At 67.7% G+C, this 113,686-nt stretch carries 100 protein-coding genes and 1 riboswitch (1 of these 101 cut by a window edge); of the genes, 49 read left to right on the top strand and 51 right to left on the bottom strand.

The features are described 5' to 3' along the window. On the top strand, window positions 1-191 hold a 191-nt coding region (locus tag AC5P8Z_RS14455), incomplete at its 5' end, for an IS3 family transposase (RefSeq protein WP_495229368.1). Window positions 192-443: 252 nt separating this feature from the next. After that, complete coding sequence (ddlA, locus tag AC5P8Z_RS14460) at window positions 444-1,529, top strand: D-alanine--D-alanine ligase (RefSeq protein WP_495229369.1); 1,086 nt, start codon at window positions 444-446, stop codon at window positions 1,527-1,529. A gap of 128 nt (window positions 1,530-1,657) precedes the next feature. Here ddlA and AC5P8Z_RS14465 read toward each other — a convergent pair whose 3' ends face one another. From AC5P8Z_RS14465 to oleC, 3 genes are all read right to left on the bottom strand, one after another. After that, the gene (locus AC5P8Z_RS14465) at window positions 1,658-1,813 is read right to left on the bottom strand and encodes a DUF1328 domain-containing protein (RefSeq protein ID WP_005407633.1); all 156 of its coding nucleotides are present in this window, start codon (window positions 1,811-1,813) and stop codon (window positions 1,658-1,660) included. An 81-nt stretch (window positions 1,814-1,894) separates the two neighbouring features. After that, the gene (gene oleD, locus AC5P8Z_RS14470) at window positions 1,895-2,887 is read right to left on the bottom strand and encodes a 2-alkyl-3-oxoalkanoate reductase (protein ID WP_495229370.1); all 993 of its coding nucleotides are present in this window, start codon (window positions 2,885-2,887) and stop codon (window positions 1,895-1,897) included. After that, window positions 2,884-4,542 (bottom strand): olefin beta-lactone synthetase, encoded by a 1,659-nt coding sequence (gene oleC, locus AC5P8Z_RS14475; RefSeq protein WP_495229371.1) that lies wholly within the window; start codon window positions 4,540-4,542, stop codon window positions 2,884-2,886. The genes oleD and oleC overlap by 4 nt, the downstream gene beginning before the upstream one ends. Before the next feature lie 104 nt (window positions 4,543-4,646). Between oleC and AC5P8Z_RS14480 the strand changes: the two genes are divergently transcribed. Beyond that, entirely contained in the window at window positions 4,647-5,078 is a 432-nt protein-coding gene (locus tag AC5P8Z_RS14480; protein ID WP_019338515.1) for a YkgJ family cysteine cluster protein, read from the top strand. Window positions 5,079-5,110: 32 nt separating this feature from the next. Here the strand turns inward: AC5P8Z_RS14480 and AC5P8Z_RS14485 are convergent, their stop codons facing one another. The 4 genes from AC5P8Z_RS14485 to AC5P8Z_RS14500 form a co-directional block, all read right to left on the bottom strand. Beyond that, window positions 5,111-6,001: an alpha/beta fold hydrolase gene (locus AC5P8Z_RS14485; RefSeq protein ID WP_286070591.1), complete on the bottom strand. Its 891-nt coding sequence runs from the start codon at window positions 5,999-6,001 to the stop codon at window positions 5,111-5,113. Window positions 6,002-6,142: 141 nt separating this feature from the next. Then, the gene (locus AC5P8Z_RS14490) at window positions 6,143-7,159 is read right to left on the bottom strand and encodes a 3-oxoacyl-ACP synthase III (RefSeq protein WP_004135358.1); all 1,017 of its coding nucleotides are present in this window, start codon (window positions 7,157-7,159) and stop codon (window positions 6,143-6,145) included. 103 nt (window positions 7,160-7,262) lie between these two features. Continuing rightward, window positions 7,263-7,580, bottom strand: coding sequence for a DUF4156 domain-containing protein (locus tag AC5P8Z_RS14495; protein WP_286070590.1), 318 nt, complete (start codon window positions 7,578-7,580; stop codon window positions 7,263-7,265). Window positions 7,581-7,759: 179 nt separating this feature from the next. After that, a complete protein-coding gene (locus AC5P8Z_RS14500; RefSeq protein ID WP_495229372.1) occupies window positions 7,760-10,609 on the bottom strand; it encodes a M16 family metallopeptidase in 2,850 nt (949 codons plus the stop codon). Window positions 10,610-11,023: 414 nt separating this feature from the next. On the opposite strand from AC5P8Z_RS14500, the gene AC5P8Z_RS14505 reads away from it, so the two are divergent. Both AC5P8Z_RS14505 and AC5P8Z_RS14510 read left to right on the top strand, forming a co-directional pair. Continuing rightward, window positions 11,024-11,500 (top strand): XAC0231 family protein, encoded by a 477-nt coding sequence (locus AC5P8Z_RS14505; protein ID WP_005407626.1) that lies wholly within the window; start codon window positions 11,024-11,026, stop codon window positions 11,498-11,500. Window positions 11,501-11,569: 69 nt separating this feature from the next. After that, window positions 11,570-12,049: a tRNA (cytidine(34)-2'-O)-methyltransferase gene (locus AC5P8Z_RS14510; protein ID WP_286070588.1), complete on the top strand. Its 480-nt coding sequence runs from the start codon at window positions 11,570-11,572 to the stop codon at window positions 12,047-12,049. A 99-nt stretch (window positions 12,050-12,148) separates the two neighbouring features. On the opposite strand, the gene AC5P8Z_RS14515 is transcribed toward AC5P8Z_RS14510, so the two are convergent. Continuing rightward, window positions 12,149-13,312, bottom strand: coding sequence for an acyl-CoA dehydrogenase family protein (locus tag AC5P8Z_RS14515; protein WP_024956299.1), 1,164 nt, complete (start codon window positions 13,310-13,312; stop codon window positions 12,149-12,151). A 256-nt stretch (window positions 13,313-13,568) separates the two neighbouring features. On the opposite strand from AC5P8Z_RS14515, the gene AC5P8Z_RS14520 reads away from it, so the two are divergent. Next, on the top strand, window positions 13,569-15,245 hold the full coding sequence (locus AC5P8Z_RS14520; RefSeq protein WP_495229373.1) for an electron transfer flavoprotein-ubiquinone oxidoreductase: 1,677 nt from the start codon (window positions 13,569-13,571) through the stop codon (window positions 15,243-15,245). A gap of 65 nt (window positions 15,246-15,310) precedes the next feature. After that, on the top strand, window positions 15,311-15,712 hold the full coding sequence (locus AC5P8Z_RS14525; RefSeq protein ID WP_286070586.1) for a c-type cytochrome: 402 nt from the start codon (window positions 15,311-15,313) through the stop codon (window positions 15,710-15,712). Here AC5P8Z_RS14525 and AC5P8Z_RS14530 read toward each other — a convergent pair. Further along, window positions 15,706-19,305, bottom strand: a complete 3,600-nt coding sequence (locus AC5P8Z_RS14530; RefSeq protein WP_495229374.1) for an ATP-binding protein — start codon at window positions 19,303-19,305, stop codon at window positions 15,706-15,708. The genes AC5P8Z_RS14525 and AC5P8Z_RS14530 overlap by 7 nt on opposite strands. A 76-nt stretch (window positions 19,306-19,381) precedes the next feature. Between AC5P8Z_RS14530 and AC5P8Z_RS14535 the strand changes: the two genes are divergently transcribed. The 7 genes from AC5P8Z_RS14535 to pnuC all read left to right on the top strand — a co-directional run bounded on the left by AC5P8Z_RS14535 (window position 19,382) and on the right by pnuC (window position 28,227). Beyond that, the gene (locus AC5P8Z_RS14535; protein ID WP_286070584.1) at window positions 19,382-20,020 is read left to right on the top strand and encodes a response regulator; all 639 of its coding nucleotides are present in this window, start codon (window positions 19,382-19,384) and stop codon (window positions 20,018-20,020) included. Between the two features lie 375 nt (window positions 20,021-20,395). Further along, a complete protein-coding gene (locus tag AC5P8Z_RS14540; RefSeq protein ID WP_295566054.1) occupies window positions 20,396-21,166 on the top strand; it encodes a hypothetical protein in 771 nt (256 codons plus the stop codon). A gap of 111 nt (window positions 21,167-21,277) precedes the next feature. After that, a complete protein-coding gene (locus tag AC5P8Z_RS14545; protein WP_495229375.1) occupies window positions 21,278-23,260 on the top strand; it encodes an XVIPCD domain-containing protein in 1,983 nt (660 codons plus the stop codon). A gap of 246 nt (window positions 23,261-23,506) precedes the next feature. Further along, window positions 23,507-23,914, top strand: a complete 408-nt coding sequence (locus AC5P8Z_RS14550) for a glycine zipper 2TM domain-containing protein (RefSeq protein ID WP_057502501.1) — start codon at window positions 23,507-23,509, stop codon at window positions 23,912-23,914. 128 nt (window positions 23,915-24,042) lie between these two features. Then, on the top strand, window positions 24,043-25,167 hold the full coding sequence (locus AC5P8Z_RS14555; RefSeq protein WP_295566049.1) for a phosphotransferase enzyme family protein: 1,125 nt from the start codon (window positions 24,043-24,045) through the stop codon (window positions 25,165-25,167). Between the two features lie 123 nt (window positions 25,168-25,290). After that, window positions 25,291-25,386, top strand: a riboswitch (TPP riboswitch). A 70-nt stretch (window positions 25,387-25,456) separates the two neighbouring features. Further along, a complete protein-coding gene (locus AC5P8Z_RS14560) occupies window positions 25,457-27,646 on the top strand; it encodes a TonB-dependent receptor (RefSeq protein WP_495229376.1) in 2,190 nt (729 codons plus the stop codon). Window positions 27,647-27,654: 8 nt separating this feature from the next. Further along, window positions 27,655-28,227: a nicotinamide riboside transporter PnuC gene (gene pnuC / locus AC5P8Z_RS14565; protein WP_495229377.1), complete on the top strand. Its 573-nt coding sequence runs from the start codon at window positions 27,655-27,657 to the stop codon at window positions 28,225-28,227. A gap of 102 nt (window positions 28,228-28,329) precedes the next feature. Here the strand turns inward: pnuC and AC5P8Z_RS14570 are convergent, their stop codons facing one another. The 5 genes from AC5P8Z_RS14570 to AC5P8Z_RS14590 form a co-directional block, all read right to left on the bottom strand. Further along, window positions 28,330-28,746, bottom strand: coding sequence for a hypothetical protein (locus AC5P8Z_RS14570; protein ID WP_495229378.1), 417 nt, complete (start codon window positions 28,744-28,746; stop codon window positions 28,330-28,332). Between the two features lie 86 nt (window positions 28,747-28,832). Further along, the gene (locus AC5P8Z_RS14575) at window positions 28,833-29,807 is read right to left on the bottom strand and encodes a Dyp-type peroxidase (RefSeq protein ID WP_495229379.1); all 975 of its coding nucleotides are present in this window, start codon (window positions 29,805-29,807) and stop codon (window positions 28,833-28,835) included. Window positions 29,808-29,931: 124 nt separating this feature from the next. Continuing rightward, the gene (locus AC5P8Z_RS14580) at window positions 29,932-30,300 is read right to left on the bottom strand and encodes a VOC family protein (RefSeq protein WP_495229380.1); all 369 of its coding nucleotides are present in this window, start codon (window positions 30,298-30,300) and stop codon (window positions 29,932-29,934) included. Window positions 30,301-30,371: 71 nt separating this feature from the next. Beyond that, the gene (locus AC5P8Z_RS14585; RefSeq protein ID WP_495229381.1) at window positions 30,372-31,136 is read right to left on the bottom strand and encodes a helix-turn-helix transcriptional regulator; all 765 of its coding nucleotides are present in this window, start codon (window positions 31,134-31,136) and stop codon (window positions 30,372-30,374) included. Window positions 31,137-31,259: 123 nt separating this feature from the next. Beyond that, window positions 31,260-31,835, bottom strand: a complete 576-nt coding sequence (locus AC5P8Z_RS14590; protein ID WP_495229382.1) for an OmpO family porin — start codon at window positions 31,833-31,835, stop codon at window positions 31,260-31,262. Between the two features lie 598 nt (window positions 31,836-32,433). Between AC5P8Z_RS14590 and AC5P8Z_RS14595 the strand changes: the two genes are divergently transcribed. The 3 genes from AC5P8Z_RS14595 (at window position 32,434) to AC5P8Z_RS14605 (ending at window position 34,979) form a co-directional block, all read left to right on the top strand. After that, window positions 32,434-33,390, top strand: a complete 957-nt coding sequence (locus AC5P8Z_RS14595; RefSeq protein WP_495229383.1) for an HNH endonuclease — start codon at window positions 32,434-32,436, stop codon at window positions 33,388-33,390. Window positions 33,391-33,862: 472 nt separating this feature from the next. Next, a complete protein-coding gene (locus AC5P8Z_RS14600; protein WP_010487149.1) occupies window positions 33,863-34,135 on the top strand; it encodes a hypothetical protein in 273 nt (90 codons plus the stop codon). Between the two features lie 157 nt (window positions 34,136-34,292). Continuing rightward, window positions 34,293-34,979 (top strand): L,D-transpeptidase family protein, encoded by a 687-nt coding sequence (locus AC5P8Z_RS14605; protein WP_495229384.1) that lies wholly within the window; start codon window positions 34,293-34,295, stop codon window positions 34,977-34,979. A gap of 24 nt (window positions 34,980-35,003) precedes the next feature. Here AC5P8Z_RS14605 and arsH read toward each other — a convergent pair whose 3' ends face one another. Beyond that, window positions 35,004-35,732, bottom strand: a complete 729-nt coding sequence (gene arsH / locus AC5P8Z_RS14610; protein WP_286070563.1) for an arsenical resistance protein ArsH — start codon at window positions 35,730-35,732, stop codon at window positions 35,004-35,006. 17 nt (window positions 35,733-35,749) lie between these two features. Here arsH and AC5P8Z_RS14615 point away from each other — a divergent pair, with 17 nt between their 5' ends. From AC5P8Z_RS14615 to arsB, 3 genes are read left to right on the top strand one after another with little or no spacing between them, the layout of a single operon-like run. Then, window positions 35,750-36,079, top strand: a complete 330-nt coding sequence (locus AC5P8Z_RS14615) for an ArsR/SmtB family transcription factor (RefSeq protein WP_286070562.1) — start codon at window positions 35,750-35,752, stop codon at window positions 36,077-36,079. Between the two features lie 37 nt (window positions 36,080-36,116). After that, complete coding sequence (locus AC5P8Z_RS14620; protein ID WP_286070561.1) at window positions 36,117-36,620, top strand: arsenate reductase ArsC; 504 nt, start codon at window positions 36,117-36,119, stop codon at window positions 36,618-36,620. 13 nt (window positions 36,621-36,633) lie between these two features. After that, entirely contained in the window at window positions 36,634-37,665 is a 1,032-nt protein-coding gene (gene arsB / locus AC5P8Z_RS14625) for an ACR3 family arsenite efflux transporter (RefSeq protein WP_495229385.1), read from the top strand. 172 nt (window positions 37,666-37,837) lie between these two features. Here arsB and AC5P8Z_RS14630 read toward each other — a convergent pair whose 3' ends face one another. Beyond that, window positions 37,838-38,494 (bottom strand): Ivy family c-type lysozyme inhibitor, encoded by a 657-nt coding sequence (locus AC5P8Z_RS14630; protein WP_495229386.1) that lies wholly within the window; start codon window positions 38,492-38,494, stop codon window positions 37,838-37,840. 124 nt (window positions 38,495-38,618) lie between these two features. Then, window positions 38,619-44,438: a putative Ig domain-containing protein gene (locus AC5P8Z_RS14635; RefSeq protein WP_495229387.1), complete on the bottom strand. Its 5,820-nt coding sequence runs from the start codon at window positions 44,436-44,438 to the stop codon at window positions 38,619-38,621. Window positions 44,439-44,761: 323 nt separating this feature from the next. Between AC5P8Z_RS14635 and AC5P8Z_RS14640 the strand changes: the two genes are divergently transcribed. Genes AC5P8Z_RS14640 through AC5P8Z_RS14655 form a run of 4 tightly spaced genes read left to right on the top strand, consistent with a single transcriptional unit; the run spans window position 44,762 to window position 46,929 of the window. Beyond that, a complete protein-coding gene (locus AC5P8Z_RS14640; protein ID WP_495229388.1) occupies window positions 44,762-45,265 on the top strand; it encodes a phage tail protein in 504 nt (167 codons plus the stop codon). Between the two features lie 14 nt (window positions 45,266-45,279). Beyond that, a complete protein-coding gene (locus AC5P8Z_RS14645) occupies window positions 45,280-45,810 on the top strand; it encodes a phage tail protein (RefSeq protein WP_180866402.1) in 531 nt (176 codons plus the stop codon). A gap of 31 nt (window positions 45,811-45,841) precedes the next feature. Then, window positions 45,842-46,375, top strand: coding sequence for a phage tail protein (locus tag AC5P8Z_RS14650; RefSeq protein WP_286070556.1), 534 nt, complete (start codon window positions 45,842-45,844; stop codon window positions 46,373-46,375). Beyond that, on the top strand, window positions 46,372-46,929 hold the full coding sequence (locus AC5P8Z_RS14655) for a GNAT family N-acetyltransferase (protein ID WP_286070555.1): 558 nt from the start codon (window positions 46,372-46,374) through the stop codon (window positions 46,927-46,929). Before AC5P8Z_RS14650 ends, AC5P8Z_RS14655 begins: the two co-directional genes overlap by 4 nt. Here AC5P8Z_RS14655 and AC5P8Z_RS14660 read toward each other — a convergent pair. Then, on the bottom strand, window positions 46,922-47,215 hold the full coding sequence (locus AC5P8Z_RS14660; RefSeq protein ID WP_057498556.1) for a DUF6916 family protein: 294 nt from the start codon (window positions 47,213-47,215) through the stop codon (window positions 46,922-46,924). The two genes, AC5P8Z_RS14655 and AC5P8Z_RS14660, sit on opposite strands and share 8 nt — an antisense overlap. Before the next feature lie 153 nt (window positions 47,216-47,368). Between AC5P8Z_RS14660 and AC5P8Z_RS14665 the strand changes: the two genes are divergently transcribed. Then, the gene (locus AC5P8Z_RS14665; protein WP_495229453.1) at window positions 47,369-47,812 is read left to right on the top strand and encodes a YybH family protein; all 444 of its coding nucleotides are present in this window, start codon (window positions 47,369-47,371) and stop codon (window positions 47,810-47,812) included. Window positions 47,813-47,963: 151 nt separating this feature from the next. On the opposite strand, the gene AC5P8Z_RS14670 is transcribed toward AC5P8Z_RS14665, so the two are convergent. From AC5P8Z_RS14670 to AC5P8Z_RS14690, 5 genes are all read right to left on the bottom strand, one after another. Beyond that, a complete protein-coding gene (locus tag AC5P8Z_RS14670; RefSeq protein WP_286070553.1) occupies window positions 47,964-48,989 on the bottom strand; it encodes an NAD(P)H-dependent glycerol-3-phosphate dehydrogenase in 1,026 nt (341 codons plus the stop codon). 20 nt (window positions 48,990-49,009) lie between these two features. Beyond that, window positions 49,010-49,528 carry a protein-export chaperone SecB gene (secB, locus tag AC5P8Z_RS14675; protein WP_004153553.1) on the bottom strand — a complete coding sequence of 173 codons (519 nt, stop codon included), beginning with the start codon at window positions 49,526-49,528 and terminating at the stop codon, window positions 49,010-49,012. Window positions 49,529-49,627: 99 nt separating this feature from the next. Further along, window positions 49,628-50,065: a rhodanese-like domain-containing protein gene (locus AC5P8Z_RS14680; protein ID WP_004153552.1), complete on the bottom strand. Its 438-nt coding sequence runs from the start codon at window positions 50,063-50,065 to the stop codon at window positions 49,628-49,630. Between the two features lie 57 nt (window positions 50,066-50,122). Further along, a complete protein-coding gene (locus AC5P8Z_RS14685; protein WP_295565993.1) occupies window positions 50,123-50,548 on the bottom strand; it encodes a hypothetical protein in 426 nt (141 codons plus the stop codon). 32 nt (window positions 50,549-50,580) lie between these two features. Then, entirely contained in the window at window positions 50,581-51,048 is a 468-nt protein-coding gene (locus AC5P8Z_RS14690; RefSeq protein ID WP_295565991.1) for a YiiD C-terminal domain-containing protein, read from the bottom strand. Between the two features lie 35 nt (window positions 51,049-51,083). Here AC5P8Z_RS14690 and AC5P8Z_RS14695 point away from each other — a divergent pair, with 35 nt between their 5' ends. The 3 genes from AC5P8Z_RS14695 (at window position 51,084) to AC5P8Z_RS14705 (ending at window position 54,276) form a co-directional block, all read left to right on the top strand. After that, window positions 51,084-51,893 (top strand): uroporphyrinogen-III synthase, encoded by an 810-nt coding sequence (locus AC5P8Z_RS14695; RefSeq protein WP_495229389.1) that lies wholly within the window; start codon window positions 51,084-51,086, stop codon window positions 51,891-51,893. 103 nt (window positions 51,894-51,996) lie between these two features. Further along, window positions 51,997-52,974 carry a uroporphyrinogen-III C-methyltransferase gene (locus AC5P8Z_RS14700; RefSeq protein WP_295565989.1) on the top strand — a complete coding sequence of 326 codons (978 nt, stop codon included), beginning with the start codon at window positions 51,997-51,999 and terminating at the stop codon, window positions 52,972-52,974. A gap of 6 nt (window positions 52,975-52,980) precedes the next feature. Beyond that, entirely contained in the window at window positions 52,981-54,276 is a 1,296-nt protein-coding gene (locus AC5P8Z_RS14705; RefSeq protein WP_495229390.1) for a heme biosynthesis HemY N-terminal domain-containing protein, read from the top strand. 142 nt (window positions 54,277-54,418) lie between these two features. Here the strand turns inward: AC5P8Z_RS14705 and AC5P8Z_RS14710 are convergent, their stop codons facing one another. Next, window positions 54,419-55,714, bottom strand: a complete 1,296-nt coding sequence (locus tag AC5P8Z_RS14710; protein ID WP_099551602.1) for an acetyl-CoA C-acetyltransferase — start codon at window positions 55,712-55,714, stop codon at window positions 54,419-54,421. A gap of 93 nt (window positions 55,715-55,807) precedes the next feature. On the opposite strand from AC5P8Z_RS14710, the gene AC5P8Z_RS14715 reads away from it, so the two are divergent. Next, window positions 55,808-56,695, top strand: coding sequence for a hypothetical protein (locus AC5P8Z_RS14715; RefSeq protein ID WP_286070548.1), 888 nt, complete (start codon window positions 55,808-55,810; stop codon window positions 56,693-56,695). A 133-nt stretch (window positions 56,696-56,828) separates the two neighbouring features. On the opposite strand, the gene AC5P8Z_RS14720 is transcribed toward AC5P8Z_RS14715, so the two are convergent. From AC5P8Z_RS14720 to glnA, 11 genes are all read right to left on the bottom strand, one after another. Beyond that, entirely contained in the window at window positions 56,829-57,437 is a 609-nt protein-coding gene (locus tag AC5P8Z_RS14720; protein WP_286070547.1) for a superoxide dismutase family protein, read from the bottom strand. 31 nt (window positions 57,438-57,468) lie between these two features. Continuing rightward, window positions 57,469-58,038, bottom strand: coding sequence for a superoxide dismutase family protein (locus tag AC5P8Z_RS14725; protein WP_286070546.1), 570 nt, complete (start codon window positions 58,036-58,038; stop codon window positions 57,469-57,471). 93 nt (window positions 58,039-58,131) lie between these two features. Beyond that, window positions 58,132-59,580, bottom strand: a complete 1,449-nt coding sequence (gene ntrC, locus AC5P8Z_RS14730) for a nitrogen regulation protein NR(I) (RefSeq protein WP_286070545.1) — start codon at window positions 59,578-59,580, stop codon at window positions 58,132-58,134. Further along, window positions 59,573-60,634, bottom strand: coding sequence for a two-component system sensor histidine kinase NtrB (locus AC5P8Z_RS14735; RefSeq protein WP_286070544.1), 1,062 nt, complete (start codon window positions 60,632-60,634; stop codon window positions 59,573-59,575). The genes ntrC and AC5P8Z_RS14735 overlap by 8 nt, the downstream gene beginning before the upstream one ends. 168 nt (window positions 60,635-60,802) lie before the next feature. Further along, window positions 60,803-62,848, bottom strand: a complete 2,046-nt coding sequence (locus tag AC5P8Z_RS14740; RefSeq protein ID WP_495229391.1) for a TonB-dependent receptor — start codon at window positions 62,846-62,848, stop codon at window positions 60,803-60,805. A 176-nt stretch (window positions 62,849-63,024) separates the two neighbouring features. Then, complete coding sequence (locus tag AC5P8Z_RS14745; RefSeq protein WP_032130155.1) at window positions 63,025-63,339, bottom strand: hypothetical protein; 315 nt, start codon at window positions 63,337-63,339, stop codon at window positions 63,025-63,027. Between the two features lie 109 nt (window positions 63,340-63,448). Further along, on the bottom strand, window positions 63,449-64,612 hold the full coding sequence (gene mltA, locus AC5P8Z_RS14750) for a murein transglycosylase A (RefSeq protein ID WP_286070542.1): 1,164 nt from the start codon (window positions 64,610-64,612) through the stop codon (window positions 63,449-63,451). A gap of 67 nt (window positions 64,613-64,679) precedes the next feature. Next, window positions 64,680-65,426, bottom strand: coding sequence for an N-acetylmuramoyl-L-alanine amidase (locus AC5P8Z_RS14755; protein WP_495229392.1), 747 nt, complete (start codon window positions 65,424-65,426; stop codon window positions 64,680-64,682). Window positions 65,427-65,559: 133 nt separating this feature from the next. After that, entirely contained in the window at window positions 65,560-66,987 is a 1,428-nt protein-coding gene (locus AC5P8Z_RS14760) for an ammonium transporter (RefSeq protein ID WP_295565976.1), read from the bottom strand. Window positions 66,988-67,009: 22 nt separating this feature from the next. Next, window positions 67,010-67,348, bottom strand: coding sequence for a P-II family nitrogen regulator (locus AC5P8Z_RS14765; RefSeq protein WP_004134334.1), 339 nt, complete (start codon window positions 67,346-67,348; stop codon window positions 67,010-67,012). A gap of 349 nt (window positions 67,349-67,697) precedes the next feature. After that, window positions 67,698-69,107, bottom strand: coding sequence for a type I glutamate--ammonia ligase (gene glnA / locus AC5P8Z_RS14770; RefSeq protein WP_005420964.1), 1,410 nt, complete (start codon window positions 69,105-69,107; stop codon window positions 67,698-67,700). A 223-nt stretch (window positions 69,108-69,330) separates the two neighbouring features. Here glnA and AC5P8Z_RS14775 point away from each other — a divergent pair, with 223 nt between their 5' ends. Then, complete coding sequence (locus AC5P8Z_RS14775) at window positions 69,331-70,125, top strand: undecaprenyl-diphosphate phosphatase (protein ID WP_286070539.1); 795 nt, start codon at window positions 69,331-69,333, stop codon at window positions 70,123-70,125. 73 nt (window positions 70,126-70,198) lie between these two features. Further along, the gene (locus AC5P8Z_RS14780) at window positions 70,199-71,026 is read left to right on the top strand and encodes an META domain-containing protein (RefSeq protein WP_495229393.1); all 828 of its coding nucleotides are present in this window, start codon (window positions 70,199-70,201) and stop codon (window positions 71,024-71,026) included. A 130-nt stretch (window positions 71,027-71,156) separates the two neighbouring features. Here AC5P8Z_RS14780 and AC5P8Z_RS14785 read toward each other — a convergent pair whose 3' ends face one another. From AC5P8Z_RS14785 to AC5P8Z_RS14825, 9 genes are all read right to left on the bottom strand, one after another. After that, window positions 71,157-71,768: a YbhB/YbcL family Raf kinase inhibitor-like protein gene (locus AC5P8Z_RS14785; protein WP_286070537.1), complete on the bottom strand. Its 612-nt coding sequence runs from the start codon at window positions 71,766-71,768 to the stop codon at window positions 71,157-71,159. 10 nt (window positions 71,769-71,778) lie between these two features. Next, window positions 71,779-73,848: a tetratricopeptide repeat protein gene (locus AC5P8Z_RS14790; protein WP_286070536.1), complete on the bottom strand. Its 2,070-nt coding sequence runs from the start codon at window positions 73,846-73,848 to the stop codon at window positions 71,779-71,781. Window positions 73,849-73,904: 56 nt separating this feature from the next. After that, entirely contained in the window at window positions 73,905-74,894 is a 990-nt protein-coding gene (locus tag AC5P8Z_RS14795) for a YheT family hydrolase (protein WP_286072077.1), read from the bottom strand. Between the two features lie 52 nt (window positions 74,895-74,946). After that, the gene (locus AC5P8Z_RS14800) at window positions 74,947-75,738 is read right to left on the bottom strand and encodes a lysophospholipid acyltransferase family protein (RefSeq protein WP_286070535.1); all 792 of its coding nucleotides are present in this window, start codon (window positions 75,736-75,738) and stop codon (window positions 74,947-74,949) included. 118 nt (window positions 75,739-75,856) lie between these two features. Next, window positions 75,857-76,291 carry a hotdog fold thioesterase gene (locus AC5P8Z_RS14805; protein WP_295565968.1) on the bottom strand — a complete coding sequence of 145 codons (435 nt, stop codon included), beginning with the start codon at window positions 76,289-76,291 and terminating at the stop codon, window positions 75,857-75,859. 10 nt (window positions 76,292-76,301) lie between these two features. After that, window positions 76,302-78,353, bottom strand: a complete 2,052-nt coding sequence (locus AC5P8Z_RS14810) for a phospholipase D family protein (protein WP_286070534.1) — start codon at window positions 78,351-78,353, stop codon at window positions 76,302-76,304. Next, entirely contained in the window at window positions 78,350-78,967 is a 618-nt protein-coding gene (locus tag AC5P8Z_RS14815) for a YceI family protein (protein ID WP_286070533.1), read from the bottom strand. The genes AC5P8Z_RS14810 and AC5P8Z_RS14815 overlap by 4 nt, the downstream gene beginning before the upstream one ends. 4 nt (window positions 78,968-78,971) lie before the next feature. Further along, window positions 78,972-79,448 carry a SixA phosphatase family protein gene (locus tag AC5P8Z_RS14820; protein ID WP_005407539.1) on the bottom strand — a complete coding sequence of 159 codons (477 nt, stop codon included), beginning with the start codon at window positions 79,446-79,448 and terminating at the stop codon, window positions 78,972-78,974. Window positions 79,449-79,497: 49 nt separating this feature from the next. Beyond that, a complete protein-coding gene (locus tag AC5P8Z_RS14825; protein WP_286070532.1) occupies window positions 79,498-80,127 on the bottom strand; it encodes a nucleotide-binding protein in 630 nt (209 codons plus the stop codon). 122 nt (window positions 80,128-80,249) lie between these two features. Here AC5P8Z_RS14825 and AC5P8Z_RS14830 point away from each other — a divergent pair, with 122 nt between their 5' ends. Continuing rightward, on the top strand, window positions 80,250-81,734 hold the full coding sequence (locus tag AC5P8Z_RS14830; RefSeq protein WP_495229394.1) for an AAA family ATPase: 1,485 nt from the start codon (window positions 80,250-80,252) through the stop codon (window positions 81,732-81,734). A gap of 567 nt (window positions 81,735-82,301) precedes the next feature. On the opposite strand, the gene AC5P8Z_RS14835 is transcribed toward AC5P8Z_RS14830, so the two are convergent. Beyond that, window positions 82,302-82,937 (bottom strand): tetratricopeptide repeat protein, encoded by a 636-nt coding sequence (locus tag AC5P8Z_RS14835; protein ID WP_088023145.1) that lies wholly within the window; start codon window positions 82,935-82,937, stop codon window positions 82,302-82,304. Between the two features lie 174 nt (window positions 82,938-83,111). Between AC5P8Z_RS14835 and AC5P8Z_RS14840 the strand changes: the two genes are divergently transcribed. The 3 genes from AC5P8Z_RS14840 (at window position 83,112) to AC5P8Z_RS14850 (ending at window position 88,660) form a co-directional block, all read left to right on the top strand. Further along, a complete protein-coding gene (locus AC5P8Z_RS14840) occupies window positions 83,112-86,798 on the top strand; it encodes an indolepyruvate ferredoxin oxidoreductase family protein (protein ID WP_495229396.1) in 3,687 nt (1,228 codons plus the stop codon). A 215-nt stretch (window positions 86,799-87,013) separates the two neighbouring features. After that, window positions 87,014-87,340: a helix-turn-helix domain-containing protein gene (locus AC5P8Z_RS14845; RefSeq protein ID WP_422353682.1), complete on the top strand. Its 327-nt coding sequence runs from the start codon at window positions 87,014-87,016 to the stop codon at window positions 87,338-87,340. A 33-nt stretch (window positions 87,341-87,373) separates the two neighbouring features. Then, a complete protein-coding gene (locus tag AC5P8Z_RS14850; protein ID WP_295566567.1) occupies window positions 87,374-88,660 on the top strand; it encodes a type II toxin-antitoxin system HipA family toxin in 1,287 nt (428 codons plus the stop codon). On the opposite strand, the gene AC5P8Z_RS14855 is transcribed toward AC5P8Z_RS14850, so the two are convergent. Then, window positions 88,661-89,275, bottom strand: coding sequence for a DUF938 domain-containing protein (locus tag AC5P8Z_RS14855; protein WP_495229397.1), 615 nt, complete (start codon window positions 89,273-89,275; stop codon window positions 88,661-88,663). It lies immediately after the preceding gene. 631 nt (window positions 89,276-89,906) lie between these two features. Between AC5P8Z_RS14855 and AC5P8Z_RS14860 the strand changes: the two genes are divergently transcribed. The 9 genes from AC5P8Z_RS14860 to AC5P8Z_RS14900 are packed head-to-tail and all read left to right on the top strand — an operon-like array spanning window position 89,907 to window position 102,255. Continuing rightward, window positions 89,907-91,538 carry a TldD/PmbA family protein gene (locus AC5P8Z_RS14860; protein WP_495229398.1) on the top strand — a complete coding sequence of 544 codons (1,632 nt, stop codon included), beginning with the start codon at window positions 89,907-89,909 and terminating at the stop codon, window positions 91,536-91,538. 30 nt (window positions 91,539-91,568) lie between these two features. Then, the gene (locus tag AC5P8Z_RS14865) at window positions 91,569-93,203 is read left to right on the top strand and encodes a TldD/PmbA family protein (RefSeq protein ID WP_495229399.1); all 1,635 of its coding nucleotides are present in this window, start codon (window positions 91,569-91,571) and stop codon (window positions 93,201-93,203) included. Window positions 93,204-93,224: 21 nt separating this feature from the next. Next, a complete protein-coding gene (locus AC5P8Z_RS14870) occupies window positions 93,225-94,559 on the top strand; it encodes a TldD/PmbA family protein (protein WP_495229400.1) in 1,335 nt (444 codons plus the stop codon). Beyond that, window positions 94,559-95,266 carry a DUF4159 domain-containing protein gene (locus AC5P8Z_RS14875; protein ID WP_049430856.1) on the top strand — a complete coding sequence of 236 codons (708 nt, stop codon included), beginning with the start codon at window positions 94,559-94,561 and terminating at the stop codon, window positions 95,264-95,266. Before AC5P8Z_RS14870 ends, AC5P8Z_RS14875 begins: the two co-directional genes overlap by 1 nt. Before the next feature lie 16 nt (window positions 95,267-95,282). Further along, window positions 95,283-96,266 carry an AAA family ATPase gene (locus AC5P8Z_RS14880; RefSeq protein ID WP_286070522.1) on the top strand — a complete coding sequence of 328 codons (984 nt, stop codon included), beginning with the start codon at window positions 95,283-95,285 and terminating at the stop codon, window positions 96,264-96,266. Window positions 96,267-96,273: 7 nt separating this feature from the next. Beyond that, window positions 96,274-97,170: a DUF58 domain-containing protein gene (locus tag AC5P8Z_RS14885; protein ID WP_495229401.1), complete on the top strand. Its 897-nt coding sequence runs from the start codon at window positions 96,274-96,276 to the stop codon at window positions 97,168-97,170. Continuing rightward, window positions 97,167-98,288, top strand: coding sequence for a BatA domain-containing protein (locus AC5P8Z_RS14890; protein ID WP_495229402.1), 1,122 nt, complete (start codon window positions 97,167-97,169; stop codon window positions 98,286-98,288). Before AC5P8Z_RS14885 ends, AC5P8Z_RS14890 begins: the two co-directional genes overlap by 4 nt. After that, complete coding sequence (locus tag AC5P8Z_RS14895; RefSeq protein WP_495229403.1) at window positions 98,285-100,450, top strand: hypothetical protein; 2,166 nt, start codon at window positions 98,285-98,287, stop codon at window positions 100,448-100,450. Before AC5P8Z_RS14890 ends, AC5P8Z_RS14895 begins: the two co-directional genes overlap by 4 nt. Beyond that, window positions 100,447-102,255, top strand: a complete 1,809-nt coding sequence (locus AC5P8Z_RS14900; RefSeq protein WP_495229404.1) for a hypothetical protein — start codon at window positions 100,447-100,449, stop codon at window positions 102,253-102,255. Before AC5P8Z_RS14895 ends, AC5P8Z_RS14900 begins: the two co-directional genes overlap by 4 nt. Before the next feature lie 105 nt (window positions 102,256-102,360). On the opposite strand, the gene AC5P8Z_RS14905 is transcribed toward AC5P8Z_RS14900, so the two are convergent. Both AC5P8Z_RS14905 and AC5P8Z_RS14910 read right to left on the bottom strand, forming a co-directional pair. After that, entirely contained in the window at window positions 102,361-103,035 is a 675-nt protein-coding gene (locus tag AC5P8Z_RS14905) for a hypothetical protein (RefSeq protein ID WP_286070517.1), read from the bottom strand. 38 nt (window positions 103,036-103,073) lie between these two features. Continuing rightward, a complete protein-coding gene (locus AC5P8Z_RS14910) occupies window positions 103,074-103,592 on the bottom strand; it encodes a hypothetical protein (protein WP_295566544.1) in 519 nt (172 codons plus the stop codon). A gap of 80 nt (window positions 103,593-103,672) precedes the next feature. Here AC5P8Z_RS14910 and AC5P8Z_RS14915 point away from each other — a divergent pair, with 80 nt between their 5' ends. From AC5P8Z_RS14915 to AC5P8Z_RS14930, 4 genes are all read left to right on the top strand, one after another. Then, window positions 103,673-104,935, top strand: a complete 1,263-nt coding sequence (locus AC5P8Z_RS14915; protein WP_495229405.1) for a hypothetical protein — start codon at window positions 103,673-103,675, stop codon at window positions 104,933-104,935. Between the two features lie 93 nt (window positions 104,936-105,028). Continuing rightward, window positions 105,029-107,518 (top strand): DEAD/DEAH box helicase, encoded by a 2,490-nt coding sequence (locus AC5P8Z_RS14920; RefSeq protein WP_495229406.1) that lies wholly within the window; start codon window positions 105,029-105,031, stop codon window positions 107,516-107,518. Then, window positions 107,515-108,537 (top strand): ribonuclease H-like domain-containing protein, encoded by a 1,023-nt coding sequence (locus AC5P8Z_RS14925; RefSeq protein ID WP_333579513.1) that lies wholly within the window; start codon window positions 107,515-107,517, stop codon window positions 108,535-108,537. Before AC5P8Z_RS14920 ends, AC5P8Z_RS14925 begins: the two co-directional genes overlap by 4 nt. A 66-nt stretch (window positions 108,538-108,603) precedes the next feature. After that, the gene (locus AC5P8Z_RS14930) at window positions 108,604-108,918 is read left to right on the top strand and encodes an I78 family peptidase inhibitor (RefSeq protein ID WP_286070512.1); all 315 of its coding nucleotides are present in this window, start codon (window positions 108,604-108,606) and stop codon (window positions 108,916-108,918) included. Window positions 108,919-109,012: 94 nt separating this feature from the next. Here the strand turns inward: AC5P8Z_RS14930 and AC5P8Z_RS14935 are convergent, their stop codons facing one another. Both AC5P8Z_RS14935 and AC5P8Z_RS14940 read right to left on the bottom strand, forming a co-directional pair. Further along, the gene (locus tag AC5P8Z_RS14935) at window positions 109,013-111,004 is read right to left on the bottom strand and encodes a M56 family metallopeptidase (protein ID WP_495229407.1); all 1,992 of its coding nucleotides are present in this window, start codon (window positions 111,002-111,004) and stop codon (window positions 109,013-109,015) included. A 3-nt stretch (window positions 111,005-111,007) separates the two neighbouring features. Next, window positions 111,008-111,394 (bottom strand): BlaI/MecI/CopY family transcriptional regulator, encoded by a 387-nt coding sequence (locus AC5P8Z_RS14940; protein ID WP_019338681.1) that lies wholly within the window; start codon window positions 111,392-111,394, stop codon window positions 111,008-111,010. Between the two features lie 192 nt (window positions 111,395-111,586). Between AC5P8Z_RS14940 and AC5P8Z_RS14945 the strand changes: the two genes are divergently transcribed. Further along, complete coding sequence (locus tag AC5P8Z_RS14945; protein WP_495229408.1) at window positions 111,587-112,699, top strand: serine hydrolase domain-containing protein; 1,113 nt, start codon at window positions 111,587-111,589, stop codon at window positions 112,697-112,699. On the opposite strand, the gene AC5P8Z_RS14950 is transcribed toward AC5P8Z_RS14945, so the two are convergent. Further along, a protein-coding gene (locus AC5P8Z_RS14950; protein WP_286070509.1) for an SDR family oxidoreductase crosses the window boundary here: on the bottom strand, window positions 112,656-113,686 show its 3' portion. Its footprint extends 76 nt past the window's final position; the window shows 1,031 of its 1,107 coding nt (coding positions 77-1,107); its start codon lies beyond the right edge, outside the window; it ends in the stop codon at window positions 112,656-112,658. The two genes, AC5P8Z_RS14945 and AC5P8Z_RS14950, sit on opposite strands and share 44 nt — an antisense overlap.

Genomic DNA, 113,686 nt, shown 5'->3' on the forward strand with positions numbered 1-113,686 from the left:
ACGCGGTGGCCGAGAGCTTCTTTGCGACGCTCAAGACAGAAGAGGCTGCCGAGCCTTACGCCAGTAGGGAACAAGCCAGCCAATCCATCGCTGCTTACATCCACGGCTTCTATAATCCAGCCCGGCTACACTCGGCGCTGGGCTATCGCTCGCCTAACAACTACGCCCGGCAGCTCCCGGCTGTCGCATGAAACGGCTTCATGGCGTCCGTTTTCAGGGGGCCAGATCAGACACCCCCGCCACCGGACCCACCCCGCCTTCGACAGGTTCCCACGATCTGTCGGGACGGCGTTCTGCGCTGCTGTTGGTGGGTGTCGACCTTGGTCGACACGGTAGTTCCGTGCCGTGCGTGGACGGATTTCTGGTTCATCTGTGCCTCATGCGGAGGGCCGATGAAGGTTCATGCTATGAGGCCACGCAACGCACAGGACATCGCATTCCCCATGGCACGGACTCGGGTCGGCATCATCTTCGGGGGCACGTCTTCCGAGCACGAAGTTTCACTGCAGTCGGCGAAGAACATCCTCGATGCGCTTGATCGCGAGCGCTTCGAGCCGGTGCTGGTCGGCATCGACAAGCAGGGCCAGTGGCACCTGAGCCAGCCCGCTACCTTCCTCATCAATGCCGATGATCCGTCGCGCATCGCGCTGCATCGGTCCGGGACGTCGCTGGCAGTGCATCCCGGTGCCGAGCAGGCGCAGCTGCGCCCTTCCGACGCGGCGGCTGCGCTCGGCCAGATCGATGTCGTGCTGCCGATCGTGCACGGACCACTCGGCGAAGACGGTGCGCTGCAGGGCCTGCTGCGCATGGCCAACCTGCCCTTCGTCGGTTCGTCGGTGCTGGGTTCGGCGGTGGCGATGGACAAGGACGTGACCAAGCGACTGCTGCGCGACGCCGGTCTGCAGGTGGCACCGTGGTTGTGCATCCGGCGCCACCAGGCGGCGGACGTGGATGTCGACGCGGTCATCGCGCAGCTGGGCCTGCCGTTGTTCGTGAAACCGGCCAACCAAGGCTCGTCGGTGGGCGTGAGCAAGGTCAAGGACGCGGCCGGCTTCGCTGCTGCACTGGAACTCGCACTACGGTATGACCACAAGGTGCTGGTGGAATCGGCCATCATCGGCCGCGAGATCGAATGCGCGGTGCTGGGCAACGCGCACCCGCAGGCCAGCGTCTGCGGCGAGGTTGTGGTGCAAGACGAGTTCTACGCCTACGACACCAAGTACATCAATGCCAATGGCGCTGACGTGGTGGTACCGGCCGACATCGACGCCGCTACCCAGGCGAGCATCCAGCAGGTCGCGCTGCAGGCCTACCAGGCGTTGGAGTGTGCGGGCATGGCACGCGTGGACGTATTCCTGACCGCAGACGGCGAGATCGTCATCAACGAGGTCAACACGCTTCCGGGCTTCACCCGCATCAGCATGTACCCGAAGTTGTGGGGCGCCAGCGGTGTCGACTACACCACGCTGATCACGCGCCTGATCGAACTGGCGTTGGAAAGCCATGCGGCGGATCGGGCACTTCTGTAGAGACGAGCCATGCTCGACCCTGCAGATGCAGTCGAGCATGGCTCGGCTCTACAGGAGGCGTGCCGACGAACGGTCGGCACCTACCGGGAAGCGACGTGCCGGCCGGTGACCGGCACGTCCTGCAGGTTCTATCCGCGCTTGCGGAACATCGAGATCACCGCAAGGATCAGGAACACCACGAACAGGATCCAGGCGATGTTCGTTGCGGCGCCGGCGATACCGGAGAAACCCAGAACGGCGGCGATGATGGCGATGACAAAGAAGATGATGGCGTAATGCAGCATGGCGCTCCTCGCGGGTGGTCGAGCCTTGGATGGCGTGGTTCCATCCTCCCGATCCTGCGGTGTGCAACCAGTGACGGCGATCTATGCAGCAGATGAAGCCTTCAGCCTGCGCAGTCCCTCTTCGATGCTGACCTGCGGCACGTAGCCGAAGTCACGGCGCGCCGGTTCCATGCTGTACCAGTGCGGCGTGCACAGCTGCTCGGCCAGGAAGCGGGTCAATGGCGGCTCGCCGCGCAGGCGCAGCAGCGGCCACAGCCGTTCGCAGACCGCACCGATTCGATAAGCGGTCTTGAAGCTGATTGCCTTGTCCACCGTCGGCGCACCCACGGCGGCCAGCAGCCTGTTGACCAGTTCGCGCATCGGCAGCGGTTCGCCGTTGGAGATGAAGTAGGCCCTGCCCGCACACGCGGCACCCGGTGCCAGTGCCTCGAAGGCGAGGAAGTGCGCGAGCGCGGCATTGTCGATGTAAGTGGTATCCACCCTGTTGTTGCCATCGCCCACCAGGCGCAGGCGGCCTTGGCGCGCGCGTTCGGCCAGGCGCGGCACCAGCTGCTGGTCACCCGGGCCCCAGATCAGGCGCGGGCGCAGCGCCACCGTGGCCAGCGAGGCGTCATTGGCGGCCAGCACCCGCTGTTCGGCAATCGCCTTGGTCGCCGCATACGGGGCCTGGAAGTCCTCACCGTAGGGCACTTCATCCGCGCCCAGGCCTTCCACTGGATGGGTGGCACGGTGGGTCACGCTGGGCGTGGAGGTGTAGACCAGCCGGCTGATGCCGTGCGCGCGGCAGGCCGCGATGACGTTGTCGGTGCCGACTACGTTGGCCTGGTGGTAGCTGTCATAGCTGCCCCACGCACCGGCCTTGGCACCGTTGTGGAACACCGCGTCGACGTCGGCCACCGCGTGCAGCACTGCCTGCGCATCGGCCAGGTCGCCACGGATCTGGCCCACGCCCATCGCCTGCAGTTCCGGGTAATGGCTGCGGTTGAACGCCAGCACCTGGTGGCCACGCTCGACCAGCCCGCGGCACAGCGCCTGGCCGAGGAAACCACCACCACCGGTGACCAGGATCTTCATGCGCGCTTCTCCAGTTCGGCGCTGGCCCAGACGGCGAGCTTTTCGCGGCCGATCTTGGCGTTGTGACGGATATCGACGGGGAATGATGGATGCACCAGGAAGTGCTGCAGGCCGGCCCCGGGCACCCGTGCAGCGGCCTGTGCGCGCAGCGCCTCCTGAAGCGCCGGGCTGTCGGACTGGCCACGCTGCAGCTCCACGCACAGCACCGGCACCTGCGCACCGGCGACGCCGACGCCCACCAGCGCCGTGCGCGCCACGCCCGCCACGGTGTTGAACACCGGCTCGACCTGTTCGGTGTACAGCGGTCCGCGCGCGGTTTCCACGCGCTGGGTCTTGCGTCCACAGAACCACAGGCGACCCTGGGCGTCGAAATAGCCGACGTCGCCCATGCGATGGACCACGCGCGTGCTGCCATCGGCCAGCGTCTCGCGGATCTTCGCTGCCGCCGTCGCCTGCGGGCGGTTGAAGTAGGTGTCGGTGGCGGTCGGCCCCGCCACGGTGATCTCGCCGACCTCGCCGGTGGCCAGCACGCGCGCCTGCGACCAGTCCGGCAACGGTGCGTCATCGATGGCGATGATGCGCACTTCGTTCGGCGCCACCACGCTGCCCACGCAGGTCCCTGCGCCAGCCTCGGTGGCGGCGCGCGTACGCTCCAGCTCGCGGCCCTCGACCACGGCCACCGGCAGGCACTCGGTGGCGCCATACGGCGTCCAGAACTGCGCGTCGGCCGGCAGCAGGCTGCGGATGGTGGCGACCACGTCCGGCGGCACCGGCGCACCCGCCGAGGTCACCCGGGTGACCGTCGGCAGCGGCCGGCCATGCTTCGCCAGCACCCGCATCAGTGCCGGCGAGCCGAACAGCTGGGTGACGCCGAAACGCTTGATGGCGTCGTGCAGGCGCGCCGGGTCGGCCTGTGCCGGCCGGGTCGGGTCCATGTCCGGGATGACCGAGGTCAGGCCCAGCGCAGGATCGAACAGCGCGAACGGCGGGAAGGTGGGCAGGTCCACCCCGCCCGCTTCCATGCCGAAGGCACTGCCCAGCAGCTGGATCTGGCCGACGAAGTGGCGATGGCGGTAGACCACGCCCTTGGGCACGCCGGTGGAGCCACTCGTGAACAGGATCGCGGCCATGTCCTCGCCGTCAGTGGCGGCCAGCATCGGCCCACCGTTGGCACCGGCGCGCTCCAGCGCGGCCAGCGTGGTCCCGCCCCAGCCGAGGCGGCGGCCGACGGTCACCAGGCGGGTCGCCGACGGTGCCCAGCGCAGCGCCAGCCGCGCCACATGCGCCAGCGGAATGCCGATGAAGGCCTCTGGCTGCGCCTCGTCCAGGCACTGCTTCAGCGCGCGCTTGTCGATGCCCGGATCGACCAGCACCGGCACCGCGCCCAGCTTGAACAGGGCGAACATCAGCAGGAAAAACTCCGGGGACGGCCGCACCATCACCACCGTCCGCACCCCACGGCCGATCCCGTAGCCGGCCAGGCCGGCGGCCATGGCGTCGCTGCGGGCGTCCAGCTGGCGGTAATCCAGGGTGACGTCGTAGGCGGCCATGCCGTTGCCGGCGCCACGGCGGCCGGGGCAACGGATGGCGATCTGGTCGGGGCGTTCACGCGCCAGTTCAGGCAGGCGCGCGGCAATGTTGCAGGGTCGGTTCATCCGTTCATTGTCGCCGCTTACGGAATTTCTTGCGCGGCGGCCCACTTCGTGGAAAATCCGCACCCTCGTTCCTGATTCCGACTGCCGCCCGGGGCGGCTTGCCCATGCAACATCCCTGCATGACCTGCGGCGCCTGCTGCACCCAATACCGCGTGGCCTTCCACTGGATGGAATCGGACGAGGTCACTCCCGGCGGCGTACCGCACCAGCTCACCGAGGTGCTCGACCCGCATCGCCTGTGCATGCGCGGCACCCACTCCAAGCCGGTGCGCTGCGTGGCGCTGGATGCGCAGATCGGCGTGTATTCACGCTGCACCATCCACCCCAACCGGCCCAGCGTGTGCCGCGAGGTGGATGCATCGTGGGAGTACGGCAAGGCCAGCCCGCAATGCGACAAGGCGCGCATTGCCTACGGCCTGGATCCGTTGACGCTGGCCGACTGGCGCTGGCGCGATGACGCCGACAATGACGACGACCATCCGGACGACAACGGCAACAGCCCGTCCTCACCGCCGCAGGCGCCGATCGCCGCGTAGTCCGGTGTGCCGGCCAACGGTCGGCACACCTTTCAGAGAGGGTTGGCGTCCAGGAACGCGCGGATCTCCGGCACCAGCACCTCGTGCTTGTCTTCCAGCACGTAATGGCCGGCATCCTCGAAGGCATGCACCTGGGCCCGCGGCAGCGCGGCCTGGAAGCCCTTCAGGAAGTGATGGTCGAACACGAAGTCGCGCAGGCCCCAGCCGAGGAAGGCCGGGCGGTCGGCGAACGACGGCAGCGCCTTGCCGGCACGTTCCAGCAGCGACCACGCCTTGTCGGCCGGCGACAGCGGGATGTCCTGCATGAAGCGGATGGTGCTGATGCGGTTGGCGTAGCTGTTGTACGGCGACACATAGGCGCGGCGCACGTCGGCCGGCATCTTCCGCTCCACGCCCAGCCACGACGCGCCGGACGAGAACGCATTGAAGGTGCGGATGATCCACTCGCCGATCTTCCAGTGGCGACCCAGCGCGATCTGCCACGGCATCTTCTTGGCCGCCGGCATCGGGAAGGCGGCGGTGTTGAGCACCACCAGGCGCTTGACCTGGTCGTGGTGCGACAGCGCCCAGCCGAAGCCGATCATGCCGCCCCAGTCGTGCACGGCCAGGGTCACCGGGCCGGTGATGCCCAGGTGCTTGAGCAGCGCATCAAGATCGTCCACGCGCGACTGCAGCGTGTACTCATAGCGGCTGTCGTCCGGCTTGTCCGACAGGCCCATGCCGATGTGGTCCGGCACGATGCAGCGGTATCTGTCCGACAGGCCGGCCACCAGCGTGCGCCAGTAATAGCTCCACGACGGGTTGCCGTGCACCATCACCACCACTTCGCCGTCGCGCGGGCCTTCGTCGAGATAGTTCATCGACAGGCCCGGGCGCACTTCGAAGCGCTGCGGGTGGGCGGGGTAACCGGGAAGATCGCGCATGCGGAGCACCTTGGAAGAATCGCGGCGCGGCGTAGCGCCGAGCCATGCTCGGCGGCTCTCCGGTCAGGCCGCGGAAGAACCGCGCTGTGCGCGTGAGCCGAGCATGGGCTCGGCTCTACAGGAGGTCGGGCAGCGGGCGGCTTACCAGACCACTTCAGCCATCGAACAGTTCAGGCCGGAACCAATGCCCAGAAGCGCGATGCGATCGCCCTTCTTCAGCTTGCCCAGCTGCTTGAGCTTGCTCAGCACGATCGGCACCGAGGCCGGGCCGATGTTGCCGTGCTCGCCGAAGATGGTCATGACCTTCTTCGGGTCGATGCCGAAGTTCTTGATGAACGCGGCGGTGTGAGGCTGGCTGACCTGGTGGATCACGAACTGGTCCAGCTCTTCGACGGCCCAGCCCAGGGCGATCTTGGCGGCGGTGAAGGTCTTCTGCGCCAGCTTGATGCCTTCGATCAGCAACAGGCGGGTGTCGGTGACCATGCGATCCAGGTTGCCCAGGCAGAGCTGGTTCCACTCGGTGGCCGAGCGGGTCACGCCGCCCTTGTAGCGCGGGGCGTCCGGCACCAGCTCCGAGCGCGCCATCACCATCGCGGCGGCGCCCGAACCGGTGGTCAGCGCGGCCAGCTCGTTGCGGAAGTCGTCGGCGGTGACGTCCGGGGCAGTCATGCGCTCCAGGGTCTTCTCGTACACCAGGTTGGCGGTTTCGCCGTCCACCACCAGCGCGTAGTCGATGTCACCGCGCTCGATCATGCGCGCAGCGATATCCATGCCGTTGATGAAGGCCAGGCAGGCATTGGCGACGTCGAAGGTCATGCACTCGTCGCTGACGCCAAGGTTGCCCGAGACGATGGAGGCCGTGGAGGGCTCCAGGTAGTCGCGGCTGACCGAGGTGTTGACCAGCAGGCCGACCTGCGTCGCATTGATGCCTGCGTCTTCCAGTGCCTTGCGGCCCGCCATGGTCGCGGCATCGGATGCGAGCACGCCGTTGTCCCACAGGCGGCGGGCGTGGATGCCGGCGATGTCGCCGAGCACGTCGGTGCGGATGCCGAGACGGTCCAACGTCGGCTGCAGCCGCTCGTTGATTTCCTTGGTCGTCAGCGTATGCGGCGCGTCGACGTGTGCCAGGCCGGCGATCGAGACATTCTTGAAGAGCATCGAGGTTAGCGCCAAGGCTCAGGCAAAAGGGGGCGCTATTCTATAACCCCCGGGGCCTTCACCGCATCTTTACGAATTCAGCCTTGGCCGTATGGTGAAGCGTTCAGCGCGGCGGACACTGAAACGCGGCAAAGCGCTGGCTGCCATCGGCGGGGGCAGCAGCGGCCTGCACGGCGTTGGCACCGGCGCTCGGGGCCTCGTTGCGGGCCAGGGTTTCCAGCTCTTCCTGCACCCGCAGCGGGTTGCGGTTGTAGAAGCCGACCTTGCTCTTCACGGTCACCACCACTTCGCCCTTGGCGATGCAGCCGGACGGAACCGGGCCTGCCGGCAGCACGCGGGTCGCCTTGCCGGCCGGTTCGATCGGCACCCAGGTGCAGGCGGTGACGGTGAGCAGCAGGGAGGAAAGCAGCAGAACGCGCATGGGCAGATCCTGGAAGGGTATGGGGGGATTCTGCCTGAACAGCCTGAATCGAGGGTAGCCGGGGCCGGGGCCAGAGCCCCTGCGGGGGATCCGCCCCCACTTTCCGAACGCGGGGTTGCCGGCCAGCGGCCGGTACGACCGGGGGGAGGCCTGCCCGCCTTGGCGGGCAGGCACATCCCTTATTTCTTCACCGGGTTGCCTTCGGCGTCGATCACCGTCACCTCGCCCAGGTTCAGCGCGCGCACGGCCGCTTCGGTCTGCTTGAGGTCACCCACCACCACCCAGGTCAGGGCCTGCGGCTTGATCTCGGCGGCGGCCTGCTGCACCTGCGCCGGGGTCATCGCTTCGATCTCGGCCTTGCGACGCAGTACGTAATCGTCCGGGCGCTTGAACTGCACGATCGAGCCGATGGTCGAGGCCACCGCGCTGGCGGTCTCGTAGGCACCGGGCAGGCTCAGGGTCTGGATGTTGCGGATGCGGCTGACCTCGGCGGCGGTGGCCGGCTTGCTGCCATCGGCAAACGCGGCGATCTCCTTGCGCATTTCCGCCATCGCCGGGCCGGTCTTGTCGATCTGCACCGGTGCGCTGGCCATCCACGGGCGCTGGCCCACCGAGTTGATCGCGCTGCTGCGCGCACCGTACGACCAGTGCTTGTCCTCGCGCAGGTTCATGTTCAGGCGCGAGGTGAAGTCACCACCGATCACGCCGTTGGCGATATCGAAGCGGGTCGAACTGGCGGCACTGGACGGCGCCACCACCTGGCCGGCGAACAGGTTCGCCTGCACTGCGCCCGGCTGGTCGATCAGGAACACGCGCGGGCCCTTCGGCAGCGCCACGTCGGTCGCCGCCTTCACCTGCGGGGCGTCGCCGCTGGCCTTCCAGTCGCCCAGCTGCTTGTCCAGCAGCGGCACGATCTCGGCCAGGGTGGTGTCGCCGACCACGATCAGGGTGCCGTTCTGCGGGCGCAGCCAGTCGTGATGGAAGTCGACCAGATCTTCGCGGGTCAGGCCGTTGATCGCCGCCTCGTCACCACTGCCGGTGAACGGGATGGCATACGGGTGGCCCTTGCCATACAGCAGCGGCGGCAGCACGCGCATCGCCACCGCACCCGGGTTGACCTTCTCCTGCTGGATGCCGGCGATCCAGCTCGCCTTGACCCGGTCGATCTCGCCCTGCTCGAAGCGCGGTTCGCGCAGCAGGTCGCGGTACAGCGCCAGCGACGGTGCCAGGTTCTCCTTCAGCGCCGACAGGTCCACGCTCATCGAATCCAGGCCAGCCGAGGCGTCCAGGCTGGCGCCCAGCGCGTCGGCGGCATCGGCGAAGGCCAGCGAGCCCAGCTTGCCGGCGCCTTCGGTCATCAGGCTCATGGTGAAGTTGGCGGTGCCCGGCTTGCGGCCCTGGTCGGCGCTGAAGCCGCCCGGGAACTGGTAGCTGAACTGCACCACCGGAATCTCATGGCGCTCGGCCAGGATCACCTGGGTACCGTTCTTCAGCGTGGCGCGCTGCAGGGCCGGGAACTTCAGCTGCGGGAACTCGCGGGTCTGCGGCACGCCGGCCTTGCGGTCGACCTGCTCCGGCAGGGTGCTGTACTTCGGGTCCACTGCCGGCACGTTGAACGGCTTCGGCGCCTGGCTCGGGTCTTCCTTCAGCGCCACCCGCTCACCCGGTGCGATCACCAAGGTATGGCTGCCCTTGTCCAGCCACTGTGCGCCCAACCGGCGCAGGTCGGCGGCACTGGCCTTCTCGATGTTGGCCAGCGAGGTGCGGAAGCAGCCCGGGTCGCCGGTGAACACCGCGCACTCGGCCAGCGCATCGGCCTTGCCGCCGAAGCCGCCGATGCGCTCGATGCCACGGATGAAGCCGGCGCGGGCACCGGTCTTGGCGCGCTCCAGCTCAGCCGCAGTCGGGCCCTGCTTGATCAGGCGGTTCAGTTCCTCGTCGATGATCTTCTCGACCTTGGCCGGGTCCTGGCCCTGCTTGACCGTGGCCATGATCAAGAAGTTGGAGCCCAGCTGCGACGTGGACACACCCGCAGCAATGCTGTCCACCAGCTTGTCCTGGTGCTGCAGGCGCTGGCTCAGGCGCGAGGACTTGGCACCGCCGAGCACCTGCGCGAACAGCTGCAGCTGATCAACCTCGGTGGTGCCGACCTGCGGCACGTTCCAGGCACGGTAGATGCGCGCCTGCGGCACCTTGTCGGTCATCGTCTCGCGGGTGTCGGCGCTGCGCTTGGCCACGTTCACGGCCGGCTGCGCCATGGTCGGGCCAGCCGGGATGCTGCCGAAGTACTTGCCGACCTTTTCCTTGGCGGTGGCCAGGTCGATGTCGCCGGCCAGCACCAGCACCGCATTGTTCGGGCCGTACCAGGTGCGGAACCAGGTCTTCACGTCATCCAGCGAAGCCGCATTGAGATCGTTCATCGAGCCGATCACGCCGTGGTGGTACGGGTGTCCGGCCGGATACATCGCCTTGTTGAGCTGGTCCCAGGCCTGGCCATAAGGCTGGTTCTCGCCCTGGCGCTTCTCGTTCTGCACCACCCCACGCTGCTCGTCCAGCGCCGCCTGGTCGATCGCACCCACCAGATGGCCCATGCGGTCCGATTCCATCCACAGCGCCATGTCGAGCGCAGTGGTCGGCACGTTCTCGAAATAGTTGGTGCGATCGGTATTGGTGGTGCCGTTCTGGTTGGTGGCACCGACCTGCTTGAACGGCTCGAAGTACTCGCCGTCGTGGTTTTCGCTGCTCTGGAACATCAGGTGTTCGAACAGGTGGGCGAAGCCGGTGCGGCCGGCCGGTTCGTCCTTGCTGCCCACGTGGTACCAGACGTTGACCGCCACGATCGGCGCCTTGCGATCGGTGTGCACGATCACGCGCAGGCCGTTGGGCAGGGTGAACTGCTCATACGGGATATCGACCTTGGCCGGTGTGGCCGGCTTGGCGGCAAGCGCGGCGGTGGGTGCGAGCGTGCCCAGGGCGGTGCTGAGGGCGACAGCCAGCAGCGCAGCGCGCGGGCGAAGGGCGAGAGACATATCCGGATCCTTGGTCACATAGGTGAACCCCGATCCTAGCGTGCACACGCAATGGCAGGAATCGGTCGCCAGTCACTGGGGGTGTTTGCCCCGATTCGCGATCCGGGCGCTCCTCCGCCCGTTCTGACACGTCACATGCGACGGCAGATCCCGTCCGGACAGTGTCCGCGACCCTTCGAATGGACAGGTGTCCGCCCACCGGACACTTTCTCCTGGTTAAAAAACCTTTTCAGATCAACAACTAAAAGTTGGCACGGGGATTGCTTGGTAATTCCTGCACCAGGAAGGGCTTCAGACAAAAGCTGACTGAAGACTGAACAAGAGCAGCAAATCGAAAATTTTCCTTGCATGCCCAGAATTGGTGTACTACCTTACTACCACACCACTTATCACCAACACTAAACAGGCCCCGTCATGAACGCCAAGACCATTGCCATCGCCATCGCCCTGATTGCCGGCACCGCGGTTGTTTCGTCGGTGCAGGCCTCCGAATCCATCAAGACCCTGTCCACCGTGCAGGTCCGCCCGGCCGCCGACCAGCTGGCCCAGCAGGCCTGGGAACAGGCCAGCGGCATCCCGACCCTGGCCACCGTGGAAGTGCGCCCGAGCGCCGACCAGCTGGCCGAGCGCAGCGGCTACGTTGCTGCCCCGGTTGCGGCCGCGATGCCGATCACCACCCTGGCCTCGGTGGAAGTGCGCCCGAGCCTGGAACAGCGCGTCGCCCTGGCCGCCGAACTGGAAGCCCAGCGCTACGCCGCCACCCTGGCCGCCGCCGCCACCAGCGTCGCCAACCAGGTGATCGTCAACCTGCCGGCCCTGCAGGTGCGTCCGAGCGCTGCCGACCTGCAGGCCCTGGCCACCGAAACCGCCCAGGTCCTGCTGCGCCCGTAAGCGGTGCCGCCCTGCCCCGCGCAGGGCGTGCGCCGTAAAGGCGGCCGCCGCCGCAGGTACACTGCGCCGATGAATGCCGCGCCCCAGTTCCACGTGATCCTGTTCCAACCGGAAATCCCGCCCAACACGGGCAATGTGATCCGGCTCTGCGCCAACACCGGCGCGCAACTGCACCTGGTCGAGCCACTCGGCTTCGCACTGGAAGACAAGCAGCTCAAGCGCGCCGGGCTGGACTACCACGAGTACTCGCGCCTGCAGGTGCACACCGACCTGGACACCGCGCTGGCGCGGATCGCGCCCAAGCGGGTATTCGCCCTGAGCACGCGGGCCAGCGTCCGCTACGACAGCGTGGCGTTCGAAGACGGTGACGCGTTCCTGTTCGGCCCGGAAAGCCGTGGCCTGCCGCAGGACGTACTCGATGCCCTGCCCGATGGCCGCCGCCTGCGCCTGCCGATGCGGCCGGACAACCGCAGCCTCAATCTTTCCAACACCGTGGCCGTGGTGATGTACGAGGCCTGGCGCCAGCACGGCTTCGCCGGCGGCGCGTGAAAGAAAGCAGCCGAGCATGGGCTCGGCTCCACACGTACGCTCCTGTAGAGCCGAGCCCGCGCTCGGCTCCCCCGTATCGCGTCCGGAAACCGGATAGCGTCAAAACGCGTTGATGCCGGTCAGCTCACGCCCGATCACCAGCTGGTGCACGGTCTCGGTGCCTTCATAGGTAATCACCGATTCCAGGTTCAGCGCATGGCGGATCGCCACGTGCTCGGTGGTGATGCCGGCCCCACCCAGCAGGTCGCGACACTCGCGGGCGATGTCGATGGCCATGCGGCAGTTGTTCCACTTGGCCAGGCTGACCTGCTGCGGCTGCAGCTGGCCGGCTTCCTTCAGGCGGCCCAGCTGCAGTGCCAGCAGCTGCGCGGTGGTGATGCGGCGGGCCATCTCGGCCAGCTTGATCTGCGCGCTCTGCGTGGCCGCCAGCGGACGACCGAACAACACGCGTTCCTTGGCATAGCCCAGCGCTTCATCCAGGCAGGCAATCGCCGCGCCGATCGGGCCCCAGCTGATGCCGTAACGGGCCTGGGTCAGGCAGCCCAGCGGCCCCTTCAGTCCCTTCACATTCGGCAGGCGGTGGCTGTCGGGCACGCGCACGTCGTCGAAGAACAGCGCACCGGTCAGCGACGCGCGCAGGCTCATCTTGTGCTTGATTTCCTGGGTGGTGAAGCCAGCCATGCCCTTTTCCAGCACGAAGCCCTGGATGCCGTCCTCGGTCTGCGCCCAGACGATGGCCAGATCGGCCACTGGGCCGCTGGTGATCCACATCTTGCTGCCACTGATGCGCCAGTCACTGCCATCGCGCACCGCGCGGGTCTTCATGCTGGCCGGGTCGGAACCGCCGTGCGCCTCGGTCAGGCCGAAGCAGCCGATCAGCTCGCCACGCGCCATCGCCGGCAGCCACTGCTGGCGCTGTTCCTCGCTGCCATAGGCGTAGATCGGGTACATGCACAGCGAGCTCTGCACCGACACGAAGCTGCGCAGGCCTGAATCGCCGCGCTCCAGCTCCTGGCAGATCAGGCCGTAGCTGACCGCACCGAGGCCACCGCCGCCGTACTCGGTCGGAAGGGTCGCACCGAGCAGGCCCAACGAAGCGATTTCCGGCACCAGTTCATCCGGGAAGCGCGCCTGGTCGAAGGCATCGCCGATGATCGGCAGCACGCGTTCGTTGGTGAAGCGGGCGACGCTCTCCTGTACGGCGCGCTCTTCCTCATTGAGCAGGGAACGGACATCGAACAGATCGTACGGATGCAAAGCCATGGCACTCACACGCAGTCAGGACCCGGCCATTGTCGGTCATCCGGGCAGCGCGTGCCGACCAGGATCGGCACCACCAGAGATGCACCGCTACGCTGCACCGCAGCAATCATGGCGTGAACATCGCCGATCTAGCTCGATCACGCGCGGCCCGGTACCCTGACACATTCAAACAACCGTTTCGCCCGTGGCCGCACGCGCGATTCCCAGGCACCGCCGGTGGCCCCGATGCCGGCCCTACCCACGAGTCATGCAATCGATGAGCGCTGAAGCCAACGCCCTGCCCCCGCGTGAAGTAATGGAATTCGACGTGGTGATCGTCGGCGCCGGCCCCGCCGGCCTGGCCACCGCGATCCGCCTGCGCCAGCGCGCGATCGAAGCCGGCCGCGAACTGTCGGTGTGCGTGCTGGAGAAGGGTTCCGAGCCGGGCGCGCACGTGCTGTCCGGTGCGGTGATGGACCCGCGCGCGCTGACCGAGCTGTTCCCGGACTGGGCCGAGCGCGGCGCACCGCTGAAGCAGAAGGTCACCCGCGACGAATTCCTGTTCCTCAGCGAGACCGGTTCGCGCAGCACCCCCAACGCGCTGCTGCCGGAGTGCTTCCACAACGAAGGCAACTACATCATCAGCCTGGGTGAAGTGACCCGCTGGCTGGCACAGCAGGCCGAGGCACTGGAAGTGGCGATCTTCCCGGGCTTCGCCGCCGCCGAAGTGCTGTATGGCGACAACGGTGAAGTGATCGGCGTGGCCACCGGCGACATGGGCATCGAGAAGGACGGCAGCATCGGCCCGGCGTTCGAGCGCGGCATGGCCCTGCAGGCGAAGTACACGATCTTCGCCGAGGGCGCGCGCGGCCACCTGGGCCGCCAGCTGATCGCCCGCTACACGCTGGACGAGGGCAAGGACCCGCAGGCCTACGGCATCGGCATCAAGGAACTGTGGCAGATCGACCCGGCCAAGCATGAGCCGGGCCTGGTGGTGCATGCCGCCGGCTGGCCGCTGGACAGCGATACCTACGGCGGTGCGTTCCTGTACCACGCCGACGGCGGCAAGGTCGCCATCGGCTACGTGGTCGGCCTGGACTACAAGAATCCGTGGCTGAGCCCGTTCGAGGAATTCCAGCGCTTCAAGACCCACCCGGACATCCGCAAGCACCTGGAAGGCGGCACCCGCATCGGCTACGGCGCACGCGCGATCACCGCCGGTGGCCTGCTGTCGCTGCCGAAGACGGTGTTCCCGGGTGGCGCACTGGTCGGCTGCGAGGCCGGCTACCTCAACGCCAGCCGCATCAAGGGCAGCCACGCGGCGATCAAGACCGGCATGCTGTGCGCCGACGCCGCGTTCGATGCGCTGGCTGCTGACCGCCAGCACGATGAACTGAGCGCCTATCCGAAGGCGTTCGAAGCCAGCTGGCTGTTCACCGAACTGCAGCAGGCCAAGAACTTCAAGCAGTGGTTCAAGAAGGGCCAGACCGTGGCCACGCTGATGACCGGCGTGGAGCAGTGGCTGCTGCCCAAGCTGGGCGTGCGCAACCCGCCGTGGACCCTGCATCGCACCCAGCCGGACTACGCCTGCCTGGAACCGGCGTCCAAGCACACCCGCATCGCCTACCCCAAGCCCGATGGCGTGCTGACCTTCGATCGTCTCAGCTCGGTGTTCCTGAGCAGCACCAACCACGACGAGAACCAGCCCAGCCACCTGACGCTGAAGGATCCGAGCATTCCGGTGAAGGTGAACCTGGCCGAGTACGCCGGCCCGGAAGCGCGCTACTGCCCGGCCGGCGTGTACGAGTTCGTTGGCGAAGCCGACAACGCGCGGCTGCAGATCAACGCGCAGAACTGCGTGCACTGCAAGACCTGCGACATCAAGGACCCGACCCAGAACATCGTCTGGGTGACCCCGCAGGGTGGCGGCGGCCCGAACTACTCGGGCATGTGATCGCCACGGGCTGCGACCGCGCGTCGCAGCCCGCCGGTTGCCGCGCAGCGCTATCCTGCCCGCCCATGCGTGCTTCCCGCCTGCTCATCGCCGTTGCCGTGGCGCTGGTCGCCACGGCCTGCCAGCGCCCGCCTGCAGCACCCGCCACGCCGGAACAGGCGCGCCAGCGGGCCATGCAGCGTGCGTTCGAGCTGTGTGCCGGCTGCCACACCGTGCAGCCCGGTGGCATCCACCGCTTCGGGCCCAACCTGCACGGCGTGATCGGCCGTCGTGCCGGCAGCCTGCCCGATTACGGCTATTCCGACGGCATGCGCCGCGCCGACATCACCTGGACCGCGCAGACGCTGGATACCTTCCTGCAGTCGCCTACCCACCTGGTGCCGGGCACGCGCATGTACAACGCCTTCCCCAGCGCCGAACGCCGCGCCTTGGTGATCGCCTACCTGCAGCAGCAGTCGGCTCAGTGAGCCAGGCGCTGCAGCTGCTGCTGCAGGCGCGCCACGAACGCTGCCACCGCCGCGAACAACGGCACCAGGTCGGTCTCGGCGGCGTCCTGCAGGCGCTCGACCAGTGCATTGGCCTGCCCGGCCAGGGCCGTGGCCCCTACCGCGCCCAGTCCACCGGCCTGACGATGCAGGTGCAGCGCGGCTGCGGCGCGGTCGCCGGCCTGCAGCGCGCGTTGCACGGCGGCCAGGTCACCTTCACTGGCCTGCAGCAGGCTGTCACGCAGCTGCTCGGCCACGGCACGCGAGCCGAAGCGCTGCTGCAGCGCCGCCAGATCGGGCACGGCATCGGCATCGTCGGCCACGCTGTCCGGCAGTGGCGCCTCGAACGCCTGTCCCTGCGCCTGCGGCAACCAGCGCAGCAGTGCCGCGCGCAGCGTGGCCAGTGACAGCGGCTTGGCCAGCACTTCGTCCATCCCCGCTTCGCGGCAACGACGCGCATCGTCATCCAGCACGCTGGCGGTCAGCGCCAGCACGGTCAGCCGCGGCTGGCCGGTGCGCCCCTCGCGCTCGCGCAGCAGGCGGGCGAAGGCGAAGCCATCGAGCACCGGCATGCGGCAATCGGTAATGACCAGATCGAAGTGCTCCGATGCCAGCCGATCCAGCCCCTGCTGGCCATCGCCGACCAGCACATGCGGCACTCCCAGCTGCTGCAGGCGCCAGGCCATCATCGCCTGGTTGGTCGGATGGTCCTCGATCACCAGCACGCGCGCCTGGCGCAGCGACGCAGGCAGCAGGGCGGCCTGCTCCTGTTCGGCGGCCAGCGCTTCCACGTCACCGCTGCCGGCTTCCACCAGCGACAGCCTCGCCTCGGCGCGGGTGCCCTCGCCCAGCGTGCTGTGCAATACCAGTTCGCCATCCATCATCTGTACCAGGCGCTGGCTGATGCTCAGGCCCAGGCCGGTACCACCGTGGTCGCGCTGGATGTAGACACCGGCCTGGGTGAACGGCGCGAACAGGTGCTGCAGCTGTTCCGGCGCGATACCGATGCCGGTGTCGGTGACGCTCAGGCACAGGGGCTGCGCACCGTCCTCGCCGGTCGGCCCCGTCACCTCCAGCTGCAGGCGTACTTCACCCTGCGCGGTGAACTTGATGGCGTTGCTGAGCAGGTTGAAGACGATCTGGCGCAGGCGTACGCCGTCCACTTCGTGCGCAGGCGCCAGCGCCGGGTCGATCTGCACATGCAGGTCCAGGCCACGTGCGCTGGCCTGCGCCGACAGCAAGCGGCACACGCTTTCCAGCAGGGGCCGCAGCGGCTGGGGTACTGGCTCCAGGCGCATTGCGCCGGCCTCCAGCCGCGAGTAATCGAGGATGTCATCGAGGATCTGCCGCAACATCTGCGCCGAGTCCTCGATCACCCGCAGGATGCGCTGCTGCTCGGCATCCAGCGGCGAATGCGCCAGCACTTCCAGCATGCCCAGCACGCCGCTCATCGGCGTGCGGATCTCATGGCTCATGGTGGCCAGGAAGTGCGATTTCGCCTCTGCAGCCTGTTCGGCCTCGGCCTTTGCCAGGGTCAGGGCATCGGCCTGCGCGCGGGCCTCGCTCGCATCCACCCAGTAGCCACTCCAGGTCACCACCCCGGCCTCGGCAGCATAGGGCTGCGCCTGGGTACGCACCCAGCGCGGGCCTGCGCCGTCGCCACGCAGGCGGAATTCCAGCACGAGCGGTGCGAACTGGTGCGCAGCCTGTTCGACGGCCTGCAGGATCCGCGCGCGATCGTCCTCTTCAACGCGGTCCAGCAGCATCCTGGCGTCCTGCTCGGCCTGCTGCCGGGTGATCCCGAACAGGGCCTGCAGGTCACCGGCAATGAACGGGAAGCTGAGCGTTCCATCCACGTCGCGACGGGCCTGGTAGACCACGGCAGGCAGGTTGTCGGTCACTTCGGCCAGGCGCTGCTCCAGCTGGCGTCGCCCGGCCACCTCACGGCGCAGGCGCCAGTAGCCGATGGCATGCACCAGCAGCGCGGTCAGCAGCACAAGCAGCAGCGGCACACCCCAGCGCAGCGCTCGGCTCCAGTCGACACCGTTGTGGTACTCCACCGCCAGCCAGTCGCTGCGCAGCGCCTCGCGCGTGCGCGGGGTCATCTGCAGCAGCAGCCGGTCGAAGGTTGTGGCCAGCGCGGCATGGCGGCGTTCGACCGCCAGCACCAGCTGGTCGTTGAAGCCCGCCGGCGCCGCCACCTGCAGGCGGCCGGGGAAACGGTCGCGCAGCAGATGATCGACCACGGCCAGATTGCCCACGTACGCGTCGGCCTCGCCATCGATCAGGCGTTGCAGCGCCTGCTCGGCGCTGCGCGCGGCAATGATCCTGGCCTGCGGTGCCTGCTGCAGCACATAGCCACGCACGCGCTCGGGATCGGAAAGCAGCACGCGCTTGCCCTGCAGGTCCGACAGGCCCAGCAGCGCCGGGGCATCCTGGCGGCTGACGATCACGTTGGGCACGCTGATGAAGGGCTGGCTGAACACCCACTCCGGGCCCAGGTAGGCCGAATCCGCCGGAATGCCCATCACCGCCTGCAAATCACCGCGGCGCGCCTTCTCGCGCACATCGAACCAGTCATGGCTGTTCTGCGGGTGCAGGTTGGCACCGGCCTGCATCAACCGCTGCAGGTACTCGCTGGCCAGGCCACTGGGCTTGCCTTCTTCGTCGGCGAACGACAGCGGCGCCGCATTCGGTGCGAAACCGATCGTCAGCGGCTGCTCCAGCACCCGCTGCTCGGCCTGGCTCAGGGCCAGCTGTGCCGAGGCCGACCACTGCGGCGGCGGCAGCCAGCGCCGCGCCAAGGCATCGCGCTCGGCCTGGCTGGTCGCGGCCAGGGCCACGTCCAGCGCTTCGGCCAGCGGCTGCTTGCCATTGGGCACGCCGAAATGGAGGCGCTCGGGCGGCAGATCGCTGGGTCTCAACAGCACCACGCCCTGCAGGCGTTCGCGCGCAATCAGTTCGTTGGCGACATAGGCGTTGCCGATATAGACGTCAGCTTTGTCGTCTCTGACCATCTGCAGGGCCGCAAGCGAGCTGTTTGCGACAAGCTGTCGGGCGCGCGGGAAACGCGCGCGCACCTGCGGGCCCGTGAGGAAATCCTGCTCGATCACCACCCGCAGGCCGTCCAGATCGGGATTGTCGGAGGCACGCAGGTCATCCGGGCGGCCCACCAGGGCCAGTGGCGACTCGCCATAGGCAGCGGTGTAGACCATGCAGCGGGTGCGGTCGGCACTCAGAGCGACGTTCATCACTACGTCGATCTCGCCATGACATGCCGCATCCAGCACGGAAGTCCAATCAGGGTAGCGGCGGACCTCAACCTTCACACCCAGCCGGCGAGCAAGAAGCGACAGGTAATCCGGGCCCAGCCCCACCTGCTGGCCATCACGCAGGGACTCAAACGGCGGCCAGCCACTGTCATACTGGCCCACGACGATGCTCGGATGGGCGGCGAGGTACTCGCGTTGCCGGGGGCTGAGTGACAGCGGCCCAGGAACGGCCTGCGCCAGGGCTGCCGGCAGCACCAGTGAGGCCAGCAGCAGGACCAGCCCGCGAACAGCCCAGCTACGCATCGGCGTCGATCTCCTAGAATCCTTGCCAAGGTCCGCGGTGGTCGCGGTCCGGCCTGCCCGGTGGCCATACTAGAGCATGAGCTTGCGCATCATCATCGCAGACGACCACCCGGTGGTCCGTATTGGTACCCGCGCCGTCATCGAGTCGAGCGGGGTAGGTCGCGTGGTGGGCGAGGCCGACAGCGCACAGGCGCTGATGGCCCTGCTCGGCAGCCAACCCTGCGACCTGCTGGTGACCGACTACTCCATGCCAGGCAGCCCTCAGGCCGACGGCTTCGCCATGATCGGCATGATCCGTCGCCGCTACCCCGACCTGCCGGTGCTGATGCTCAGCGTCTCCAACAACCTGGCGATCCTGCGCATGGTGCTCGACAGCGGTGTGCTCGGCCTGGTCGACAAGAGCTCGTCGATGGACGAACTGCCGCAGGCCATCCAGGCGGTCTACCGGGGCCAGCCCTACATCAGCCGCAGCCTGCGTGAGCGGGTGGAGGCCGCCGGCAGCTGGCGCATGCGCGAGGGCGACGGCAAGCCGTTGTCGCCGCGCGAGGTGGAGGTGCTGCGGCTGCTCGGCACCGGCATGACGGTGAAGGAGATCTCGCTGCAGCTGCACAAGAGCGTCAGCACCATCAGCCGGCAGAAGGGCGACGCCATGCTGAAGCTGGGCCTGAAGGGCGATGCCGAGCTGTTTGACTACCTGCGCGATGGCAATATCTGAGAACTGGTTCACATAATTTGACCGGTCTCAGACGCCTGCTTTGACCGGCCACGGTTCTGTGCAAAGATGGTGGGGCATGGGTTCTCAATGCGAGGTCGAAGGAATCGACCGGCTCATGTCCTCGCTCCCGTCCGTGGTGGATGGGGTGCGGCTTCCTGCCGGCCGTCTGGCCCGGCAACGCTGACCATGGAGAGGCGCATGCATCATCCCCCCGAGCTACGTTGGACCCTGCCGTTGCGGCCCCTGCGCGCATTCGCGGCGTGCCTGCTCGTCTCTCTTTCCGCTGCGGCCTGCAGCGCCGCCGATCCGGCCCCCTCGTCCTCCCAGCCTGCGCCTGCGCAGGCTGCCAAAGCGCCCCGACAGGATGTTGCCCCGATGCAGAACCCCTCTCCCGATGCCGCCGTCACCCCGCCCGACGCGCCGACCGTGATGTACTTCACCTACCAGGTGGACGGTGATGGCGCGACCTCCTACGAGGTCCAGAACGGCAGCGTGGCGACCTTCTGGTTCGGCCATACCTTCACCCTCGATGGCACCACGTACTACACCGGTTTCTCGTGGGATACCCGCGAGCATTACGGCACGCCGGGCGAACAGCAGCCGGCCGGCCCGGATGACCGCGCCAACCTCGCCGAGGCCACCTTCGTACTGGCCGGCAGCGACGCCAGGAAACCGTGGAAGTTCCGCGGCCAGGAATGGACCATCGGCGCCCTCGGTGCCTACGACAAAGCCGACGACGTCGATACCCGGCGCACGCCGCTTGAACATCGCACCGCCGATGGCCGCCTGCTGCTGGCCGTCCCTACCATCAGCTTCGACCGTGGCATCAGCAGCAGCGGCTACGCGCTGCTGCTGTTCAACCCCAAGCGCAGCGAAGACGACGTGGACAGCAAGGTCTGGCGCTATGTCGGCTCGGTGCGCACCGGCGAAGACAACAGCGCCGCCTGCGATGGAGGCAACGTGATGCCCTGCACCGACAGCGATGGCGAGCTGGCCTTCGTCGCCGATGGCAACGGCCTGCCGCGGCTGACCGTCACCTTCAAGGGAACCACCATCGACGCACCGGGCAAGACCCGTGCGCTGGGTGCCGGTGACGCCGTGCACTACACCTTCAACAGCGCGACCCAGCAGTACGTCGCGCCCTGATTGCCACCCGCACACGCGGGTTACCTGTTGACCGACATGTTCTTGACTCATGGATGAGTCCGGTTGGCGAATCGCGGCATCGGCCGCTCCATCAACCCCGAGGAAGACGTCATGGCACAGCATGACTACAGCAGAAAGGAAGTCCTGGACATCGTCGAGCAGGTCGCCCGGCACAAGGGCATTCCCGTCGATGATTTCATGCGCTTCGCGCACATCGAGACCGGCGGCACTTTCAATGAGCGCGCCCACAACATCTCGTCCGGCGCCAAGGGCCTGTTCCAGTTCGTGCCCGGTTCCGCGCGCCAGTATCACCTGACCGGCCACGAGTTCGACCCGACCCGCAATACCGAAGCGGCCGCGCAGATGTACCAGGACAACCTGGACTCGATGGCACGCCGCAACGAGCGCACCGGCAACCCGTACCTGTCCGGCGGGGCGGCGCCGACCGGTCTGGACCTGTACTTGGCCCACCAGCAGGGCAGCGCCGGCTATGGCTCGGTGCAGACCGCGATCGCCACTGGCACCTTTGGCGTGGTGCGCAACGGCCATGGCGAAGAGATCAACATGCGCCGCAACGTGCTCAACCAGATCGGTTCCGATGCCAGGGCGCTGACCGGCCACACCCTGGCCGAGATGCGCGGCATGAATGATGGCGACCTGGCGCGCACCTTCTCCAGCTACTACATCCACAAGTACGCGGCGATCAGCATTCCGGAGAAGAACATCGCGCCACAGACGGTGACGTCGGGCCAGGCCCAGACTCCGGCAGCGGCCAGCGCCGCCGTGGCGGCCGGTGCTGCCACGCTGGCGGCGACCGCAACCGCTGCAGCCGCGCCGAAGCCGGGCATCGAACTGCAGGCGGCCTACGAGGCCGGCGTGAAGTATGACCACGTCAAGTACGCCATCAATATTCCGGGCCACGCGCTGTACGTACCGGGCAAGACCGGCAAGAACGTGGAGCAGGGCTACATCGACTGTTCCGGTTGGGTCGGCACCCTGCAGAACCGCACCATGGACGAGATCAACCAGAAGGCCGGGCATGCAGTGTTCAGCAAGGCCGACCGCATCGACCTGGGCAACCTGGGTTCCGGTGGCATCGTACGCAAGGCGTTCGACCAGTCCGGCGTGCTGCTTGACCGCGACGCGATCCTGAAGCCCGATGCGCTGAAGGAAGGCATGATCATCGGCCTGGATACGGCCAGGACCCGCCACGAGCACTGGAACGGCATCGACCACATCGTGATGGTGGTGCGCGACCCCAACACCGACAAGCTGCTGATCAGCCAGTCCACCGGCAGCAAGGGCGTGCACACGATGCCGGTGGAGGACTACCTCAAGCAGGTGAAGGAGCACCCGAACTGGAAGCTGTACGCCTCCGATCCGCTGTCCAAGGCGCGCGACCTGCTGGAAAACCGCACCCAGTCGCACGAGCAGACCCAGGGCACGCCTGCGGCCGAGCACAAGGCCGCTGCCACGCCGCACGCCGAACTGTACAAGCAGGGCGCGCACAGCGAGGGCGTGCGCACGGTCCAGGAGCAGCTGGGCCACCTCGGCTACGTCGGTGCCGACGGCAAGCCGCTGGTCGAGGATGGCCGCTTCGGCCGCAACACCGACGCGGCGGTGCGCCAGCTGCAGAAGGACAACGGGCTGGTCGCCGACGGCATCGTCGGCGCGAAGACCCTGGAGGCGATCCGCGAAGCCCGCGAGCGCCCACTGCTGAACGACGAACGGCACCCGCGCAATCCGATGTACCTGCAGGCCACCGAAGGGCTGGAGCGGCTGCCGGCCGGTACCTTCAGGGATCGCCACGCGCTGGAAAGCGCCGCAGCGGCCCTGACCAAGGAGGCGCATGCCGCCGGCCTGCAGCGCATCGACTCGGTGGTGCCCAGCCCGAACGGCGAGCGCCTGTTCGCCGTGCAGGGCACGATAGGCGATCCCGCAGCCAGCCGCGTGGCGGTGGAAACGCGCGCCGCCAGCGAGCAGAGCCTGGCCGTCAGCAGTGGCGCGGTGCAGGGCGCCCCGAACGTGCTGCACCAGCCGCAGGATGCCCAGCAGGAGCAGGCCCGGCAGGCGCAGAAGGCCATGGGGGTCTGACCCCGCCAATGCCTTGGGAGACAAGGGACGGCCACGTCCGCGTGGCCTTTTCCCTATCTGCCAGCTGAGCGGCCGGGCCCGCTTTCAGCCTCGCTTCATGCCGCCTGCCGCTAGATGAATGCGCAAGCCGCCCGGTGGGCAAGGCAATGTTCCGGCAATGTTGGAACGTCAGCGTGGTCTCCACGGCAGCCGGGGCGCCCGCGCCCTCCCTGCCCAGCGTGGCATGCACCTCACAGGAGAACGAACATGCTCAGTACTTCCACACTCAGCTTCCGTGGTCTGGCAATGGCCCTGGCACTGGTGGCCGGTGTTGCCGTGGTCAGCGATGCCAGCGCGATGTCGAGGAAGGACAAGCGCACCCTGGTCGGCGCCGTGGTCGGCGGCGTGGCCGGCAACCTGCTCTCCAACGGCGACCCTGCAGCCACCGTCGGTGGCGCCGTGGCCGGTGGTGCGATCGGCAACCTGACCACGTCCGACCGTCGCGACCGCCGTTACTACGACAACCGCTACTACGACAACCGTTACGACCGCCGCTACGATCGTGGCTACTACCGCAGCGGATACTACGACCGTGGTGACAACCGTCGCTGGCAGCGCGAGCGCTACTACGACAACCGTTACTACAACGACCGCGGCCGCCATCGCGGCTGGTAAGCGGCGCGGCGCCATTGCCGATCCGGATGCACGGACGGGCGGGTCGATGACCCGCCCGTTTGCGTTGGCCGCGGGCATGGCGTTGAATGCGCAGCCTTGGATGTGACTTTTCCCACTCGGGCTGCGGCATGACCTCTTCCTCCCACCGCGTGCAGGGCCTCAACAACGACGAGGTCGCTGCCGACTGGCCACCGATCAGCGCGGCGGACATCGCGTGGCTGCGCCGGCGTTACCCGCAGCTGGGCGAGCACAGCCAACCGCGCTGGCACAGCCCCCGACCGCTGTCGGCCGCCGCCATCGTCGACGGCGTGGATGGGGAGGTATTCATCAAACGCCACCACCACAGCGTGCGCAGTGCGGCCTGCCTGGAAGAAGAACACCACTTCATCGCCCATCTCGCCGCAGAGGGCGTACCGGTGGTGGAGGTGCTGACGGCGACGGATGGATGCACTGCTGTCGAGCACGGCGAATGGACCTTTGAACTGCATGCCGTCGGCGTGGGCGAAGACGTCTACCGCGACGCCGTGTCGTGGTCGCTGCTGACCGACGTCGCACAGGCCCGCCAGGCCGGCCGCATGCTCGCGCGGCTGCACCGTGCCGCCGCCAGCTACCACGCGCCCCAGCGCAGTACTCATCTGCTGGTCGCGCGCGACGATCTGATCCGCGCCGACGATCCGATCGCGGCGATCAAGGCCGACCTGCCCGCACGGCCGGGGCTGTCCCGTTACCTCGCACGCATCCCTTGGGAAGCGCAGCTGCAGCGTGACGTGTTGCCGTGGCATGCCGGCCTGGCCACGCGCCTGCGCGACGAGCCGCGGCTGTGGGCCCACAACGACTGGCATGTGTCCAACCTGCTGTGGCGCGACGGGCAGATCAGCACCGTGCTGGATTTCGGCCTGGCCTCGCCCACCAGCGCACTGTTCGATCTTGCCACGGCAATCGAGCGCAACGCGGTGGCGTGGCTGGAACTGGAGCGCGGCAGGGATGCGGTGCGCATCGACATTGCGCTGGCGTTGCTTGATGGCTATCGCGAAGTGCTGCCGCTGTCGGGTGCGCGCGTGCATCTGCTGGCCGACCTGCTGCCGATGGTCCATTTCGACTTCGCGCTGTCCGAAGTGGAGTACTTCGAAGGCATCACTGGCTCCACCGCGAACGCGGACGTGGCCTGGCAGCCGTTCATGCTGGGGCATCCCGCGTGGTTCCACAGCGCGCCGGGGCAGGCCCTGCTGCAGGCCCTGCACGCCGCAGCGTGACCCGGTTGACGCACCGTCGGGGTCGCACCGTCGGGGTCAGATCCCTTTCCGCAGGAAAGGGATCTGACCCCGCAGCCTGAAGGGCACCGGCTCGCAAATCCGTACCATTTGTAGTGAAATGGTCACCTGAAGCGGGGGTGCCTGGATCTGCCAGGCTGAGAGAGTCCCTTGGAACCTGATCCGGTTTGCACCGGCGTAGGGAGCTTTGAGCCGCAGCCACACCCCCATCCTGGGCCGGTGCACCTGCGCGCCGTCGCTTCGTCTCCCTTGTTGTCCGAAGACGAACCGAATGAACCGCTGCCTGCGCCCCACCCTGCTCTCCCTCGCCCTCTGCACCGCGCTGCCGCTGCACGCCAGCGAGGCCGAGGCGTCCCCCGATGCGGCTGCCACCGGCGCCGAACGCTCGCCGACCGAGCTGGCAGCAGTGCGCGTGCAGGCCGGCAAACCGAAGGCCGATACCGCGCGCGTGAATGCCTTCGGTGGCGGCAGCTGGAAGGACACGCCGGCGTCGGTGAACGTGCTCGAGCGCGATTACCTCGATCGCCGCCAGGTGCGTTCGCTGTCCGAACTGGCCAGCAACGATGCCTCGCTCGGTGATGCGTATGCGCCGGTGGGTTACTACCAGAACATCGCCATCCGTGGCTTCGCACTGGACACCGCCACCGGCTACCGCTTCAACGGCCTGTCCATCGCCGGCGAACAGCGCCTGGCGCTGGAGAACGTGCAGTCGGTGGAGATCCTCAAGGGTGAAGCCGGCCTTGCCGCAGGCGTGATGGCGCCCGGCGGCATCATCAACTACATCGGCAAGCGCCCGGCCGAAGTGCGCACCGCCACGCTCGGCACCGATTCGGAGGGCTCGCGCTATGTCGCCGTCGATATCGGCCACTGGATCACCCCGCGCTTCGGTCTGCGCCTGAACGCCGCGTGGGATTCCAGCAACGCCTATGTCGAGCACGCCGATGGCCGCCGCAACTTCTACTCGCTGGCGGCCGACTGGCTGATCGGCGAGCGCGGCAAGCTGGAAGTGGATGCCAACTACCAGACCAGCGCGCAGCGTTCGGTGTCCGGCTACCAGCTGCTGGGCGCGCGTGACCTGCCGCGCGGCGTCGACCGCGAACTTCTGCTCGGCTACCAGCCATGGCAGCGTCCGGTGGACATCGCCAGCACCAACATCACCGCCCTGCACACCTACGATTTCAGCGACGCCTGGCAGTCGCGTGTCTCGGTCGGCCACAGCCGCTCGGTGATCGATGACAACGTCGCCTTCGCCTACGGCTGCTACTACGCCACGCAATGCGCCGATGGCAGCGTGCCGGGCAACTACTTCGCGCCCAACGGCGACTACGACATCTACGACTACCGCAGCCCGGATGACACCCGCCGCAACCAGCAGGCGCGTGCCGAACTGCGTGGCCGCTTCGAGACCGGCAGCGTCGGCCACCAGCTGACCGTCGGTGCCGACTACTTCCTTCGCACCGTGGACAAGCGCCCCAGCGTCAACGAGTACGTGGGCACCAGCAACATCCACGACGCACCGGTGCCGGTGTTCGAACCGTCGCCCAAGATGCCCGGCCCGTCCGCACGCCGCCTGGACAGCCGCCAGACCGCGTTCTTCGCGCTGGACCGGATGAGCTTCGGCGATGACTGGCAGTGGCTGGCCGGTGGCCGCTTCGTGCGCCTCGACGAGCGCGCCTACGACAAGCGTGGCGTCCCGCAGCGGCACAGCCGCCTTTCGCGCTTCCTGCCGCAGACTGCGGTGGTGTGGAAGGCCACCGACCAGCTCAATGCCTACGCCAGCTACGTGCGCGGCATTTCGCTGGGCCAGGAAGCACCGTTCTGGACCAGCAATGCCGACACCTTCCTGCCGTCGGTGCAGTCGCGGCAGCTGGAAGTGGGCGTGAAGTACGTGCCGGTCGAAGCGCTGACCCTGGGCGCGGCGGTGTTCCGCATTTCGCAGCCGTACCAGTACGCAAAGCCGGACAACAGCGACGTCGGCTACACCTTCGTCGAAGAAGGCACGCAGACCCACACCGGCCTGGAGCTGACCGCCAACGGCCAGCTGACGGACGCATTGCAGATCGTGGCCAGTGCCAGCGTGCTGCAGGCGCGCGCTCGCGATACCGGCACGCCCACCTATGAAGGCCATCAGCTGGTGAACGTGCCGAAGGTGCGGGCCAGTGTGCACGTGGCCTATGCGCTGCCGTTCGTGCAGGGCCTGGACGTGACCGGTGGCTGGCGCTATGCCGGTGCCAACGTGGCCCGCGCCGACGGCGGCGTGCGTGCACCGGACTACTCGGTGTTCGACGCCGGCCTGCGTTTCCAGCATCGCCTGCACGAGCGTGCGGTGACCTGGAACCTGTCGGTGGACAACGTGTTCAACCGCTTCTACTGGCGCGATACCGGCAGCAGCGGCGGTGACTACTACCTGTTCCCCGGCGCACCGCGACAGGCGCGCCTGTCGGTGACGTTCGCGCTGTGAGCGGCGTGATGCTGGAGTGGACCGCCGCGCTGTGCAGCATCCTCGGCGTCTGGCTGATGGCCCGGCGCCGGCTGGCGGCGTGGCCGGTGGGCCTGCTGTCGGTGACGCTGTACGGGCTGGTGTTCGCCGAGGCCAAGCTGTACTCGGACACCCTGCTGCAGGTCGCCTTCGGTGGCTTCCTTGTCTACGGCTGGCTCAACTGGCGCCAGCACGCCGCCGATGAGGGCAGCATCCGCATCGTGCCGCTGGCGCGCGGCACGCTGCTGCGCGACCTGGCCATCGGCCTGTGCGGTGGCGTGGCGCTGGGCGCTGGCATGCACACCTTCACCGATGCAGCGCTGCCGTGGCTGGACGCGATGCTGACCGCACTGAGCCTGGTCGGTCAGTGGTGGCAGGCGCGGCGGCATGTGGCGTGCTGGTGGGTGTGGATCGCGGTGGACGTGGTCTACGTGGGCGCGTACCTGTTCAAGTCGCTGCACGTGACTGCTGCGCTGTACGTGTTCTTCCTCGGGTTGGCCGTGTTCGGCCTGCGCGCGTGGAGCGCGGCCGCACGTGAACCGCAGGTGGCGCCGGTGCGTTGATGCGGATGGCCGGGCTGGGCGCCGGCAGTCGCCAACCTGGGTTGGCGCGCGCCTGCTGACCAAGGTCGGCATCTACCAGGCATATCCACGCATGGCGTGGATCTACTGGGTTAGCACAAGGCCCAACCGCAGCGGCTGGCGCATGTCCGCCGGCGGTGCGGCCTGCAACGGCGCCGCCTGCAGGGTCGCGCGCAGGTCCGCATCCACCTGGCGGTCACCCAGGCTGTCGAACTCCAGCTTCGAAATGCGACCGTCCGCCGCAATCCACAGGCTCACCGGTAGCGGCGCAGGTGTATCCGGGTGTGCCCGCAGCCACTCCACCACGCGCTGCGCCTGCGGGTCCTGCTCCTGCTGCAGGCGCTGCTGCAGCTGGCCCCCTACCGCAGCGGCATAGGCCATCCAGTGCGCAGGCGCTTCCTGTGCGGACACCGAGGCACTCCCCAGTGCCAATGCGCCGAACAACGCGGCCAACGGCCGCCACCAGCGCCGCACGTTGGTCCCGTTCCCAGTCATGGCCATCGCCTGCCTCCTGCACTCCCATCCAGCGCGCCATGGTCGGCGCCATAGATGACAGGCAGATGGCGGGCCGTGATGGCCCGGCGCGATCAATCGCCGAGGTCGGCCAGCACTTTGCGCGAGGGCGCGAAGAAGGTCACGCCGGTGGTGGCGGTGGAGAAATCGAGGATGCGGTCGTGCAGCGGCGCGGGATTGCCGATGAACATGCGCTCGAGCATCTTCTCGATCACCCACAGCCGGCGCGTGTAGCCGATGAAGTAGGTGCCGTACTCGCCGCAGCCCGGGTTGGCGAACGGCATGTTGTCACGCAGGATCTCGTGCTCGCCGTCGGCATCCTCGATGGTGCACAGCGTCTTGTGCGACTTCTGCGCATCGGCCGGCGCATCGTCCAGTTCGATGTTGTCGTGCTTGGTGCGGCCGATGATGGCTTCCTGCGCCTCGGTCTTCTGTGCGCGCCACGCATCAAGATTGTGCAGGTACTTCTGCACCACCACGTAGCTGCCGCCGGCGTGGTCCGGGTCCTCATCGCCCACGATGGTGGCTTCCGGCAGCGACAGCCCTTCCGGATTGGCGGTGCCATCGACGAAGTCGAGCAGGTCGCGGCCATCGAAGTAGCGGAAACCGGCGACATCATCGACCGTTTCCACCGCGTCACCAAAGGCCATCAGCAGGTTGCGCTCGAACGCCACGATCAGGTCCATGGTGCGTGCACGGATGTGGTACAGCAGGTCACCCGGCGTGGACACGGCGGTGTGGGTGGCGCCCTTGATCTCGCGGAACGGGTGCAGTTCGCGCGGCGGCGTGGTGCCGACCAGCGGCTGCCACACGCGATGACCAATGGCCACGTTGCAGGTGAAGGTCCGCTCGATCTCGCGGATGGCGGTGTTCTTGATCAGGTCGTCGGTGCTGGCGAGCACCTCGCGTGCCTTCGCGATCGAGGCCTCGTCATCCTTCACCTTCAGCACCAGGAACGCCGCCGAATGGGTGAGCGGCGCGGTGATCTGCTGTGGCTCGTTGTCGAGCGTGTGGTTGAGGGCGGTGATCGGTGCGGGCTGGGAGTTCACGGCGGTTCCTGCTGGCTTGAGGCGGGCGCATCGCGCGTGGCGATGTGCGGGCGATCATAGCGGAACCACCTGACCGGCGACGGAGCGGTTCTTGTTCCGTCCACCGTTAGAAGGCGCGAAGGTGTCAGCCCGCATCACTCCAGACTGCCAGTTCGTAGCCATCCAGATCGCGGAAATGGAAGCGGCGGCCTCCGGGAAACGCGAATACTGCCTGCACCACCTCGCCACCGGCGGCGAGCACGCGCTGCTGGGCATCGGCAAGGTCTGCGCAGTACAGGATCACCAACGGCCCCCCGTGTGCACGCACTGGTGCGTCAGACACAAAGCCGCCCTTCAGGCGACCATCGTCGAACTCGGTGTAGGCCGGCCCGTAGTCGGTGAAGTGCCAGCCGAACACCTCGCCGTAGAAGCGTTTGCTGCGCGCGATGTCAGCGACGTTGAATTCAATGTTGTCGATGCGGCGTTCGGCATCGTGGGGCGCGGCAGGATTCATGGCGTGGCTCCGTGGTGGGAGCTCCAGCTTCCATCAGCGCGGCATCGAGGTCTTGAACGAAACGGCCATCATTACCCCCATTCCAGGCGCAGTTCGCTGGCGGTCATGCCGGCCAGCTCGCGCGCCTCGCGGCTGAGATGGGCCTGGTCGGCATAGCCGGCCTCGGCAGCCAGCATCGCCAACGGATGCCGTGGCAACGCGCGACTCTGGCGCAGGAAACGTTGCAGGCGCAGGATCCGCTCCAGCGTCTTCGCCCCATAGCCGAACTGCGACTGGCTCAGGCGCCTCAGGCTGCGTGGGCTCAGGTTCAAGCGTGCCGGCAGCTCATCCAGCGTGGCATCACCTCGGGCAAGTGCCTGGAACAATGCATGCGCACGCTGCGCCGGGGTGTCGAGCGCGGCGGCTTCCATGTGCTGCTGCAGGCAGTGCGCCATCCGATGCAGGCGTTGTGCAGGCGCGGTATCGCCGATGGAGGCGGCAGCCTTCAGCGCCCACGTGCCTTTCAGATCCACCAGCGGCACGGCCTGGCCGATGATGTCGGCCAAGGGCAGGCCCAGCGCCGCCAGCGCCTGGCCAGGGCGGAAGCGCGCGCCGAGTACCTGCGCACCCGGTGCCAGCGCAGGATGCGCTGCAACGCGATCGGGGCCGACAACGAACAGCGCACCGTCGCGCCAGAGGATATCCACGCAACCATCAGGCAGCACGGTGATGTGCCCGTCGGCATCGGCAGGAAGCTGGCTCTGCCACAGCTGGCCAAAATGGCCACGCAGCGGCGCAGGCGCCGGATGCTCCTGGTAGGCCGTGCCGGTACCTGCGAGAGAGGAAGGGTCGCCCATGCCGCATTGTGGCGCCACACGACCCATAAAAGTGAAGCCCGGCGCGAGGCCGGGCTTCGGTTGGCGTGTGGGAGAGAGAGAGAGTCACACGCCAGCACAACACGCACTAACGACAGGCGTTTGTTACCAGGTGAAGCGCGGGCCCACGAACCACTCGCGGTCGCCGGCCTTGGCCAGCTTCACTTCGCCACTCAGGCCCCAGTTCTGGTTGAACTTGGCGGTGGCGCCCACGCGGCCGTAGAACTCGCCGTCCGGGTTGTAGCCGTGCTTCTTGCTGAAATCTTCGTAGCCGGCCATCACGTAGCCTTCCACGTACGGGTTGAACGCGGTGCGCACGCCCACTTCGGTGGAGTAGCCGTTGAAGTCCAGGCCACGCTTTTCGTCGTACTTCTGGTACGCAACACGGGCCACCAGGTCGGTGTTCGGTGCGATGCCGTAGTTGTAGCCGACACCCAGGCGCCACTGGTCGACGTCATTCTTGAAAATGTCGGTCTCCTGGGCGCTGTAGTCGCCAAAGACGTGGAAGTTCGGGTGCACCGCCACGGAACCCTTCACCTTCCAGCCATCGGCGTCGCCGCCCTTGGCATCGGTGTTCACGTAGCCGCCTTCAACGTAGTTGTACGACAGGCCATCGGTCGCCGATGCAGCGAACGGCAGAGCAGCCAGAAGACCCAGGGCGAGCAGCGAATTCTTGTTCATCGGGACACACCTTTAATTATTTTGGTTTCGTCAACCGCCTCCCGGGAGGGGGAGAGAGAGGAGGCGGTCGACAGGTGTGAATTATCCGTTAGGGGGTCTAATCGATCCTGAATATTGAACTGACTGGTATATAAATAAGGCTCCCGTTCAGGGAACTCCCTATCCCACCGCTAGCGATGGGCACACGGTTCAAGAAGATTGCATGAACTGCTGGACCAACGACCCGTGCAGACGATTGGATCAATTCTCCAAAGAGAGAGTCTTTGTCGTGGCATCTGGTGGCCTTCGCATCCTGGGCCATCACAGTGCGGTCGCCGCGAGGGAGGCCGATGGTGTTGATCACGCTCCACGACAGAGGAACCCGCAGTAATTCAAACCGGATCTGCAAGTGCTTGTCGACGCTGCTCGTCGAATCGCGGTCGCCTATGACGACTGCCGATATTTCACGTGGGTTGAGTAGACGCGCTGAAGATCAACAATCCGGCCATAGACGGCTTCTCGATGGTCAGCTGGATCGGCGACAATTGAACTCCAGGATGAAGCTCCCTGATGGAGCTGGGGAAGAACGCGGATGTTGCTGAGCAGGGATGAGGAGGTCATGGAGCTGGGCCTCACGCCGAAAGAGCGCAAAGGGCTGGATGTGGCCGTCGCTGACCTGCGGCGCGTACTGGGCCCGGTGGATGCATATCTGGCCAAGTACTCGTCCAGGAACGGGATGAACGGCCGCCGCACTGTGATATTTGGCACCAAGGTATCCGGCAGAGACGGGCGACCGTTGCTGTCGATGGGGCGCGTGGACGGACGCCACGTGTTGCGCTTCACCATCGGCAGCAAGGAAGACCGCAAGGTGCTTCAGGCAGTGGCCGGGTGTTCGTCCTGGAGGGAGGTGCTCGACCGTCTGGTGTTTCCATTGGAAGCGCTTGCTGAGGGAAGCACAACGTTCCAGGCGAAGATGGCCTACGTGGGCGAGAACCTGGAGAAGCACCACCGCGACGTCTACGATCGCCGTGCGTACGGGAAATCACGCATGCCCGCCGACTATCGCGCAGAGGAGACACCGGGCCCGCTTGCCAGCGTTCTGCTCGGTGAGATGGACAAGATTCGTAATCCAACCACCCGGCTGACGATGATGGAGGCTCGCCTGGGGCAGGGGACGTTCCGTCGTGAAATGCTGAGGTTGTGGGATCACCGCTGTGCGGTCACGGACTGCACTGTACGGGCCCTGATCCGAGCATCGCATGCCCAGCCATGGGCGCATGAAGTCACTGAGGACCAGTGGCTCCCGGGAGGCCAAGATCCAAGACTGGATCCGCACAACGGCCTGCCGCTGGTCGGCACTCTTGACCTGCTGTTCGACGCCGGACTGATGACCTTCGACGACGATGGTGATGCCATCTTTGCGGACAAGCAGGTCAGGAAGCAGTTGGCGGACGCCGGTCTGATTCCAGAGAACATCTGTCTGCGCAAAGCACCGGGAGATCGCCTGAAGCACTACCTGGCCATCCACCGCGGCAGGGTGTTCAAGGGCAAGCTGCCCCGCAGCCGGACACGCTGACATCCTTGGCGGATGCCAGAGCCTCACTTGATGATCAGCCACAGTGCACAGCTGACCATCGGCGTCATGGTGCCTGATTCATAAACCGAGGCCTCGCGCTGCCTTTCGATCAACGAGCGGTACCGTCCAACATGGCCAATAGCGCCAGATGGGTTCAAAGCCATCGCCATACTGCTGGTTGTGCGCCCCGCACTGCCGCAACGGTACTTAAGGCGGTGGGACGGCAACCTGCGCGCGGCGGCGGAAAAGCCCTCGCTATGACATCGGCTTCATACTCATGAATTGGCAGTCTTGAGTAAGCGCAAGGCGATCGGCCGCGCTGCATCAGCTCGTCCTATCCCGCTTGTTAAGGTTTATTGATGGGGGGCTTTCACAGCTCATCCACGTACTCAAATTCCAGCTGAAAGCGTTTGTCAGCAGCGGGAACAAACGCCGCTATATTCCAGCTTCCCCAGACGAAGGAGGGAGTGCAATGAACCTGAACCCGCAACACATGAAGACGGCCCGCGCACTTGCTGTAGCGCTCATCGCCACCGTCAGCCTTGGCGCCTGCGCCTCTTACAAGAACGAGTTTGCAACCATCAACTCGCGTCTCGATCAGCTCGACGTAAAGGTGCAGGGTGCTGCGCAGAGTGCGGAGTCCGCCAACCAGTCCGCACAGCAGGCCAACCAGCGCCTGGACCAGATCGAAGGTCGCGTGCAGCAGCTTGAAAGGGCGCCGGCCGGCCGCAAGCCGCGCGGGTAACCGCTCCCTCACTGATTGAGTTGATCCACCTCTGTATAGGGAACCAGTGGCCTTCGCCGGCCACTGGCGTCCTTCCAACCAAGAATGCATTGCAAGGAGCTGTCCCATTCGTACTTCCTCCTCCCCTGCACGCCGCGCCCTCCATGCCGCACTGGCCATGGCACTGGTCGTTGCATGCAGCGGCGTAGCCAACGCCAGGGACAAGGACGCACCTGCACCACCGGTGACCGCCGTTGATGAACTTCCGCCCGACCAGAGCGTGTCCGAAACGGTGATCGAGCTGGCCGGCTGGGTGGTCGCCAGCAAGGACAACCAGGGCTATCCGTTTGCGGTCATGGACAAGGCGGCGGCGCAGGTTCTGATCTTCAGCGGCGATGGCAAGCTGCGCGGCGCGGCACCGGCGCTGTTCGGTTCGGCCATCGGCGATCATTCCGCACCCGGCGTCGCCAAGCTCGCGCTGAGCGCGATTCCCGGCCACGACCGGACCACGCCGGCCGGCCGCTTCATCGGTGGCTACGGCCCGTCCGACGATGCCGGGCGCGTGCTGTGGGTGGACTACGATTCCGCCGTATCGATGCACCCGCTGCCGCCGGGCAGCCCAAAGGAAAAGCGCGCCGAGCGGTTGGCATCGCCCACGCCGGACGACAACCGCGTCACCCACGGTTGCATCAACGTCTCGCCCGCGTTCTATGCGCAGATCGTGCAGCCCATGTTCGAGAAGGGCGGCGTGTTCTACATCCTGCCGGACAAGGATTCGATCGCGAAGACCTTCCCGGAATTCGCGCAGAGCCGCGGCGATGCAAAGGACGAGGACGAAAAAGGCGCGCGGCGCTCAAGCAAGTAATGCGCCCATCCGCGGATCAGGAGTTCAGGAGGCCGCAGCTCCTGCGGCCCGCGCCAATGCCGCGGCGTGCGCGTCGCCCTTCCGCTCACTGTAGCGGTCCACCAGGTAGTCCGACCGGCCTCGCGTCAGCAGCGTGAACTTCACCAGTTCCTCCATCACGTCCACCACGCGGTCGTAGTACGGCGAGGGCTTCATTCGGCCGTCGTCATCGAATTCCTGCCAGGCCTTGGCCACCGATGACTGATTGGGGATGGTCAGCATGCGCATCCAACGTCCAAGTACGCGCAGCGTGTTGACCGTGTTGAACGACTGCGAGCCACCGCTCACCTGCATCACCGCCAGCGTCCTGCCCTGCGTGGGTCGCACGCTGCCATCTTCCAGCGGCAACCAGTCGATCTGGTTCTTGAACACGCCGGTGACCGTGCCATGCCGCTCGGGGCTGACCCAGACCTGGCCTTCCGACCACTGCGACCAGGCGCGCAGCCGCTGCACGTCGGGATGACTCGAATCCACGCTGTCCAGCATCGGCAGCGCATGCGGATCGAACACGCGGGTCTCGCACCCCAGGTGACGCAGCAGCCGTTCGGCTTCCAGCGCCAGCTTGCGGCTGAAGGATTGCGGCCGAAGCGATCCGTAAAGCAGCAGGATGCGGGGCGGCCCCAGATCTGCCGCAGCGAGCTGGTGATGATCGGGCGGGGGCAACGACGATTCCACCAGATTGGGCAGGTGGGCACTTGTAACGGGCTTATTCATTCGACTATTCTAGAAATATGGAAACGTTGAATGCAATCGCCGCTCTGACTGCCCTGGGTCACGCCACTCGCCTGGCCGCGTTCCGCCTGCTGGTGGAGGCCGGCCCGGCAGGCCGCATGGCGGGCGACATTGCCACGGCCCTGCAGGTGCCACCGGCCACGCTCAGCTTCCACCTGAAGGAGCTTGTGCAGGCCGGGCTGGTGCAGAGCGAAAACCGGGGCCGCCATGTCTGCTATCGGGCCAACTTCGATGCCATGAACGGCTTGATCGAGTACCTCACGCATAACTGCTGCGCGGGTTCACCCAGCGAGGAGTGCTCGTCCGTAGCACTTGCATGCAAGTGCTGAGACCGCACACGGCCTTCCCCATCGAAGCGATTGCCCCATGAACCGTTCTGTCCTCTTCCTCTGTACCGGCAACAGCGCCCGCAGCGTGCTGGCCGAAGCCACGCTGCGCGCCTGGGGCGGCGATCATTTCACCGCCTTCAGTGCCGGCAGCCAGCCCACCGGCCAGGTCAATCCGTTCGCGCTGGCGCAGCTGCAGGCCGAAGGGATGCCGATCGATGGCTTGCACAGCAAATCGTGGGATGTGTTCGTGGACGCGGCCCCGATGGACCTGGTGATCACCGTGTGCGACGCGGCAGCCGCCGAAGCCTGCCCGGTGGTGTTCGGTGACTTCATCCGAAGCCACTGGGGCCTGCCCGATCCGGCGGCCGTAGCGGGTAGCAATGCCGACAAGGCCGCGGCCTTCGCGCAGGCCCATGCCATCGTGAAGCTGCGCCTGCGTGCATTGCTCGCGCTGCCCGAATCGGTGTGGTCCGATCGCGAGGCGATGCAGCACGCACTGGACCGGATCGGCCAGTTGCTGCCGGCCGACGGCACCCCGTGACGGCGCCACTACCATGAGCCTGTTCGAGCGACACCTGACCCTGTGGGTTGTGCTGTGCATTGCGGCCGGCACCCTGCTGGGCCACGTGCTACCCGATGCCTTCGCGGTGCTTGCCTCCGCCGAAGTGGCCAAGGTCAACCTGCCGGTTGCGGTGCTGATCTGGCTGATGATCATCCCGATGCTGCTGAAGGTCGACTTCACTGCGATGCGCCAGTTGCAGCAGCACTGGAAGGGCATTGGCGTAACGCTGTTCATCAACTGGGCGGTCAAGCCATTCTCGATTGCGCTGCTGGGCTGGCTGTTCCTGCGCCATGCCTTCGCAGACTGGCTGCCGCCGGGGCAGATCGACAGCTATATCGCCGGGTTGATCCTGCTGGCAGCCGCGCCCTGCACCGCAATGGTGTTCGTGTGGAGCAACCTGTGCCGTGGCGATGCGAATTTCACCCTGAGCCAGGTGGCGTTGAACGACGCGATCATGGTGGTCGCCTACGCGCCGGTGGTTGCACTGCTGCTGGGCCTGTCAGCGGTCACCGTGCCGTGGGATACCCTGCTGCTGTCGGTGGGCCTCTACATCGTGGTGCCAGTGCTGGTGGCTGCGTTGCTGCGGCGCTGGATCCTGTTGCGTCGTGGCGAGGCGGCGCTGCAGCGGGTGCTTCGCCAACTGGCGCCCGTCTCGTTGAGTGCGCTGCTGCTCACGCTGGTGCTGCTGTTCGGCTTCCAGGGCCGACAGATCGTGGAGCAGCCACTGGTGATCGCACTGATTGCAGTGCCGATCCTGATCCAGGTCTATTTCACTTCCGGCCTGGCCTACCTGCTCAATCGTCGGCTGGGCGTAGCGCATTGCGTGGCCGGCCCGTCTGCGCTGATTGGTGCCAGCAATTTCTTCGAACTGGCTGTGGCGACAGCCGTGGGACTGTTCGGCGTGCATTCGGGGGCGGCGCTGGCCACTGTGGTGGGCGTGCTGATCGAAGTGCCGGTGATGCTGTCCGTGGTGCGGATCGTAAATCGCACTCAGGGCTGGTATGAGAGGCGCGGGGAGCGCTGACAGACCAGGCGCGCGGCCAGCGTGGTCCTGCAGTGTCGATGTCCGATCCGGCGGGTAATCCGTCTGCCGGCCATGGCGGGCGGAGCGTGGCGGCTGCCGTCTGTCCTGCACGGAGCTCTTGCCATGAGCACACCCGAATCCTCCCGCCTGCGGCGCTGCGGAGCGCGCCACATCACTCGCAGAGCGCGCTGTCTTCCTTCAACGCGGCATCCTGCAGTGGCTGGCGCTGTTCGATCTGCGCACGCTGTTCCGCCGTCGGCTCACCCAGCCACCACACACGGCAGCGCGCGGTGAGGCGGCCGACCATCTTCGCCTGCGTGGGTGAATACAGCATCGCCAACGCGGTGCCGGGGCAATCGTGGGCCTGGCAGGCGGTGTAGAACCACCACGGCTCGCCCTGCAGCACCACCAGCTCGCCAGGGCCGCTGGGTCCGCTCAACAGGCGCTTGCGCAACGACGGAATCTCCTTGTCGGTGGATTCGGCGTCCTGCGTGCCCTTCATCAGCGCCTCGAACGCGGCCAGCACCTTCGGGTCCTTGCGGCCGCAGTCGTCCACGGTGTTGCCGCCCACCAGGGTGAAGAAGTGGGTCGCCAGCGGATTGTCCGCGCAGGTGAATTCGCCGCCGGCACTCGGGTCTTCCGGTTCGCCTTCGTTGTCGCCGTCTTCGATGGACGGTTCCTTCTCGACCACGGTGGCCGTAGCGGCCGGTGCGTCGGTGGTCGGCGCTGGCGGCGCCGCAGGCGCGGTCCCGGTCGCCTTCTCCGGCGCCTGCCCGCAGGCTGCCAGCAATGCGACCATCGATGACATCGCGATCGTTCGAATCTTCATTCCCTGTCCTGTTCCTTCCATTCGGTACCCGGTGCGTACGCCCGTTACGCAGCCGCCGCAGACACGATTGTACGGATACAGGCCACGCGCGGCGGCGACCAGCAGGCCGCCGCCGCTGCATCCATCACGGTGGCAGCGTCTTCTGCACGCTGATCTGGATGCCCTGGTTGTCGCGGCTGCTGCTGTCCAGCTGGTTCTGGTACTCGGCGCGCAGCGTCCAGCCCTTCAGCGTCTGCAGGCCGATGCCAGCGCCCAGCAGCGTGTGGTTGCGCGACTGGCGGTCGAGCGTGGCGCGGTAGACCGGCCCGGACATCAGGTCCGCGTAGCGCATGAAGGCCTGGCTGGAGCCCTGCATGTCGTGGCCGAACTCGGCGCGCAGCTGCGGCGTCCACATGCCGTAGTCGCGCTTCACCAGCCACTGTGCCAGCACACCGGCGGTGGCGGTGCTGGTGGTGACCGTCTGCCGCTGGTAGTCGAGTGCGTACACGTCGTCGCCATGCTCGCGATAACCATCCAGCGTGGCGCGCGCCAGATCCAGCCGCCCATACGGGGTCAGCAGCAGGGCATCGCCGCGATGCTGGTAGCCGGTGGAGAACGAGGCGAACCACTGCGTACCGTCACGGCTGCCATAGGCGGTGTTGCCATTGTCGGTGATGAAGCGGCGCGCGTCGAACGTCAACCACTGGTAGCCCAGCAGGCCATCCACATAGAACCCACCTTCGGGATGGAAGCTGCCGTAGCCGGCGATGCTGTAGCCATCCACTGTGCTGCGGCTGCCGTTGCGCCCGATATCCGACGCGTCATGGCCATACCCAAGGCCGGCACCCAGGGTCAGCGAGGGGCCGATCTGGCGGTCGGCACCCAGGCTGACGCCGGAGGTGGTGAAGTCGATACCGTTGCTGCCGGCACCCGGCTTGAGCGTGCCGAAGTTCACCGCGCCGCCCGTCCAGAAGGCGAATCCATCGCTCGCGCCAGCGGCAGGCGCAACCTCGCCCTGCAGCGCAGGTTCTTCGATCATCGACAGCCCCTCAGCGCTGGCGCCGATGCCCTTGCGCAGCAGATCGTCCTGCTGCGTACGGCGCTGGCTGCTGGCCGAACTGAAAGTGATGCCGTTGCTGAAGCCGGCCGCAGCACCACCCGCACGCAGGCTTTCCAGGCGGCGCTGGAAGTTGTTGATCTGGCCGATGGCCATGCGCCGCGCACCTTCGGCCTGGGCTTCCAGCACGCCCAGCACTTCGGCATCACGCGAGGGATCGCTGCGTGGCTTGACCATCACATCAACCGTGCCCGGCGCCGAGGTCGCGTATGCGTTGCTCAGCGTATAGGTGATGCGCACCGCGCCACCGAACGTTGCCGCCGAGGTGAAGGCCAGCGTGTAGCCGGCACCGCTGGCGGTGATGGTGGCCGTGCCGGCGTCGGCCGGCGACACCGAAACCACGGCCGCGGCGGTGAACGGCCCACCGCGCGCGGTGGAGGTCAGGTCCACGTTGACCACACGCCCGGCAATGGCGGTGGCGGTGAGCGCGGGGGCCACCGGCCGTGGGTTGACCGTCACGCTGATCCGCGCCGGCGCCGAGGCGCCGAACGGATTGCTGAGCGTGTACTCGAAGTCCACCACGCCGGAGGCATCGGCATCGGCGCTGTAGACGATGCTGGCGCCCTGCACCACCGCCGTGCCGGACGACGGTGCACGACTGATCGCAACCGCCGTGAACGGGCCATTGATCGCCCCGGCCTCGGCCTGCACGGTCACCGACTGCCCGGCCAGCACCGTGGCGCTCTGCGCCGCTGCCACCGGCACCGCCAGCGGCGTGACGGTGACGCTGACCGTAGCCGGCGCGGAAGTGCCCCCCGGACCGGTGGCGGTGTAGGTGAAGCTGTCGTTGCCGAAGAAGTTGATGGCCGGCGTGTAGGCCACATCCAGCCCGTTCACCGTGGCGGTGCCGTGCGCCGGTGCCTGCGCGATGGCGATACTGGTGATCGGGCCGGTGTCGTTGGCGGTGACATTGATCGTGACCGGCGCATTGGCCGGCGTGGTGGCCGCATCGTTCACCACCACCGGTACCGGCTGGTTGATGCCCACGGTGAAGGACTGGCTGCCGCTGAATCCGAATGTGTCGGTGGCGGTCACGGTGAAGCTGAAGCTGCCCGCAGCGGTGGGCGTGCCGCTGAGCGCGCCGGCACTGCTGAGCGCGATACCCGGTGGCAAAGCGCCCGACGTCACGCTGTAGGTGAAGGTGCCGCTGCCACCACCAGCACTGAGCGTCTGGCTGTAGGGGGCAGCCACCTGCCCACCCGGCAGCGTGGTCTGCACGAACACGATGGCCGGCGCGTTCACGGTCACGGTGTAGGCCTGGCTGCCGGTGAAGCCGAAACCATCGGTGGCGCGCACGGTAAAGCTGTAGCTGCCGGTGGTGGTCGGCGTACCGCTGATCAGGCCGGCACTGCTCAGGGCAATGCCCGGCGGCAACGTGCCGGCGGTCTGGCTGTAGGTGTAGCCACCGTTGCCGCCGCTGGCGCTGAGCGTCTGGCTGTAGGCGATGCTGCCGGTTGCTGCGGGCAACGTGGTCGGGGTAATGGCGATGGTCGGTGCCGCCACGTTGAACGTGTATGCCTGGCTTCCGGTGAAGCCGACGCTGTCGGTGGCGGTGACGGTGAAGTTGAAGCTGCCGGTGGTGGTGGGGGTGCCGCTGAGGGTGCCGGCACTACTCAACGCAATGCCCGGTGGCAGTGCGCCCGCCGACAGGCTGAAGGTGTAGCTGCCGACACCGGCAGACGCCGTGAGGGCCTGGCTGTAGGCCACGCCGCCCGAGCCCGCTGGCAGTGTGCCCGGTGCCAGCGTGATGGCCGGTGCGTTGACCACCAGGGTGTAAGCACGGCTGCCGGTGAAACCGTTGCCGTCGGTGGCCTGCGCGGTGAAGTTGAAGCTGCCGGCCACGGTGGGTGTGCCCGACAGCAGGCCTGCACTGCTCAGCGTGATACCGCCCGGCAGCGCGCCAGCGGTCACGCTGAAGGTGTAGGTGCCATTGCCGCCGCTGGCGGTCAGCGTCTGCGAATAGGCCGCGCCACCGGTGGCCGCCGGCAGCGTGGTGGGATCGACCACGACGGTCGGTGCCGACACCGCCAGCGTGTAGGCGGTGGTCACCGAGAACGGTGCGCCGGTGCCGGTGGTGCTGTCGCTCGCTCTCACACTGAAGTTGAAGGTACCCGCCTGCGTGGGCGTGCCGCTGAGCACGCCGGCCGGCGAGAACGACAGTCCATTCGGCAGGGTGCCGGTGAGCTGGTAGCTGTAGCCCGGGTTGCCACCACTGGCGACGAAGCTGGTGCTGTACGGCGTACCCGCGGTGGTGCCTGCCACCGTGCTCGGCGCCAGTGACAGCACCGGCGCGCCGACCGCGCCGCTGTAGGCCTGGCTGCCGGTGAAGCCACCGCCGTCGGTGGCGGTCACGGTGAAGTTGTACGGGCCGGCCTGGGTGGGCGTACCGCTCAATTCACCTGTTGCAGCGTTGAGGCTGAGGCCGACCGGTACCTGCCCCGCGCTGATGGCGTAGGTGAAGATGGTCGGCTGGCCGGAGCTGGCGGTGATGATCTGGCTGTAGGCAACGCCCGCCGCCGGCTGCGGCAGGCTTGCCGGCGACACAGTGATGGTGGGCGCGGCGATGGACAGGACGTAGTTCTGGGTTCGCCTGAAGGGCGCGCCGGTACCGGTGGTGCTGTCGGTGACGCGCACCGAGAAGGTGAAAAGACCGGACACCGTCGGCGAGCCGGACAGCGTACCGGTGGGCGACAGGGTCACGCCGTTGGGCAATGCGCCGGCGCTGATATCGAAGGTATACGGCGCGGTGCCATTGCCCGCGCTGAAAGGCACGTTCAACGGTGCACCGGCCGTGCCGGAGAGGCTGCCCGCCGGCGGCGTCAGCGTCAGCGACGGCGCCGTCACGTTGAGGGTGTAGGGCTGGCTGCCGGTGTAGGGGCCGCTGCCGCCACTGCTGTCGGTGGCGGTGATCGTCAGCGGGAAGCTGCCCGCAGCCGTCGGCGTACCGCTGATCGCGCCGGCAGCGGACAGGGACACACCCGGCGGCAATGCACCCGCGGTAACCGCATAGGTGTAGGTGCCGCTGCCGCCGGTAGCGGTCAGGTTCTGGTTGTAGACGACGCCGGCACTCACCGTTGGCAGGGTGGGCGGGGTGATCGTGATCGTCGGTGCATTCACCGTCAGCAGCAGCGGGCCACTGGTGACGCTGACCGGTCCGCTACCACCACTGCTGTCGGTCACGGTGACCGTGAAGTTGAAGCTGCCGCCCGCGCTCGGCGAGCCGGACAGGGTGCCGTTGCTGGCCAGGGTGATGCCCAGCGGCAGACTGCCCGATGCAATCGTGTAGGTGTACGGCGCGACGCCTCCGCTGACGCTGGCCAGCGACTGGCTGTAGGCCACGCCGACCGTCGCCGCCGACGGGTTGGCCGGTGCATAGGTGAGCGTTGCGGCGGCAATGGTCAGCGTCAGCGTGCCACTGGTGGCGCTGAACGGACCGGTGCCGGTACTGCTGTCGGTCGCACGAACAGTGAAGTTGAAGGTGCCGTTGGCGCTGGCCGTGCCGGACAGCGTGCCGTTGCTGGCCAGGGTGATGCCCGGCGGCAGGCTGCCGCTGGTGATCATGTAGGTGTACGGCGCGGTGCCGCCGCTGGCACCGGCCAGCGACTGGCTGTAGGCCAGCCCGACCGTGCCCGCTGCAGGGCTGGACGGTGCGTAGCTGACGGTGGCCGGCGACACGGTGATCGTGACGGTGGCCGGTGCCGAGGTGCCGCCGGCGTTGGTGGCGGTGTAGGTGAAGCTGTCCGGACCGGAATAGCTGGCGGTGGGCGTGTAGGTGACGGTGGTGCCACTGGCGGTGGCCGTGCCGTGCGTGGCCTGGGTAGCGACCGCGACCGAGGTGGCCGTGCCGCCGGAGAGGCTCAGGGTGATCGGGTTGTTGCTGCTGCCATGGGCCACGGTGGCGCTGACCGCGCCGGCCACCGGCGGCACCACGTTCTGCACGTTGATCGACAGGTTGGCCGGCGCGAAGAACGGTGTAGGCGTGCTGCTGTCGGTGACGCGCACGGTGAAACTGGTCAGCCCCAACGCCGTGGGCATGCCACTGATGGTGCCGTTGCCGGCCAGTACCAGGCCCGGCGGCAGGCTGGTACCGGCGTCGAGGGAGTAGGTGTAGGGCCCATTGCCGCCGGTGGCCGCTAGCGCGAAGGTGTATGGCGAATTGATGACTGCCGGGGTCGGCGTGTTGGTGACGGTGATGGTCGGTGCTGCCACCGTGATCGAGTAGCTTGCCGTACCGGTGAGCGGCGTTCCCGCCGTGCTGTCGCTCGCAGTAACCGAGAACGCGAAGGTGCCCTGCGCGGTCGGCGTGCCGGACAGGCTGCCGCTGCTGCTCAGCGTCATGCCGTTCGGCAACGTGCCGGGGGGGACCGTGTAGGTATAGGGCGCGACGCCACCACTGGCGCTGAAGGAGGCACCGGCGTAGGGCGTGCCGACCGTCGCCGGGGGTACCGTGGCTGGCAGGATCGTGATCGGCGAGGCAGCGGCCTGGATGTGCACGGTAACCAGCACGTTGTTGGTGCCGGTACCGTCGTCGAAGGCGAAGGTGTCGGTGGTCGATCCGTTGCCACTGTGGGCATAGGAGATTCTCGAGGCGGCGTGGCTGGTGACGGTGGCCGTGCCATTGCTGGCCGGCGTCGTCACGCTGCCGATACCGAAGCCTGCAACGCCCTGGCAGCTGGACGCATCGATGGTGATGGTGCTGCCGGCGGCCATCGGCGCGCCTGCGCTGGCATTGACCGGCGTGAAGGTTGTACAGGCCGCGCGCGCGATATCAGGCAGGGCGAGCGAGATGCCCAGCAGCAGCATCGCCCCCAGGTGGCCCCAGAAACGGCGGACGAGCCCATAGCGCATCGCGTCGCGATGCATCGACTCTGCGTGCCACATGTTGTGCCCCCTGCATGCCCGCCTTCCCGACGGGCGCTGCGCCGTTTGGCGCGAGTGAGAAAACCGCCGTGGCTCCCGCACCGGCAACCGCGGTTCCTGACCTCCCCACCCTGCAGGCTCCCTGGCCCTGCCTGGCGGTCCTGCCCCCCTTCAATCCCTGCATCCCTTGGGCGGGCAGCGCGATATTCTTGCCCACAGATACCGGCACTTGTCAACACCAAGGATAATGCGCCAGAGTTACTTGCCGGCCGGGGGCTGAGTGCCGGCGCCTATCCCAGGGGGAATATCGTATGTCGGAACCCTTTCTCGGGCAGATAATGCCCGTGGCGTTCAACTTCGCGCCCAGGTACTTCGCATTCTGCAATGGCCAGGTGTTGCCCATCGCACAGAACCAGGCGCTCTTTTCGCTGCTGGGCACATCCTACGGCGGCAACGGCACCACCAATTTCCAGCTTCCGGACATGCGTGGCCGCACGCCAAGGGGATCCACCAACGGCAGCAACATGGGCGAACAAGGCGGCCTGGAGAACGTCACCCTGATTGCTGCGCAGATTCCCGAGCATACGCACGTTTTCGGCGGCACCACCGGTAACGGTACGACGCGCATTCCGCAGGGCAATGTGCTGCTTGGCAAAACCGGAACGCAGAATGTCTACGGCGCGTCCAGCGGCGCGCAGGTGCCCTTGAACGTGCTCGATGCCAGCGGCCAGACGCAGCCACATGCGAACCTGCAGCCGTACCTGGCCATCAACTTCTGCATCGCACTCCGGGGAATCTTCCCCTCGCGCAACTGACCGGAGTTTCTGCCATGTCACAACCCTTTGTTGGCGAGGTCCGTCTGTTCCCCTACAACTTCGCGCCGGTGGGCTGGTTCGACTGTGATGGCCGATTGCTGCCCATTTCAGAATACGAAGTGTTGTTCACCCTGCTCGGTACCACCTACGGCGGCGATGGTGTTTCCACCTTCGGCCTGCCGAATCTGTGTGGACGGGTACCCATCCACCAGGGCACCGGCGTCGGCCTCGGTACCTATGTCCTGGGCCAGGCAGCCGGCAGCGAATCGGTCACCCTGATCAACACGCAGCTGCCCGCGCATACCCACGCGTTCAATGCGGTGAACACCGCAGCCAGTTCGCCGGCGCCCGGGCCGACATTGCAGCTCGGCGCAGTCAGCGGCGACACGCTGTACACCGACAGCACCAGCGGCCTGGGCAGTGGCAACCTGGCGCCTGCATCGGTGAGCGCCGTTGGCGGCAACCAGCCACACGACAACACCATGCCCTCGCTGGTCGCCCGCTATTGCATCGCATGGGCCGGCGTCTTCCCGTCGCAAGGCTGACGATCATCGACCGCCTATCAGGACCCACACCATGAGCGATCCCTTTACCGGCGAAATCCAGATGTTCGGCTTCAACTTCGCCCCTTACAACTGGGCGATGTGCCAGGGGCAGCTGATGCCGATCCAGCAGAACACCGCATTGTTCTCATTGCTGGGAACCACCTTCGGCGGCAACGGCAGCAGCAACTACCAGCTGCCGAACTACACCAACAACATCGCATGCGGCCAGGGCGCGGGCCCCGCCCTGACCCCGCGCGCCATGGGCGAGACCTTCGGCAGCGACAGCGTCACGCTGCTGATCAGCGAGATGCCCAACCACACCCATGGCGCACGCATCTACAACCAGCCCGATACCGCGCACCGCAGTGGCGTGCCGGCCAGCGGCAATGCATTGATCACACCGGAGTCGAGCCCGATCCTGGCGGCGACACCGACGGTTACCAGCACCTTCCCGCTCACCACGGTGGGCGCTGCGGGAGGGAGCCAGCCCCATGAGAACCGGCAACCGTATCTCACCCTGAACTTCTGCATCTGCCTGTCCGGCGTGTTTCCGCAGCGGCCGTGACCGTGAACGCGACGCTGGCCTTTCCCCCGCTGCGGGCAGCCTGGCTGCCTGCAGCGGGGGAGGGCCTTCCGGCAGGCATCAGCGTGCGCGAAGCACAGGACGGTGACCTGCCCTTCCTGCAGCAGCTCTATGCCGAGTCACGCGCAGCCGAGTTGGCCAACGTGCCGTGGCCGGATGCGCTGCGACAGGCGTTCCTCGACAACCAGTTCGCGCTGCAGCACCTGCACTACACCCGGCACTACCAGCCCGCGCATTACCTGCTGGTGGAGCAGTGCGGCAAGCCGATCGGGCGCATGTACCTGCACTGCGACGAGCACGAGGCCACCCTCATCGATATCGCCCTGCTGGATGCCGTACGCGGCCGTGGCATCGGCTCGGCACTGGTGCGCTGGGTGCAATGCGTGGCGCGCGCCGTGCAGCTGCACAGTGTCGTGCTGCATGTCGCCTGGGAGAATCTGGCGGCGCGCAGGCTCTACGAACGCCTCGCGTTCCGCACCGAGGGGGATACCGGCAGCCACCTACGGATGCGCTGGGTGGCCGCGGCTGTCAGTTGAACAGCGCCTGGTAGATGAAGCCGGTTCGATCACGTGCGATCGGCACCAGGAAAATACCGAACTCGCCCAGGCCGTGGTGGCGCATGGTGTAGGTGCGCTGTGGAAACAGCACGGCCGATTCGTTGCGGAACAGCAGCGAGAACGGCGCGCGCATCTGCCCGGTCAAGCGCTGATCGGGCAGCGGTGCCGCCTCGACGAGTACGAACGGTACGCCGGTATTCTCGATGTCGGCGCTGAACGTTTCGTTGAGATGACCTGCGAACTGGTCCAGCTGGAAAAAGTGCATGCGTCCCCTCCCCCGGTTGTCAGCGAGCATGCCGAAGCGGCCGCGCGCTTTCAATGGGGCCTGTGCCCACACCGGCCTGGCACGGATGGGGGATACTCGCCCTTCCCTTGCCCGGCGCACCAAAGGACGGAGCCCATGCGTATCTGCCTGCTGATGTTCGCCCTGTCCGGCCCGTTGCTGGCAATCGCAAGCCCGCCCTCCGCGCCTGCAGCCGCCCGATTGCCGGATGTGCCGCTGCCCGCACCGCTGGAGCGCGTACTGCGCGATTACGAGCAGGCGTGGCGCACGGGTGATGCCAAGGCACTGGCCGCGCTGTTCGCCGAGGATGGCTTTGTGCTGCAGAGCAACCAGTCGCCGGTGCGCGGGCGCAGCGCGATCGAGGCCGCGTATGCCGGCCAGGGCAGCAGCCCGTTGCGGTTGCGTGCGCTGGCCTACGCCGTGGAAGAAGACACGGGTTACATCATCGGTGCCTACAGTTACGGCAACAACGTGGGCGATACCGGCAAGTTCACGCTCACGCTGAAGCGTGAGGGGAATGGGCCGTGGATGATCTTCTCGGACATGGACAACGGCAACGCACCGCCGCGGGCAAGGTGATCGGGCGTTGCAGTAGATCCACGCCATGCGTGGATGTGCTGCGCGCGAGTGCCAAGCAAGCTTGGCACCCACCAAAGCCTGTCTCCGGTCCGGCACCCGCATGGGGTGCTCCCTGATGAAAAACCCCGGCGCGTGGCCGGGGCTTTTCGATTCACTTGAACAGCGTGTCCGGATATTCCGGTTTCTGTTCCCGCGCCAGCAATGCGCGCAGGCCTTCTTCCGGCGTCTGCTCGCCGTGCAGCACAGCACGCACGCGGTCGGAGATCGGCAGGTCGATGCCATGGCGGCGTGCCTGTCGCATCACTTCGTCGGCGGTCTGCACCGACTCGACCACCTGGCCGATTTCGCGAACGGCATCCTGCAGCGTCTGGCCACGGCCCAGGGCCAGGCCCAGGCGGCGGTTGCGCGACAGGTCGCCGGTGCAGGTCAGCACCAGGTCGCCCAGCCCGGCCAGGCCCATCAGCGTTTCCGGCTTGGCGCCGATCGCAGCGGCCAGGCGCAGCATCTCGTTGAGGCCACGGGTGATCAGGCCGGCACGGGCGTTGAGGCCCAGCTGCATGCCATCGGCCACGCCGGTGGCCACGGCCAGTACGTTCTTCATCGCACCGCCCAGCTCGGCACCGACCATGTCGTCGCCGGTGTAGGCACGGAACGCCGGGCCGTGCATGGCCTCGGCCACCGTCTGCGCGAACTCGGGCACGTCGCCGTGCACGGTGATTGCGGTCGGCAGGCCCTGGGTCACTTCCTTGGCGAACGACGGCCCGGTGACGACGGCCAGCGGCACGTCCTCGCCCAGCACTTCGCGCGCCACTTCATGCAGGAAGCGGCCCGAACCCGGTTCGAAGCCCTTGGTGGCCCAGGCCACGCCGGCACCGGCCGGGCGCAGCGGCGCCAGCGCACGCACGGTTTCACCGAAGGCGTGCGACGGGGTCACCACCAGGATCCAGGCCGCGCCCTCCACCGTTGACGCCAGGTCGGTGGTGGCACGCAGGCTGTCCGGCAGCGGGATGCCCGGCAGGTAACGCGGGTTCTCGTGGCGCTGGTCGATGGCTTCGACCACGGCAGCGTCGCGCCCCCACAGCACGGTCGGATGACCGTGCCGTGCGAGCAGGCTGGCCAGCGCGGTTCCCCAGGAACCGGCACCCAGCACGGCGATCTTGTCAGCGGTAGTGCTCATCCGTGACGTCGCAGCAGGAATCAGGCGTTGCCAGCCGGCTCGGAGTCAGCCAGCGACGGTGCGTCGCCCTGCTCCTGGCGCTGGCGCAGGGTTTCTGCGTACAGGCCTTCGAAGTTGATCGGCTGCAGGAAGAACGGCGGGAAGCCACCGGCCTGGATCAGGTCGCTGACCAGCTGGCGCACGTACGGGAACAGGATGTTCGGGCACTGGGTACCCAGCAGCACGTCGATCGACTGCGGGTCCAGGCCGACCAGGCCGAACACGCCGGCCTGCTTCACTTCGGCCACGTAGGCGGTGCGCTCACCGGCCTGGCAGGTCAGGGTCACGGCCAGCACGACTTCGAAGGCGTTCTCACCCAGGCGCTGCACCTGCTGGTTCAGGTTCAGCTGCAGCTCCGGCTGCACCTGGTCATTGAAGATGGTCGGCGCGTTCGGCGACTCGAAGGAGACGTCCTTGACGTAGATCTTCTCGACGGTGAAAGCGGGGCCGGTAGCGGCATCGACCGGCGCAGCGGCGCCGTTGGTGATCTCTTCGGACATTTCCAGTAACTCCAATGAATGCAATGAAAACGATGGTCGAATTACTGCGATGGGGGCGGCATCAGGCCCATACAAGGCCGGATCCGCCACCTGCGGCAATCAGTTGCGGCCCTTGACCAGCGGCAGCTCGGCCTGCTGCCAGGCGGGAATGCCGCCATCGAGCACGTAGACCTTCTCGAAGCCGGCCTTCTTCAGCGCCTTGGCGGCGGTTTCCGACGCATTGCCGCTGCGGCACACCAGCACCACCGGCGACTGCTTGGCGTTGGCCACCAGCTTGTTGTCCGGGCCGAAGGCACTGGCCTGGGCGTTGCGGCTGCCGGCAATGTGGCCCTTCTCGAAGTCACCGCTGGCCGACAGGTCGACCACCACCGTGCCGCCCGCATTCATCAGCTGGGTCAGCTCGGCGGGCTTGATGCCCTTGAAGCCCCGGAACAGGCGGCGGATCTCGGTGACGATGATGGCCACGGTCAGGCCGACCAGGGCCGCGGACAGCATCGGGTTTCGGCCTGCAAAGGCCAGCAACTCTTCGTAATTCACTCAGGTCACGGGTCGATTAAGCGGGCGCCGATTGTCGCACAAGCCGGACGCGGCCCGTCACTGCCCCTTCCACAGGTCCGGCAGGCCGGCGGTCTGCCACCAGCGCTTGGCCTCCGGATCCCAGCGCCAGCGCTCGACCACCATCACGGTGCGTTCGGCCTGGGTGTTCTGGTTGATCACCCCGATTTCGACCCGGCGCTCGACCAGACCGCCTTCCAGCGCGGCGCTGCTGCGCTCGCGGTAGGACGACACGCGCAGCTGTGCGTAGCGGTTGAGCTCGAACTCGGTGGGCGGCTTTTCCTTGCGCTGCTTGGGGTCCAGATAGCCGATGGCATCGTCCATGCTGCCCCAGCGGATGGTCGCCCCGTAAGCGATCTGGGTCTCTTCCAGCAGCTTGCGCTGCTTGCGGCTGAGGTCGTCGGCCGAAGCTGCGGCGCTGGCCAGCAGCAGGGTGCAGATCAGGAGCTGGATGAGGCGGCGCATCGGTGGTTTCCCCAGAACGTCAGCCTGCCATCCTACCCTTTGGCGAAGGCAACAAAGCGACCGCTGAACTCGGCGGCCGGCTTGCCATCGGCACCTGGCTGGGTGGCGATGATGCTGATGCGGGCCTTGCGGCGCTGGCGGAAGGTATTCAGGAAGGCGTCCCAGCCGCTGGCGTCGGCCGCTTCGGCATGGGCGTGCAGGTCTTCGTAGACCGGCGCCAGGTAGCGCAGGTTGCTGTCGGCCACATAGACCTCGGCATCGTGGCCGGCCAGGCGCAGGCGCAGGCTGACCAGGGCCCAGCCGGACAGGGTCAGCACCGACGCCAGGCTGCCACCGAAGGCGTTGCCCTTGTCGTTGACGTTGGCGGCCAGTGGCGCGGTGATGCGCAGCACGCCGTCGGCATAGCCATCGAGCTGGATCTGCATGGCGCGGACCGCGGGCATGCAGTCCAGCACGTCCTGCAGGGCGGCCAGCGAGGAAGTCAGGGCATCAACGGACATCGGAGCAGCGACCACGACAACGAAGGGCCCGCATAATGCAGGCAATGGCCGACCATACGATACCCACTGGCGCCGCGGGTTCCAAAGCGGGCTGGACCTTCATTTCGCTGCGCCCGCAAGGCCAGAATGCGGCATTGCGCCGCGCCGTTGCTGGGCTGGGCGGGCATGTGGTGGCCCTGCCCCCCTGGCGCTTGCAGCGCCTGCAGGGCATGCCTGTGGTACGCCAGCTGCAACGCGCGCTGAACTGCGACCGCGTGGTGTTCACCAGCCCAGCCGCCGTGGCCGCAGCCGCCGCACTGATGCCGCTGGCCGCCGCGCAGCGCAGCCCCTGGCTGACGGTGGGCGAAGGCACCGCGCGCGCACTGCGGGCACAGGGCGTTGCCGAGGTGCATGCACCGCAGCGGATGGACAGCGAAGGCCTGCTTGCCCTGCCGGTAGTGGCCGACGTGCAGGGGCTGCGCATCGGCCTGGTGACCGCGCCCGGTGGGCGTGGCCTGATTGCCACGCAGCTGCAGGCGGCCGGTGCCACCCTTGAACGCGCCGACGTCTATCAGCGCAGTCTGCTGGGCCTGCAACCGCGCGTATTGGCCCGGCTGGCGCGTTCAGCGTACCCCTGGGTGCTGGCGGTCAGCAGTGGTGAAGCGCTCCAGCATTTCTGGCAGCAGCTTCCGCCTGCGCTGCAGCACCGCCTGCAGGCCCACGCCAGCGTTGTGGTCGCCAGCGATCGGCTGGGTGAGCAGGCATGCGGTCTGGGCCTGCACCATGTGGCGCGCAGCGCCGGGCCGACCACTGAGCAGTTGGTCGCCGCTGCACACGCCACGCTCACCGGCCCGGCAGCGACCTGAACAGGGACGGGCGTCACGCTTGCCGCTGCCGTCGGCAACAGTAATGCTGTGCACAACGCGGCCTGCCGGAACCGACTGGCAACACAGCCGACAAGGAAGCCCGATGAACGACACTGCGCCCGCTGCTCCACCCCATCGACACGTGCGCTGGCTGCTGCCGCTGGCCGGCGTGGTCGTGCTTGGCGCGGGCGGCTATGCCGGCTGGTACGTTTGGCAGCAGCAGCAGGAAGAGCAGCACGCGCAGGCCCAGACCACCGCCGTGCAGTTGCAGGGCCTGGAAGCCACGCTGGATGCGCTGCGCCGCGACCAGCGCGCGACCAGCCAGCGCCTGCAGGATGCGGCGGCCACCAACCGCGTGCTGCGCGACGAGATGCTGGGCCTTTCGCAGCGCAGTGCGCTGTTGGAAGAGAACCTGGCCAAGCTGGCCGACAGCGCCAACCAGGGCCGCCAGGCGGTACAGCGCGATGAGGCCGAACTGCTGCTGACCCAGGCCGCACAGCGGTTGAACTACGCCGACGACGTGGACGGCGCACGCCGCCTGTATGCACAGGCCGCCACCGCACTGGCCGACCTGCCGGACAGCGAGGGCCTGAACCTGCGCCAGGCGCTGGTGCAGGAGCGCGATGCGCTTGATGCGCTCGGCGCTGGACCGCGCGTGCAGGCGCTGCAGCGACTGGATGCAGTGGCCAAAGCATTGCAGGGCCTGCCCTCGCAGGTGACTGGCGACGCGGCGATGCACACGGCAAAACCGTGGTGGCAATCGACGCTGGCCCCGTTCGTGGACATCACCCCGAGCCGCCAGAACGGCCCACTGACCGCAGCCGAACGCCGTAACGCCGACGATGCACTGCAGCTGGAACTGACCCTGGCGCGCGCCGCGATCGAGCGCGGCGACCGCGCCGGTCGCGATACTGCGCTGGCACGCGTGGAGCATTGGGCACAGCGGCGCTGGCCGGATTCACCGGCCCTGCGCGCGCAGCGTGCTGAACTGAAGGCCTTGCGCGAGCTTCCGCTGCAGGCCAGCAGTACCGTTCTTGGCAGCACCCTGCAGCAACTGCGCACCCAGACCGACCGGAGGTAATCCCGCATGAAACCCCTGCAATCCCTGGTCGTGCTGTTGCTGGCCGTGGCCATCGGCGTGGTCGCCGCGCAATGGCTCGGCGCCGATGACCTCAACCGCTTCGGCGAAGTGACCCTGCGCTACGGTGGCTACGACTATCACAGCAATCTGCCGAAGGTGGCCCTGCTGTCGGTGATCGCGGTGCTGGTGCTGTGGCTGCTGTGGAGCCTGATCGCCGCACCGTTCCGGGCCTGGGGCCGCTACCGCCGCAAACAGGGCCGGGTGCGCCTGATCGACGGCCTGCAGGCCTATGAGCACGGCCAGTGGCAGCGTGCCGAGAAGCTGCTTGATGGCGCGGCCAAGGACCCGGAAGTGAGTGGCGTGGCGCTGGCCAATGCCGTGCGCAGCGCGCAGGCGCGTGCCGATGGCCCCGCTGGCGAGGCGCTGTTGCAGCGCCTTGGCGAAAGCGATGCCACGCTGCAGGCGCTGCTGCGCGCCGAACAACTGATCGCCCGCGATCTGCCGGTGGATGCGATCAATGTGCTGGACGTGGCGGCGATCCAGCCGCTGCCGCCGCGCGGCCTGTGGCTGCGCACCGAAGCACTGGCACAGGCCGGCCGCGCCCACGAGGCGTACGGCCAACTGGGCGCACTGCGGCAGAGCAAGGTGTTGCCGGCCGATGCGAACAGCGAACTGGAAGCCCGTCTGGCCGCACAGGCGCTGCTGGAAGCAGCCGACGTCAACGCGCTGGCCGCGCAGTGGGAAGCCACGCCGAAGGCGCTGCGCCCCACCCCGGACGTGGTTGGCGCGTATGCCACCCGCGCGGTGGCACTGAACTGGGACGAGCCCGCGCTGCTGGCGCTGGAACAGGCCCTGGACCATCGCTGGGACGACGAACTGGTTGCGCTGTATGGCCGCCTGCCGGCCGAGCGCCTGGCCACGCGCCAGAGCAACCTGGCGCGCTGGCGCAACGTGCATGACGGCTCGGCCGCGCTGCGCCTGGCACAGGGCCGCGTGGCGCTGGCCCAGCAGCAGTGGGATGCCGCCGATGCGTTCCTGCACGAAGCCATCGCCGCGGGCGCCGGTGCACCGGCGTGGGAAGCGCTGGGTGAACTGTTCGCACAGCGTGGCGATCACGCACTGGCCGCGCAGTGCCTGGCCAATGCACTGCGCCTGCAGCGCGGCGAGGACAGCCTGGATCTGGTGCGCGGCATTGAAGCGCCGTCGCGGACCACGGTGGAAGAGCAGCCGATCGCGGTGCAGCCGCCGGTGTATGACGCCAACGAAGAGCGCGATGAGTTCGGCAACCCGCGCTTTTCCTGATGGGTAATGCCGGCCGCTGGCCGGCATCCACCGGTGAATCTGGCAACGCGCCAAGCATGCTTGGCACCCACCGGAGCAACAATCCGAACAAAAAAAAACGCCGCCCGATGGGCGGCGTTTTTCTATTGTTCGATGGATGCGATCAGCGTTCGACGATCGCCACTACACCCATGCCGCCAGCGGTGCAGATCGACACCAGCGCGCGGCCACCGCCACGCTCGGCAAGCTGCTTGGCCGCCGTGGCGATCACGCGGGCGCCGGTGGCGGCGAACGGGTGGCCCGTGGCCAGCGACGAACCCAGCAGGTTGATCTTGTCCGGATCGATGCGGCCCAGCGGTGCGTCCAGGCCCAGGCGGTTGCGGCAGTAGTCCTCGCTCTCCCACGCGCGCAGGGTGCACAGCACCTGCGCAGCGAAGGCTTCGTGGATCTCGTAGATGTCGAAGTCCTGCAGGGTCAGGCCATTGCGCTTGAGCATTTCCGGTACGGCCACGGTCGGCGCCATCAGCAGGCCTTCGCCATGCACGAAGTCCACCGCAGAGACGTGCGCATCACGCAGGTAGGCCTGCGGCTCGTGACCGTGTGCACGCGCCCACTCTTCGCTGGCCAGCAGGACCGCAGCGGCGCCGTCGGTGAGCGGGGTGGAGTTGGCGGCGGTGAGCGTGCCGCGGCCGGAGACCTTGTCGAAGGCCGGCTTCAGCGTGGCGAGCTTTTCCAGCGAGGTATCCGGGCGCAGGATGTTGTCGCGCTCGACACCACGGAACGGTGCGATCAGGTCGTTGAAGAAGCCGCGCTCATAAGCGGCGGCCAGCTTCTTGTGCGAGGACACCGCCCACTCGTCCTGCGAGTCGCGCGAGATGTTCCATTCCTTGGCCATGTCCTCGCAGTGGTCGCCCATGCTCTTGCCGGTGCGCGGCTCGGCCACGCCGGGGAACTCGGGCTTCAGTTCAGAGAACTTGAAGCCGGCGGTCAACGCGCGGATCTTGTCGCCGGTGCTCTTGGCGCGGTTGGCCGCCAGCAGGCGCGCGCGCAGCTTCTTGCCGTAGACGATCGGCACGTCGGAGGTGGTGTCCGAACCGCCGCCGATGCCGGATTCGATCTGGCCCAGCGCGATCTTGTTGGCGACAGTGATGATGCTGTCCAGCGAGGTGCCGCAGGCGCGCTGCAGGGTGATGCCCGGGGTCAGCGGCGACAGGCCGGAAGACAGCGTGGCCTCGCGGCCGAGGTTCCAGTCGCTGGAGTGCTTGATCACCGCACCCATCGCCACTTCACCCAGCTGCTGGCCATGCAGGCCGAACCGTTCGACCAGTGCGCCCAGCGTACGGACCGACATGCCGAGGTTGCCGACATCCGAATACGCGGTGTTCTGGCGGCAGAACGGAATGCGGACGCCACCGAGGATGGCGACGGGACGAGCATTGGGCATGGAGATACCTGGCATGGATGAGGGTGTCTGCAACATGGCCTGCACGACGGAGCAGGCATAATGGAGCCAAGTGTAGCTGCCGCCCTGTGATGGGCCAACCGTGGAACCATGAGCAAACCCGACCCCGCGATGAATGCCCTTGGCGTGCTGGCCCTGGAACTGGCCGGCGGCGAAATCCCCCGCCAGGCGGTACTCAGCGCCGAACAGGCCGGTGAACTGGCCGATCGCGTCGGCCGCGACCTGTCCAAGCTGGTGCCGCAGGTGGCCGAGCTGGACCTGGTGTTCGCCGCCGCCCATTTCGACCCGGCCGAAGTGCTGCGCCCGGGCTGGCCGATCCATCGCCGCCTGGAAGAACTGCAGATGCGGGCACCGGGCCGCAACCAGGGTCCGCGCCTGCTCGCCTTCGGCACCGACGCCCAGGGTGACGTGCCGCTGCCGTTCCAGGCCGATGCCAGCCTGGTGGGCGGTGGCCTGCGCGTAGTGCCGTTCCTGCTGACCGGCAGCGACGTGGCCACCACCAACGCTGTGGCCAACGCGCTGGAAGAAACCCTGCTGGCCAACGGCATGGCGCATGCCGACACCGCATTGATGGCACAGAACACCTTCGGTGCCCGCATCGAGCACGCGCGCTACTTCACCGTGAACGATCTGGCCGCGATGATGTCGATGCAGTACGACAACCAGGGCCTGGCCGCGCTGTGGCCGCTGATCGAGACGGCGATCATGGCGCCGGGTGAGGACGAATGGCTCAACGCCGCACCCGAGCCGCTGCTGCGTTACACCCACGGCGAGGCACGCATGGCGCTGTTCGACCCGGCCGGCTGGTGCGCGCACTACAACCACAGCAACAACGACTGCGATCGCCTGAAGGGCATCTACGAGCAGTTCCTGATGCGCCAGCGGCAGATGGCGGCGGTGCTGGAAGCGCACGGCGTGCCGGTGCTGTTCGTGCACTGCGAGGCCGGGCAGGACGCGCGCGAGCTGCTGGCGCGCTGATCGACGGACGTATTCCGCCGGGCATGGCCCGGCGCTACCTGTACGCTTTGTTGTAGAGCCGAGCCCATGCTCGGCTCAGGCCGCCTGCAGAGCCGCCGAGCGTGGGCTCGGCTCTACAGGCGGCACGTGCGCCTTACGGGGCCTTCTTGATCACCGCACAGGCCAGGCGCGCGCCGGCGTTGCCGGTCGGCTGGGTCTTGTAGTCGTCCGCGTCGGCGTGGACGATCAGGCCGCGGCCGATGATGTCGAAGTCATCGCCCTTGCCGATGTTGACGTTGCTGGAGACGGGACCGTCGATGGTGGCCACGCCCTTGTCGTCGGCCTTGATGTTGGGCATGTCGCCGCCGTGGTGCGGATCGGTGGCCACGTTGCCGTGATCCTGGTGGCCCGGGTTGAAGTGGCCGCCGGCGCTCATGCCATCCGGCGCGCTGCAGTCGCCCTTCTCGTGGATGTGGAAGCCGTGCTCGCTGCCCGGCTTCAGGCCGCTGATCTGGCCGGTCACGTGAACCTTGCCGTCGACCACCTTGAAGGTGACGCTGCCCTTGGCTTCGTTGCCCTGGGTCGGAGCCAGCTCGGCGGTGGCCGAAGCATCGGCGGCCGGTGCCGGTGCGGCAGCCGGTTCAGTGGTGGCCGCCGGCGCCGCCGGTGCGGTTTCCGCCTGCGGTGCGGCGGGCTGCTGGCCGCAGGCCGCCAGGCCCAGCGCGGTGATGGCAGCGAACAGCGAAGTGTGGATCAAACGCATGGAATCTCTCCCTGGATGATGCCTGCAGTGATCAGCGGACAACCCGGATCACGCCACAGGCGATGCGGACGCCGGCATTGCCGGCGGGCTGGCTGCGATAGTCGTCGGCGTTGGCATGCACGACCAGTGCACGTCCGGCGATATCGGTGGCGGCGCCTCCGCCAAGGGTAACGCCCTTGAGGTGGATATCGACGTTGGCGCGGCCCTGGGCGTCGGCACGCAGATTGTCCATGTCGCCCAGGTGGTGCTTGCCGGTGCCGGCGCGGCCATGCGCGGCGCCACCGGGGTTGAAGTGGTTGCCGGCACTGCTGGCATCCACCGCGCTGCAGTCGCCGCGCTCGTGGATGTGGAAGCCGGCCTGCTGCATCGGCTGCAGGCCACCGATCAGGCCGGTGATGTGCAGGCCACCAGGTTCCACCATCAATGCCAGGCGGCCACTGACGATGCTGGCCGACGACGGCGACAGATTGGCCTCGGCCTGTTTCGCAGCGCTGACCACGGTCGGCGGCGGCGGGGTGGGCTCGGCCTTCTTGGGCGCGCTGCCACAGGCAGACAGCAGCACGGCGGCGGACAACGGCAGGATGGCAAAGGACAGACGCATCTAAGACTCCTTGCAGATGACACTACGGACGGCATCGTCCATGAACGATCAACAGTTCGGCAAGCGGGCGCGAGGATCGCGTGCAGAGGCCGTTCAATGGCCCCCGCGGCGACGTCCGGCGCCCAGCTTGCGGGTAAGGGTATTGCGGCCCAGGCCCAGGCGGGCAGCGGCTTCTGCGCGGCGCCCATGGGTGATCTGCAGCGCGGCTTCCAGCAGCGCATGGTCGACCCGCTCGCGCACCTGCGCATGCAGCCCTTCCACGCCTTCGGCCAGCTGCCGCCGTGCCCACTCGGCCAGCAGCACTTCCCACTGCCCCGGATCGGCACCGTGCGCGGGGCTGCGGCGGCCACGCGCGCGATTGAGCGCGGTATCGACGTCGGCCACGCCGATGGTGTCGGCGGCGGCCAGCGCGGCCATCCGCCAGCACACATTCTCCAGCTCGCGCACATTGCCCGGCCAGTCGTGCTCGCGCAGCGCCTGCAGGGCCGCGGCGGTCAGGCGCTTCGGCGGCGTATCCAGCTTGCGTGCGGCGGCAGCCAGGAAGGTGCTGGCCAATTGCGCGATGTCCTCGCGGCGCTCGCGCAGTGGCGGCAGCTGCAGGCGCACCACGTCCAGGCGGTGCAGCAGATCGGCGCGGAACTTCCCCTCCGCGACCAGTCCCTCCAGATCCTGGTGGGTGGCGGCCACCACGCGCACGTCGACGCGGATCAGCTCGCGGCCACCGACGCGGAAGAACTCGCCCTGCGCCAGCACGCGCAACAGGCGCGTCTGCAGCGGAAGCGGCATGTCGCCGATTTCATCCAGGAACAGCGTGCCGCCGTCGGCCTGCTCGAAACGGCCGATATGGCGGCGCTGCGCGCCGGTGAAGGCACCGGCCTCGTGGCCGAACAGCTCGCTCTCCAGCAGTTCGGCGGGAATCGCCGCGGTATTGAGCGCGACGAACGGACCGTGCGCGCGGGGTGATTCACGATGCAGCGCATTGGCCACCAGTTCCTTGCCGGTGCCGGTCTCGCCGGTGATCAGCACCGCCAACGGCGCCTGTGCCAGGCGACCGATGGCGCGGAACAGCGCGCGCATCGGCGGGGTATCGCCCACCAGTTGCGGCGGCTGGTCGCTGTGCGTTTCGGCGGCAGGCGTGGGCGCGGCCAGTGCCGGTGCCACAGCCGGCAGCACGCGCTGTGCCAGCGCCACCGCATCGTCCAGATCAAACGGCTTGGACAGGAACTCATGCGCGCCACCGCGGAATGCCCCCGCCGTGCTGGCCACATCGGTGTAGGCGGACATCACCACCACCGGCAGCTGCGGCAGCGCGGCCTTGAGCTTGTCCAGCAGCACCAGGCCGTCGTCGCCGGGCATGCGTACATCGGTGAACAGCAGCGCCGGCGGCGGGCCCTCGCTCAAGGCCTGCAACGCAGGCGCGGCGCTGTCGAAATCAACGACCTGGTAGCCCGCCTCACGCAGCGCGGTGCACAGCACGAAGCGCACGGCGCGGTCGTCGTCGACCACCCAGATGCGCTGCGGGGACGATGAAGACTCAGACATCGCGCAGGGCCTCCTCGGCCGGGGCGGCGCCGTTGCCGATCGGCAGCAGCAGGGTGAACACGGTATGGCCGGGGCGCGAGCGGTAGGTGAGCGTGCCGCGATGCTCGCGCGCCACCTGCTGGGCCAGCGCCAGGCCCAATCCGGTGCCTTCGGCGCGGCCACTGACCAGCGGCAGGAACAGGTGCTCGGCCAGCTCCTCGGGCACGCCGCGGCCGTCATCGGCGATTTCCAGGCGCAGGGCCAGGGTGTGCAGCTGCTCGGTGATGCGCACGCCATGCTCCACCCGCGTGCGCAGGGTGATGTTGCCGGCGCCGGCCTGGATCGCATTGCGCACCAGATTCCACACGGCCTGGGTGAGGCGATCGGCGTCGCCATGGAATTCAGGAATGCTGGGGTCATAGTCGCGCTGCAAGCGCACCGCCCAGCCGGCCTCGCTCTCGGCCAGGCGCAGCACGCGCTCCAGCGCGGCATGGATGTTCAGTTCGGCATGCGGCGCGGCCGGGGCGGGCGACAGCAGCTGGTCGAGCAGGCCATTGAGGCGTTCGATCTCCGAGCCGATCAGCTCGATCAGCTCACGTTCGCTGGCGTCGCGCTGGGCGGCGCGGCGGGCCAGCAGCTGCGCCGCGCCCTTCAGGCCGGCCAGCGGATTGCGCAGCTCGTGGGCCAGGCCCTTCAGCGCGGCACTGAGCGCACTGGGCAGGGCCTGGGTCGGGTCCAGGCCGGGGAATTCGTCCACCGGATGTGCTTCCAGCAGCCAGCCGCCATCGTCGCGGCGGCTCATCCAGCCCTCGGCGAAACGCGGCGCCTCGCCCGGCACGGCCAGCGCCAGCCGGTTCAGGCGCAGGCTGTCGCGCTCGTCGCGGGCCAGGAAATGGGCCAGGGCCTCGCCCTGCACTTCCAGCGCGGCGAGCGGCTGGCCCAGCAGGCGGCGGCCACTGACGCCCAGCCAGCGGGCAAAGGCGGGATTGCAGCCGATGATGCGGCCATCGGCCCCGGCCCAGGCCAGCGGCGTGCCGAGGGCATCGAGGGACGGCGGGGGTGCGGGGTCGGACATTGCACCAATGTAGTGCAAAAGCGCGGGTTCGGGGTTAGAGCCCTTTCCTCGCGGAAAGGGATCTGACCCCTTGCGCTGCGGGGTCCGGGGTCGGATCTCTTTCTGCGAGGAAAGGGCTCTGACCCCGGCAGGTCGAGCACGCTGAACCACTACCGGATGCGTGGCCGGTTACAGCTTCATGTTCAGGCCGACGAACACGCTGCGGCCCGGGGCCGGCGAGAACATCGGTCGGGCGCTGTCCCAGAAGAAGCCGTCGTACCAGACGTAGGCGTACTCGCGGCCGGTAACGTTCTTCAGCTGCAGGTCCACGCTCCAGCGCGGGTTGATCTGATACGCGGCGCTGAGGTCGAGCACGGCGAAGCCGCCGAACTTGCCCGCCACGTTGCGCTCTTCCAGGTAGTAGTCGCCCTGCGCGCGCGCCTGCAGGCCGAGGCGCAGCGCGTCGCTGGCGCGGTAGTCCACGCCCAGGTTGCTGATATGGCGCGGGGTGGCCGCCACTTCCCTGCCCTGCAGCGAAATGCTGGCATCGCGCTCGTCGCGGGTGATCTTCGCTTCCTGGTAGGCGTGCGAGGCCCACAGCGTCCAGTCATCGCCCAGTTGCAGGCTCAGCTGCGCATCCACGCCGCGGCGGCGGGTCTTGCCCAGGGTGACCGTGGTCCCGGTGGCCGGCATGTTGGACACCTCGTTTTCCGCATCCTGCTGCCACACCGCCAGCCGCGCCTGGCTGCCGGCGAACGGCTGGAACTTCAGGCCCAGCTCCATGCCGGTGTTGGTGGACGGCTGCATCGGCGCCTGTCCCGGGGTGAGGTAGGCCGGCGCGGTGGAGCCGGTGAGCACCTGGAAGGTGCGGCCCCAGTTGGCGTAGACGTGGGTGGTTTCGCCCAGGCTGTGGATGACGCTCAGCTTGGGCTGGCCGATCGTGCCGTAGTCCTGCAAGCGGCCGCTGATGCCGCTCATCAGGTGCGTGCTGCCACTGAAGCGGTCGATACGGTAGGCCGGCACGATCTTCCACGCCTCGGCGGGCTGGTAGATGGCCTGCACGTAGGCGCCCCAGTTGTCGAAGCTGTGGCGGTCGTTGTTCTGCACGCGCGCCGGGGCCTGGCTGAAATCAGTGGGTTCGGCGTAGGCGTAGCGCTCGCGGAGGTAGCCGTTGTCCTGCTGTTCGTAGTTCAGGCCGCCTTCCACGGTCAGCGCGGGGCTGGCCTGCCAGGTGAGCGTGCTGAGCAGGCCGGTCTGCCGCTCATCCCACACGCGGCGCTGGCGCGGCAGGTTGCCGGTGGGCAGATCGCTGAAGGTCACGCGGCGGTCGTCTTCATAGCGGTTGTAGTACAGCCGCGTGCCGAAGGTGAGCGCGTCAGAGAGCTTCAAATCCACGTGCGCGGCGATCTGCCGCATGTCGCGGTCATCGCCATCGTTGCCGTTGCGCAGGTCGCTGCCACGGCGGTGCGTGCGCAGTTCGTCGGCCGTCATGAAGCCGGGTTCGTCCGCTTCGTGGTGGTAGGCGCGCGCGGTCAGGCCCACGCGCAGGCCGTCGTCCAGCGAGCCATGGAACCATTTGCCGCCCAGCGAATACTTCTTCGAGGTGTCATGGTCGCGGTAGCCATCACTGGCCTGGGTGCCGACGAAGTAGTTCTGGGCGAAGCCATCCGCTTCACGGCCCACGGCAAGCTGCGCATCGCGGGTGTTGTAGCTGCCGTAGGCCAGCCGCGCATCGGTGTAGGTGCCGCCCTGGCGCGTACCGAAGTTCACGTTGCCGCCAATGTTGTGCAGGCCGTAGCGCGGGTCGTTGGTCCCGCGCACCACTTCGATGTAGCTGATCTCCAGCGGGAACAGCATGTCGATGAAGCGCTGGTTGCCGCTGTTGACGTTGCTGGGGATGCCGTCGATGAGGGTCTTGATCGCGTTGAGGTAGCCCTCGCCGTTGAAGGCGCGGAAGCTGACCTTGCCCGACTCCGCACCCTGCCGGGTTTCGGTGAGCTGGATGCCGGGCATCTGCCCCAGCAGTTCCCAGCTGTGCGAGACGTTGCGGTCTTCGATCTGGTCCGCGCCCAGCACGTCCACCGAGGTCAGCACCTGGTGTGCGCTGAGCTGGCCTTCGCCATGCTGGTGCACCTGCACCTTGCCGAGGGTGAGCGCGGCATCGGCGGACTGTGCGAAAGCTTCAGGAGCGAACGGGGCGGCCGCGAGGGCGGCCACCAGCGTGGAGGTCTTCATGGGGGTGGAAGGGTGCGGATGAAATGTAATTATATAACATTTCATGCGTCTGCCATGTAGAGTCGAGCCATGCTCGACTGCTCCTGGCAAACAGCAGTCGAGCATGGCTCGACTCTACAAAGGCGGTGAAGGAGTCGAGCATGGCTCGACGCTACAAAAGCGGGGTGGAGCGGTGCTTACACCGGGTAGCCGGTGGCTTCTCTGGCCTTCTTCCAGGCGCTTTCAAACTCGCGCGCGGAGATTTCGTCGTCTTCGTCGAAATCGAGGAACGACACCGGCTGGTCGGCCAGCAGGAAGCGGTCATCGCTGTGGGCATGCTCGTCGGCCCAGACCATCTTGGTGCCGTAGATTTCCACCTGGCGCACGATCTTCTCGCCGCGGGCCTCCATCAGCACGTTGCCCTTGCCCAGGCCCGATTCGGCCCAGTGCTTGTAGTACTTCTTTGCGGCGGACTTCGCGCCGGGTTTTGCGTTGTGCTTTGCGTAGGTCATTGCAGGGGGCCTGGCCGCAGGCGCGGCCGGAAGGTTCGGAATGACGCCATTATCAGGTATCCAGGGGTCAGATCCCTGTCCTCCGGAAACGGATCTGACCCCAGCCGACCTACCGTGGCAACGCCAGACCTTTCGGCCACAGCATCCAGAGGTTGCCCTTCTGCTTCATGTCGCCGGCCAGCTTGCCAGCGGCATCGCCACTGCCCCAGTACAGGTCGGCGCGTACTTCGCCGGCGATGGCGCCGCCGGTGTCCTGCGCGGCCACCGGACGCACCACCGGGGTGCCATCCGGGCGTGTGGTGGACAGCCACAGCAGGCTGCCCAGTGGCACCACGGTCCGATCCACCGCCACGCTGTAGCCGGCGGTCAGCGGCACGTTCAACGAGCCACGCGGGCCTTCCGGGCTGTCGGCGCTGCGCACGAAGAACACGTAGCTGGGGTTGCTTCGCAGCAGTTCCGGCACGCGCGCGGGATTGGCCCGCGCCCAGGCGCGGATCGCGTCCATGGTCACGTCTTCCTTCTTCAGCTGGCCCTGGTCCACCAGCCAGCGGCCAATGGCGCGGTAGGGATGGCCGTTCTGCTCGGCGTAGGCCAGCCGCACCTGCGTGCCATCGGCCAGGCGTACCCGGCCGGAACCCTGGATCTGCAGCAGCTGCAGGTCCATGGGATCGGTCAGCCAGGCCAGTACCGGGGCCCTGGCGCCTTTGCTGGCAATCGTGCCGGCGTCGTCATAGGGCTTGAGCACCTTGCCTTCGACGCGCCCGCGCAGGCGCTTGCCCTTCAGTTCCGGGTAGAGGCTGTCCAGCTGCACCACGATCAGGTCATCGGGCGTGCCGTACACCGGCACCGTGGCAGTGGCCGTGCGGGTGAGGCTGCCGGGATAGATCGGTTCGTAGTAGCCGGTAATGAGCCCGTCGGCCTGGTGGCCGCCGGCACGCAGCGCGTAGACATCGAGGTCGCGCTGCAGGAACTGGCGGATCGCCGCCGGGTCATTGTCTGAAACCGCAGCGGCCGTGGCGCAGGGCTTTGCCCAGACCGCATCGTTCTTCAGCCGGCTGCAACTGCTGCGCCAGGCAACGAAGCCGGCCTGCAGGTCGCTGTCGGTGACCGGCGGCAGTGCGCTCCATGCGACCTTGGCGTAGGTCGCCGCCGGCGGTGTGACGGCCGTCGGCCGGTCGGATCCGGTGCGGGGGACGGTGGTGGAGCAGCCCGCGAGCGCGGCCGCTGCCAGCAGGATGCAGTGCCTGCGCTTGAAGGTGGCGGAATCGATCATGCCGCCATGGTGGAGTGCCGGCCGCTGGGCGGCAACCCGGCGTGGGGTCCAGCGTTCATGCGCCGGGTCACGGCGTCTGCAGCAGCAGCGAATGCAGGATGCGGGCGTCTTCGGCGTCCAGCGTCTTCGGCAGGTCGTCGCTGCCGCGGAAGCGGCGATGGAAGGCAGCGACGGCCGCTTCGCGATCCTCCATCGGGTAGCCGAAGCGGGCCATCGCATTCCAGGCGTCAAACCCTTCCGGTGCGGGGCCGTCGCTGGCACGCGGCCATACGCCGAAGCCGGCTTCGGCCAGCTGCTGCCATGGGAAGAAGCGGCTGGGGTCGGCCTTGCGCGTCGGCGCGAGATCGGCGTGGCCGATCACCTGCCGCGGCGGAATGTTCAGGCGCTCGGTGAGGTCACGCAGCAGCAGGATCAGCGATGCGATCTGCGCCTGCGTGAACGGCGTGCTGCCGTTGTTGTCCAGCTCGATGCCGATGGAGGCCGAGTTGAGATCGGTGATGGTGCCCCAGCGGCCGGAACCTGCGTGCCAGGCGCGGCGCTCGTCGCTGACCAGCTGGTAGCGGTGGCCATCGGCACCGATGAGGTAATGCGCACTGACCCGGCCGCCGCTGTTGGCGGTACGCAGCGTGTGCAGGCTCTGCTGCACCGAATCCTGTTCGGTGTGGTGGATGACGATGATGACCGGATCGCGTGCGTTCTGGTTTGACGAAGGTACCCAGGTCGCCAGCGGGTTGCGGCTTTCCTGCGGCACGGAAGCACAGGCGGCCAGCAGCAGGCAGGCCGAGAGCATCAGGGGGGTGCGGATCGGGTGCATGCGTTTGATTGTGCGCGATCGCGCGCGACGGTGCATGACGCGGTACCGACCAACGGTCGGAACCCACCCCGTCAAAGCGGAGTGCCGACCCAGGGTCGGCACCCACCAGGGCAAAAGGCTGCCCGTCGTTACCTCAGGCCTCGTAGGCCGATTCGCCGTGCGAGGTGACATCCAGGCCGGTACGCTCGGCCTCTTCGGTCACGCGCAGGCCGACCACCACCTTCACCAGCAGCAGGATGGCCGCGGTGACCACCGCCGACCAGACCACGGTGAGGCCGACGCTGACCACCTGCACCCACACCTGGTGGCCGATATCCAGATCGGCCTTGGTGCCGCCCAGCGACTGCGCGCTGAACACACCGGTGAGGATGGCACCGACGATGCCGCCGACGCCGTGCACACCGAACACGTCGGCGGTGTCGTCCACCTTCAGCAGGCGCTTCAGGCCGGTAACGCCCCACACGCAGACCACGCCGGCGACCAAACCGATGACGATGGCGCCCAGCGGGCCCACGGTGCCGCAGGCCGGAGTGATGCCGACCAGGCCGGCCACCGCACCCGACGCTGCGCCCAGCGCCGACGGCTTGCCCTTGGTGATCGCTTCGGTGAGCGTCCAGCCCAGCACCGCCGCAGCCGTGGCCAGCACGGTGTTGAGGAAGGCCAGCGAGGCCACGGTGTCGGCCGCTGCCGCCGAGCCGGCGTTGAAGCCGAACCAGCCCACCCACAGCAGCATCGCGCCAATGTAGGTGAACGGCACGTTGTGCGGCTTCAGCGCGGTCTGGCCATAGCCCAGGCGCTTGCCGACGAACCACGCGGCGACCAGGCCCGCGACGCCCGCGTTGATATGCACCACGGTGCCACCAGCGAAGTCGATCGCCCCCATTTCACCCAGGTAACCGCCGCCCCAGACGATGTGGGCCATCGGGATGTAGCTGAGGGTGAACCACAGCGCGGAGAACAGCAGCACCGCGCGGAACTTGATGCGTTCGGCGAAGGCGCCGACGATCAGCGCGGTGGTGATGCCTGCAAACGTCGACTGGAAGGCGACGAACAGATAGTCCGGCAGGCCCTTGATCGGCGTGTTGCCCACCGAGTCGGGGGTGAAGCCCTTGAGGAAGGCGAACTCGGTGAACGAGCCGAAGAACGGATTGCCCGTGCTGAACACCGCGCTGTAGCCGTAGGCCACCCACAGCAGCAGCACCAGCGAGAACACCACCAGGATCTGGCTGAGCACCGACAGCACGTTCTTCGAGCGCACCAGGCCGCCGTAGAACAGGGCCAGGCCCGGTACCACCATCAGCAGCACGAGCAGGGTGGAGGTGAGCATCCAGGCCACGTCGCCGTGGTCGAAGGCCGGCGCTGCGGCTTCTGCGGCCACCGGTGCCGCCGCTACCGGTGCCTGCAGCGGCTCGACCGCGACGGTTTCGCTGGGCAGCGGCGAGACCTGGGCCTGGGCGTTCGCAGTGCCCGGCCAGGCACCGGCGGCGAGCGCGCTGAGCAGCATCAACAGCCACACGACATGGAACCGGGCTTGCCACCCGGTGAGAAGGCGCATCTTCATGGGGGGAATCTCCGGAAAGGGGTTACAGCGCGTCGGCACCGATTTCGCCGGTGCGGATACGGATGACCTGCTCGACGGCAGTGACGAAGATCTTGCCGTCGCCGATCTTGCCGGTGCCTGCCGATGATTGGATCGCTTCGATCACCGCGTCGGCACGCTCGTCGGTGACCACGGTTTCGATCTTGATCTTGGGCAGGAAGTCGACGACGTACTCTGCGCCGCGATACAGCTCGGTGTGGCCCTTCTGGCGGCCGAAGCCTTTCACTTCGGTCACGGTGATGCCCGACACGCCTGCGTCGGACAGGGCCTCGCGGACCTCGTCGAGCTTGAACGGCCGGATGATGGCGGAGATCAGTTTCATGCGCATGTCCCGATGGTGGATGGGGCCAGCGCGCAGACGCGCGTTGGCATCAGGCAACCACGGGCCATCAGGGTGATGGCCGTGGCTGTTGCACCGGACACGTACTGGGCCGGGACGGCCGTGCCTCTCTCCTTGCACGACCGACGCGGGAGGGAGGGCGGCCCTGGTCGCGTATCCGGTCTTTCTCTTGCCCCTGGAAAAGCGGATTGAAGTTCAGCGGACTAACAGTCCGCTCTACCACCGTCCGCTCTACAACGGCGGGCCTGCGCCCGCCTCGCGGCTCCCCAGCCGCGAAAACGGAAGCGACGGCGGCGGGTGGGAGGGGGAAGCCCGCCGCCATCGCATCCGGTCAGCTGGCGTAGTACAGCTGGTACTCCAGCGGGTGGGTGGCCGCGCGGAACTTGGTCACTTCCTGCATCTTCAGCGCGATGTAGCCGTCGATGAAGTCATCGCTCATCACGCCACCGGCCTTCAGGAACTCGCGGTCCTTGTCCAGCGCTTCCAGGGCCTGGTCCAGCGAGGAGCAGACCTGCGGGATCAGCTTCTCTTCTTCCGGCGGCAGGTCATACAGGTCCTTGTCGCTCGGTGCGCCCGGGTCGATCTGGTTCTTGATGCCGTCCAGGCCGGCCATCATCAGCGCGGTGAAGGTCAGGTAGCCCGACTGGATCGGATCGGGGAAGCGCATTTCGATGCGGCGTGCCTTCGGGTTGGACACCCACGGAATGCGGCACGAGGCCGAACGGTTGCGGGCCGAGTAGGCCAGCATCACCGGGGCTTCGAAGCCCGGCACCAGGCGCTTGTAGCTGTTGGTGCCCGAGTTGGCGAAGGCGTTGATGGCCTTGGCGTGCTTGAAGATGCCGCCGATGTACCAGAGCGCCAGCTGGCTCAGGCCGCCGTAGCCGTCACCGGAGAACAGGTTGGTGCCGCCCTTGGACAGCGACTGGTGCACGTGCATGCCGCTGCCGTTGTCGCCGACGATCGGCTTGGGCATGAAGGTGACGGTCTTGCCGTTGCGGTGCGCGACGTTCTTGATGACGTACTTCATGCGCAGCAGTTCGTCGGCCTTCTGCACCAGGGTGCTGAACTTGGTGCCGATCTCGCACTGGCCGGCGGTGGCCACTTCGTGGTGCTGCACTTCCACTTCGATGCCGACCTGTTCCAGCGTCTTGCACATTTCAGCGCGCAGGTCGTGCAGGGTGTCGGTCGGCGGAACGGGGAAGTAACCGCCCTTCACGCCCGGACGGTAGCCGCTGTTGGCGCCGTCGTACTTGGCACCGCTGTTCCAGGCGGCTTCTTCGGAGTCGACCTTGAAGAAGGTGTTGCCCATTTCATTGGCGAAACGGACCGAGTCGAAGATGAAGAATTCCGGCTCCGGGCCGAAGAACGCGGTTTCGGCGATGCCGGAGGACTTCAGGTAGGCTTCGGCGCGCTTGGCGATGCCGCGCGGGCAACGGCCATAGGCCTGCATGGTGGCCGGGTCGAGGATGTCGCAGCTGATCACGATGGTCGGATCGGCGTAGAACGGGTCGACGTAGGCGCTGGACGGATCCGGCAGCAGCACCATGTCCGACTCGTTGATGCCTTTCCAGCCGGCGATCGAGCTGCCATCGAACATCTTGCCTTCTTCGAACAGCGACGGCTCGACGATGCTGACCGGGAAGGTGACGTGCTGCTCGACGCCACGCATGTCCACGAAACGCAGATCGACGAATTCGATCTGGTTGTCCTTGATCAGCTTCTCAACGTTTTCCACGGACATCGGTACGACCTCGGATGGGGATGAATGCCTGCTGAGGTACAGCAACGACCGTGCCAACTTTTTGCGGACTGCAAGTCATTGATTTCAAAAAGGCCGCCCCGTGCCGGTGCAGAACAGGCCGCACCAAACAGGTGCGCCGACGGCCAGACGCACCCGTTTGGTGCAGCAGGGATCGTCTATCCTCTCGACCTTCTTCCTTCCGCCGCGCGTGCACGCACCGTCCATGTCCGACCTGCTCTCCGCCCTGTTGCTGGGCATCCTCGAAGGCTTGACCGAATTCCTGCCGATCTCCAGCACCGGCCACCTGCTCATCGCCCAGCATTGGCTGGGTGCCCGTTCGGACTTCTTCAACATCGTCATCCAGGCCGGCGCGATCGTGGCCGTCGTGCTGGTGTTCCGCCAGCGCCTGCTGCAGCTGGCCACCGGCTTCGGCCAGCGCGAGAACCGCGAGTACGTGTTCAAGCTGGGCGCGGCCTTCCTGGTCACCGCCGTGGTCGGCCTGGTGGTGCGCAAGGCCGGCTGGTCGCTGCCGGAGACGGTCAGCCCGGTGGCCTGGGCACTGATCATCGGTGGCCTCTGGATGCTGCTGGTGGAGGCCTACACCGCGCGCCTGCCCGACCGCGACCAGGTGACCTGGACGGTGGCGATCGGTGTGGGCCTGGCGCAGGTCGTGGCCGGCGTGTTCCCCGGCACCTCGCGCTCGGCTTCGGCCATCTTCCTGGCCATGCTGCTGGGCCTGAGCCGCCGCGCGGCCGCCGCTGAGTTCGTGTTCCTGGTCGGCATTCCCACCATGTTCGCCGCCAGCGCCTACACCTTCCTGGAAATGGCCAAGGCTGGTCAGCTGGGCAGCGAGAACTGGACCGACGTGGGCGTGGCCTTCCTTGCCGCGGCCGTCACCGGCTTCGTCGTAGTGAAGTGGCTGATGGGCTACATCAAGTCGCACAGGTTCACCGCCTTCGCCATTTACCGCATCGCGCTGGGCGCAGCGCTGCTGCTGTGGTTGCCGTCCGGCAGCTGAACGGCGCCGGCGCATGGCAACCCCGTTGTCGGCCCTACCCCGTTTCCCCCACGGTTCCCCAAGGAGACTCACCATGAACCGCAAGCTCACCCTGCTCCTCCCGCTGGCCCTGATGGCCGCCTGCAGCCAGACCCCGGCCCCGGCCGGCACCGGCGGCGACGACGTGGCCCCGGCCGCGGCCAAGGCAGCAGACCAGCAGACGCTGGCGCACCTGGATGCGCAGCGCCTGCAGAGCCAGCACTGGCTGCTGCGGCAGGCCACCGGCGCCGATGGCAAGCGCATCGACGCGCTGTTCGCCCGTGAAGACAAGCCGGTCACCCTGGACTTCGCCGATGGTCGCCTGTCGGTGAGCAACACCTGCAACCACCTCGGCGGTGGCTACACCCTGGAGAACGGCACGCTGAAGGTGGGCGCGATGGCGTCGACCATGATGGCCTGCACCGACAAGGCGCTGATGGCGCTGGACGAGGCCGTGTCGAGCCGCCTGCAGGGCGATCTGAAGGCCACCCAGGATGCCGACGGCAAGCTGACCCTGACCACCGCCAAGGGCGACGTGCTGGTGTTCAACCCGGAACCCACCGCTGAAACCCGCTATGGCGGCGCCGGCGAAACCGTGTTCCTGGAAGTGGCTGCCAAGACCCAGAAGTGCTCGCACCCGCTGATCCCGGACTACCAGTGCCTGCAGGTGCGTGAGGTGAAGTTCGACGACAAGGGCCTGAAGCAGGGCGAGCCGGGCAAGTTCGAGAGCTTCTACGGCACCATCGAGGGCTACACCCACGAAGACGGCGTGCGCAACGTGGTGCGCGTGAAGCGCTACGAAGTGAAGAACCCGCCGGCCGATGCGCCGTCGCAGGCGTACGTGCTGGACATGGTGGTCGAGTCGGCCATCGAGAAGAAATAAAACGATGGAAGGGCGGCCGAAAGGCCGCCCTTCTTCATTGTGCGTTGTAGAGCCGAGCCCATGCTCGGCTGCTGTCTATCGGGAAAAGCAGCCGAGCATGGGCTCGGCTCTACAGAAGCACATTGCCCGCTCAGGCCAATGCGGGGTTCAAGGTGTAGGTACCGTGCAGCGCCGCTTCGGCCAGTACGTGGCCGTGCATGGCGCGGTACGCGTCGGCGGCGGTGAAGCGCTGCGGCAGGTCCAGCGACGCCACGTCCAGCGCGAACACCCGGAAGAAATAGCGGTGCACGCGCTCGTCGTTGAACGGCGGGTACGGGCCGTCGTAGCCCAGGTAGTCACCGGCCATGTCCGGGTTGCCCGCGAACCAGCCGGTGAAGTCGTTCAGGCCCTGGCGGCTGCCGGCCGGACCGGCCGGTGCGCTCTTGCCCTTCACCACGAAGCCGTCGCTGCAGCTGCCCGCGGCGATCTCCTGCACCGTGGCCGGGATATCGGCCATCACCCAGTGCACGAAGTCGCAGCGCGGCTGGTCGCGCGGCACCGTCATGTCATTGCGCCCGACCGTTTCGGGCACGGTCGGCACGTCCGGGTCCACGCACACCAGCAGGAACGAACGGGTTCCGGTCGGCACCCCGCTCCAGGCCAGGTGCGGGTTGCGGTCCGGGGCGAAGCCGTCGGCATCGCCCGCGGCGAACTCCTGGTTGATCGGCGTGCCGTTGCTCAGGCTGTGACTGGTCAGCTGCATCAGACTCTCCTCACTCTTCCGGGTAACCCAGGCGCACCGCAACCGGGGTGAGCTGGGCGAAGGCGGCGCTCATCACGTCGCGGTAGTTGCGCCAGTGGCCGGCCGGCAGGCGCGGGGCGCCCAGCTGCGCCGCCGGCGGCATCGGCCGCTCGAACAAACGGCCCAGCAGTTCGGCCATCGCCTGCGGATCGTTGCCGATCTCATCAATGCGCAGCAGCACGTGCGGGTACAGGTCCTCCTCGTGCAGCGTCGCGATCTGGTTCAGCGCACGGGTCAGCCATTCGCTGGCTTCGGCCAGCGAGGTCATCGCCAGCGGTGCGGCAGCGCCGTAGGCCACCCAGTCCAGCAGCATGTCACGCGGGTCGCGCAGCACCAGCACCAGGCGGCCCTGCGGCAGCTGCGGGCGCAGCGCCCACAGCAGGGCGTTGTCCCACCACAGCAGCCAGTCGATCACGGTGTCGCTCTGCAGGCCACGTGCCGGCAGCTGCTCGCGCCAGCGCTGCACCAGCCGCTCCGACGTCAGCACGCCCGACGCCAGGTCCTGCAGCGTGTTGTAGTTCTGGAACGCATCGTCGGGCGGCGTGTTGGTATAGCGGTCGCTGCGCAGCACCGGGCTGGCCGCGGCCAGGCCGGTCGCCACGCGCTCCACGCCCGAACCCGGCGCACCCCAGAGGAAGATCGGCGCGGAGCTGACATCGCCATCGATGCTGCCCTTGTCCGGCCAGCTGGGCGGGGACTTGGCCTGCGGCGGCAGCGGCAGGCGCTGCGGGGCCTGGTCGGCCTGCAGCGACAGCCACGTGCGCAGGGCATCCTGCGGCTGTCCGGCACGGTCCTGGATCTCGCCCATCCACGTGCGCAGGTCGGCACGCTGGTTTTCAGGCGCCTGCTCGATCAGGGCCTGTATGCGGGCCACGGCGGCGGCCGGATCACGCTGCAGCAGGCCCTCGACCAACCGGCTTTCGCCACTGACGCGGCCCGGTTCCAGGCTGACGATGCGCTCGGCAATCGCTTCGGCCTGTGCGTGTTCGCCGACCATGTCGTGCAGGCGCAGGCGCGCCTCCAGGGCCGGCAGATGCGTCGGCATCGCGGCCATCCAGCGCTCGACCGTGGCCACCGCGCTTTCACCGCCCACCTGCTCGATGGCCAGTCGCGCCAGCCACAGGTCATGCAGCTGGTCGTGGGTTTCCAGCGCGGCATCCAGCCGCGCGCGCGCCTCGTCCTCACGGCCGAGACGCTGCCAGGACATCAGCAGCAGCTGCAGCACCTGGCGGTCTTCGGGCTGCGCGTCCAGGAGCGGCAGCAGGTACTCCAGCGCCTGCAGCGGCTGGCCATTGCGCAGCGACAGCTCGCCGGCCAGGCGGCGCATCGCCGGGACGTCCATCTCCGGCTGCTGCAGCGCCACCTGTATCGCTTCGGCGGCGGCCGCCACGTTGCCCTGGCGCAGGGCCAGCTGCACGACCAGGCCATGCAGCGAAGACAGCGACGGGTTGAGTTCCAGCACGCGGCGGAACGACTGCTCGGCAAACGCCAGCATGTCCTTGCCAAGGTAGGCAAAGCCCAGCGCGTACAGCACGCGGGTATCGTCCGGCAGCGCCTTGCTGGCCGCCGACAGCAGTGCCAGCGCGCGGTCGGCATCGCCACGGCGCAGCGCGACCATGCCGTCGATGGTCAGCAGTTCCGGATGGTCCGGCTCCACGCGCGCGGCCAGCGTCGAGATGCGCTGCGCTTCATCGAAGTCGTTGCGGCCGATCGCCAGATGCGCCTGCATCAGGTAGGCGTTGAAGGAATTCGGATCGAGACCGGTGGTGCGTGCCAGTGCCGCGTCTACGCCGTCGAACTGGCGCAGGGCCATCAGCAGGCCGGCGTGCTGAAGGTGCAGCTGGGCATCGTCCGGGGCCAGTCGCAGCGCCTGCTGCAGGGCGTCCATTGCGTCCTCGGCGTTGCCCTGCTGCTGCAGCGCAAGCGCCAGCCAGCGGTGGGCATTGGCCAGGCCGGGTTCGTCATGGGTCCACGCCTGGGCCAGCTGCACGGCCTGGTCGGCCTGGTTCTGGCGCAACGCTTGGATGATCTGGTCTTGCATGGCAGTCCGGTTCAAGTGCAAACCCGCATTGTAGCGGGCTGCGCGCCGGTGCCGGTTCAGGCCTGCAGCACCCGCTGCAGGCGCTGCGCCACCCAGCGCTCGGAGAAGCCGTCGCCGCGCCAGTTCTCGATGAACCCGCAGTGGCCGCCCCAGCAGGCGGTTTCCAGGTGCGCCTGGCGCGGCAGCTGCCAGTTGCTGAAGGTGGCGTACGGAATCACCGGGTCATCCTGTGCCATCAGGATGTCGGCCGGTACCTGCAGGGCCGACAGGCGGTCACCGGCAATCGAGTAGCCGTCGAAATAGGCCTGCAGCGAACCGAAGCTGGTGTGGCGCTCGACCAGCCAGGCGGTCAGCGCGCGGATGTCCAGCTTCAGCACGCGGTCGTCGCAGTCGCTCAACTCGGGGAACAGGTCACGCTTGCGGCGCAGCGAACCGGCCCACTTGCGGCGGAAGTACCAGTCGTACATCGCCGGGCCGTTCTCGATGCTCTCCATGGTCAGCGCCGGGTCCAGCACCGGGCACACCGAGGCCACGCGCTGCAGCGGCACGCCGGCAGCCGGCGCGCGCAGGGCCAGGCGCAGTACGAAGTTGCCCCCCAGCGAATAGCCGGCGGCCACCAGCGGCAGCTGCGGCCAGCGCCGGGCGATATCGCCCGCGGCATGCACCACTTCGTCGATCAGGTTGGAGTGGAAGATGCCGCGATTGAGATGATGGGTGTTGCCGTGGTCGCGGAAGTTCAGCCGCACTACGTCGAAGCCCTGTTCCAGCATGCGCGCGGCGGCCATGCGCATGTAGCTGGATTCGGCACTGCCTTCCCAGCCATGCAGCAGCAGGGCCATGCCCTGCGGCTCGCGGCCCTCGACATGGCTGTGCCAGCCCTGCAGGCGCACGCCGTCGCCGCCATCGAGGATCAGCTCCTCGCTGACTGCACCGGTGGCGGCCAGCAGCAGCAGGCCACGCTGCAGGCGCATGCGGCTGGAGCTGAGCATCGACTGCAGGTGGGGATTGCGCAGCCAGCGCGGTGGCTGATAGTCAGCCGCGTGCAGCGTCGGCGTGCCGGCGTCCAGGACAGGTGGCGGGATCAGGGCCACCGCCGTCTCACCCGGCGCTCATGGCCGCCACGATGCGCGCGCGCGAGGTTTCCGCGATGCGCCGACGGCCTTCCAGGTCCTGTGCACCGATCGGTGCCAGGAAGTGCACTTCCGCACGACGCGCCGGCTCACCGAGCAGGCGCAGGAAATTGGCGAAGAAGCTCTCGCCGGGGCCGAACGCGACGATGGTCTGCGCGTCGCCCTTCACTCCGTACACCAGCGCCACCGGCTGCACCGGCACGCCGGTCTCGACCGCGGCCTGGAAGATGCGCGCGTGGAACGGGCCCACTTCGTGGCCGCCGCGGGTGCGGCCTTCCGGGAACACGCCCACCGCCTTGCCGTCGCGCAGGCGATCAGCCATCACCTGCATCACGCCACCGAGCGATTCGGTGTTGCCACGCTGGTGGAAGATGGTCTGGCCGCGCGCGGCGAGCCAACCGACCAGCGGCCAGCTGGCGATCTCGCGCTTGGCGACGAAGCCCATCATGCGCTGGCTGTGCAGGATGCAGATGTCGACCCAGCTGACGTGGTTGGCCACGAACAGCACGGCGCCGGGCAGCGGTGTGCCGATCTGCACCAGGCGGAAGCCGAAGATCCACATCAGCCCGCCCTGCCACCAGTTGACCACCTTGGCACCCAAGGTCGCCTCGCCCACGCGCAGTTCGCCCCACGGCGGAAGCATGCCGATCAGGATGAGCGGCAGGAACACGATGATGTGGACCAACAGCAGCGGTACGCGGTACAGGTAACGGCACACACGCGCCACGCCGCCACGGGGGGCCGGAGTGGGGGAAGTCATCCGCGCACGATACCGGAGGGCCGTCATCGCTGCCAGCCGATTTAGGCCATAAGAGCGATCGACCGGGGCAATCGGCGGGGAACGCTGGGTTCCGCCGCCGGCAACGAACCCCGGGGGCTCAGCCGTGGCCGGCAGCCACCACCGCCAGGGTCAGCCGCGAGATGCATACCAGGCGGCCCTGCTCGTCCTCGATGCGGATCTCCCACAACTGGGTGCTGCGGCCGACGTGCAGCGCGCGGGCGGTGCCGGTGACCGTGCCCGAGCGGACGGCACGCACGTGGTTGGCGTTGATTTCCAGGCCCACGCAGACCTGCTTGCCGGTATCCACGCACAGGTTGCCGGCGCTGCTGCCCAGGGTCTCGGCCAGCACCACCGAGGCGCCGCCGTGCAGGATGCCGTAGGGCTGGCGGGTGCGCTCGTCCACCGGCATGGTGGCCTGCAGCCAGTCCTCGCCGACGGCGCTGAAGACGATGCCCAGGGATTCAATCGCCGTGTTGCGGCTGAGCGCGTTGAGCTGCTCGATGGAAACGGCTTCGCGGAAGACCTGGGTCATGCGGGTACCTTCAGAGGATGGGAACAAGGCCGGCGCCGAATGCAGTCAGCATGCGCACCAGCAGCCACTTCGGGCCGACGTTGACTTCGGGGAAATCGCCTACGGCGACGTAGCAGGTGTGGAACGCCGGGTCCTGCCGCGGCAGCGGCTGCGGGCAGTCCGGGCCGGGTTTGAACTCGTAGTCGGTGGCGTAGCGCCACGGCCAGAAATCAAGGATGGGCAGCGCTTCGGAGGCCTTGCCGACGCTGTAGTTCAGCCCCGACAGCACCGGCGGCTTGGCCCGCGGCGCCACTGTCCACGAGTTCTGCGGGTGGGTATCGCGCAGGATGCTCTCGGCCAGCTGCTCGGCGAAGACCGGATCGTCGATGATCACCGCGCCTTCGGTGTTGTAGTTCTCGCTGCGCGGATCGAAGTTGTGGGTGCCGACCACGCCGATGCGGCGATCGACCACCAGCGATTTCGCATGCAGGCCCATGCGCGCACCCTTGCGGGTGACCGGCAGCGGCTTGTTGACCGCCTTGCTGCCAAGGAAGGACGGCCGCGTCTCGGTACGCAGCAGGCGTGTTTCCACTTCACTGCCGGCGGCGCGGCGGCGCTCGCGGGCGTTCTGGTAGGCGCTGCCGGTACGCGGATGGTTCACCGGGCCGCGCTTGTCCCTCGCGCTCGAACCGCCATCGCTGCCACCGCGCGCATTGCTGCCGGCGGCACTGCCTCCCAGCAACGGATTGCGCCCACCCTCGTCCTCACCGCCGGGCGCGGCGATGGGGTCGGGCAGCAGATTGCGGTAGTCGACCGGCGCATCCAGCGGGAACGGCTTGTATTCGAAGATGTTGAAGCCCAGTTCACGCATGTTGCGCCGCTTGTACTTGTACGACAGCGCATACACGATCGGGTTGTCGGTGGCCGCCAGGCTGTTGCTGGACACCACCACGCGCGGTGGCTGCGGCCGCTTGCGCAGCTCGCGGAACAGCTTCTGCGCCGGCTTGGACAGCACCAGGTACGGCGTCTGCAGGATCACTTCCTTCTGCGCACTGGCGATCAGCGCGTCCAGTTGCGGCTCGGTCACATGCTGGCCGGCCAGCGGCGCATCGGCCTTCTCGCGGCGATGCTTGCGTGGCAGGTCGGCCACATAGCGCACCGACGCCACCGGCAGCGCGGTATCGACGAAGGAACGGGTGACGAACTCGGTGTCGTTGGCTTCGGCACTGACCCGCTGTACCCGTTCCGGGCGCCGGAAGGTGGCCGGCGGCAGGGTCGGCACGCCGTCGCGCAGCAGGGTGCGGCCGACATCGTTGAGGCGTTCGGCCGGGACGCTGCGGTGGGCACGCCAGAAGGCATCGAAGTTGGCCGCCATCGCGCGCGCTTCCGGGCCGGCGATCAGCACGTCGCGGTCGCGGAAGTTGTACTCGCGATCCCAGTCGTAATAGTCGTCCTGGTAGTTGCGGCCACCGACCACGCCGATCGCATCGTCGATCACCAGCAGCTTGTTGTGCATGCGCTGGTTGAAGCGGCGGAAGCAGCACAGCACGCTGCCGGCGTAGTCGAAGTAGTTCAGCCGGGCCTTGCCGAAGGTCGGGTTGTAGACGCGAAGCTGGAAATTCTCGTGGGCGCCGGACAACGCACCGAGGATCTGCAGGTCGGAGATCGCCGAAAGCTGGTCGATCAGCACCCGCACCTTCACCCCGCGGCGCGATGCGGCCAGCAGTTCATCGATGACCAGCCGGGCACTGTCGTCCTTGTCGAAGATGTAGGTCTGCAGGTCGATGCTGCGGGTCGCGCTGCGCAGCAGGTTCAGGCGCGCCACCAGGGCACCCTCGCCCTCGTCCAGCAGGGTCGCGTAGTGGCGTGGCCGTTCCGGGGTGGATTCGGTGAACGCGCGCCCCGCCAGCGCCCGCAGCGGTGAGTCCTGTGCACAACGGTCGGCGCGCTGGCAGTCGACCACGGTCGAGCGCGCCTGCACGGCGATCGTCTCGGCGCGGTCGCGCTCGGCCTGCGACAGCGATGCACACCCGCTGCCCAGCAACACGGTTGCCAGTGCCAGTAGACGCAGCAGTAGGTTCACGGTTTCGGCGCCTCGCTCAGGCGCGCACGCAATACGAAGGTCACTCGGTCACTCAAGGCTAGCTGCCAGCTGTCCATGCCGTACCGGCCTCGCTGCACGGTACCGCGGCTGACGACGTCGCAATCATAGCCGGGACGGGCACAGTCCGCTTTCTCGACCCTGAGTTTCTCGGGGTGGCTGATCCCGCGCAGGGTCAGCCGGCCATCGATATCGCCCCCGTTCTCCACGGTCTCCGGCCAGTACGGCAGCGAGTCGAACTCGACCACCGGATGGCGGCCGGCATCAAAGAACTCTTCGCCGCGCATCCAGCCGGTGTAGCGCGACTTGCCGGGAATCTCGACCGAGCGCGTGAACATCTTCAGGTGCACCTGGTGGCGGCCATCGGACAGGATCTCGATGCGGCCCTCGAAGTGCGGGAACACGCCCTCGATGCGCTGCCCGAAGCGGGTACGCACCTCGAAGCCGATCTGCGAACGCTGGACGTCCAGGCGCAGTACATGGTGCGCTTCGGCGACCACGGGCGGCAGCGGCGTCGGTGCAGGCACGGCAGCCCAGGCCGGGCCGAGCGCCAGCAGCGCGGGCAGCAGATAGCGGCTGCGCCGCGCCCGGCTCATCGGATCACGGCCACCAGAACGCGTTCAGGCTGGCCACGCCCGGTTCGATCGAGGCCTCACGCGGGAAGCCGAGCACGGCGATGCCGGCCGGCGGCATGCCGCGGTAATCGCTGCTGGTGCCCTCGGTCATCAACGCCACCAGGCGCTCCAGGCCGGGGTTGTGGCCGACGATCAGTACCCGGTCGAGATCACGACGGTCGTCCACCAATGCCGCCAGGGTGCCGGGGGTGGCTTCGTAGATGCGGTCTTCCAGGCGCTTTTCCACGTAACCGATGGTGCCGAGCACGGCTTCCAGGGTTTCGCGGGTACGCCGCGCCGGTGAACACAGCACGCAGTCCGGCAGAAGGTTGTTTTCCTTCAGCCACTTGCCGGCGGCTTCGGCTTCGGCCAGCCCGACCGGCGACAGCGGCCGGTCAAGGTCGGCCTGGCCGGGGGTTGCCGGTTCGGCATGGGCATGGCGCAGCAGGATCAATTCACGCATCGCGGGTTTCCATGAAGAAGAGGATGCAGCAGAAAGAGTGACGCAGGCATCAAAGCTTGAGCCAGGACAGCAGCGGCTCCCAGTCGGCCTGGTGTTCGCGCACCTGGGCGGAGCGGTAGTCGAACAGGCTGCGGCCGAGGCCGGTCATGACCACGTAGCTCTGGCTGTCGCGCAGCTGCGCCACCACCGGGTACGGCCATTCGGCCAGCATCTGCAGTGCCTGCTGCGAGGTCTGGGTCCAGGGCTTGGTGCGGTTCAGGACCAGCCCCACCGGCAGCTTGCGGCTGTGCACCCGCGGGTTCTGGGCCAGGCTGTTGAGGAAGCCGACGATGGCTTCGATGTCCAGCGCCGAGGGCAGCACCGGCACCACCACCGCGTCGGCAGCGTCAAGGAAATGGGGGATATCGTCGGCCAACGCACCGGCCGGTGCGTCGATGATGACGGTTTCGGTGCCCTCGGGCAGCTTCTGCGCCCACTGTTTCTTCCGATACACGTCGATGGGGAGCACCGCGCTTTCCAGCCCGGCACGCCGTTGCGCCCAGCGGGTGCTGGAGCCCTGCGGGTCGGCATCGGCGATCACCGTGGCCTTGCCCTGCAATGCCGCGTACGCGGCCAGGTGGGTGGCGACGGTGGTCTTGCCCACCCCGCCCTTGGAACCGGCCACCAGGATCGTCTTCATGCCAGCCTCGCTTCCGGGTACGTGCCCCGAGCGTACACCGGCGGTGGTGACGGGAGGTAGCACCGGCTGAACCTGCGGCCATCGCCTTTGCTATCGTGGCGCCCCCGAAGGATCGAACCGGCATGAGCGAGCTGCAGGACCTGAGCGCATTGATACGCGCCAACACCCCCCTGATCGTGATCGAGACCCAGGACGAGGGTCGCATCGTCGACCTGTTCCGGCAGACGCTGATGCACGTATGGCGGGCACTGCACCGGTGGTCGATCACCGAGGGCCTGCGCCGCATCGACCTGGACAGCGAAGACCCGCCGGTCGGGCCACCCGACGCCAGCGCGGCCCTGCAGATGATCCGCCAGGCCGAGCAGCGTGGGGTCTACCTCCTGCTCGATTTTCACCCGTACCTGGGCTACGCCAGCCACCAGCGCGCCCTGCGCGACCTGATCCAGCGCCGCCACAGCGAGCCGCACGTGCTGGTGCTGATCGGTGCCAAGGTGGAGCTGCCGGCCGAGCTGGAAGCGCTGGCGGTGCGTTTCAACCCGCGCCTGCCCGATGCCAACGCCCTGCTGAAGATGCTGCGCGAGGAGGCCGATGCCTACGCCCGCGAACACGGCGGCCGCCGCGTCGAGGTCGACAGCGAGGCGGTGAAGAAGATCCTGAAGAACCTGCAGGGCCTGAGCCTGGTCGATGCCCGGCGTATCGCCCGGCAGCTGATCTATGCCGACGGCGCGCTGCGCGACGACGACCTGCCGCAGCTGGCACGGCTGAAGTTCGAGCTGCTCAACCGCAGCGGGCGTCTGTTCTTCGAGCATGACAGCGCGCGCTTTGGCGATGTGGCCGGGGCCAACCGGCTCAAGCGCTGGATCAACCAGCGGCGGGTGGCCTTCATCGCCGGCTCGGCCCCGGCCGGTCTGGATCCGCCACGCGGCATGCTGCTGCTGGGCGTACAGGGCTGCGGCAAGTCGATGCTGGCCAAGGCCACCGCCGCCGGCTTCGGCGTGCCGTTGCTGCGCTTGGACGTGGGCGCGCTGTACAACAAGTACCACGGCGAAACCGAGGCCAACCTGCGCCAGGCCTTGGCCTCGGCCGAGCAACTGGCACCCTGCGTGCTGTGGATGGACGAAATCGAAAAGGGCCTGGCCAGCGGCGGCGAGGACGGCGGCGTGTCACGCCGCGTGCTGGGCCACCTGCTGACCTGGATGGCCGAGCGCAAGGCGCCGGTGTTCATCGTGGCCACTGCCAACCAGGTGCACGAGCTGCCTGCCGAGCTGCTGCGCAAGGGCCGCTTCGACGAGATCTTTTTCGTCGACCTGCCCTCGCCTGAAGTGCGCGTGGAACTGCTGCGGCTGCACCTGGGCCGGCGCCAGCTCAATGCCGACGACTTCGCGCTGCCCGCGCTGGCGGCGGCCGCCAATGGGTTCTCCGGTGCCGAGATCGAGCAGGCGATCGTGGCCGGGCTGTATGCCGCGCATGCCGAGGGCCGGCCGCTGGATACCGAGTTGCTGATGACGGAGATCCGCGCCACGCGGCCGCTGTCGGTGCTGATGGCCGAGCAGGTGGAGGCGCTGCGGGCGTGGGCGTCGGGGCGGACGGTTTCCGCGGACGATTGAGTTTCCAGCGAACGGCGCAGCCCCTCGTGGTTGCTCGCTGAAGGCGAATGCCCGGTGGGGCCGGGCGGGCAGGCTGCGCAGGGGACGCTGCAAGTACGTCCATGTAAGCTCGATCGCCGCATCCATGCGGCTCACGCCCCTGCGCAGCCTGCCCGCCCGGCCTCTGACAGTTTCCGGGGGCGATCAGCCACGGAAAAGAAAAAAGAAGATCAGAAGCAAAAGCCGGTTGGCCGGCCGCTTTTTGTAGAGCCGAGCCCACGCTCGGCTGCATTTCGATCAGATTTCCAGTATTCGATTCCGATGCAGATTCATCCACGCATGGCGTGGATCTACCGTGTCGACCAAGGTCGACACCTACCAACAGCAGCGTCGAACCGTCAGAGGTGGGGTGGTGTGGGTTGGCAGGACCGTTGGCGCCATGGATGGCGCCATCGAGCCCCCAAGGACGGGTTTACGGCGTGTCCTGCCAACCCACACCGCCCCGCCATCTCTCGGATTGCCCGATGTTGCTGTTGCTTCGGCTGTCGCCTCTGCGGGTGCCGGGTGCAACCCGGCCGAATCCCAACCTCAGGGCCACGCAGGCGGTGCGGCCGCCCAGGCCTGCTGCACCTCGGCCAGCGATGCGCGCTCGTCCTCCCGCCACTGCGGCAGCAATTGCGCATGGTGGGCACTGGTACTCCACTGCGTCGGCTCGGTACGCACGGCAGCGGCATACCACTGCACCGCTTCCTGTTTCTGCCCCATCCGCCACAGCGCCAGCGCATAGGTCGGCGGTACCCAGCTGGGCTTGCTGCGCGCATTGCCTGCCGAAGCCAGCCACTGTTCCAGCGCTGCCTCCGGCTTGCCCTGGCGCAGCAGGGCCCATCCGTAGTTCCAGCGCACGCCGCGACCCACACTGCTCTGCGCGGCTGACTCCTTCAACGCCTCGCCATACAGCTGATCGGCCAGTTCGGCCCGCCCCTGGGCGCTGGCCACCGACGCCAGCTGCACCGTGGCTTCCACCGCACGACGTCCGCGTTCACGCAACTTGACCAGCTGCGCGACCAGATCATCGCCCTCACCCTGCACCACCACCATCGGCGTCGCCGCCAGGTCGCTGTCGAAATAGAACTCCTGCGGTGCCGGCACGGCCGGCGCGGCCCACGTCGTGGCCGCTCCCGAGGCCAGCAGCACGCTGGCCAGGATCTTTCCTGGAACTGACATCCCTTCTCCCCAGGCTGCACGATCGCAGCCTCCCTCTCTTCTCGCCCCGATCCTAACCCCAGCAGCGGCGCGGGCGCGAGTGCCGGGGCCACCACGGCCCCGCTGCTACAATTCGCGCCTTTCCCGCCGCGTGCCTGCACGCGGCCGGTGCCAGCCGATCCTACCGGGCCAGCCATGACCAGTACCGCGCAACTCACTTCGCCCTCTTCCGCCGACCTGCTCGACCGTGATTACACGCTCGACCACAAGTACACCCGCAGTGAGGGGCGGATCTACCTGAGTGGTGTGCAGGCGCTGGTCCGGCTGCCGCTGATGCAGCGCCTGCGCGACGCCGCCGAAGGCATCGACAGCGCCGGCTTTGTCAGCGGCTACCGTGGCAGCCCGCTGGGTGGCTTCGACCTGGAGCTGTGGCGCGCGCGCAAGCATCTTGAAGCCGCCAAGGTGAAGTTCACCCCGGGCCTGAACGAGGACCTCGGCGCCACCATGGTGTGGGGCACGCAGCAGACCAACCTGTTCCCCGGCGCCAACGTGCAGGGCGTGTTCGGCATGTGGTACGGCAAGGGCCCGGGCGTGGACCGCTGCGGCGACGTGTTCAAGCACGCCAATGCGGCCGGCACCTCGCGCTACGGCGGCGTGCTGGCGCTGGCCGCCGATGACCATGCCTGCCGCAGTTCGACCCTGCCGCATGGCAGCGAGGACGAGTTCGTCAGCGCGATGATGCCGGTGCTGAACCCGGCCGGCGTGCAGGACATCCTCGACATGGGCCTGCTGGGCTGGGCGATGAGCCGCTATACCGGCCGCTGGGTCGGCTTCAAGACCATCGCCGAGACGGTGGAATCGTCGGCCTCGGTCGAGGTCGACCCGCTGGCCCGGCGTATCGTGCTGCCGGAAGATTTCGACATGCCCAGCGGCGGCCTCAACATCCGCTGGCCGGACCCGCCGCTGGACCAGGAGATGCGCCTGCACCGCTATGCGGTGAAGGCCGCGCAGGCGTTCGCCCGCGCCAATGGCATCGACAAGGTGGTGATGGACGCGCCGCGCGCGCGGCTGGGCATCGTCACCACCGGCAAGAGCTACCTGGACGTGCTGCAGGCGCTGGAATACCTGGGCCTGGACGAAGCGGCCTGCGCCGACATCGGCATCCGCGTGTACAAGGTCGGCATGACCTGGCCGCTGGAGCCGCAGGGCATCGCGCGCTTCGCGCAGGGCCTGGACGACATCATCGTGGTGGAGGAGAAGCGTGCCTTCATCGAGCGCCAGATGAAGGAGCAGTTCTTCAACTGGCCAGCCAGCTGGGGCCAGCGCCCGTCCATCGTCGGCAAGTACGACGAGAGCGGCGAGTGGATCCTGCCGTCCACCGGTGAGCTGACGCCAGCCACCATCGCCGGCGTGATCGGCCGCCGCATCCAGAAGTTCTTCAACAACGAATCGATCGAACAGCGCCTGCAGTGGATGCAGGAAAAGGAAGCCGAGCTTGCGTTGCCCCGCGCCAGCTTCCCGCGCGTGCCGCACTACTGCTCCGGTTGCCCGCACAACACCTCCACCCAGGTTCCGGAAGGCTCGCGTGCACTGGCCGGCATCGGTTGCCATTACATGGTGACCTGGATGGACCGCAGCACCGACACCTTCACCCACATGGGCGGCGAAGGCGTGACCTGGGCCGGGCAGGCGCCGTTCACCGATACTCCGCACGTGTTCCAGAACCTGGGCGACGGCACCTATTTCCACAGCGGCTCGCTGGCGATCCGCCAGGCGGTGGCTGCCGGGGTGAACATCACCTACAAGATCCTCTACAACGATGCGGTGGCGATGACCGGCGGCCAGCCGGTGGACGGCCCGTTGAGCGTGCCCGACATCGCCAGGCAGATGCGCGCCGAAGGCATCCACACCATCGTGGTGCTGTCGGACAACATCGGCAAGTGGACCGGCCAGCGCGAACATTTCCCCAGCGACGTCGAGTTCCACGACCGCAGCGAACTGGACGCGGTGCAGAAGCGCCTGCGCGAAGTGAAGGGTGTTTCGATCCTGATCTACGAACAGACCTGCGCCACCGAGAAGCGTCGCCGCCGCAAGCGCGGCAAGCTGGAAGACCCGCAGAAGCGCGTGCTGATCAACTCGCTGGTCTGCGAAGGCTGCGGTGACTGCGGCAAGAAGAGCTTCTGCGTCTCGGTGCTGCCGAAGGAAACCGAGTTCGGGCGCAAGCGCGAGATCGACCAGTCCAACTGCAACAAGGACTATTCCTGCGTGAATGGTTTCTGCCCGAGCTTCGTCACCGTGCACGGTGGCCAGCCGCGCAAGGGCAGCAAGCGCGATGCCTCCACGCTGCTGGACAACCTGCCTGCACCGACCATCCGCGGCACGCTCGAACAGCCCTGGAACATCCTGATCACCGGCGTCGGCGGTACCGGTGTGGTGACCATCGGCGCACTGCTGGGCATGGCCGGCCACCTGGAAGGCAAGGGCGCGACCGTGCTCGACCAGACCGGCCTGGCGCAGAAGGGTGGCGCGGTGACCACGCACATCCGCATCGCATGCCGACCGGACGACATCCACGCCGTGCGCATCGCCGCCGGTGAAGCCGACCTGGTGCTGGGCTGCGACATGGTGGTGGTCAATGACTACTGGGCACTGTCGAAGGTGCGCGCCGGTCGCTCGCAGGTGGTGCTGAACACCTACGAAGCGATGCCGGGCACGTTCACCACCCGTCCGGACATGCAGTTCCCCGCTGCCGACATCGTCGCCGGCGTGCGCGTAGCCCTGGGCGGCCAGGAGCCGCTGCTGCTCGATGCCACCCAGCTGGCCACTGCGCTGCTGGGCGATGCCATCGCCGCCAACCTGTTCATCCTCGGCTACGCCTGGCAGCAGGGCCTGGTACCGCTGTCGTTCGCATCGCTGATGCGCGCCATCGAACTCAATGGCGCCGCCGTGGCGATGAACCAGCAGGCGTTTGCCTGGGGTCGCCTGGCGGCGGTCGATCCGCAGGCCGTGCAGCAGGCTGCCGGCCTGGTGCGCAACCGCCACACCGATACCGAATCCACCCCGGGCCCGCTGCACCCGCTGCCGCCGGGCGAGTGGGAAGGCAACGAGTGGGGCGCCACCGCTGCGCCGCGCAACACCGGCGACGAACGCGAACTGCGCGGCCTGCCCTCGCATGGTGGCGACGTGGCGTTCCTGCCGCTGGACGACGCGCGCCTGTCGCGCTCGCTGGATGAAATGATCGAGCGCCGTGCCGCCTTCCTTGTCGAGTACCAGGATGCCGCCTACGCCAACCGCTACCGTGATCTGGTGGCGCGCGTGCGCGCCACCGAGGCCGACCGCATCGGCGGTTCCACCGCGCTGACCGAGACCGTGGCCCGCTACCTGTTCAAGCTGATGGCGTACAAGGACGAGTACGAAGTGGCCCGCCTGTACACCAGCGGCGACTTCCAGCGCCGCCTGCAGCAGCAGTTCGAGGGCGACTACCAGCTGCGCTTCCACCTTGCGCCGCCGCTGTTCGCGAAGAAGGACGAGCAGGGCCGGCTGCTGAAGAAGGAATACGGCCCGTGGATGTTCAAGGCCTTCGGCCTGCTGGCGAAGCTGAAGTTCCTGCGCGGCGGGCGCCTTGATGTGTTCGGGCGCACCGAGGAGCGCCGGATGGAGCGCCAGCTGATTGCCGATTACGAGGCGACCGTGCAGCTGCTGCTGGACGGGCTGGAGGATGATCGGCTGTCGCTGGCGGTGGAGATCGCCAGCGTGCCCGAACACATCCGCGGCTTCGGCCACGTCAAGGAAGCCCACTTCGCACAGGCCAAGGCGCGTGAAGCCGCCCTGCTGGCGCAGTGGCGCAACCCGAAGGCGCTGCATATCGTGCAGGTGGCCTAACCGGCAGCAGGACCCGACCGGCCCTGGGCCGACTGCCCGGGAAGGGTCTCGCGCTGGAGACGCTGGCGATGAATGCCAGCGAACGTCGACATTTCAGAAATTGTCGCCGTTCAGTGACATTTTTGAAATGTTATCGAACGGCGACTTTTGATTAAATGTTGCCGAGCGCATACATTCGGCATATGGACGTCCTGCGAACTTCCCGAGACCTGGGCGTGGTCATCCGCCAGCGTCGCAAAGCACTCCGTTGGGATCAGGCCCAGCTGGCCGAACGCGTAGGCGTCAGTCGGCAATGGGTCATCGAAATGGAGAAGGGCAAGCCACGGGTGGAGCTGCAACTGGTGCTGCGGACGCTCAACGTCCTCGGCCTGATACTGGCTACGGGCACCGTCGAGGGAATGGTCTCCTCCGCTGCATCGACGGAAATGCCTCTGGAACTGCCTGATATCGACACTATCGTGGATGGCAACGGGCTGCGCCCGGATGAGCACCGCGCGACTGCCATGACGTTGGGGCGTAGAAAGCCCCACAAGGCCGTCTGACAGCCCCTTCCTCCCGGACATCGTGCCTCCCGCATGGACCTCAACGTACTCCTTTCCAACAGACTGGCTGGATACCTGGGACAGGATGCACATGGCCATCCGACATTCCGGTACGCAGACAGCTGGCGCCAGACGCCGGGCGCCTATCCCTTGTCACTTGCACTTCCATTGGCAGAGAACAGCACGCCCGCTGCCACGCTCTCTGCGGTCCTGTGGGGGCTGCTTCCCGACAACGAGGCCCTTCTGCAGCGATGGGCTTCCCGGTTCCATGTTTCGTCCCGCAACCCGGTCGCGTTGCTGTCACACGTCGGTGAAGACTGTGCCGGTGCGGTCCAGTTCGTACGAGGCGAACGGCTCGCCGCCGTGCTTGCCGGTGAAGACGATCGGCAGGAGCCGCTGTCGCTCCATGAGGTCGCCCAGCGCCTTCAGCGGATCCGAGTGGACCAGATTGCAGCGCGGCAACCCGATGATGTCGGCCAGTTCAGCCTGGCCGGGGCGCAACCCAAGATCGCCCTGATGCAACGCGACGATGGAGGTTGGGCAATTCCGGCCGGTCGCATCCCCACCACCCATATCCTCAAACCCCCCAGTGGCGACTACGACGGATTCGTGGAGAACGAGGTCTTCTGTCTGCGCCTGGCCAGTCAACTCGGCATGTCGGCTGCGTCCACTGAAATGATCTGCATGGAGGATGCACAGGCCATTGCGGTGACGCGCTTCGACCGCGTACGAACAGCGCAGGGTTGGCAACGCGTTCACCAGGAAGACTTCTGTCAAGCGCTGGGTGTCATGCCACACATCAAGTACCAGAATCAGGGCGGACCGGGGCCGGCCGATCTGGCGCGCGTGCTTTGGGAACATTCCAGCAAGCCGCGAGCGGATGTCGAAAGACTGCTGCAGGCACTGCAGTTCAACTATCTCATTGGCGGCACTGACGCACATGCCAAGAACTATTCGCTGCTGATCGGCGCACAAGGAAACGTTCGCCTTGCCCCGCTGTATGACATCTCAAGTGCACTGCCCTATGCATATCTGCAGCAACGCAAGATCAAGATGGCCATGAAGATAGGCAGTCATTACCGCTGGTGGGATGTCCGCCTGGCGGATTGGGAGGCCACCGCTGATGGAATGAAGCTGGACCCGCAGAAAGCACTGTCGGGCCTGTTCGACATGGCAACACAGCTGCCCGGCATCGCCCGGGCATTGCTTGCGGAGCTGCAGGCAGAGGGGATGCGCCACCCGGTTCTGGAACGTCTGGTGGACGGCATCAGTGCAAGCTGCCAGCGCTGCCTGCGTCAATTCGAACAATCCGCTACCTGATCACCCCAGCCGCCACAGCAGCAGCCGGTTGTTGGCCGGCATCGCCACGTCGCGCAGGCGGGTGAAACCATTGTCCGCGGCCAGCGCCTGCACGGCTTCCACGTCGCGGATGCCGCTGCGCGGGTCGCGCGCCTTCAGCCAGCCATCGAACTGCGCGTTGCTGTGGCTGGTGTAGCGGCCGCCATAGTTGAACGGGCCGTACACCGCCAGCAGCGCGCCGTGGCGCAGCAGCGGCGGCAGCGCGGCGAACAGCGCCTGTACGTGGTCCCAGCTCATGATGTGCAGTGTGTTGGCGCTGAACGCGGCGTCGAACGTGCTGCCCTCAGGCAGTACCAGGCCCGGCGCGGGCGGCAGCTCCACCTGCAGGGCCACGGGCGACAGCAGATTGAGCAGCGCCGCCTCGGCGCGCCACGCCTCGATGCCAGGCAGATGGTCGGCATGATCGCTGGGCTGCCAGCGCAGCCACGGCCAGCGCTCGGCGAAGAAGGCGGCGTGCTGGCCGGTGCCGCTGCCGATCTCCAGCACCCGGTGGCGATCGCCCATCCACGGGTCGAGCGCAGCCGCGATGGGTTCGCGGTTGCGTTCGCAGGCTTCTGAGTGCGGCTTGCTCGACATCGGGACGGGGTCCGGGCGGGGTCGGCACCATTGTGCACGAGGGGGGTGCTCGGCAGGGCTGCGCCCTGCACCCGCCGAGAGCAAGAGCAACAGCAAAAGCAGAAGCGGGCTCCCTGAGGGATGGCGGGGTGGGTCCGGTTGCGGGGGACGCCGTAAACCCGTCCTTGGGGGCTTGGCCGCGGCATCCATGCCGCGGACACCCCCGCAACCGGACCCACCCCGCCTTCGACAGTTTCCTGCGGTCTGTTGGAACGGATCTGACCCCGGATTCATTTCGATATCTGACAGATTGTGTCGACCAAGGTCGACACCTACCAACAGCCGCAGGAATCTGTCAGAGGTGGGGCTGTGTCGGATTGCGGGATGTCAGCCGCATGGATGCGGCTGCCAAGCCTCCATGGACGGATTCACGGCGTCCCCGCAATCCGACACCGCCCCGCCCACCCACGGAATGCCCGCTATTGACGTTGCCCTGGCTTGAAGCAGGTGCAGGGCTGCAAGCCCTGCCGAAACCCGCACCAACCATGACTGCAGTCACTTGCCCGCACGCGCCGCGCTGGCGAAAGTCGAGGAGTTGACGTGATCGGTCCGGCCCGTTGCCAACCGCACGCAAGCGAGAGAGAGAAACGCTGTGCAACGACGTGAGTTCCTGGCTTTTTCCGGTCTGGGCCTGGCGGGTCTGCTGCTGCCGCATTCCCGGGCCATCGCCGCCGAGCAGCTGCTCGCCCCGGTCGATACCGCCCAGCGCCGGCGCTTGGCCGAGGTCGCACTGGCCGCCGCGCGCGCCGCCAATGCCAGCTACTGCGATGTACGCATCGGCCGCTATCTCAACCAGTCAGTCATCACCCGCGAGCACCAGGTCGGCAACGTGACCAACCGCGAATCGTCCGGCGTGGGCGTGCGGGTGATCGTCAACGGCGCCTGGGGCTTCGCTGCCACCCATCAGCAGAGCGAAGCCGCCGTGCGCGCCGCGGTCGAGCAGGCTGCGGCGATCGCGCGCGCCAATGCCGGTATCCAGACCCGGCCGGTGCAGCTGGCGCCGACGCCGTCGGTCGGCGAGGTGCGCTGGCAGACGCCAGTGCGGAAGAACGCCATGGCGGTGCCGATCCATGACAAGGTCGAGCTGCTGCTGGCACTCAATGCCGCGGCGCTGAATGCGGGCGCCGACTACATCAATTCCACCCTGTTCCTGGTCAACGAACAGAAGTACTTCGCCTCCAGCGACGGCTCGTTCATCGACCAGGACATCCACCGCATCTGGCTGCCGTTCACCGCCACCGCCATCGACAAGGCCAGCGGCAGGTTCCGCACCCGCGCCGGCCTGTCCTCGCCGATGGGCATGGGCTACGAATTCCTGGATGGCGATGCACGCGGCAAGGTGCAGCTGCCCGGCGGCATCACCGCCTACCGCGATTCCTACGATCCGATCGAGGACGCCATTGCCGCCGCCCGCCATGCGCGCGAGAAACTGAAGGCGCCCTCGGTGAAGCCCGGCAAGTACGACCTGGTGCTGGACCCGTCCAACCTGTTCCTGACCATCCACGAGAACGTCGGCCACCCGCTGGAACTGGACCGCGTGCTTGGCTATGAAGCCAACTACGCCGGCACCAGCTTCGCCACGCTGGACAAGCGCGATGCCGGCTTCCGCTGGGGCAGCGACATCGTCACCTTCTTCGCCGACAAGACCCAGCCGGGCAGCCTCGGTGCGGTGGGCTACGACGATGAAGGGGTGAAGACCCAGCGTTGGGACCTGGTGCGCGACGGCATTCTGGTCGACTACCAGGCCACGCGCGATGAGGCCCATATCCTCGGCCGCGACGCCTCGCACGGCTGCAGTTATGCCGATTCCTGGTCCAGCGTGCAGTTCCAGCGCATGGCCAATGTCTCCCTGGCACCAGGCAAGCAGCCGCTCAGTGTCGAGGACATGATCAAGGACGTGGAGAACGGCATCTGGATCCATGGCCGTGGTTCGTACTCGATCGACCAGCAGCGCTACAACGCCCAGTTCGGTGGCCAGCTGTACTACCAGATCAAGAACGGAAAGATCACCGGCATGGTCGAGGATGCGGCCTACCAGATCCGCACGCCGGAGTTCTGGAACGCCTGCACCGCCATCTGCGATGAACGCGACTTCCGCCTGGGCGGTTCGTTCTTCGACGGCAAGGGCCAGCCCGGCCAGGTCTCGGCGGTGTCGCACGGTTCGTCCACCACCCGCTTCAACGGCATCAACATCATCAACACCGCGCGCAGTCTCGGCGCTTGAGCCACCCATCCTTCGATATGGAGAGCAGCCTTGCAAAGACGTGACTTCCTGGCCCTGACCGGGCTTACCGCGGGCGGGCTGATCGTGCCCTCCTTCTTCGGCAAGGTGATCGCCGCCGAACAGCTGCAGTCCAGCCTGGACCTGGGCCTGAAGAAGCGCCTGGCCGACGCCGCGCTGCAGGCCGCGCGCGCGGCCGGTGCCACCTACTGCGATGTGCGCATCGGCCGCTACCTGCGCCAGTTCGTGATCACCCGCGAAGACAAGGTGCAGAACGTGGTCAACACCGAGTCCACCGGTGTGGGCATCCGCGTGATCGTCAACGGCGCCTGGGGCTTCGCCGCCACCAACGCGCTAGGCACCGCCGACGTGGCCCGTGCCGCGCAGCAGGCCGCCGCGATTGCCAAGGCCAATGCCGGCGTGCAGACCGCGCCGGTGCAGCTGGCCAAGGCGCCGGGCGTGGGTGAAGTGAGCTGGCGCACGCCGATCCGCAAGAACGCGATGGAGGTGCCGATCAAGGACAAGGTCGGGCTGCTGCTGGACGTCAACGCGGCCGCGATGGGCGCCGGTGCCAGCTTCGTCAACTCGATGCTGTTCCTGGTCAACGAGCAGAAGTACTTCGCGTCCACCGATGGTTCCTACATCGACCAGGACGTGCACCGCATCTGGGCGCCGATGACGGTCACCGCCATCGACAAGTCCAGTGGCAAGTTCCGTACCCGCTCCGGGCTGTCCTCACCGATGGGCCTGGGCTACGAGTACCTGGACGGTGCCGCCGCCGGCAAGGTGGTCAGCCCGAACGGCGTGGTCAACTACAGCACCTCCTACGACATGAAGGAAGACGCCATCGCCGCGGCCCGGCAGGCGCAGGAGAAGCTGAAGGCACCGTCGGTGAAGCCGGGCAAGTACGACCTGGTGCTCGACCCGTCGCACACCTGGCTGACCATCCACGAATCGATCGGCCACCCGCTGGAACTGGACCGCGTTCTCGGCTACGAGGCCAACTACGCCGGCACCAGCTTCGCCACCCTGGACAAGCGCGAACAGCACTTCAAGTACGGCAGCGAGCTGGTCAACATCTTCGCCGACAAGACCCAGCCAGGCAGCCTCGGCGCGGTGGCGTACGATGATGAAGGCGTGAAGTGCAAGCGCTGGGACCTGATCAGCAATGGCAAGCTGGTGGATTACCAGACCATCCGCGACCAGGCCCACATCCTCGGCAAGACCGAGTCCGACGGTTGCTGCTATGCGGACTCGTGGTCCAGCGTGCAGTTCCAGCGCATGGCCAACGTGTCGATGGCACCGGGCAAGAAGCCGCTGAGCGTGCCGGACCTGATCAAGGACGTGGAGAGCGGCATCTACATCATCGGTGATGGTTCGTTCTCGATCGACCAGCAGCGCTACAACGCGCAGTTCGGCGGCCAGCTGTTCTACGAGATCAAGAACGGCCAGATCACCCGGATGCTGGAAGACGTGGCCTACCAGATCCGCACGCCGGAATTCTGGAATGCCTGCACCGCCGTGGCCGACGAGCGCGACTACCGCCTGGGCGGTTCGTTCTTCGACGGCAAGGGCCAGCCGGGCCAGGTCTCGGCGGTCTCGCACGGTTCGTCCACCGCGCGCTTCAACGGCATCAACGTCATCAACACCGCACGCAGCCTCGGCTGACCGGTCAGGAGCCCTTACACCATGAGTATCTTCACCGAAGCCCAGGCCAAGGCCATCCTCGACAAGGTCATTGCCCTGTCCAAGGCCGACGAGTGCACCGCCCTGCTGGCCGGCGCGATCAGCGGCAACATCCGCTTCGCACTGAACAACGTTTCCACCAGCGGGATTGTCGACAATACCGAGCTGGCGGTCACCGTCGCCTTCGGCAAGCGCGTCGGCACTGCCTCGATCAACGAGTTCGACGATGCCGCGCTGGAGCGCGTGGTGCGCCGTGCTGAAGACCTGGCGCGCCTGGCCCCGGAAAACCCGGAGTTCATGCCGGCCATCGGCAAGCAGAGCTACCGTGCCAGCCCGACCTTCAGCGAGTCCACTGCCGCGATCGATCCGGCCTTCCGTGCCAAGGTTGCCGCCGATTCGATCGCGCCGTGCCGTGGCCATGGTCTGATCGCCGCCGGCTTCCTCGAAGACGGTCAGGGCTTCCAAGCCACCGCCAACAGCAACGGCAACTTCGCCTACCAGCGCACCACCAACTTCGATTACACCTGCACCGTGCGTACCGAAGATGGCCGTGGTTCGGGCTGGGTCGGCCGCAACCTGAAGGATGCGGCGGACTTCAGGGCGGACCAGGACATCCGCATCGCCATGCGCAAGGCCACTGAATCGGCCGAAGCCAAGGCGCTGGAGCCGGGCAAGTACACGGTGATCCTGGAGCCGGCTGCAGCAGCGGGCCTGATCAGCTTCATGATGAATTTCTTCAGCGCACGCTCGGCCGATGAAGGCCGCAGCTTCCTGTCCAAGAAGGGCGGCGGCAACAAGCTGGGCGAGCAGGTCTACGACCCGCGGGTGACCATGATCGCTGACCCGTGGCATCCGGATGCACCGGTGCTGCCGTGGGACAACGAGGGACTGCCCCGCGAGCGCATGGCCATCATCGAGAACGGCAGGATCGCCAACCTGGATTACTCGCGCTTCTGGGCGCAGAAGCAGGGCAAGACCGCCAAGGCTTCGCCAGGCAACCTGCTGATGAGCGGTGGCGACAAGAGCACCGCCGAGCTGGTGCGCGGCACCCAGAAGGGCATCCTGGTCACCCGTACCTGGTACATCCGCATGGTCGATCCGCAGACCGTGCTGCTGACCGGGCTGACCCGCGACGGCACCTTCTACATCGAGAACGGCCAGATCAAGCACCCGGTGAAGAACTTCCGCTTCAACGAATCGCCGGTGATCATGCTCAACAACATCGAAGAGCTGGGCAAGCCGGTGCGTGTGGCCGGTGATGAATCCAGCTACGTGATGATGATCCCGCCGATGAAGCTGCGCGATTTCACCTTCACCTCGCTGTCCGACGCGGTCTGATGGACCGCCGGGCCTGCCTGCGCTGGTTGGCCGCTGCCGCTTCGGCGGCGGCGCTGCCGGCCTGGGCACAGGCAGGCCCGCGCAGTTCGCGCTACGACTTCTGGTTCACCCGCCTGCAATATGACTCCGGTGACTGGGACGTGGATGCGCGCATGCCGTCCAACCTGATCACCTCGCTGATCGACTACACTTCGCTGCGGGTGGACCCGCAGGAACACGTGGTGGCACTGGCCGACCCACGCATGCTGGAAGCGCCGTTCTGCTACCTGGCCGGGCATACGCTGGTGGAGTTCAACGCCGCCGAACGGCAGAACTTCGTGCGCTACGTTCGCAACGGCGGCTTCGTCTTCGTCGACGACTGCAACCATGACATCGACGGCCTGTTCGCCACCTCGTTCGAGGCGCAGATGGGCCGCCTGTTCGGGCCCAGGGCATTGCAGAAGCTGCCCAACAGCCACGCGCTGTACCGCAGCTTCTTCCGCTTCCCCGACGGCCCGCCCGCCACCAGCTTTGAACTGAACGGCTGGGGCGACGACCTCGTGCACGACTACCTGAAGGGCATCGAGGTCGATGGCCGGCTGGGCCTGCTCTACAGCAACAAGGACTATGGCTGCGAGTGGGACTACGACTGGCGCAACAAGCGCTTCCTGGCCGAAGACAACACCCGCTTCGGCGTCAACATCGTGATGTACGCGCTGAACAATTGATAGGACCTGCACGCCCATGACCGCCCCCGACCTCGATTCCCTGCTGCCGCGCCTGCACGATCTTCGCGCTGCGCTCGCACGCGCCGTGGTGGGCCAGAACACCGTGGTCGAACAGCTGCTGATCGGCCTGCTGGCCGGCGGCCACTGCCTGCTGGAAGGTGCGCCCGGCCTGGGCAAGACCCTGCTGGTGCGCTCGCTCGGGCAGGCGCTGGAACTGCAGTTCCGGCGCGTGCAGTTCACCCCCGACCTGATGCCCAGCGACATCCTCGGCACTGAGCTGCTGGAGGAGGACCACGGGACCGGCCATCGCCATTTCCGCTTCCAGCAGGGCCCGATCTTCACCAACCTGCTGCTCGCCGACGAGCTCAACCGCACCCCGCCCAAGACCCAGGCGGCGCTGCTGGAGGCGATGCAGGAGCGCACGGTCAGCTACGCGGGCACCACCTATGCGCTGCCCGCGCCGTTCTTCGTGCTGGCCACGCAGAACCCGATCGAGCAGGCGGGCACTTACCCGCTGCCGGAAGCACAGCTGGACCGCTTCCTGCTGCACGTGCTGGTGGATTACCCCAGCGAGGACGAGGAGCGGCAGATCCTGGAGCAGACCACCGGCGGCGCCACCGACGCAGTGCCGAAGGTGATGGATGCCGAAGCCGTGATCGCGTTGCAGGCCGCCGTGCGCCAGGTGCATGTCAGCCCCGATGTGCTGGCCTGGATCACCCGCCTGGTGCGTGCCAGCCGGCCGGGCGAAGGCGCGCCGGCGGCGATCAACCAGTGGGTGAAGTGGGGCGCCGGTCCGCGTGCCGGGCAATCGCTGGTACTTGCGGCGAAGGCACGCGCACTGCTGCAGGGCCGTTTCGCCGCCACCCGTGAGGATGTGCAGGCGCTGGCCGCACCGGTGATGCGCCATCGCCTGCTGCTGTCGTTCGCCGCCGAGGCCGAGCAGAAGCGTGCCGACGACGTGGTCGCCGCGCTGCTGCAGGCCGTGCCGTTCCCGGGTTGAGCCACGCGTGAACGCAGGTGCGCCGTTGACCCTACCGCCGGAACTGCGTGCGCGCCTGCGCCTGCTGCGGTTGCGGCCGCGCCTGGCCAGCGGGGCGAGCGGCATCGGCCAGCACCCCAGCCGCAGCCGCGGTGCCGGGCTGGAATTCGCGCAGTACCGCGCTTACGAGCCGGGCGACGAACTGCGCCAGATCGACTGGAAGCTGTACGCGCGCTCGGACCGCTTCTTCGTGCGCGAATCCGAACGCGAAAGCCCGATCACGGTCTGGCTGCTGCTCGACGCCACCGCCTCGGCCGGCCAGGCCGATCGCGCGGCACCGCAGCGCACGCGCCTGGACCATATGCGCGGCGTGGCCGCATGCCTGGTCGAACTGGCCCTGCAACAGGGCGACCGTTTCGGCGTGCTGGCGATCAATGGCGATGGCCTGCAACTGGTACCGGCCGCGAACGGCGCGCGCCAGCGCGACCGTGTGCTTCTGCAGTTGCAAGCGCTGCAGGCGCGCGGCGGCTGGCCCGTGGCCGAACGCTTGCGCCCGCTGTGGGAGCGCGTGCGCCCCGGCGATCTGCTGCTGGCGATCGGTGATGGCTTCGATGACGCCGCCATCGTGCTGCTGGAACACCTCGCCAGCGCGCGCCGCGAGGTGATGCTGCTGCAGGTGCTGACCGCCGACGAGCGCGACTTCCCCTTCGATGCCGGCCATCGCTTCCGCGATCCGGAAACCGGCGAGGAACTGCTGGGCGATGGCGCCGCGATCCGCGCCGACTACCTGCAGCGCTTCGCCGCCGCACACAGCGCCCTGCACGCACGCCTGCAGGCCAGCGGCATCATCAGCGCCACCGGCTGGCTGGACCAGCCCCTGGACCAGCCGTTGCAGGCGCTGTTCGGCCGCGGGGAGGGCGCATGAACCTGCTGTTCCCGCTGGGCCTGGCCGCGCTCGCTGCATGGCTGCTGCCGTTGTTGATCCACCTCGCCCGCCGCCATCCATATACACCGCTGGATTTCGCCGCGCTGCGCTGGTTGCGCGCGCAGATCCGGCCGCGCCAGCGCATCCGCTTCGATGACTGGCCGTTGCTGCTGGTGCGGCTGTTACTGCTGGCAGCCTTGGCGCTGTTGCTGGCGCGGCCCGCGCTGACGGGCCCGGCGGCGGCCCCCGCTGCATGGACCGTGGTAGCGCCGGGACTGGATGCCATGGCACTGCGTGGAACGGCCGAGGATGGCAACTGGCACTGGCTGGCGCCTGGCTTCCCCACCATCGACCGGGCACCACCGGTCTCGAGCGCCACCCTGCCCAGCCTGCTGCGCGAACTGGACGCGAAGCTGCCTACCGGTACCGCCTTGACCGTGCATGTGCCCGATCCGCTGCCCAGCCTGGACGGCACGCGCCTGCAACTGTCACGCGATGTGCAATGGCGGCCACAGCCGTTGCTGGTCACCGGGCAGCATCCCGCGGCGCCCTCGCCGCGACTGCGCGTGCACAGCGGGGCGTCGGCCACAGCCCAGCGCTGGCTGGGTGCGCTGCAACGCGCGTGGGGCGCGCAGGCAGGGCTCGTAACGCTGGCAGCGGATGCCCTGCCCGAACGCGGCGAAATCGGCGTATGGAGCCGCAGCGATGCACTGCCGGCGAATTGGCAGGCGTGGCTGCGCGACGGCGGCCACGTATTGGCCGCCACCCCGCCCGCCGCAGAGGCGAACGTGCGGCTGCGCGATGCCGACGGCCAACCACTGCTGTGGCAGCAACGCATCGGCCAAGGCCAACTGCTGTCGCTGCCCGGCGACTGGAATGCCGCCAGCAACACGGCGCTGCGCGATCCAGGGTTGCCGCGTGCCCTGCTGTTGGCCCTGCAACCGCCTGCGCCGCCTCGGCTGGGCGATGCGCAGGACCAGGCACCACGCACGGCCTTGCTGCCTGCGACAACGCCCCCCGTGCGTGAACCAACCTCCTGGCTGCTGCTGGCCATCGTGCTGCTGTTCGCCCTGGAACGCTGGATGGCCAGCAGCGCCCGGCGCCGGGTGGCGGCATGAACGCGTTGCAGCGTGCCTGGCAGCGTGCGCGGCGCCGGCGCGCCCTGATCACCCTGTTGCTTGGCCTGCCGTTGGCGCTGGCCGCCACCGCGCTGGCGCTGCGCCTGGCCGGCTTCGATCCGGCCTGCGTGGTTGGCACGCTCGTCGTGCTCGCCTGCGCCACCGTTGCGACGGCGCGCGCCCGCCGGCTCGACCGTCAGTGGCTGCAGCGGCAACTTGATGCCAGTGGCACCAGCGAGGACAGCGCGGACTTGTTGTTCGCCGAGGCCGCCACGCTCAATCCGCTTCAGCAGCGTCAACGCACCCACGTGCTGGCCACGCTGGAGCGCTACATGCCGGAGCTGCGACCGCGCTGGCCACGCGCGGCGCTGGCCCTGTGCTGGATTGCGGGCCTGACCATCGCACTGCTGGCACTCGGCTGGCCGCGCTCGAACAGCGGGCCCACCGCCGCTGCACCCACAGCGCACGACACCGCCATGCCCGCGGGCCCACTGCACCTGCAGTCCACCCGCCTGCGCGTCGACGCGCCGGCCTACACCGGCCAGGCGACGCTCACCCAGAATGCATTGGATGCCAAGGTTGCCGCCGACAGCCGGCTGTCGTGGTCGTTGCGCTTCGACCGCGTACCGGACAAGGCGTGGCTGCAGTTCCACGATGGCCGGCGCCTGCCGCTGAACGAGCAGGACGGGCAATGGCAGGCGCAGGACGTGGCACGCGCGCCGGCGCTGTATCGCGTGGTGAGCGAACCGGCACTGGCCGAGACGCGCCTGCATCGGCTGGACGTGGTGGCCGACCGTACACCCTCCGTGCGCGTGCTGGAGCCGGCAGCCAGCCTGGTGCTGGCCTCGCCCGGACAGCGCCAATGGTCGCTGCGCTTCGAGGCCAGCGACGACTACGGCGTGGCCGCACAGGCAACGCTGTCGATCACCACCACCCAGGGCAGCGGGGAGAACATCACCTTCGTGAAACGTAGTGTCACGCTTGCCGGCAGCGGCGAAGCCACCGCTCGACGTTTCGCCCACACCCTTGATCTGGCTGCGCTGGGCGCGCAGCCCGGCAACGATGTGATCGCCCAGCTCGAGGTGCGCGACAATCACGCACCCACGCCACAGACGGGGCGCAGCAACAGCGTCATCCTTCGCCTGCCCAGTGCCGAGGTCGCGCTTGGTGCCGAACTGGAAGGACGCATCAAGAAGACGCTGCCGGCCTACTTCCGCAGCCAGCGACAGATCATCATCGATGCGGAGGCGTTGATCCGGCAGCGACCTGGCCTGGCCGCTGATGACTTCATCAAGCGAAGCGATGCGATCGGTGTCGACCAGCGCATCCTGCGCCTACGCTACGGCCAGTTCCTGGGCGAGGAGAGCGAAGGCGCACCGAAGCCGCCGCCGACCAGCGACCTGCCCACCAGCGATGCGCCGACCGCAGATGACCACGGCGACGATCACGAGCACGACCCTGGCTCGCAGGCCGGTGCGCATGACGACCATGGCCATGATCATGGCGGTACAGCCAACGCAGATGCCCCGCCGGTGTTCGGCAGCGCGACCGACGTGCTATCCGAGTACGGACACACCCACGACCACGCCGAGGCGGCCACCCTGCTCGATCCGCAGACCCGTGCCACGCTGAAGGCCGCGCTGGACCAGATGTGGTCGGCCGAAGGCGAGCTGCGCCAGGGCCGCCCGGCGCAGGCCCTGCCCTTCGCCTACAAGGCACTGGGCTTCATCAAGCAGGTGCAGCAGGCCGAGCGCATCTACCTGGCCCGGGTCGGGCCGGAGCTGCCCCCCATCGATGAAAGCCGACGGCTGGGTGGCGATCGCGCCGGGCTGGCCAGTCGCGAACTGCCGTTGGCCGCGCGCACGCCGCCGGACCCGGCCATTGTCGAAGCCTGGCAGCGTCTCGGCGATGACATCGGCACACCCGATCTCGATGCGCTCGCTACCTGGCAGCAACGCAACGCTACCTACCTGCCCGATGCACTGGACCTGGCAGCCGCCATCGAGCAGCTGCGCATCGAGCCCGGCTGCCGCGACTGCCGCCAGCGCCTGCGTGCGCAGCTGTGGCGTGCCCTGCAGCGTCCGTTGCCGCAGGTGATGCGGCGCAGTGCGGCCGATGCGATGGGGCAACGGTATCTCGACGCGCTGGAGGCAACACCATGAGCGCCTCCGGATCGAGCCTGTGGATTGCGCTGGCACTCGCCCTGGTCGTGGTCATCGCCAGCCTGCGCCAGTTGCGCGGAGGTCCAGCGCATCGCGGCCGCCAGTGGATCATGATCGGGCTGCAGATCATCGCCGCCACGTTGCTGTATCTGTGCCTGGTACCTCCTACGCATCAGCGACCTGCCGCTGGCCTGGTCGTGCTCGGCGCCCAGGCCGACAAGGCGGGTGCGGTGCCAGCCAGTGAAGGTCCGCTGCTGCTGTTGCCGGAAGCGGGCGATGTACCCGGCGGCCAGCGCGTACCGGATCTGGCCACCGCGCTGCGCCAGCATCCGGCATCCACGCTCACCCTGGTCGGTGCCGGCCTGGCTGCGCGCGATCGCGACGCGGAACTGCCAGCCGACGTGCGTTGGCAGGCGGCACCCGCACCGCGCGGCTGGGTCGCCCTGCAGCCACCTGCCGACGTTGCTCCCGGCGGACGCTTCGAGGTACAGGCGCAGGCTCGTGGCACGGCAAAGGCGAAGGCAGAGTTGCTGGACCCGGCCGACACCGTGGTCGATCGCGCGGACGTTGCCGGGGACGGCCGCGTCCAGCTCAGCGGCATCGCCCGCGCCGAAGGCCGCAGCATGTTCCGGCTGCGCCTGCTCGACGCCGAAGGCCATGTGGTGGACAGCGTACCGGTGCCGCAGCAGACGTTGCCGGCAGCGCCCCTGCGCCTGTTGGTGCGTGCCAGCGCGCCCGGCCCGGAACTGAAGTACCTGCGGCGTTGGGCCGCCGACGCGGGCCTGCGCGTGCAGGCGCAGGCCGATACCGGTGCCGGGCTCAGCGTGGGCGATGGCGTGGTCCCGATCGATGCCCCAACGCTGGCGCGCAGCGACCTGCTGCTGCTGGACGAACGCAGCCTGGCTGCCTTGAAGGCAGGCCAGCTGGCCGTCGTGCGCCAGGCGCTGCGCGACGGCCTGGGTGTGCTGGTACGCAGTGCGGGGGCACCTTCGGCCAGCGCGCGGCAGCGCCTGTATGATCTTGGCCTGCCCGTGCAGGGCGATGGCAGCAGCCACGCCCTCGAACTACCCAGCGACGGTGACAGCGAAGTCCTTGCCGCGCGCCGTGGCCCGCTTGCCGCCGGCACACTGCCGACCAGCTACGGCGAAGAGGCCGACCGCAGCTCGCACAGCGCCGCGCTGCCCTCGCTGGAAGCACTGGCGCTGCAGGCGCCGGGCAGCAACGCGCTGCTGCACGATCGGGGTGGCAAGGCCGTCGGCAGCTGGCGCGCGGCTGGCAAGGGCCGCATCGCCGTACTGCCAATCACCGACAGCTGGCGCTGGGTGCTGGCGGGCCGCGACGACCGTCACGGTGAACTGTGGAGCAGCGTGGTGGCCACGCTGGCGCGCGCACAGGGCAGCGATGATGTGCTGTGGTCGCCTCAGGCGATTGCCTGGGCAGGAGAGCGGCAGGCACTGTGTGGCGTGCAGGCACCGCTGCAGGCCTTCAACCCGCGCGGTGACAGCGTGCCGCTGATCATCGATGGTGCGACATCGGCGCTGCGGTGCGCCGGTTGGTGGCCGCGCGCGTCCGGCTGGCAGCGCCTGCAGCATGGGGACACTACCGTCTGGCGCTATGTATTCGACCCGAAGGACGCAGCTGCACTGCATCGGCAGGCGATGATCGATGCGACCACGCAGGCGCTGGCCCGCAGCGTGCCCGCGAATGCGCGGGTGACGCAGCCGGTGCCGGGTTCGCGCTGGCCCTGGTGGCTGGCTTTCGTGCTGTGCGCCGCGCTGCTGTGGTGGCTTGAACGGCGGCGCTGACCTGGGGCCGGATACCTTTCGGCCGCGAAAGGGCTCCGACCCCAACGGCTGGATCGCGAACCGCATCCACGCATGGCGTGGATCTACTGGCCCCTCATGCGCCCTTCAACGTTTTCCCGCGCGGCGGTACACGCCATTGAAGCGCACGTTCATGCCACCACACTCGCTGTTGTCGGCCACGATCAGCACCTCGCCCAGCGAGTGCACGCGCACCCTGCAGGTGTCCTCGACGAATTCCACATCAGCACCACGCGGCGTCGCCCGCGCTTCCACCTGGCCCATGTTCGGCCCGTAGGGACGCTGCTCCGGCGTGGGGTTGGCAGAGGGCCAGTAGGCGTCGCCGTCCACATGCAGCTGCCCGCCCTGCACCGAGATGCGCAGACCGTTGTCGCCATCCTTCCAGTCGCCCACCCAGTCCTGCAGCGACGGCGTGCGGGCCGGCAACACCTGCAGCTTGCTGCGGTCAACCCACCCGGCGCTGCCACCCACCTTGTTCGGGAAGAACGCGCAGCGATAGCTCCCCAGGTCGCGCCCGGTCACCAGCGTATCGCCACTTACCACGTAGCTGCGCTGGCGACAGGCCGGCTCGCCCTTGGCCGGGCAGCCGTCCATGTCGCCCAGCAGGTACAGGCGGGGAGCACCCACCACCTTGGCCAGGGCAAAGCCCGATTGCTGCGAGGGAAACGCGCCGTTGCGGCAGGAACCATCGTCAGCCAGGTCAGTGGCGATGGCAGCGAACGGGCTCAGCGTCGCGAGCAGGATCAGGGAGCGCAGCAGCATCCAGGCAGTCTCGTGGGGGAACCGCCGAAGGATACGCCCTACTTCACCGGCGGTGCGTCACAGCCGTCCTGCTCCTGGCAGAACTGCAACGCGCGCCGCTGCTGCTCGGCGCTGAGCTCGGGCGGCGGCCGCGCGACCGCCGCCTGGATCTGCGAAGGGCCACCGGTGAGCTTGTTCACACCTTTGGCAGCCGCCATCACACCCTTCACCACGCCCATCATGATGTAGCCGCCACTCATGCTGACCTGCTCCGGCGAGGGCGGTTCGCTCCAGTCACGGCTGAAGCGGTTGTCGCCGAACTTCACCGGGTTCTTGAAGCGGTACAGGTCCAGCGGCTCGTCATCGGGCTTGAGTGCGCGCACCTCGCCAAGGGTGGTGACGTTGTCCTGCGGCAGGGCGGTGGAAACCGGCGCGGTGGTTGCCGCCGGCGCATCCGCAGCGGCTGCAGGCACGGGTACGGGCACCGCCACCGGCGCTGCCTGCTGCGCCTGCGCGATGCCCGCCAGCAACAGGCTGGCCAGCAGCGCTCCCTGCGTTCCACGTCGTGCCACAGCCATCCACCCTGTTGGTTGCGTCCAGTGAACAAGGATACGGATGCGGGCTTCAGATTTCGTTGGCATCGGCGGGGGCATTCAGGGTGTATCACGCATCGTCGCTGCGCGGCCTGAGCGCCGAAGTTTGCAACGAACTTCATTCCCCTCGGGAAGCGGGGTCGGCATCCTGCGGTTTTCCCGGTAAGGCCCTCCTTGATGACAGCTCCCTCCGCACGCCCGCCGCGTCGGCCGGTCGCCTGCTGATGTCGCGCGCAGCAGTACTGGTTGGTCTGGCGGTTGTGTGCCTGATGGTCATCGCGACCGCCGCCGAATGGACATCGCGTGTCCGCGCAGGCCTCGCCTCGCTGCGCCGGAGCAGCACGCTGCGGACGCTGGGCGCGGACGAACACATGGCACTGGCACCGGTGCGCGCGTTGACCGGCTGTGACCATGACGACCAGATAAAGCGGCTGAGTGGAGCCTTCACCGGCGGGACGTGGCGGAACAGCTTCCCGGTCGGTGACGGCTTTCTGGGTGGCATACCCGTGCTGGTGCCAAGACAGGCATGGCCCTATCTCTCGGAAGACAATCAAGCTGACGTGGTACTGGGTGAACACGTGGCCATGGTGGTGCGTCTGAATGGCTTCACCATCGCTGCTGCACGGCCGGATGCAGCCACCAGCCGCGTCTGTGGCGAACGCCTGGAGACACCCGAAGAAGTTTCGATGCGACGGGGTCCCCGCCTGCGCCCTTCCCCGCTGCTGATTGCCATGCTGGCGCTGTGGGCCGCCGCCGGCGTTCCGGGCCTGCTCGCCATGCCGTTGCTCGCCATCGCCGGTCTTGCGGCCTGGCTGGGCCTCCCTCGCCGCAACGGCCCTGCGACTGCGCAGCGCGTGCTGCGGGTCCGCGGGCGCCTGCGCGCGTACCAGCGTACTGCCGAGACATCACGGGTGTGGTTGCTGGGTAGTGACCGGCGTGTGCAGCTACCAGAGAAATGGGAGCACGCTGCGGCATTCTCCCGCGGGCGCTCGATGCTGCTGGAAGTGCGCACCTGCGATGGATGGGTACTCGGCGCGGGCACGGCATGGTGCCTGGCCAGTGACCGACGGCGCTATCCGCCCACGGGAGGGTTCTGGCAACTGGCGTGGCTGGGCCTGCTGTTGTGCGTGCTGGTCTTCGGCGCCGCCTGGATGCCGGTGTCGCAGCGCCTGGCGCTGGGCTGGCCGCTTGCGTCTGGCTGGCAGGCGGTGGCATTGCTGGCGCTGGGCTGGCACGCGGTGCGGTTTGTGATCTGCATGGTGCAGCTCCACCGCCGCAACGAGGCGCTTGACGCGGACATCGCGCAGCGTCCGGACCCGTGGCACTGAACGGTTCACGCCCTTCGCGCGCGATGTCTCACATCCTGAGACGTGGATGTGGTGCCATGTGACCCCTCGCAATCCGTACTGGCTCCATCTTCCATGGCCTACGAACTCGCCAAGCGCACCGCCGATGCCGAGCAGAAGCTCGCTACCCGCGACGGCCTGCCCGCGCGCGACGGCGCCCTGCTCAGTGCGCGCCTGCAGCGCCGCTACCAGGACCGCATCACCGGCAGCTTTGCCATTCCGGGCCGCGAAGGCCGCTACGCGCCCCTTCCCGGGTCGGTACCGCCGGCCCTGGCCGCCGCGCTGAAGGCCCGTGGCATCGAGCAGCTCTACAGCCACCAGGCCGAAGCGTGGGAGGCCAGCCAGCGCGGCGAACACGTGGCCATCGTCACCCCCACCGCCAGCGGCAAGTCGCTGTGCTACACCCTGCCGGTGGTCAGTGCGGCCATGCAGGACAAGGCCAAGGCGCTGTACCTGTTCCCGACCAAGGCCCTGGCCCAGGACCAGGTGGCCGAACTGCTGGAACTCAACCGCGCCGGCGATCTGGGGGTGAAGGCCTTCACCTTCGACGGCGACACCCCCGGCGATGCGCGCCAGGCGATCCGCCTGCATGGCGACATCGTGGTCTCCAACCCGGACATGCTGCACCAGGCCATCCTGCCGCATCACACCAAGTGGGCACAGTTCTTCGAGAACCTGCGCTACATCGTCATCGACGAGGTGCACACCTACCGCGGCGTGTTCGGCAGCCACGTCACCAACGTGCTGCGCCGGCTCAAGCGCATCTGCGCGTTCTACGGTGTGCAACCGCAGTTCATCCTGTGCTCGGCCACCATCGGCAACCCGCAGGCGCATGCGGAGGCCCTGATCGAGGCACCGGTTACCGCCATCACCGAATCCGGCGCGCCCAGCGGACCCAAGCAGGTGCTGCTGTGGAACCCGCCGGTGATCAATCCGGACCTGGGCCTGCGTGCCTCCGCACGTTCGCAAAGCAACCGCATCGCGCGCATCGCGATCAAGTCCGGGCTGAAGACCCTGGTGTTCGCGCAGACCCGCCTGATGGTGGAAGTGCTGACCAAGTACCTGAAGGACATTTTCGACCACGACCCGCGCAAGCCGCCACGCATCCGCGCCTACCGCGGCGGCTACCTGCCCACCGAGCGGCGTGAGACCGAACGGGCGATGCGCGCCGGCAACATCGACGGCATCGTCAGCACCTCGGCGCTGGAACTGGGCGTGGATATCGGCAGCCTGGACGTGGTCATCCTCAACGGCTACCCCGGCAGCGTGGCCGCCACCTGGCAGCGCTTCGGCCGCGCCGGTCGTCGCCAGCAGCCCGCGCTGGGCGTGATGGTGGCCAGCTCGCAGCCGCTGGACCAGTATGTGGTGCGACATCCGGATTTCTTTGCCGAGGCCTCGCCCGAACATGCGCGCATCGCGCCGGACCAGCCGTTGATCCTGTTCGACCACATCCGCTGCGCGGCCTTTGAACTGCCGTTCCGGGTCGGCGATGGCTTCGGCCCGATCGATCCGGAAGTGTTCCTGGAAGCGCTGGCCGAAACCGAAGTCATCCATCGCGAAGGCGAGCGCTGGGAATGGATCGCCGACAGCTATCCGGCCAACGCGGTCAGCCTGCGCGCCGTGGCCGACGGTAACTTCGTGGTGGTCGACCGCAGCGATGGCCGCCAGCAGATCATCGCCGAGGTCGATTACTCCGCCGCTGCGCTCACTCTGTATGAAGGCGCCATCCACATGGTGCAGTCCACCCCCTACCAGGTGGAAACGCTGGACTGGGACGGCCGCAAGGCCTACGTCACCCGTACCCACGTGGACTACTACACCGACAGCATCGACTTCACCAAGCTCAAGGTGCTGGACCGCTTCGATGGCGGCGTGGCCGGCCGTGGCGATTCGCACCACGGCGAAGTACACGTGGTGCGCCGCGTGGCCGGCTACAAGAAGATCCGCTATTACACCCACGAGAACATCGGCTACGGCCCGGTGAACCTGCCCGACCAGGAACTGCACACCACTGCGGTCTGGTGGCAGCTGCCACAGGCGCTGCTGCTGCGTGCGTTCGCCAGCAAGCAGGATGCGCTGGATGGTTTTCTCGGCGCCGCCTACGCACTGCACATCGTCGCCACGGTGGCGGTGATGGCCGATGCGCGCGACCTGCAGAAGTCGGTCGGCAACGGCGATGGTTCCTGGTTCGCGATCGCCGACCAGAGTGGTCGTGGCCAGCTCCGCGGCAGCGAGGGTGATCCCGGTGTGGTGGAGCTGCTGCAGGAATTCGTGCCCACCGTGTACCTGTATGACAACTTCCCTGGTGGCGTGGGCCTCAGCGAACCGCTGTGGCAGCGCCAGGCCGAACTGGTGCAGCGCGCGCGCGAACTGGTGCAGCGCTGCGACTGCAAGGCCGGCTGCCCGGCCTGCGTCGGCCCGGTGCTGGCGGCGCAGGAAGAGGATGAGACCTCGCCGCGCGCACTGGCACTGCGCGTGCTCGACCTGTTCGATGCCGAAGCGTGCCAGCACGTACCGGATGTGGGGGTGACCCCGCGCGAGCCGATGGAGCTGCTGGCACCGTGAGCCTGAGCCTGGACAAGCTGCGCCTGCTGCGGAAACAGGCCGGTGACCCGAAGGCGAGCACGCCGCCCGCGCCCGAGCCAGCACCCGCCACGCAGGCCCCGGTGGCCGCCAACGATGCACGTCAGCCAGCAGCGGAGCGTTCGGTGTTCGCCTGGGTCGAGCAGGAGATCCGCCACAAGCCGACCGGCGCGGCGGCACCTGCCACGACGCCGCCCGCGCTGCGTCGGCCCGAGGTGGGCAGCCTGCATCGCCTGCTCGGCCTGCGCACGCGCGGTGGTGCCGCGCCGGCACGCGCCAGCGCGCAGGACCGGCAGCTGCCCGGCGAAGAGATCGCACCGGGCCTGTTCCTGATCGAATCGCTGCAGCCGCAGGCGATCCCGGCACAACCGCTGTCGCTGGATTTCGCCCGGCGCGAGGGCGAACACGTGGCTGCGCGCGACCTGCTGTTCTTCGATACCGAAACCACCGGCCTGGCTGGCGGCACAGGCACCCGTGCCTTCATGATCGGCGCCGCTGACTGGCACGAGTGCCCGCAACGCGGCGAAGGCCTGCGCATCCGCCAGCTGCTGATGTCCACCATGGCTGCGGAAGACGCGATGCTGGCTACGTTTGCCAGCTGGCTGCAGCCGACCACCGTGTTCTGCAGCTACAACGGCCGCAGCTACGATGCGCCACTGCTGAAGGCACGCTATCGACTGGCCCGCCAGCGTTGCCCGATCACCGCACTGGATCATGTGGACCTGCTCTATCCCACGCGCCGCCGCTATCGCGGCACGTGGGAGAACTGCAAGCTGTCCACCATCGAACGCCAGCTGCTGCGCGTGGTGCGCGAGGACGACCTGCCGGGCTCGGAAGCACCCGGCGCCTGGCTGCGCTTCCTGCGCGGCGGCGATGCGGTGAACCTGCGGCGGGTCGCCGACCACAATCACCAGGACGTGGTGACGCTGGCCCTGCTGCTGCAGCGGCTGGTGCGCGAGGAACAACGCGAACGCGAGACGCTGGCGCTGGTCGGGCAGTAGGCGTTGACGCGGCCTGACGGTGGCAGCGGTGACACTGCCGCCACCATCCACGCTTGGAGCCCGACCATGCGCCTCAGTCCCCTCGCCCTGCTCGCCATCCTGCCGCTGGCCGCCTGCAGCCATGCCGGCAGCAGCACCGCACACGAGAGCACACCACCGCCCGCTGCCGAGGGCGTGCACGAGTGCAAGCCGGACACGCTGGACGCTTTCACCGGCAAGACCGCCGACGAAGCCACCGTGAAGCAGCTGGTGAGCGCCAGTGGCGCGCGCAATGCGCGGGTGGTCAAACCGGGCATGGCGGTGACCATGGACTTCCGCCAGGACCGCGTGACCGTGCAGGTGGATGCGCAGAACAGGATCGAGCGCGCCAGCTGCGGTTGATGTTCCGCCGGGTGGCGCCGGGCCATGCCCGGCGCCTTCCGTCTTCAGGTGTGCCGCTGCGCTCGCCGGGCATGGCCCGGCGCTTCCGCCGTTTTCAGAGGCGCTCGGCCTTGCCGCTGGCCAATGCACGGGCGATCACCAGCTGCGCCTGCTGTGCCGCCCGCGCGTGCACCTGCGCCTGGCGTTCGCCCAGCGCGGCCTGCTGGCTGCCCAGCGCCGCCTGGCGGCTGGCCAGTTCGGCCTGCTGGCTGGCCAAGCGGTTCATGTCGCGGGTGCGGCTGGACTGTGCGGCCTGGCTGCGGGCTTCCTGCATCGCGCGACGTGCCGCGGCGGCCGCCTCACGGGCGGCTTCACGCGCAACTGCGGCGTCGCTGGTCGCCCCGCGTGCCGCCTTCGCGGCTTCGGCGGCGGCTTCGCGATTGATGTCGTGCGCGCTCATCGCACTGCGCGCAGCCTCGACCGCCACCAACGCGATACGGCGCGCCTCCTCGCCCTGCAGCCGGCCTATCTCGCCCATCTGCTTGCCGAGTGCGCTCTGCTGGCGACCAAGCGCACTCTGCTGGCGACCCAGTGCGCTCTGCTGCTGCCCCAGATCGGACGCACCGGCGTAGGCACGCTGCAACGACTGGACCAGCATCGGGTCACGCACGATGTAGCGCTCACTGCCCTGGCGGAACCACAGCGCCGGTCCCTTGCCGAGCTGCTTGCGGGCCAGCGTCACGTCGTCGATGCCGCCGTTGGCGAAGGTTGAATCACCATCGACCAGCACGAACGCCTGCGGCGGCGACGTGCTCAGATCCAGCCGCCCGTAGGTGGTGATGGAGGAACTGCGCGAGGTGCTGCGGCCGGCGTCGATGCCGGGGTCGACGTCGACATCCACGTCAACCGCCACATCCGCATCGTCCGGGCCGGACAGCTCCTCGACGTCGGCGGGCTCGGCGGGCGGCGCAGGGGCCACCGGCACCGCCGGCGCGCGCGCCGACATCGGCGGAGCAGGCGGAACCTTCGGCGCCGGCGGCGGGGGAACCACGGCCTTCGGTGCAGCCGGCGGCGCGGGCGGGGCCGGCGGCACCGGCGCTGCGACCAGCCGCATCGGCGCCACGCCCACCACCACCACCGCGGCAGTCAACGCGATCGCCAGCAGACGCGGACAGGACCGGTGCGACTGCAGCGAGAGCAGGCGACGCTTGAGGCTGGTGGTGCTTGGTGCGGCGCTGGCCACGCCCAGGTGCGGCTGCGGTGCCACGCCCAGCTGCAGCAGCAGGCGGCCATAGGCCTGGCGGCTGGCACCGTGCTGGCCGACCACCGCCGCATCCACCGCTTCCTCGCGGGCCTGGGCGTATTCGCGCACCGACAGCCGCAGCAGCGGGTGGAAGAAGAACAGGTGCTGGGCCAACGCGGGCAGCAGGCCCCACTGCAGGTCACGACGCTGCAGGTGCTGCAGTTCGTGGGTCAGTGCCAGGTCCAGCGCGTCGCCCTGCAGGGCGTTGTCGCCGGCCGGCAGCAGCAGCACTGGGCGGAACGGCCCGATCAGCTGCGGCGAGTCCACCTGCGCGCTCATCCACAGCCGCGGCGCAGGGCGCACGCCGTGCGCGTCGGAGGCCAGCTGCAGGGCCTGCACCAGCGCCTCGTCCTCGCAGGGATGGGCCGCAGCCAGCAGTGCGCGGCAGCGGCGCCACTCACCGAAGGTGCGCAACGCCATCAGCAGCACGCCGGACAGCCACAGCGCAGCCAGTGCGACCGCCCACCACGCAACCGCCGGCACGTCCGCCGCAGGCATCGGCATCGCGGCCAGCAGCTGCGCCGAGGCTTCCGGCGCCAGTGGGTACACCAGATCAGCGGCAACGTCAGTGGCGGTCATCGCCACCGCCTGCGGTGCCGGCAGCCAGGCCAACTGCAACGGCTGGCTCCAGAACAGGCCGAGCACGGCCTGCAGCGAGACCAGCCACCACAGGCGGCAGCGGGTGGCCGCCGACAACGACGGCAGCGCGCGGCACAGGCCATACACCAGGGCCACCAGCAGCACGGTCTGCAGGCTGGTCCAGCCCAGCCGTTCCAGCATCGGGATCAGCATCGTGGTGTCCATGGCTCAGCCCTCGTGGCGACGCGATTGGAGTTGGGCAACCAGCGCTTCCAGCTCGGCCAGCTCGTTGTCGCTGACCTGCTGGCGCTGCGACAGGTAGGCCACGAACGGCGACACCGACCCCTGCAGGGTGTTGTCGACGAACTGGGCCACGGCACCCTGCAGCACGCTCTGCGGGCCACGGGTGGCCTGGTAGCGGTAGACGCCGTCCTGCTGCCGGCGCTGAAGATAGCCCTTCGCCCGCAGCCGTTCCATCATCGTCAGCACGGTGGAGCGGGCCAGGCCACGGGCCTCGCCGTAGCCGCTGGCGACCTCGCCCACGCTGGCCGGCGCATGTTCATCGATGTACTGCAGCAGGGCCAGTTCCTGGTCCCCTATGGACTTGCCACGCATGACACCACTCCCTTGACTACACGTGTCGTCACTGTCAGCTTGACGACAACTGTAGTCAACCCCCCGGAAGTCATGGGCCGACGAACGGTAGGCCTATCCGGGGCGGTTAAACCTTTTCCGCCGCCGGTGCATCCGACCCTCGACGCCTTTCTGGAATCCCGCATGTTCCGCCCAACGCTTCGAGTCGTGCTCATGCTCATCAGCGCCCTGCCCTTCGCCGCGGTGTCCGCCAACCAGGACCAGGCCAACGACCAGACCCGCCGCTTGGTCCGCCAGATCATGCTGGACGAGCGCATTCCCGGGCTGCAGCTGGCCGTGGTCAAGGACGGCCAGATCGTGCTCTCCGAAGCCTACGGCCTGGCCAACGTGGAGAACGGCGTGCTCGCCTCGCGCGACACCCGATTCCCGCTCAACTCGGCCACCAAGGCCTTCACCGGGGTCGCCATCGCACAGCTGGCAGAGCAGGGGCGAGTTGATCTGGATGCACCGGCCTTGCGCTACCTGGACGATCTGCCGGCGGCATGGCGCGAGGTGCGCGTGCGCCAGCTGCTGGCGCACACCTCGGGCCTGCCGGACATCCTCGGTGCGAACGGGCTGTTGGGCGCGGGGTCGGAAGCACAGGCATGGACGGCGGTCAGCGCGCGACCGCTCGAAGCGGCACCCGGGCAGCGCTTTGCGTACAACCAGACCAACTACCTGCTGCTGTCGCGGATCATCGCGCGGCAATCGGGCATGCCCTACGAACGCTTCCTGGCGACCGCCCAGTTCAGTGGCGCACGCATGGCACGCACCACCTTCGGCGACAGCTATGACCTGATTCCGGATGTGGCGACGATGTACAGCCTGGCGCCGCGCGCCACCGATGCCGCCGACGCGCCGACGCGCCTGTCGCACTGGTTCTACGACGTGCCGCCGAGCCTGTGGGCCGGCGGCGGCATCCTCACCACTGCCGATGACACCGCACGCTGGCTGGTCGCGTTGACCGAAGGCCGCCTGCTGCAGGACCCGGCGCGGCAGCGCATGTGGACTGCCGAGCGCCTGGCCGACGGTCGCGCCGGTGCATGGGCCGGCGGCTGGCCGGTACTGAACGCCTCGCCCGACCTGCAGGTGGCCGGCATCGGCGGGGCGCGCTCGGCCTTCGTGGTCTATCCCGAGCGCGGCGTGGCGGTGGTGATGCTGACCAACCTGGTCGGTGCCAATCCGCAGCGCTTCATTCCACGTATTGCCGATCTGTACGCGCCCGCCCCGACGGCTGCGGGCCCTACCCCCGCGGCCCGCCCATCACCGGCAGGACCACCCCGCTGATGTAGCTGGCGCAGGCCGGCGATGCCAGGAATACGTAGGCCGGCGACAGTTCTTCGGGTTGCGCGGGCCGTCCCATGTCACTGTCCTTGCCGAACTCCGCAACATCTTCGGCCTGCTTGTCGGCGGGGTTCAGCGGCGTCCACACCGGACCCGGCGCCACGCAGTTGACCCGGATGCCACGCGGCAGCAGCTGGCTGGCCAGCGCCTTGGTGAACGCATGGATCGCGCCCTTGGTGGCCGAGTAGTCGATCAGTGCCTTGCTGCCGAACAGGCCGGTCTCGGAGCCGGTGTTGATGATGCTGGCGCCCTCGCCCAGGTGTGGCAGCACCGCGCGTGCCATCTGGATGTAGCCGCCGATGTTGGTCTGCAGGGTCTCCTGCAGGTGCGCGTCTTCCAGGTCTTCCAGGCGCTCGCAATGCAGCTGGAAGGCCGCGTTGTTGACCAGGATGTCGATGCCACCGAAGGCCTTGGCGACCTGCTTCACCGCCCTGTTGCAGAAGCGCGGGTCGCGCACGTCACCGGCGATCACCACGCAGCGCCCGCCTTCGCGCTCGACGTGCTGGCGGGTGATCTCGGCATCCTCGGCTTCATCCAGATGCAGCACTGCAACGTCCGCACCCTCGCGTGCGAACAGCACCGCGACCGCGCGGCCGATACCGGAATCGCCGCCGGTGATGATCGCGCGCAGGCCCTGCAGCTTGCCGCTTCCCGCGTAGTCCGGCGCGAGGAAGCGTGGCGCCAGCTCAAGTTCGTGTTCATGCCCGGGCTTGGGCAGCTGCTGGGCGGGCATGACCTCAGGTTGCCTGCGCGCACCGGCCTGGGTGGCGGTCTTCTTTGTTGCCTTCTTCGCGGCGCGCGCGTCCTTGGCCTTTTCCTGGTCCTGCAGGCGTCGCTGCCGGGAAGCCACACGTGCCGCACGCGGATCGCTGGCGGCGGCCTTGCGGGTGGCGGTCTTCACCACGCGTGGCCGAGCGGTGTCGGCCGCGG

It is taken from the genome of Stenotrophomonas sp. YJH_SMC_17 (genome assembly GCF_059371655.1).

Coding starts and splice junctions, on each gene's coding strand:
- AC5P8Z_RS14820 (WP_005407539.1), bottom strand. CDS start 79,448: ATGCGTGAATTGATCCTGCTGCGCCATGCCCATGCCGAACCGGCAACC.
- AC5P8Z_RS14835 (WP_088023145.1), bottom strand. CDS start 82,937: ATGTCAGTTCCAGGAAAGATCCTGGCCAGCGTGCTGCTGGCCTCGGGA.
- AC5P8Z_RS14585 (WP_495229381.1), bottom strand. CDS start 31,136: ATGGGCGACCCTTCCTCTCTCGCAGGTACCGGCACGGCCTACCAGGAG.
- AC5P8Z_RS14545 (WP_495229375.1), top strand. CDS start 21,278: ATGGCACAGCATGACTACAGCAGAAAGGAAGTCCTGGACATCGTCGAG.
- AC5P8Z_RS14830 (WP_495229394.1), top strand. CDS start 80,250: ATGAGCGAGCTGCAGGACCTGAGCGCATTGATACGCGCCAACACCCCC.
- AC5P8Z_RS14825 (WP_286070532.1), bottom strand. CDS start 80,127: ATGAAGACGATCCTGGTGGCCGGTTCCAAGGGCGGGGTGGGCAAGACC.
- AC5P8Z_RS14590 (WP_495229382.1), bottom strand. CDS start 31,835: ATGAACAAGAATTCGCTGCTCGCCCTGGGTCTTCTGGCTGCTCTGCCG.
- AC5P8Z_RS14760 (WP_295565976.1), bottom strand. CDS start 66,987: ATGAAGATGCGCCTTCTCACCGGGTGGCAAGCCCGGTTCCATGTCGTG.
- AC5P8Z_RS14815 (WP_286070533.1), bottom strand. CDS start 78,967: ATGAGCCGGGCGCGGCGCAGCCGCTATCTGCTGCCCGCGCTGCTGGCG.
- AC5P8Z_RS14930 (WP_286070512.1), top strand. CDS start 108,604: ATGCGCCTCAGTCCCCTCGCCCTGCTCGCCATCCTGCCGCTGGCCGCC.
- AC5P8Z_RS14715 (WP_286070548.1), top strand. CDS start 55,808: ATGAGCAAACCCGACCCCGCGATGAATGCCCTTGGCGTGCTGGCCCTG.
- AC5P8Z_RS14605 (WP_495229384.1), top strand. CDS start 34,293: ATGGCACTGGTCGTTGCATGCAGCGGCGTAGCCAACGCCAGGGACAAG.
- AC5P8Z_RS14510 (WP_286070588.1), top strand. CDS start 11,570: ATGAATGCCGCGCCCCAGTTCCACGTGATCCTGTTCCAACCGGAAATC.
- arsH (WP_286070563.1), bottom strand. CDS start 35,732: ATGAATAAGCCCGTTACAAGTGCCCACCTGCCCAATCTGGTGGAATCG.
- AC5P8Z_RS14765 (WP_004134334.1), bottom strand. CDS start 67,348: ATGAAACTGATCTCCGCCATCATCCGGCCGTTCAAGCTCGACGAGGTC.
- ntrC (WP_286070545.1), bottom strand. CDS start 59,580: ATGTCTGAGTCTTCATCGTCCCCGCAGCGCATCTGGGTGGTCGACGAC.
- AC5P8Z_RS14745 (WP_032130155.1), bottom strand. CDS start 63,339: ATGACCTACGCAAAGCACAACGCAAAACCCGGCGCGAAGTCCGCCGCA.
- AC5P8Z_RS14935 (WP_495229407.1), bottom strand. CDS start 111,004: ATGGACACCACGATGCTGATCCCGATGCTGGAACGGCTGGGCTGGACC.
- AC5P8Z_RS14805 (WP_295565968.1), bottom strand. CDS start 76,291: ATGACCCAGGTCTTCCGCGAAGCCGTTTCCATCGAGCAGCTCAACGCG.
- AC5P8Z_RS14630 (WP_495229386.1), bottom strand. CDS start 38,494: ATGAAGATTCGAACGATCGCGATGTCATCGATGGTCGCATTGCTGGCA.
- AC5P8Z_RS14490 (WP_004135358.1), bottom strand. CDS start 7,159: ATGCTCTTCAAGAATGTCTCGATCGCCGGCCTGGCACACGTCGACGCG.
- secB (WP_004153553.1), bottom strand. CDS start 49,528: ATGTCCGAAGAGATCACCAACGGCGCCGCTGCGCCGGTCGATGCCGCT.
- AC5P8Z_RS14660 (WP_057498556.1), bottom strand. CDS start 47,215: ATGCACTTTTTCCAGCTGGACCAGTTCGCAGGTCATCTCAACGAAACG.
- AC5P8Z_RS14940 (WP_019338681.1), bottom strand. CDS start 111,394: ATGCGTGGCAAGTCCATAGGGGACCAGGAACTGGCCCTGCTGCAGTAC.
- AC5P8Z_RS14640 (WP_495229388.1), top strand. CDS start 44,762: ATGTCGGAACCCTTTCTCGGGCAGATAATGCCCGTGGCGTTCAACTTC.
- ddlA (WP_495229369.1), top strand. CDS start 444: ATGGCACGGACTCGGGTCGGCATCATCTTCGGGGGCACGTCTTCCGAG.
- AC5P8Z_RS14710 (WP_099551602.1), bottom strand. CDS start 55,714: ATGCCAGGTATCTCCATGCCCAATGCTCGTCCCGTCGCCATCCTCGGT.
- AC5P8Z_RS14525 (WP_286070586.1), top strand. CDS start 15,311: ATGCGTGCTTCCCGCCTGCTCATCGCCGTTGCCGTGGCGCTGGTCGCC.
- AC5P8Z_RS14505 (WP_005407626.1), top strand. CDS start 11,024: ATGAACGCCAAGACCATTGCCATCGCCATCGCCCTGATTGCCGGCACC.
- AC5P8Z_RS14870 (WP_495229400.1), top strand. CDS start 93,225: ATGAGTATCTTCACCGAAGCCCAGGCCAAGGCCATCCTCGACAAGGTC.
- AC5P8Z_RS14690 (WP_295565991.1), bottom strand. CDS start 51,048: ATGTCCGTTGATGCCCTGACTTCCTCGCTGGCCGCCCTGCAGGACGTG.
- oleC (WP_495229371.1), bottom strand. CDS start 4,542: ATGAACCGACCCTGCAACATTGCCGCGCGCCTGCCTGAACTGGCGCGT.
- AC5P8Z_RS14620 (WP_286070561.1), top strand. CDS start 36,117: ATGAACCGTTCTGTCCTCTTCCTCTGTACCGGCAACAGCGCCCGCAGC.
- AC5P8Z_RS14850 (WP_295566567.1), top strand. CDS start 87,374: ATGGACCTCAACGTACTCCTTTCCAACAGACTGGCTGGATACCTGGGA.
- AC5P8Z_RS14480 (WP_019338515.1), top strand. CDS start 4,647: ATGCAACATCCCTGCATGACCTGCGGCGCCTGCTGCACCCAATACCGC.
- AC5P8Z_RS14855 (WP_495229397.1), bottom strand. CDS start 89,275: ATGTCGAGCAAGCCGCACTCAGAAGCCTGCGAACGCAACCGCGAACCC.
- AC5P8Z_RS14720 (WP_286070547.1), bottom strand. CDS start 57,437: ATGCGTTTGATCCACACTTCGCTGTTCGCTGCCATCACCGCGCTGGGC.
- AC5P8Z_RS14485 (WP_286070591.1), bottom strand. CDS start 6,001: ATGCGCGATCTTCCCGGTTACCCCGCCCACCCGCAGCGCTTCGAAGTG.
- AC5P8Z_RS14890 (WP_495229402.1), top strand. CDS start 97,167: ATGAACCTGCTGTTCCCGCTGGGCCTGGCCGCGCTCGCTGCATGGCTG.
- AC5P8Z_RS14790 (WP_286070536.1), bottom strand. CDS start 73,848: ATGCAAGACCAGATCATCCAAGCGTTGCGCCAGAACCAGGCCGACCAG.
- AC5P8Z_RS14535 (WP_286070584.1), top strand. CDS start 19,382: ATGAGCTTGCGCATCATCATCGCAGACGACCACCCGGTGGTCCGTATT.
- AC5P8Z_RS14645 (WP_180866402.1), top strand. CDS start 45,280: ATGTCACAACCCTTTGTTGGCGAGGTCCGTCTGTTCCCCTACAACTTC.
- glnA (WP_005420964.1), bottom strand. CDS start 69,107: ATGTCCGTGGAAAACGTTGAGAAGCTGATCAAGGACAACCAGATCGAA.
- AC5P8Z_RS14695 (WP_495229389.1), top strand. CDS start 51,084: ATGCAGGCAATGGCCGACCATACGATACCCACTGGCGCCGCGGGTTCC.
- AC5P8Z_RS14635 (WP_495229387.1), bottom strand. CDS start 44,438: ATGCGCTATGGGCTCGTCCGCCGTTTCTGGGGCCACCTGGGGGCGATG.
- AC5P8Z_RS14780 (WP_495229393.1), top strand. CDS start 70,199: ATGAACCGCAAGCTCACCCTGCTCCTCCCGCTGGCCCTGATGGCCGCC.
- AC5P8Z_RS14875 (WP_049430856.1), top strand. CDS start 94,559: ATGGACCGCCGGGCCTGCCTGCGCTGGTTGGCCGCTGCCGCTTCGGCG.
- AC5P8Z_RS14740 (WP_495229391.1), bottom strand. CDS start 62,848: ATGAAGACCTCCACGCTGGTGGCCGCCCTCGCGGCCGCCCCGTTCGCT.
- arsB (WP_495229385.1), top strand. CDS start 36,634: ATGAGCCTGTTCGAGCGACACCTGACCCTGTGGGTTGTGCTGTGCATT.
- AC5P8Z_RS14725 (WP_286070546.1), bottom strand. CDS start 58,038: ATGCGTCTGTCCTTTGCCATCCTGCCGTTGTCCGCCGCCGTGCTGCTG.
- AC5P8Z_RS14700 (WP_295565989.1), top strand. CDS start 51,997: ATGAACGACACTGCGCCCGCTGCTCCACCCCATCGACACGTGCGCTGG.
- AC5P8Z_RS14515 (WP_024956299.1), bottom strand. CDS start 13,312: ATGGCTTTGCATCCGTACGATCTGTTCGATGTCCGTTCCCTGCTCAAT.
- AC5P8Z_RS14580 (WP_495229380.1), bottom strand. CDS start 30,300: ATGAATCCTGCCGCGCCCCACGATGCCGAACGCCGCATCGACAACATT.
- AC5P8Z_RS14495 (WP_286070590.1), bottom strand. CDS start 7,580: ATGCGCGTTCTGCTGCTTTCCTCCCTGCTGCTCACCGTCACCGCCTGC.
- AC5P8Z_RS14555 (WP_295566049.1), top strand. CDS start 24,043: ATGACCTCTTCCTCCCACCGCGTGCAGGGCCTCAACAACGACGAGGTC.
- AC5P8Z_RS14570 (WP_495229378.1), bottom strand. CDS start 28,746: ATGGCCATGACTGGGAACGGGACCAACGTGCGGCGCTGGTGGCGGCCG.
- AC5P8Z_RS14910 (WP_295566544.1), bottom strand. CDS start 103,592: ATGGCTGTGGCACGACGTGGAACGCAGGGAGCGCTGCTGGCCAGCCTG.
- AC5P8Z_RS14540 (WP_295566054.1), top strand. CDS start 20,396: ATGCAGAACCCCTCTCCCGATGCCGCCGTCACCCCGCCCGACGCGCCG.
- AC5P8Z_RS14920 (WP_495229406.1), top strand. CDS start 105,029: ATGGCCTACGAACTCGCCAAGCGCACCGCCGATGCCGAGCAGAAGCTC.
- AC5P8Z_RS14465 (WP_005407633.1), bottom strand. CDS start 1,813: ATGCTGCATTACGCCATCATCTTCTTTGTCATCGCCATCATCGCCGCC.
- AC5P8Z_RS14755 (WP_495229392.1), bottom strand. CDS start 65,426: ATGCACCCGATCCGCACCCCCCTGATGCTCTCGGCCTGCCTGCTGCTG.
- AC5P8Z_RS14600 (WP_010487149.1), top strand. CDS start 33,863: ATGAACCTGAACCCGCAACACATGAAGACGGCCCGCGCACTTGCTGTA.
- AC5P8Z_RS14945 (WP_495229408.1), top strand. CDS start 111,587: ATGCTCATCAGCGCCCTGCCCTTCGCCGCGGTGTCCGCCAACCAGGAC.
- oleD (WP_495229370.1), bottom strand. CDS start 2,887: ATGAAGATCCTGGTCACCGGTGGTGGTGGTTTCCTCGGCCAGGCGCTG.
- AC5P8Z_RS14800 (WP_286070535.1), bottom strand. CDS start 75,738: ATGACTTCCCCCACTCCGGCCCCCCGTGGCGGCGTGGCGCGTGTGTGC.
- AC5P8Z_RS14735 (WP_286070544.1), bottom strand. CDS start 60,634: ATGTCCGACCCCGCACCCCCGCCGTCCCTCGATGCCCTCGGCACGCCG.
- AC5P8Z_RS14665 (WP_495229453.1), top strand. CDS start 47,369: ATGTTCGCCCTGTCCGGCCCGTTGCTGGCAATCGCAAGCCCGCCCTCC.
- AC5P8Z_RS14900 (WP_495229404.1), top strand. CDS start 100,447: ATGAGCGCCTCCGGATCGAGCCTGTGGATTGCGCTGGCACTCGCCCTG.
- AC5P8Z_RS14670 (WP_286070553.1), bottom strand. CDS start 48,989: ATGAGCACTACCGCTGACAAGATCGCCGTGCTGGGTGCCGGTTCCTGG.
- AC5P8Z_RS14615 (WP_286070562.1), top strand. CDS start 35,750: ATGGAAACGTTGAATGCAATCGCCGCTCTGACTGCCCTGGGTCACGCC.
- AC5P8Z_RS14840 (WP_495229396.1), top strand. CDS start 83,112: ATGACCAGTACCGCGCAACTCACTTCGCCCTCTTCCGCCGACCTGCTC.
- AC5P8Z_RS14880 (WP_286070522.1), top strand. CDS start 95,283: ATGACCGCCCCCGACCTCGATTCCCTGCTGCCGCGCCTGCACGATCTT.
- AC5P8Z_RS14895 (WP_495229403.1), top strand. CDS start 98,285: ATGAACGCGTTGCAGCGTGCCTGGCAGCGTGCGCGGCGCCGGCGCGCC.
- AC5P8Z_RS14560 (WP_495229376.1), top strand. CDS start 25,457: ATGAACCGCTGCCTGCGCCCCACCCTGCTCTCCCTCGCCCTCTGCACC.
- pnuC (WP_495229377.1), top strand. CDS start 27,655: ATGCTGGAGTGGACCGCCGCGCTGTGCAGCATCCTCGGCGTCTGGCTG.
- AC5P8Z_RS14550 (WP_057502501.1), top strand. CDS start 23,507: ATGCTCAGTACTTCCACACTCAGCTTCCGTGGTCTGGCAATGGCCCTG.
- AC5P8Z_RS14775 (WP_286070539.1), top strand. CDS start 69,331: ATGTCCGACCTGCTCTCCGCCCTGTTGCTGGGCATCCTCGAAGGCTTG.
- AC5P8Z_RS14905 (WP_286070517.1), bottom strand. CDS start 103,035: ATGCTGCTGCGCTCCCTGATCCTGCTCGCGACGCTGAGCCCGTTCGCT.
- AC5P8Z_RS14650 (WP_286070556.1), top strand. CDS start 45,842: ATGAGCGATCCCTTTACCGGCGAAATCCAGATGTTCGGCTTCAACTTC.
- AC5P8Z_RS14705 (WP_495229390.1), top strand. CDS start 52,981: ATGAAACCCCTGCAATCCCTGGTCGTGCTGTTGCTGGCCGTGGCCATC.
- mltA (WP_286070542.1), bottom strand. CDS start 64,612: ATGATCGATTCCGCCACCTTCAAGCGCAGGCACTGCATCCTGCTGGCA.
- AC5P8Z_RS14500 (WP_495229372.1), bottom strand. CDS start 10,609: ATGTCTCTCGCCCTTCGCCCGCGCGCTGCGCTGCTGGCTGTCGCCCTC.
- AC5P8Z_RS14595 (WP_495229383.1), top strand. CDS start 32,434: ATGGAGCTGGGCCTCACGCCGAAAGAGCGCAAAGGGCTGGATGTGGCC.
- AC5P8Z_RS14530 (WP_495229374.1), bottom strand. CDS start 19,305: ATGCGTAGCTGGGCTGTTCGCGGGCTGGTCCTGCTGCTGGCCTCACTG.
- AC5P8Z_RS14520 (WP_495229373.1), top strand. CDS start 13,569: ATGAGCGCTGAAGCCAACGCCCTGCCCCCGCGTGAAGTAATGGAATTC.
- AC5P8Z_RS14785 (WP_286070537.1), bottom strand. CDS start 71,768: ATGCAGCTGACCAGTCACAGCCTGAGCAACGGCACGCCGATCAACCAG.
- AC5P8Z_RS14685 (WP_295565993.1), bottom strand. CDS start 50,548: ATGCGCCGCCTCATCCAGCTCCTGATCTGCACCCTGCTGCTGGCCAGC.